The following is an 80,936-nucleotide window of genomic DNA, read 5'->3' on the forward strand; positions in this document are numbered from 1 at the left end:
TCTGCGTTCAGGACCAGGTTCAGGACCTGTCGGTCCACGGACGGAGTTTCTCCGGGTTGCGGATTGCCCAGATGCGAGTGATGCGGCTGCGCGTGAGGCTGAACGCCGCCACGGTCACTGTGACGCCGGCGTGCTGGGCGACCAGGCCGGGCCGGCCGTTGACTGTCCGTTCCAGGAGCGTCAGCCCGGGGGCTTTGTCGGCGATGTGGATGAGGTACTGGGCGATACGGTCGCTGCCCTCGACCGGGCGGAGGACCGTGCCGACCAGCCCGCCGCCGTCGGCGATCATCGTGGCGTCGGGGTCGAGGAGGCCGACGAGGGCCTTGATGTCCTTGGCTTCCCACGCCTCCTTGAAATTCCGCACCAGACCGGCCTGCCCGGCCGCCGGAACAGGCGGAGCCTGCGCGGCGCGAACACGTCGACGGGCCGAGGAGGCCAGCTGACGGCAGGCCGCCGGTGTCCGGCCGACGATCTCGGCGACCTCGGTGAAGGGGTACCGGAAGACGTCGTGCAGGATGAACGCCACGCGCTCGGCCGGCGTCATCGACTCCAGTACGACGAGGAAGGCCATGTTCACCGACTCGTCCAAGGTGACCAGGTCGGCAGGGTCGGCCGGGTGGGGCCTGCCACTGCCCGCCCACCCGCTGGTCCACTCCGTACGGTCGGGAAGCGGTTCGGGTATCCATGCGCCGACGTAACGCTCGCGCCGGGCCCTCGCCGAGCCGAGCAGGTCCAGGCAGATGCGGCCGGTCACCGTCGTCAGCCAGGCGCCGGGCGACTCGATGGCCTCCTGCTGTTGCCGCGGCATCGCGTACCAGCGGGCGTAGGCCTCCTGCACGGCGTCCTCGGCCTCGGCCAGCGAACCGAGCAACCGGTAGGCGAGATTGGTCAGCTGGCGCTGCTCGCCGACGATCACGCTCAGACCCGGCTCGGACGGTGTGCTCATGTGGTGACGGCTCCCTGTTTTTCGGCGCTTCGCCTCACATTTCGCGGGCCTACGTCGTCGATCTGTCGAGACAGTACCGATCCACCGCCGCAAGGCAGAAGAGGGGACCACATCATGGCCACCCAGACGATGACAGAACGCCGCAGCGTCACGTTCATGCAGGTCGCGATAGCCCTGCAGACCTTGGCGATCTTCTTCCAAGCGATCACCGCGGGACTTCTGCTGTCCTCGTCCCACGGCGAGGTACTGCACGGCGTCGGGGCGCGCGTGATGTACGGGGCATCGATGCTGTACGTGCTCGCCGCGATCCTGGCGTGGCGGCCGGGCGGCGGGTCGCCCCGTCCCATCCTGTACGCGTCCGGCTTCCTCGTACTCGCTTCGGTGCAGGTGGTGTTGGGCATCGCCCACACGCCGACGGCCCATGTCCCCCTGGGCGTCCTGATGTTCGGCCTGAGCGTGCTCGCGCTGGGCCAGGTTCTGTCCGCCCGCTTGTCGGGCGCTCCGGCACGTCGGTGAGGGTTGGTCAGAGGCGGCCGGCGGCCTTGAGTGCCAGGTAGGCGTCGGCCAGGGCGGGGGCCAGGGCGTCGGGGGTGGCGTCGACGACGTGGACGCCGTGGCGGGAGAGCTGGTCCGCTGTGCGGCGGCGCTGGGACTGGGACTGGGTGCCTGCCGCGGCCTCGTAGACCCCTTCGATGGTGCCGCGGGACCTTGTCATTTCCGCTGTGTGCGGGTCGGCCACCGAGGCCAGCAGGACCGTGTGGCGCTGCGTGAGGCGGGGGAGGAGGGGGAGCAGGCCCTCTTCGATCGGGGCCGCGTCCAGGCTCGTCAGGAGGACCACCAGGGAGCGGCGCGGGGCGCTGCGGAGGATGGTGGAGACGAGGGTGCGGGAGTCGGTTTCGACGAGTTCCGGTTCCAGGGTGGCCATGGCGTTGACGAACGCCGGGAGGGCGTCGGCGGCCGAGCGGCCCTGGACCTGGGCGCGGGGGCGGCGGTCGTGGGCCAGGAGGTCCACGCGGTCGCCGGCGCGGGTGGCGAGGGCGGTGAGGAGCAGGGCCGCGTCCATCGCGGAGTCCAGGCGGGGTGCGTCGCCGACGCGGCCGGCCGAGGTGCGGCCGGTGTCGAGGCAGATCAGGATGTGGCGGTCGCGTTCGGGGCGCCAGGTGCGGACGGCCACCTTGTGCTGGCGGGCGGTGGCGCGCCAGTCGATGGAGCGGGTGTCGTCGCCGGGGACGTAGTCGCGCAGGCTGTCGAACTCGGTTCCCTCACCGCGCGTCAGGAGGCTGGTGCGGCCGTCGAGTTCGCGCAGGCGGGCCAGGCGCGAGGGGAGGTGCTTCCGGCTGGCGAAGGGGGGCAGGACGCGGACCGTCCAGGGGACGGTGTGCGATCCCTGACGGGCCAGCAGGCCCAGCGGGCCGTAGGAGCGGATCGTGACGCGGGCCGCCTGGCGGTCGCCGCGGCGGGTGGGCCGCAGGCGGGTGGTGAGGCGGCGGCGTTCGCCCGCGGGGATGACGAGGGAGTGCCGTGACGCGTCGGTTTCCGTGCCGGGGAGCCAGCTGCTCGGGGGCCAGGCGTCGCGGACGCGGGCGCGGAGCTTGCGGGTGCCGGGGTTGGTGAGGGTGAGGTGGACGTCCGCCGGCTCGCCGAGGCGTACCGAAGTGTCGCCGGAGCGGGTCAGCTTGAGGGCGCGGACCGGTGCCGCCAGGGCGTAGTCGACCGCGCAGGCCAGTGCGAGGGGGCCGTTGACCGCGAGCATCCCCGTCCAGCTCGGTTCGAGGATGCCTACGGGGATGCTGCCGAGGGCCGCCAGCAGGGCGGTGCGTCCGGTGAGGGCCATCAGCGCGGGACGGGGACGTGGGAGAGGATCGCGGTGATGACCGAGTCCGAGGTGACGCCTTCCATCTCGGCTTCCGGGCGGAGTTGGACGCGGTGGCGCAGGGTCGGCAGCGCGAGGGCCTTCACGTCGTCAGGGGTGACGTAGTCGCGGCCGGTGAGCCAGGCCCAGGCGCGGGCGGTGGCCAGCAGGGCGGTCGCGCCGCGGGGGGAGACGCCGAGGGTGAGGGACGGCGATTCGCGGGTGGCGCGGCAGATGTCGACGACGTAGCCGGTGATTTCGGGGGAGACGCTGACGTGCGCCACGGCTTCGCGGGCGGCTTCGAGTTCGTTCGGGCCGGCGACCGGGCGGACGCCGGCGGCGTGCAGGTCGCGGGGGTTGAAGCCGGCGGCGTGCCGGGTCAGGACGCCGATCTCGTCCTCGCGGGAGGGGAGGGGCACGGTGAGCTTGAGCAGGAAGCGGTCCAGCTGGGCTTCCGGGAGGGGGTAAGTGCCCTCGTACTCCACCGGGTTCATGGTGGCGGCGACGAGGAAGGGCTCCGGGAGTGGGCGCGGGGTGCCGTCGACGGTGACCTGGCGCTCCTCCATCGCTTCGAGGAGCGAGGACTGGGTTTTGGGGGGCGTGCGGTTGATCTCGTCCGCGAGCAGGAGGTTGGTGAAGACCGGGCCGTTCTGGAAGGAGAACTCGGCGGTGCGGGCGTCGTAGACGAGGGAGCCGGTGACGTCGCTGGGCATCAGGTCCGGGGTGAACTGGACACGCTTGGTGTCGAGTTCGAGGGATGCGGCGAGAGCCCGGACGAGGAGGGTCTTCGCGACGCCGGGGACGCCTTCGAGGAGGACGTGGCCGCGGCAGAGGAGGGCGACGACGAGACCGGTGACGGCCGAGTCCTGGCCGACGACGGCCTTTCCGATCTCGGTGCGGATCGCTTCCAGGGAGGAGCGGGCGCTGTCCGTGGTGGCCGTCATGAGGTGCGGACCTCTCTTTCGAGGGCGTCGAGGTGGTCGGCGAGCGCGACGAGTGCCGCGTCGTCGGCGGGTGTGGTGCCGAAGAGGAGGGTGGCCGCGTCGTGTGCGCCGACGGTTTCGGCGAGGCGGGCGGATACGGCGGGGACCAGGGCTGAGGGTTCGTGGGCGTGGGTGGCCGGTACGCCGACCAGTGCGGCCAGGCATTCGCGGGTCGCGGCGCGCAGCACGGTGGCGGCGCGGTCGCGGGCGCCTGCCTTGCGGTAGAGGCGGGCGCGGCCCTCGGTGGCCTCGGAGGCGCGGATGGCGACGGGAAGCTTCTCGGTGACGAGGGGGCCGAGCCGGCGGGCGCGCCAGAGGGCGGCGAGGACGGCGGCCGTGAAGAGCTGGAGCAGGGCCCAGCCCCATCCGGCCGGGATGAGCTCCACGAGGCTCTTCTCCTCGGTGTCGCCGGGCTCGGAGGCGTCCGCGATGCTGGGCAGGTACCAGACGACTTCCGGGCGGGAGCCGAGGAGTTGGAGGGCGAGGGAGGCGTTGCCCTCCTTGGCGAGGCTCTCGTTCAGCAGGATGGTGTCTGAGCCGAGGACGACGGTGTCGCCGCCCTTGGTGGTGCCGGGGAGGATGAGCAGGGTGGGGTCGCCGTCGCCGCTGAAGTAGCAGAGCTCGGCGCCGGGGACGGCGGTGGTGTAGCGGAGGCCGCCTCCGGTGGCGGCGCGGCCCGCGGACGCGGCGGCGGGCAGGACGCAGCCGGGGTCGAGGTTGTCCTGCTGGGCGGGGCCGTTGGCGTGGGCGCCGGGGGCCAGGTCGGCGAGGCTGGGGCCGTGGGGGGAGAGCAGGACGGTGCGGCCGCCGGAGAGGTCGGTGGCGGAGCGGATGACGCGGCGCTGGCTGTCGCCGAGCAGGTCGGGCTGGGTGACCAGGAGGGTGGTGCCGGGGCCTGCGGCGTCGGCGGCCTCACGGGCGGTGGTCACGACGCGGCCGGCGACTTTGCGCTCCTTGAGGAGCTCGGAGAGGGCGCGGGTTCCGTACGGGTCGGCGGAGCGGGGGTCCAGGTAGCCGTGCCGGTTCCCGGACTGGAGGCCGGCGATCGCGATCGCGCCGGCGAGCAGGATGCCGAGGACGACGAGGAACCCGCGGGCCCGGGTCCAGAGCTGGGCGGCGGTGAGGGCGGTGGATGTGGCGGCTGCTCCGCCGGTTGTGGTCATTCGGTGGGTCCCGTCAGGAGCGGCTTGGCGCGTTCCAGGGCGAGGTCCAGGGAGCGGAGGCGGCCGTACGTGGCGGCGTCGGCGGTGCGGCCGCCGTAGGTGACGTCGTCGAAGGCGCGGGCGGCGGCGCGCAGGTCGCCGGTGTGCTCGGGCAGGGAGACGGCGGCTTCGGCGGCGGCCTCGTCGGCGGTGCGGCCGGGGCGCGGGTCGAGCAGGGTGCGCTCCTCCAGGGAGCGGACGACGGCGCGCATGCGTTCCTGGACGGCTTCGGTCCAGCGGCCGGCGGCGGCGTGGGCGTCGGCGGCCGCGCGGTGGTCGGCGGCGCTGCGCAGGCCGTCGTCGAAGAGGGTGCCCGCGCCGGTGGCGGTACGGCGGGGGGTGCCGAGCCGCCACCACAGGGCGGCTATGACGAGGAGGACGAGGATGAGGACGGCCAGGAGGCCGAGGCCGCCGCCGGGAGTGGCGCCGGAGGCACGGCTGAAGAGGTCGGAGACCCATTCCCAGAAACGGTCGAGGGCGCGCTCGAAGAGGCCCGGGTCGTTCTGGTGGTAGAGCGGCTTGGACAGTTCTCGCTCGGCCGCCTCGCGGGCGGGTTCGCGCGGTGTCGTGACCGGTGGTGTCTCCGCGCCGGGCAGCAGTGCCGCGGCGCGGGTGATGAGGCCCCCCGTGCTCATCGGTCCGTCAGCCCCCGGTGACCGGTCCGCCGCCGGCGGCGGACGGCGGCGTGGGGGCGGTGCCGTGATCGCCGGCGCCGTAGTTCTCCAGGCCTGCCGCGCGGGCGAGTTCCAGGTCGAGGGCCTCGCGCCGGATGCGCTGGTCGATGTACAGGAGGACGGTGACGCCCGACTGCATCGGCATGGTGATCGTCAGCGCGATGACGCTGCCGATCCCCGCGAAGACGAGCGCGCCCCAGCTGTCCATGCTGGAGCCATCGGCGAGACCGTCCATGCCGCCGCCGAAGACGGCGACGCCGATGAGGGTCAGTGGCCAGATGATGATCGCCGAGACGATGGAGGTGAGGATGCCGGTGACGAGCGAGATGCCGAAGATGCGCCACCAGGAGCCCTTGACCAGCTTCGACGAGCGGCTCAGCGCGGTGAAGACCTTGGCCTTCTCCAGCATCAGCGCGGGCGAGGCGAGGCTGTACTTGAACCACAGCCAGGTGATCAGGCCGAGCGCGGCGAAGCCGCCGAGGACGCCGAGGCCGAGGTTGTCCGCCAGGACGCCGGGCAGGATCAGGACGGTGAATGCGGCGACCGCGCCGGCGCCGAGGAGCAGGGTCAGGGCGGCCAGCCGGAGCAGCTGTCCGCGGGACTCGCGCCACGCGCCGGCGACCGTGGAGCTCTGGCCGAGGACGGCCCGGCTGAAGACCATCGTGAGCATCGCGGTGACGAGGATGCCGCCGACGAGCTGGATGAAGAGGGCGGCGAGGGTCACCGCCATGCTGCTGCCGATGGAGTCGAGCACTTCTCTGGCATCGGGCTGCGAGCCCGGCTCGATCACGAGCTCGTCCATCGAGTACTTCTGGACGAGGACGCTGACCAGCTGCACTATGACGGCCACGGCCAGGCTGATGGACAGCACCGAGCGCCAGTGGGTGCGCATCGTGGTGACGGCGCCGTCGAGGATCTCCCCGAGGCCCAGCGGGCGCAGCGGGATCACGCCCGGCTTGGCGGCCGAGGGCCCGCCCCAGCCGCCCTGGCCACCCGGATAGCCGTACTGGCCGCCGTAGGGGGAGCCGTACTGGCTGCCGGGCTGCTGCCCGCCGTACGATCCCCAGCCCGCGCCCTGCTGCGGCTGCTGGGGGCTCGCGGCGGGGGTCTCGGGTGCTCCGGTGCCCGGGCTCGACCACTGGCCGGGCGGCGGCTGCTCGGCGGACCACTTCGGGCCGCCGGTGGGCTGCGCGGGCGGCTGGGTGCCGTCGGAGCCCTCGCCGTCGGTCGGGGATCCAGGCGAAGCCCAGCCCGGAGAGTCGTTCATCGTCGCTCCTTCATGTGCGCCTGCCGGGGCGGGCGCGCTGGTCGGCTGCCATCGTGCCATGTGGGAACGTTGAACGGATCAGTTGTTCCCCCCGGATCCCGGGCTGCCCGTACCTTCAATTGTCGCCCGGATCCGGGGCAGACTGGTCGACCTGATCTCCACGCAGGTCCGAGGGGCGATTTCCAGCCCTTTTGGCTGTGGGACAGCTCACCGCCAGGTAACGATTAGCTAATGGGATGATGTCAACCATGAAGGGACGCGTCCTTGTCGTCGACGACGACACCGCGCTGGCCGAGATGCTCGGCATTGTGCTGCGTGGAGAAGGTTTTGAGCCGTCGTTCGTAGCGGACGGTGACAAGGCACTGGCTGCCTTCCGGGAGGCGAAGCCGGACCTGGTGCTGCTCGACCTCATGCTGCCCGGAAGGGACGGCATAGAGGTGTGCAGGCTGATCAGGGCCGAGTCCGGGGTGCCGATCGTCATGCTCACCGCCAAGAGCGACACGGTGGATGTCGTCGTGGGCCTGGAATCCGGGGCCGACGACTACATCGTCAAGCCGTTCAAGCCGAAGGAGCTGGTGGCACGTATCCGGGCCCGCCTGCGCCGGTCGGAGGAGCCCGCGCCCGAGCAGCTGGCCATCGGTGACCTGGTCATCGACGTGGCCGGGCACTCGGTCAAGCGGGACGGTGCCTCCATCGCCCTGACCCCGCTCGAGTTCGACCTGCTGGTCGCCCTCGCGCGCAAGCCCTGGCAGGTCTTCACCCGTGAGGTGCTGCTGGAGCAGGTCTGGGGCTACCGGCACGCGGCGGACACCCGCCTGGTCAACGTGCATGTGCAGCGGCTGCGCTCCAAGGTCGAGAAGGACCCGGAGCGCCCGGAGATCGTGGTGACGGTGCGTGGTGTCGGCTACAAGGCCGGACCGAGCTGACGTGCAGCCCGGCAAGCCCCGGGGCGGCTCCCGCAGGGGAGTCCTGCGGGGCGGCCGGCTGTTCCAGGACGGAGCGCCCGGCGGCCCTGTGCTGCGGCTGTTCGTACGCCTCGTACGCCGGCCGCTGCTTCCGGCTGTCCGGCTGTGGCGGCGCAACATCCAGCTCCGGGTGGTCGCGGCCACCCTGCTGATGTCGCTGGCCGTGGTCCTCGCGCTGGGCTTCGTCGTCATCGCCCAGGTCAGCAAGGGTCTCCTCGACGCCAAGGAGGAGGCCGCGCAGAGCCAGGCCGCGGGCGGGTTCGCGGTCGCACAGGAGAAGGCCAACACGCCCTCCGCGGCGGACGGGCCCGACGCCACCGACAACAAGGTCGGCCGGGACGCCAGCACCTGGATGAACTCGCTCGTCAAACAGCTCGCCAGTGGCGGGCAGACCGCGTTCGAGGTCGCCGCGCTCGGCGCCGGCACCGGTGAGCAGGCCCCGGCCGGCGGGCAGGGCGTCAAGGGCGCCCGCGCCTCCGGCAACGTGGACCCGACCGCGAGCGTCCCGCTGGGGCTGCGCAAGGCCGTCAACCACGCCACCGGCACCTTCAAGACCTTCTCGGAGATCAAGTACACCGCCGGGGCGGAGGAGAAGGACCCCGAGCCCGCGCTGGTCGTGGGCAAGCGGCTCACCGACATCAACGGGGACCCGTACGACCTGTACTACCTCTTCCCGCTCAAGCAGGAGGAGGAGTCCCTCAACCTGATCAAGGCCACGATCGCCACCGCCGGCCTGTTCGTGGTCGTGCTGCTCAGCGCGATCGCCTGGCTCGTCGTACGCCAGGTCGTGACCCCTGTCCGGATGGCCGCCGGGATCGCCGAGCGGCTCTCGGCCGGGCGGCTCCAGGAGCGGATGAAGGTCACCGGCGAGGACGACATCGCCCGGCTGGGCGAGGCCTTCAACAAGATGGCCCAGAACCTCCAGCTCAAGATCCAGCAGCTGGAGGACCTGTCCCGGCTCCAGCGCCGGTTCGTCTCGGACGTCTCGCACGAGCTGCGGACTCCGCTCACCACGGTACGGATGGCCGCCGACGTCATCCACGACGCCCGGGTCGACTTCGACCCGGTCACCGCGCGTTCCGCCGAACTGCTCGCCGGGCAGCTCGACCGGTTCGAGTCGCTGCTCGCCGACCTGCTGGAGATCAGCCGGTTCGACGCGGGCGCGGCCGCCCTGGAGGCGGAGCCCGTCGACCTGCGGGACGTCGTACGCCGGGTCATCGACGGGGCCGAGCCGCTCGCGGAGCACAAGGGCACCCGGATCCGGGTCCTGGGGGACACCCAGCCGGTGATAGCCGAGGCCGACGCCCGGCGCGTGGAGCGGGTGCTGCGCAACCTCGTCGTCAACGCGGTGGAGCACGGCGAGGGCCGCGATGTGGTGGTCCGGCTCGCCTCGGCGGGCGGGGCCGTCGCGGTCGCCGTACGGGACTACGGGGTCGGGCTCAAGCCCGGCGAGGCCACCCGGGTCTTCAACCGCTTCTGGCGGGCCGACCCGGCGCGGGCGAGGACGACCGGCGGTACCGGGCTCGGTCTGTCCATCGCCGTCGAGGACGCCCGGCTGCACGGCGGGTGGCTCCAGGCGTGGGGCGAGCCGGGCGGCGGCTCGCAGTTCCGGCTGACCCTGCCGCGCACCGCCGACGAGCCGCTGCGGGGCTCCCCGATCCCGCTGGAACCCGAGGACTCGCGGGCCAACCGGGCCAGGGCCGCCGCCGAGGCGGCGGGCGCGGGCGCGGCACCGGTCCGCAAGGGCGGGGAGGGCGGCGACCGCTCGCCGATACCGCCGCGCTCCGCCGTCGCCGGCGCGCTGCCGGTACCGGCGGACCCGACGGCCCTGCCGGGCAACGGGGCCCGTGTCGTGGCCCGGCCGGCCGACCAGGCAGCACAGGAGGATGGAGCAGGTGGACGCTGAGCCCAGGAGCGCGCGAGTACAGGCCCGCCGGTCGCCCGGCGGACAGCTGCCGGGCGGGCGGGCGTACGCCGTCCTCGGCGCGGCGGGTCTGCTGCTGGCCGGGTGCGCGTCCATGCCCGACAGCGGTGAGATCCGCCAGGTGCAGGCCTCCCAGGGCGTCGACTCGCAGGTGCGGGTGTTCGGCGTACCGCCGGCCGACAAGGCCAGCCCGGCCGAGATCGTCGACGGCTTCCTGGAGGCGATGACCAGCGACGACCCGCAGCTGGAGACCGCCCGCAAGTACCTCACCGAGGACGCCGCGAAGAACTGGAGGCCCGGCTCCGCCGTCACCGTGCTGTCGGCCGGCCTGGACCGGTACCCGGTGCAGGGCGACAAGGAGCCCGACGAGCCGCGCTGGAAGGTCACCGGCAAGAAGCTCGCGACGGTGGACGAGCGCAGCGCGTACCAGCCGGAGACCGGCGGCGGGCGCTACGAGGAGTACCTCCAGCTGGTCCAGGTCAACAAGCAGTGGCGGATCGCCACCCCGCCCAGCAGCCTCGTGCTCAGCGAGTCCGACTTCCAGCGCATCTACAAGCCGGTCAACAAGTACTACTTCGCGGGCAGCACCCTCGTCGCCGACCCGGTCTACGTGCGCCAGCGCAGTGACCCCGACTCGCGGATGGACCCCACCACCCAGACCGTGCAGTCGCTGCTCGCCGGTCCGTCGAAGTGGCTCGGGCCGGTCGTCACCTCCAACTTCCCCAGCGGGACTGCGCTTCGGGAGGGCACCAAGTCCCTTTCGTACGACGGGCAGAACACGCTGCGCGTGCCGCTCAACGAGAAGGCCGACAACGTCGCGCACCCGCAGTGCCAGAAGATGGCCACCCAACTCCTGTACACCGTCAGGGATCTGACGGCCTCCCGGCTCGACCGGGTGGAACTGGTGCGCTCCGACGGGAAGTCCTCGCAGTGCTCGGTGACGGGCGCGGCCGCGGCGGCGATCGCCAACCGGGCCCTCGCCCCCGAGCACCAGTACTACGTCGAGGGCTCCCGGCTGGTCCGGATGACCCTCGACGTCAACAGCGAGGACCAGCAGCAGGACAAGGCCGAGCCGGCGCCGGGGCCGCTGTCCACCGCGGCCGGGTTCAAGGTCGGCTCGGCGGCGGTCGCGTACGACGAGAAGCGCGCGGCGGTGGTCTCGGAGGATGGGCACGGGCTGTACGTCGTGAACCTGACGACGGCCGGCGCGATGCCGCCGGCGGTGCTGACCGGGAAGGCCGGCGGCAAGCTCACCGCGCCCAGCTGGGACGCGCTGGGCGACCTGTGGATCTCGGACCTGGGTCCGCAGAGCCCGGGTCTGTGGCGGGTGCCCGGCGGGACGGGAACCCCGCAGAAGGTCGAGGTGGCCGGACTCGGCGGCGGGAGGATCACCGCGCTGAAGGCCTCCTCGGACGGGGTGCGGATCGCTCTGCTCGTGGAGAACGACGGCGGGCGCAAGAACCTCTTCATCGGGCGGGTCGAGCGGCCCGAGGGCAAGGCCGACGCCTCGGCGGTGTCGGTGCGCGAGCTGCGCCCGGCGGCCCCCCAGATGGCGGACGTGACGGCGATGAGCTGGGCGCCGCGGGGCCGGCTGCTGGTGGTGGGCCGGGAGAGCGGCGGGGTCGTGCAGGCCCGCTACATGCTGGCGGACGGTTCGATGGTCGCGGCCAGCCTGCCCGGGGCAACGGGGCTCAGCGCGGTGGCGGCGTCCGAGGACGAGGCGCAGCCGGTGGTGGCGTTCTCGGATGATGACGGGATCGTGTGGCTGCCGCCGGGGGCGCAGTGGCGCACGGTGGCGGCGGGCGGGCGGGCGCCGGTCTACCCGGGCTGAGCTGCGCCGGGCTGAGCTTCGCCGATCTTCGGGCTGACCTGCGGGTTTCTCCAGGCTGCCGTGGGTTTTCCACAGGGGTGGCGGGCTGTCCCGGTGCCCGGGCAGAGTGGCCGTATGCGGGGGTGGTGGCGGGAGCTGGCCGGGTTGGTCCTGCCGGTCGGCTGCGCCGGCTGCGGGGCCGGCCGGGAACTGGTGTGCGCGGGGTGCCGGGAAACGCTCAGTGGGGCCGGGGCGGGGCGTGTACGGCCGACTGCGGGGCCCGCGGGGCTGCCCGCGGTGTATGCGGCCGCGGCGTACGGGGACGCCGTACGAGAGGTCGTACTGGCCCACAAGGAGCGCGGGGCGCTGCCGCTGGCCGGGGCGCTCGGCACGGCCTTGGCGGCGGCGGTCCGGGCCGGCGAGCACGGGGCGGCCGGGGCGGCGGGGGAGCTGGTCCTGGTGCCGGTGCCCTCGGCGCGGTGGCAGGTCCGGGCGCGCGGGCACGATCCGGCGCGCAGGATCGCGCTGGCCGCCTCGGCGCGGCTGCGGCGGGCCGGTGTTCCCGCGCGCGTGGCGCCCGTACTGCGGCTGCGGCGGCCGGTGGCGGACCAGGCGGGCCTGGGGGCCCGGCAGCGGCGGGAGAACCTCGCCGGCGCCCTGGGGGTGTGCCGGGACGGCGCGCGGCTGACGGCCGGGGCGCGGCTCGTCCTCGTGGACGACTTGATCACCACTGGAGCCACGCTCGCGGAGGCGGCCCGCGCGGTGCGCGCCGCCGGGCTGGTGGAGGGGGCGCGGGCGGGGTCGGTGCTGAGGGCGGCCGTGGTGGCCGCGCCGGCTGACTCCTTCCGGGGGATCCGGCCCGCGGAAAACCCGTACAGAGCCAAATTCTTCTGAATAGATTTGGAACTGGTGGGGAAGGCGCATCGTTGCAGGTAGTAAGAGGGAGTAGCCACCTGAACGGAGGTACGTTCCGGTAGCGGGTGCCGACAACCGCCATAGAGGGATATGTTCGGTTGTGAGGAACTGGCGAGCCTTGGCCCCATGCACCGGATCGCACGTTTCGAAACGTTTCGGATCTTCGTGTCAGAGGCAGTCTCTCGACTCCGAAGTCGGTGGGGTGTAGATCTTGCCGATGGGGGAGGAGGAGGTGAAAGTCGCCAAGTCCGAGGCTCCGGTGTTCACCGGAGTCTGGTGCGAAAGGGAGACGCTTCGCCCCATGCGGCGGAGCTATCCGGGAACGGAGTTCTGCGTGGACATCGTCGTCAAGGGCCGTAAGACCGAGGTGCCCGACCGGTTCCGCAAGCACGTGGCCGAGAAGCTGAATCCGGAGCGGATCCAGAAGCTCGACGCCAAGGTGATCAGCTTGGACGTAGAGGTGTCCAAGGAGCTCAACCCGCGCCAGGCCGACCGTTCCGACCGCGTGGAGATCACCCTGCATTCGCGGGGCCCGGTGATTCGTGCCGAGGCGGCCGCCGCCGACCCGTACGCGGCGCTGGACCTCGCGCAGGACAAGCTGGAGGCCCGGCTGCGCAAGCAGCACGACAAGCGCTACACCCGCCGTGGAAACGGCCGGCTCTCGGCGGCCGAGGTCGCCGACGTGGTGCCGGACGCCGCGACCCTGAACGGGAATGGCATGCCGGTCGGCGAGGAGAAGGCGGACGCCATCCCGACCACCCGGATCGGGTCGCTTGAAGTGCAGGGCGAAGGCCCGCTCGTCGTCCGCGAGAAGACCCACTCGGCCGCACCTATGTCGCTCGACCAGGCTCTGTACGAGATGGAGCTGGTCGGCCACGACTTCTATCTGTTCGTCGACTCCGAAACCAAGCTGCCCAGCGTCGTGTACCGGCGCCACGCTTACGACTACGGCGTTATCCACGTGAACCCCGACGGGGCGTCGACCTCCGAGGAGCCGCGCGGCGGCGCCGGCGGAGCGCTCGGCGGCTGACAAGTCATTCGGTTTTTTGCCCCTGCGGGATGGATGCTCAGGCGTCCCGCAGGGGCACTTGTATGACTCGTATGCGCCGTCCGGGCCCCCGGTAGCCCCCCGCCGGGTGGCGCGGGCATGGAATCATGGCGGGCAGTCAATCGGCGGCTGACCCCGCAGGGTTGGCCCGGCAGCTCGGCACATGCAGGGGGAGGAACGATGGCGGACAGCTTCGGACCGGTGCGCGGCAACGACGGTGCGGACTGCCGTGAGGATCGTGAGGGGGAACCGGCCGGCGAGCCCATCAGGGTGCTCGTGGTCGACGACCACGCCCTGTTCCGGCGCGGGCTGGAGATCGTCCTCGCGCAGGAAGAGGACATCCAGGTCGTCGGCGAGGCCGGGGACGGGGCGGAGGCGGTGGACAAGGCCGCGGATCTCCTCCCGGACATCGTGCTGATGGACGTACGGATGCCGAGGCGCGGCGGGATCGAGGCGTGCACCTCGATCAAGGAGGTGGCCCCCTCCGCGAAGATCATCATGCTGACGATCAGCGACGAGGAGGCGGACCTCTACGACGCGATCAAGGCGGGTGCGACGGGGTACCTGTTGAAGGAGATCTCGACGGACGAGGTCGCCACGGCGATCCGGGCCGTGGCGGACGGGCAGTCGCAGATCAGTCCGTCGATGGCGTCGAAGCTGCTGACCGAGTTCAAGTCGATGATCCAGCGCACCGACGAGCGGCGGCTGGTGCCGGCGCCGAGGCTGACGGACAGGGAACTGGAAGTCCTGAAGCTGGTCGCCACCGGGATGAACAACCGGGACATCGCCAAGGAGTTGTTCATCTCCGAGAACACGGTGAAGAACCACGTCCGCAACATCCTGGAGAAGCTTCAGCTGCACTCCAGGATGGAGGCCGTGGTGTATGCGATGCGGGAGAAGATCCTGGAGATCCGGTAGGGGCGGGGTCGGAGTCGGCCGGGGTCGGAATCGGCCGGGGTCGGAGTCGGCCGGGGTCAGAGTCCGGCCGGGGTCAGAGTCCGGCCAGTTCCGCGGTGACGGCTTCCGCTTCCTCGGGAGAACCGGAGCGCTCCACCCGTACCGCGTCGCAGCCCACCCAGGACGCCGCCTCGCGCAGGGCCTCGGCCATCGGGCGGGCCGCCTTGAGGGTGGTCAGGGACAGCTGGCGGGCCACCAGGGCGGTCCCCTCGCGGGCCGGGTCGACGCGGCCCTGGAGCCGGCCGCCGGCCAGCAGCGGCATCGCGAAGTAGCCGTGTATCCGCTTGGGCTTGGGGACGTACGCCTCCAGGCGGTGCGTGAAACCGAAGATCCGCTCGGTGCGCGGGCGGTCCCAGACCAGGGAGTCGAACGGGGACAGGAGCGTCGTGCGGTGCCGGCCGCGCGGGACGGTCACCAGCGCCTCCGGGTCCGCCCAGGCCGGCTTGGACCAGCCTTCGACCTCGACCGGGACGAGCCCCGAGTCCGCGATCACCGCATCGACCTGCTCGCCCTTGAGGCGGTGGTAGTCCGCGATGTCGGCGCGGGTGCCGACCCCCAGGGACTGGCCGGCCAGGGCGACCAGGCGGCGCAGGCACTCGCGGTCGTCCAGGTCGTCATGGAGCAGGGCGTCGGGGACGGCGCGCTCGGGCAGGTCGTAGACCCGCTTCCAGCCGCGGCGTTCACCGCAGACGACCTCGCCGGTGTCCAGCAGCCACTCCACCGCGATCTTGGACTCGGACCACTCGAACCACTCCCCGCCGTTCTTGGCGCCGCCGAGCTCGGTCGAGGTCAGCGGGCCGTCGGCCTTGAGGCGGTCCAGGACCGCCCGCGTCGAGCGCTCCTTGTCCTGGAGGACGTGCCAGCGGTGGCCGCGGGCCCGGCGCGCGCGGCGTCGGAAGGCGAAGTGCGGCCACTCCTCGATGGGGAGGATGCAGGCCGCGTGCGACCAGTACTCGAAGGCGTGGCTGTCGGACCAGTAGGCGGACTCCACCGCCGTACGGCCCACCGAGCCCAGGCGCGCGTAGGGGATCAGCTCGTGCGACCGGGCCAGCACCGAGATCGTGTCCAGCTGTACGGCGCCCAGGTGGCGCAGCACCCCGCGCACCCCGCCGCGGCGGTCCGGGGCGCCGAGGAAGCCCTGGGCGCGCAGGGCGATCCGGCGCGCCTCGTCGGCGGACAGGGACACGGTCGGCGGCGGTGTGGTCGTCATGGGCGAACCCTAGACGCGGCTACTGACAGCGGGCAGATACGGCAGCGAGGACGGCAGACCGAGGTCGGCGGGGAGCAGGGAGGCGAGCCAGCAGTCCCGGCGGGTGCCGTTGTGGTCGAGGCCGGCACGCTGTACGCCCTCCAGGCGGAACCCCGCCTTCTTCGCCACCGTGCGCGATGCGGTGTTCCCGACCTCCGCACGCCATTCCATCCGTGCGCAGCCCAGCTCGTCGAAGGCCCACCGGGCCACCGCGCCGACCGCCTCGGTGATCAGCCCCCTGCCCCGGAACTCCTTGGCGCCCCAGTAGCCGATCTCGTAAGTGCCCTGGCCCCGGATCCGGGCGCTCACCGCGCCGGCCAGGGCGCCGTCGGCGGCGAGCCGGACCGCGAAGGTGTACTCCGTGTCCTCGCGCCACCCGGCGGGGGCGATGTGCAGGATGAAGCTCTCCGCTTCCTCCCGCCGGTAAGGGGAGGGGAGCGGCAGCCAGCGCTGGATGGCGGGGTCCTGGCACGCCGCGTGCACCGCGTCGATGTCCGCCGGGGTGAACGGGGTCAGCACGAGCCGGTCGGTGGTCAGTGTGATGGGCTCCATGAACGGATTCTGATACCGCAGGGCGTTCCGGGCGAACACTTTTCGCCTACACCGGCACCTTCCGCGTCCCCCGTACGTTCTCATTCCGGGCACCCGTGCCCTGCGGATAAGGCGGACCTCCCGACGCGACCGCGTCCTCGCTTACGATGGCCGTTGCGGTGGGGCCCACCCTCCGTGCCCGTGTACGAACCAGTGCCAGGCCCGACCGGCAAGGAGACAAACCTCGGTGTCCGTCTTCAACAAGCTCATGCGTGCAGGCGAAGGCAAGATCCTGCGCAAACTGCACCGCATCGCGGACCAGGTCAACTCCATCGAAGAGGACTTCCTCAACCTCTCCGACGCCGAGTTGCGTGCGCTCACGGACGAGTACAAGCAGCGCTACCAGGACGGCGAGAGCCTGGACGATCTGCTGCCCGAGGCCTTCGCGACCGTTCGCGAGGCAGCCAAGCGCGTCCTCGGCCAGCGGCACTACGACGTCCAGATCATGGGCGGCGCGGCGCTGCACCTCGGCTATGTCGCCGAGATGAAGACCGGTGAGGGCAAGACCCTCGTCGGCACGCTGCCCGCGTACCTGAATGCGCTGTCCGGCAAGGGCGTCCACCTGATCACGGTGAACGACTACCTCGCCGAGCGCGACTCCGAGCTCATGGGCCGGGTGCACAAGTTCCTCGGCCTCGAGGTCGGCTGCATCCTGGCGAACATGTCGCCGGCCCAGCGCCGCGAGCAGTACAACAACGACATCACCTACGGCACGAACAACGAGTTCGGCTTCGACTACCTGCGCGACAACATGGCGTGGTCGAAGGAAGAGCTGGTGCAGCGCGGCCACAACTTCGCCGTGGTCGACGAGGTCGACTCGATCCTGGTCGACGAGGCCCGTACGCCGCTGATCATCTCCGGCCCGGCCGACCAGGCCACGAAGTGGTACGCCGACTTCGCCAAGCTGGTCACCCGCCTCACCAAGGGCGAGGCCGGCCAGCCGCTCAAGGGCATCGAGGAGACCGGCGACTACGAGGTCGACGAGAAGAAGCGCACCGTCGCCATCCACGAGGCCGGTGTCGCCAAGGTCGAGGACTGGCTCGGCATCGAGAACCTCTACGAGTCGGTGAACACCCCGCTCGTGGGCTACTTGAACAACGCCATCAAGGCCAAGGAACTCTTCAAGGCCGACAAGGACTACGTCGTCATCGACGGCGAAGTCATGATCGTCGACGAGCACACCGGCCGTATCCTCGCCGGCCGTCGCTACAACGAGGGCATGCACCAGGCGATCGAGGCGAAGGAAGGGGTGGACATCAAGGACGAGAACCAGACCCTCGCCACGATCACCCTGCAGAACTTCTTCCGCCTCTACTCGAAGCTGTCGGGCATGACCGGTACGGCCATGACCGAGGCCGCCGAGTTCCACCAGATCTACAAGCTCGGTGTCGTCCCGATCCCGACCAACCGCGACATGGTCCGCAAGGACCAGGCGGACCTGATCTACCGGACCGAGGTCGCGAAGTTCGCCGCCGTCGTCGACGACATCGCGGAGAAGCACGAGAAGGGCCAGCCGATCCTCGTCGGTACGACGTCGGTCGAGAAGTCCGAGTACCTCTCGCAGCAGCTCTCCAAGCGCGGCATCCCGCACGAGGTGCTGAACGCGAAGCAGCACGAGCGCGAGGCCTCGATCGTCGCCCAGGCCGGCCGCCGCGGCGCCGTCACGGTCGCCACGAACATGGCCGGCCGCGGTACGGACATCAAGCTCGGCGGCAACCCGGACGACCTGGCCGAGGCCGAGCTGCGCCAGCAGGGCCTGGACCCGGAGGAGCACATCGAGGAGTGGGCGCACGCCCTTCCCGCGGCGCTCAGCCGGGCCGAGGCTGCCGTGAAGGCCGAGTTCGAAGAGGTCAAGGAGCTCGGCGGGCTGTACGTGCTGGGCACCGAGCGGCACGAGTCGCGCCGTATCGACAACCAGCTGCGCGGCCGCTCCGGCCGACAGGGTGACCCGGGTGAGTCCCGCTTCTACCTCTCGCTGGGCGATGACCTGATGCGGCTGTTCAAGGCGCAGATGGTCGAGCGGGTCATGGCGATGGCGAACGTGCCGGACGACGTCCCGATCGAGAACAAGATGGTGACGCGCGCGATCGCGTCCGCGCAGTCGCAGGTCGAGACCCAGAACTTCGAGACGCGCAAGAACGTCCTGAAGTACGACGAGGTCCTCAGCCGCCAGCGCGAGGTCATCTACAGCGAGCGCCGCCGGGTCCTTGAGGGCGAGGACCTCCAGGAGCAGGTCCGCCACATGATGGACGACACGATCGACGCGTACATCGCGGCCGAGACGGTTGAGGGCTTCGCGGAGGAGTGGGACCTGGACCGGCTGTGGGGCGCGTTCAAGCAGCTCTACCCGGTGAAGGTCACGGTGGAGGAGCTCGAGGACGCGGCGGGGGACCGGGCGGGGATCACGGCCGAGTTCATCGCGGAGTCCATCAAGGACGACATCCACGAGCAGTACGAGGCGCGGGAGAAGACGCTCGGCTCCGAGATCATGCGTGAGCTGGAGCGGCGTGTGGTGCTGTCGGTGCTGGACCGCAAGTGGCGTGAGCACCTGTACGAGATGGACTACCTCCAGGAGGGCATCGGCCTGCGGGCGATGGCGCAGAAGGACCCGCTGGTCGAGTACCAGCGCGAGGGCTTCGACATGTTCAACGCCATGCAGGACGGCATCAAGGAGGAGTCCGTCGGCTACCTGTTCAACCTGGAGGTCCAGGTGGAGCAGCAGGTCGAGGAGCTTCCGGTGCAGGACGCGGCGCCGTCGCTGACGAAGGAGGCGCCGGCCGCGCGTCCGGAGATCCGGGCCAAGGGTCTGGACGCTCCGCAGCGGCCGGACAGGCTGCACTTCTCGGCGCCGACGGTCGACGGCGAGGGTGGTGTGGTCGAGGGCGACTTCGACGCGGATGACTCCGGCGACGGCATGACCCGGGCGGAGCGCCGCAAGGCCCAGAAGGCCTCGGGCGGCCGCCGCCGCAAGAAGTAACCGCCCCCAGGGGCACCCCCGCCGGGGCCGGACACCGCGCAGCTGGTGTCCGGCCCCGGCGTCGTTGTACGAGGACTGTGCGGCGCCGTTGCCGGGGGCCGGCCCCAGGACCCCGGCACCTCGAAACGCCGGCGGGGCTCCGCGGTAGGGGGTCAGGGCCGGGGGCCCTGCATTTCGACGGCCGCGCAGCGCCAGCGGAGGTCGGGGCCCTGCTCCAGGCGGAAGGCCATCGCCGAGACACGGTCGCCCGTGGCGATGCGGGCGAAGGCCTCGATCACGCCCGGCCCCGGGTGGAAGCGGCCGCAGTGCCGCAGGACCGGGCGCAGGCGGTCGCGCAGTGGCCCCGCAGGGGCCAGGGTGACCAGCTGGTCGTACGCCGGGCCCACGGTGTGGCCCAGCAGCGAGTGGACCGGGCGCTGGCCGCTCACCACCGCCAGCAGCCGTTCCGCGAACCAGTCGTGCGGGCCGCGCGGGCGCCTGCGCAGGTCGCTGCGGCCGGGCGGGCGGGTGGTGTTCCTGGTCCTGGACCTGGTCATGGTGTCGTCCCCGAGAAGGCCGGGCCCGGCGTACGTGGTGTCATACCGGGCGGTAACTTGGTTGGGGATCTTCTACGGGGGTACGTGAGGGCCCCGCAATCGGTCGCGACGGGCCCGGGTGGGGGCGGTTCCGTTCACCTATCAGGGCTGCCACACCGCCCGGCGCCCGCCCCCCGGCCGGTCGGCGCGTGCGCGGGGTGGACGGGCGGCGGCCACGGGATCGCAGCCCGAAGGGGGACCTCCGGGTCCCTCAGTGGGCGGAGTCGGCCGCAGCGCGAAGGGGGCGCCGGGAAAGGGCCCGCCGGTCGTATCCTGAGGGGGTTTCCGACTACCGAAAGCAGCCGGCCATGCGCGTGTACGTCCCCCTGACCCTCCCCGGGCTCGCCGAGGCGCACAAGGCGGGTGAGCTGGGTCCCGCCCCGCTCCGTGCGTACGCCGTCACCCCCGGGCTGCGCGAGTGGTACGTGTCGGACGACATCGAGGAGCTGGAGTACGCCGCCCTGAGCCGGGCCGCCGCCGCCTCGCTGCGGCTGATCGCCCAGGACGCGGGGGCCCCGCGCAAGCGGGTCGTCGTGGCGCTCGACGTCAATGACAAGGCGGCCACCGCCACTCCGGGCCTCGACGAGGCCACCCTCGGCCAGGTGACCCTCGCCGACGCCGTACGGCTCACCGTGGCCGCCGCTGTCCACGTGGACGCCGACGACGCCCAGGAAGACGTAGCCGCCGCTGCCGGGGCGCTGGAGGCCGCCGACGGCGGGGACGACGACGCGCAGTTCACCGTCGACGGCGCCGAGGACCACGAGCTGCTGTGGTTCGGGGTACAGGAGATTCCGGGGTTGCTGAAGTGATCGACGTGGTCGACGTAATCGCAGTGATCGAGGAGAAGACCGCCCCGCACATCGTGTGGGACTGGAACGGGACGTTGCTCCACGACATCGACGCCGTCATAGCCGCGACCAACGCCTCCTTCGCCGAGCTCGGCTTCGCGTCGATCACCCTGGAGACGTACCGCGACCTGTACGTCGTGCCGGTGCCGAAGTTCTACGAGCGCCTGATGGGCCGGCTCCCCACCGACGCGGAGTGGCTCGTCATGGACGAGGCCTTCCACCGGCACTACTGGGCGGCGGCCGAGGACGCCGGGCTCGCCGAGGGTGCCAAGGAGCTGCTCCAGGAGTGGACGGCGGCCGGTGCCACCCAGTCCCTGCTGTCCCTCGCGCCTCATGAGAAGCTCGTGCCCCTGGTGCGCACCCACGGCATCGACCGGCACTTCGTCCGCGTCGACGGACGGATCGGCCCTTCGCACACCAGCAAGGCAGGGCATCTCGTACGCCATATGGCGGCCATGGAGCCGGCCGGTGTGACGGCCACCCGTACGGTCCTCATCGGAGACGCCGTGGACGACGCGCTCGCCGCCGCCCACGTGGGCGCCCGGGCGGTCCTGTACACGGGTGGTTCGCACAGCCGTGCAAGTCTGGAATCGGCCGGAGTTCCGGTCGTCGACACCCTGGCCGAGGCCGTACGCACAGCTCGCGAGCTGGCTGAATAGCTACTGCATGGCAGAGGCCGCGCGTCGCTGTCCAGAGTGTCAAAGTTCCACCCCTGGTTTTGTACACATACAGCTCATGACGGGCCGGGGGTGGGTGGGGATAGCCTTGTACCCGTGATCAGCGCGATAGAAATCGGGGGCACTGAAGCCTCCGGCCGGCGCCCGGCGCACAACCGTGCCCGGGCCTTCGCTGATCCCCACTGCCGGGACCTCCCGCCGATCATGGCTGATTCCCTCCCGGTCGATTCTCACGACGGCATAGCGTCGATTCCGAACGGACACCCCGCGTCGCGGCGCTACGTCATTCCTTCCTTCACCTACGTCACGCAATGGCGCGCGACAGGAGCCAGAGGACATGCAGACCAAGCTGGACGAAGCAAAGGCCGAGCTGCTCGCGCGGGCGGCCCGGGTAGCTGAGCACAGCCCGGCCGGGGGGCTACTTCCGACTGGGTCCGAGCAGGGAGAGCGTCCCGACCGGGACACGACTCTCGCCTACCTCCAGCGCTACTACCTGCACACCGCCCCGGAGGACCTCTTCGACCGGGACCCGGTCGACGTGTTCGGGGCAGCGCTCTCGCACTACCGGCTCGCCGAGAAGCGGCCGCAGGGCACCGCGAACGTGCGCGTGCACACCCCCACGGTGGAGGAGAACGGCTGGACTTCCAGCCACTCCGTCGTCGAGGTGGTCACCGACGACATGCCCTTCCTCGTGGACTCCGTGACGAACGAGCTGTCCCGCCAGGGCCGCGGCATCCACGTCGTGATCCACCCGCAGGTCGTCGTCCGCCGTGACATCACCGGCAAGCTGATCGAGATCCTCGGCCCCGACTGCGACGCCCACGGTCCCAAGACCGCGCGCCCCCACGACTCCCTCGTCGAGTCCTGGATCCACGTCGAGATCGACCGCGAGACCGACCGCGCCGACCTCAAGCAGATGACCGCCGATCTGCAGCGCGTCCTGTCCGACGTACGCGAGTCCGTCGAGGACTGGGAGAAGATGCGCGACTCCGCGCTGCGCATCGCCGACGAACTGCCGAACGAGCCGACCCCTACCGACCTTCGCGAGTACGAGCTCGAAGAGGCCCGTGAGCTGCTGCGCTGGCTCGCCGACGACCACTTCACCTTCCTCGGCTACCGCGAGTACAACCTCGTCGACGGCGACGCCCTGTCCGCCGTGCCCGGCACCGGCCTCGGCATCCTGCGCTCCGACCCGCACCACAGCAGCCAGGAGGACGACCACCCCGTCTCACCGTCCTTCAACCGGCTCCCCGCCGACGCGCGCGCCAAGGCCCGCGAGCACCGCCTGCTAGTGCTGACCAAGGCCAACAGCCGGGCCACCGTGCACCGCCCCTCGTACCTCGACTACGTCGGCGTGAAGAAGTTCGACGCCGAGGGCAACGTCGTCGGCGAGCGCCGCTTCCTGGGCCTGTTCTCCTCCGCCGCGTACACCGAGTCCGTGCGCCGCGTCCCGGTCATCCGCCGCAAGGTCGTCGAGGTCCTCGAAGGCGCCGGCTTCGCGCCGAGCAGCCACGACGGCCGCGACCTGCTCCAGATCCTGGAGACGTACCCGCGCGACGAGCTGTTCCAGACGCCCGTCGACAAGCTCCGCGAGATCGTCACCTCCGTCCTGTACCTCCAGGAGCGCCGCCGGCTGCGGCTGTACCTGCGCCAGGACGAGTACGGGCGCTACTACTCGGCGCTCGTCTACCTGCCGCGCGACCGCTACACCACCGGCGTCCGGCTGCGCCTGATCGACATCCTGAAGGAGGAGCTCGGCGGCACCAGCGTCGACTTCACCGCCTGGAACACCGAGTCGATCCTCTCCCGCATCCACTTCGTCGTCCGCGTCCCGCAGGGCACCGAGCTGCCCGCCCTCACCGACGCCGACGTCGAGCGCATCGAGGGCCGGCTGGTCGAGGCCGCCCGCTCCTGGGCCGACGGCTTCGCCGAGGCGCTCATCGCCGAGACCGGCGAGGAGCGCGCCGCCGAGCTGCTGCGCCGCTACGGGACCTCGTTCCCGGAGGGCTACAAGGCCGACCACTCGCCGCGTTCGGCCGTCGCCGACCTGGTCCGCCTGGAGCGGCTGTCCGCGAGCGACAGCGACTTCGACCTCTCCCTGTACGAGCCGGTCGGCGCGGGCCCCGGCGAGCGTCGCTTCAAGATCTACCGCCAGGGCGAGCAGGTCTCCCTGTCCGCCGTGCTGCCGGTCCTCCAGCGCCTGGGCGTCGAGGTCACCGACGAGCGCCCGTACGAGCTGCGGTGCAGCGACCGTACGACGGCGTGGGTCTACGACTTCGGCCTGCGGATCCCCTCCCCGGCCGTGAACGGCGACAGCTACCTGGGCGACGACGCCCGCGAGCGGTTCCAGAACGCGTTCGCGGCCGTGTGGACGGGCCAGGCGGAGAACGACAACTTCAACACCCTGGTGCTGAGCGCCGGGCTCACCTGGCGGCAGGCCGTGGTGCTGCGCGCGTACGCGAAGTACCTGCGCCAGGCAGGTGCGACCTTCAGCCAGGACTACATGGAGGACACCCTCCGCAACAACGTCCACACCACCCGGCTGCTGGTCTCGCTGTTCGAGGCCCGGATGTCGCCCGTCCGGCAGACCGCCGGCACCGAGCTCATCGACGCCATGCTGGAGGAGCTGGACGGGGCCCTGGACCAGGTCGCCTCGCTGGACGAGGACCGGATCCTGCGGTCCTTCCTCACGCTCATCAAGGCGACGCTGCGCACCAACTTCTTCCAGCTGAACGACGCGGGCGAGCAGCACGCGTACGTGTCGATGAAGTTCGACCCGCAGGCCATCCCGGACCTGCCGGCGCCCCGCCCGGCCTTCGAGATCTGGGTGTACTCGCCGCGCGTCGAGGGCGTCCACCTGCGCTTCGGCAAGGTCGCCCGAGGCGGTCTGCGCTGGTCCGACCGTCGCGAGGACTTCCGTACGGAGATCCTCGGCCTGGTCAAGGCGCAGATGGTGAAGAACACCGTCATCGTGCCGGTCGGCGCCAAGGGCGGCTTCGTCGCCAAGAACCTCCCCGACCCGTCGGTGGACCGCGACGCGTGGCTCGCCGAGGGCATCGCCTCGTACAAGATCTTCATCTCGGCGCTGCTCGACATCACCGACAACATGGTCGGCGGAGAGGTCGTGCCGCCGAGCGGCGTGGTCCGCCACGACGAGGACGACACCTACCTCGTCGTCGCCGCCGACAAGGGCACCGCGACCTTCTCCGACATCGCCAACGGTGTCGCCGAGGCCTACGGCTTCTGGCTGGGAGACGCCTTCGCGTCGGGCGGCTCGGCCGGCTACGACCACAAGGGCATGGGCATCACCGCCCGCGGCGCCTGGGAGTCCGTCAAGCGGCACTTCCGCGAGCTGGGCCACGACACCCAGAGCGAGGACTTCACGGTCGTCGGCGTCGGCGACATGTCCGGCGATGTCTTCGGCAACGGCATGCTGCTCTCCGAGCACATCCGCCTGGTCGCCGCCTTCGACCACCGGCACATCTTCATCGACCCGAACCCGGACGCGGCCACCTCGTACGCCGAGCGCCGGCGCCTGTTCGAGCTGCCGCGCTCCTCGTGGGCCGACTACGACACCGCGCTGCTCTCGGCGGGCGGCGGTATCCACCCGCGTTCCGCCAAGGCCATCCCGGTCAACGCGCAGATCCGCGCGGCCCTCGGCATCGAGGCGGGCGTCAGCAAGATGACCCCGGCCGACCTGATGAAGGCCATCCTCCAGGCCCCCGTGGACCTGCTGTGGAACGGCGGCATCGGTACGTACGTCAAGGCCACGGCCGAGACGCACGCGGACGTCGGCGACAAGGCCAACGACGCCATCCGCGTCAACGGCTCCGATGTCCAGGCCAAGGTCATCGGGGAGGGCGGCAACCTGGGCCTGACCCAGCTCGGCCGCATCGAGTTCGCCCGTGCCGGCGCCGGCGGCGAGGGCGGCAAGGTCAACACCGACGCCATCGACAACAGCGCGGGCGTGGACACCTCCGACCACGAGGTGAACATCAAGATCCTGCTGAACGCGGTGGTCGCCGACGGCGACATGACCGTCAAGCAGCGCAACAAGCTGCTCGCCGAGATGACCGACGAGGTCGGACATCTGGTGCTGCGCAACAACTACGCGCAGAACGTCGCCCTGTCCAACGGGAGCGCCCAGGCCCCGAGCCTGCTCCACGCCCAGCAGCGGTTCATGCGCCGCCTGGAGCGGGCCGGACTCCTGGACCGAGCCCTGGAGTTCCTGCCCACCGACCGGCAGATCCGCGATCTGCTGAACAACGGCAAGGGCCTGACCCAGCCGGAGCTGGCCGTCCTGTTCGCCTACACCAAGATCACGGTGGCGGACGAGCTCATCCACACCGGGCTGCCGGACGACCCGTACCTGCGCCGCCTGCTGCACGCGTACTTCCCGGCCGCCCTGAGCACGAAGTTCGCGGAGCAGATCGACGGGCACGCGCTGCGCCGGGAGATCATCACCACGATCCTGGTCAACGACACCGTCAACACCGGCGGTTCGACCTTCCTGCACCGCCTGCGCGAGGAGACCGGGGCCTCCACGGAGGAGATCGTGCGGGCGCAGCTCGCCGCCCGCGAGATCTTCGGGCTGGCCGAGGTGTGGGACGCGGTCGAGGCGCTGGACAACAAGGTCGCGGCCGATGTCCAGACCCGGGTACGGCTGCACTCGCGGCGCCTGGTCGAGCGCGGCACCCGCTGGCTGCTCAACAACCGGCCGCAGCCCCTCCAGATCACCGAGACCATCGAGGCCTTCGGCCAGCGGGTCGGCCACGTCTGGTCCGAGCTGCCCAAGCTGGTGCGCGGCGCCGACCTGGACTGGTACCAGTCGATCATGGACGAGCTGACCGGCGAGGGCGTGCCGCAGGACCTGGCGGCCAAGGTGGCCGGCTTCTCCTCGGCCTTCCCGACGCTCGACATCGTCGCGATCGCGGACCGGACGGGCGTCGACCCGCTGGATGTCGCCGAGGTGTACTACGACCTCGCCGACCGCCTGGACATCACCCAGCTGATGGACCGGATCATCGAGCTGCCGCGGGCCGACCGCTGGCAGTCCATGGCCCGCGCCTCCATCCGCGAGGACCTGTTCGCGGCGCACGCCGCGCTGACCGCCGATGTGCTGGCGGTGGGCAACGGCACCTCGACTCCCGAGGACCGCTTCACGGCGTGGGAGGAGAAGAACGCCGCGATCATCGGGCGGGCCCGGACGACCCTGGACGAGATCCAGGGATCGGACGACTTCGACCTGGCGAACCTGTCGGTGGCGATGCGGACGATGCGGTCGCTGCTGAGGGCGCACAGCTGAGTCGTGGCCCTGCGGGGCGATGACGCGTAAAAGGGCGGCCCGGGACACGTGTCCCGGGCCGCCCTGCCCGTTCACCGACCGGAGGTGAAGGCCTCGTAGGCGTCGCAGACCTCGGCGGAGGGGCCGTCCATGCGCAGTACCCCCGCCTCCAGCCAGATCGCCCGGTCGCAGGTCTCGCGGACGGTGCCGATGCCGTGACTGACGAGGAAGACGGTGCCGGCGTGCTCGCGGAGCTCCTCGATGCGCTTGTGGCTGCGGCGCTGGAAGGCGGCGTCGCCGGTGGCGAGGGCCTCGTCGATCATCAGGACGTCGTGGTCCTTGGCGGCGGCGATGGCGAACCGCAGCCGGGCGCCCATGCCGGAGGAGTACGTCCGCATGGGGAGGGAGATGAAGTCGCCCTTCTCGTTGATCCCGGAGAAGTCGACGATGTCCTGGTAGCGCTCGCGGATCTGCTGCCTGGACATGCCCATCGCGAGGCCGCCGAGGACCACGTTGCGCTCGCCGGACAGGTCGTTCATGAGGGCCGCGTTCACGCCGAGCAGGGACGGCTGGCCGTGCGAGTAGACCGTGCCGCGGGCCACGGGCTGGAGGCCGGCGATCGCGCGCAGCAGGGTGGACTTGCCCGAGCCGTTGGTGCCGATGAGCCCGATGGCCTCGCCCTTGTACGCGGTGAAGCTGACGCCCTTGACGGCGTGCACCTCGCGGACGCCGGGGGCGGGCTTGCGGGAGAAGATCCGGCTGAGGGCGGCGATGGCGCCGCCCTTGGCGCTGCCGCCGCCGTGGACCTTGTAGACGACGTGGACCCCGTCCGCGATGACGGTGGGGACGCGGGGGTCCACCGTCGCGGTGGGCGGGGTCCGGGTCGGGGTTCGGGGCAGGGTTGCGGTGTCAGCCACGGCCGTACTCCTCCTCAGCCTTCCAGAAGTAGATGAATCCGCCGACGCCGGCGAGCAACGCCCAGCCGATGGCGATCGGCCATGCGTGGCGGGGGAGTTCGTGTGCGGTGAAGGTGTCGATGAACGCGAAGCGCATCAGGTCGATGTAGACGGCCGCCGGGTTGGCCTTGAGCAGCAGTGAGACCCAGTGCGGCAGGTCACCGGCCCCCAGCACCTTGTCGATGGACCACATGACGCCCGAGGTGTACATCCAGGTGCGCAGGACGAACGGCATCAGCTGGCTGACGTCGGGGCTCTTGCTGCCGATGCGGGCCATGACCATGGCGCAGCCCGCGCAGAAGACGGCCATCAGGAAGAGGGTCGGGACGGCCAGGAGCCAGGACGGGCCCGGGGTCTGGCCGAGGGCGAGCAGCAGGACGACCAGGGCGCCCATGGTCACGAGCAGCTGCTGGAAGAGCTGGACGACGGTGGACAGGGGCAGGGTGGCCCGGGGGAAGTGCAGGGCGCGGACCAGGCCGAGGTTGCCGTGGATGGCGCGGGTTCCGGCATTGACGGAGCTGCCGATGAAGTCCCAGACGAAGACGCCGGTGATGAGGAAGGGGACGTAGTCCGGCACGTCGCGGCTGGCCTTCATGGCGATGCCGAAGATGAAGTAGTAGACGGCGGCGTTGAGGAGCGGGGTCACCAGGTGCCAGACCTGGCCGAGCTTGGCGGCGCTGTACGTGGCGTGCATACGGGCGCCCGCGTACGCGGTCACGAAGTGGCGGCGGCCCCAGAGCTCCGCGACGTAGCGGGGGAGGGTCGGGCGGGCGCCGCTGACGGTCAGGCCGTGGGCGGCCGCCAGTTCCGCCAGTTCCGCCGGGTCCGCCGGGTCCGCCGGGTCCGCCGGTTCCGTCGGTTCTGCTGATTCCGCCCGTTTCGCCGGTGCGGGTGGCGCGGTGGTGGTCACGGGGCTCGCTTTCGACGGGGGCAGGGCGTCGGCGCCGACGATGGGACGGGTCCGTATCGTCGCTACGGCGAGAGTAGGGGGGAGGTACGTCGGAACGCAACCGTATCGTCGTGACGGGTTAGGGTCGGCGTGCCCGGCTATGCTCTGTGCATGACCAAGGACCCCGCCGAAGCTCCCGCCGCCCCCGCCCGCCGCGCCCCCGCCGGGGCCGCCGTCCTGCGGGAGGACGTGACCGAGGCGATCCGCTCGGCGGTGCTGGAGGAACTGGCCGCCGTAGGGTTCTCCCGGATGTCGATCGAGGGCATCGCGCGGCGGGCGGGGGTGGGCAAGACGGCCGTGTACCGGCGCTGGAAGTCGAAGCTGCACCTCGTGCTGGACCTGGTGGGGGCGTTTGCGGTCGACGGGCTGCCGGTGCCGGCGACGGGGTCCCTGTACGGGGACGTACGGGCGCTGCTGGAAGTGATGTCACACGTGCTGCGTCACCCGGTGGCCTCCGCGGTGATCCCGGACCTGCTGGTGGAGGCGGCGCGGAATCCGGAGATCGCGGACGCGGTCCGGGGGGCGCTGCTGGAGGGGGAGCGGAGGATGGCGGAGGGGATCGTCTCCGACGCCGTCTCGCGGGGCGAGCTGCCGGTGGGGGTGGACGCGGCGAGAACGCTCGATCTGGCGATCGGGCCGTTGTACTGGCGGCAGGTGGTGGTGCGGGAGGCCGTGTCGCCGGACTATCTGGACGGCCTGGCCCGCTCGGTGGTGGCGGGTCTGACGGCCGCGTCCGGCTGACCGTCGCCGACGCCGCCAGCGCCTCAAACGCGGCGGGGCTATGGACAGCCCTTACGGCCACAGGCTCGGCGTGAGAGGCGCCAAGGTGGGTTCCGGGGTCAGGGGCGAGGCCGCGGGGGTGGGGCGGCGGTGTTCCGGTGGGGTGATGGCCGGGACGGGGGCCGGCTGGCCCAGGAAGACGCGGCGGACTACGCGTTCCGCCGCGTGGCCGTCGTCGTACGAGCAGAAGCGCGACCGGAACGCCGCGCGGAGCTGCGCCGAGCGGGAGCCCTGCCAGTGGCCCGTGGCGAAGATGTCCACCAGTTCGTCCTCGGTCCGGGCGATCGCACCCGGCGGGCAGGCCCGCAGGTCGAAGTACGTGCCGCGGGCCGCCTCGTACGCCTCCCAGTCGTCGGCGTGGATCACGATCGGCCGGTCCAGCGAGGCGTAGTCGAACATCAGGGACGAGTAGTCCGTCACCAGTGCGTCTGAGGCCAGGCAGAGTTCCTCCACCGAGGGGTGGGCGGACACGTCGATCAGCCGGGGGTGCGGCTGCCCCGACGGGCCCGGGGCGTCCGCGTAGGTGAGGTGGGTGCGGGTCAGGATCGTGAAGCGGGGGCCCAGGTCGCGCAGGACCCGTTCGAAGTCCAGGTGTTCAGGCCGGCTGCGCCGGTAGTCGCGGTGCGTGGGCGCGTACAGGATCGCCGTCGAGCCCGGCGGGATGCCGAGGCGCTCGCGCAGTTCGACCACGTCCGCCCGGGTGGCGGAGTGGAAGACGTCGTTGCGGGGGTAGCCGTACTCCAGGGTCGTGTACGTGGAGGGGATGGCCTTTTCCCAGACCAGCGTCGAGTGGCGGTTCGAGGACAGCAGGTAGTCCCACTGGTCGGCGCCGCGCAGCAGGCCCGCGAAGTCCGTCGTCGGGGTGGCCGCCGGCCGGTCCTGGAGGTCCAGGCCGACCCGCTTGAGCGGGGTGCCGTGCTGGGTCTGGACCAGGATCTGGCCGGGGCGCTTGACCAGGGTGCGGTCGAAGTTGACGTTCGTGGTGAGGTACGTGGCCCGGGCCAGGGCCGTCCAGTAGGCGAGGGAGCCAGGGCGGAGCATCGCCGTCTGCGGCGGGAGCGTCGCCGCGTGCCGCGGGTCGCAGATCCAGGCCGTCCGCATCCGGGGTGCCAGCTCCCGCAACTTGGCCTCGATCGCCGCCGGGTTGCAGGCGTAGCCGCCGTGCCAGTACGCGGAGAACACCGCCAGCTCGGGGCGCAGCGGGAGGAGGCGCTGGACGCGGTAGTGCAGGCGGAGTGCCGTTTCGCGCAGGCCCCGCCACGCGGTCCGCGCGCCACGCCCCGCCGACAGAGCGGCCGCGCGCAGGACGGACAGGGCGCGGTAGGTGCGACGCACACCGAGCCGCATCAGCGTGTGGCGGACGCGGTCGGTGCGGGAGGGGGACAGCGGCACGGGCAGGGGACGCGCGCCCGCCGCCCGGTAGCGCCGCAGCAGGGCGGAGGCGCGGCGGAAGAACTCCGCCCGGCTCGCGCGCGGGAGGCGGCGCGGGTCGGCGTACACGGCACAGAGGTGCTCGGCCATCCGCCGGTGCACCGCCGGGCGCCAGCGTTCCAGCTCGGGGCGGGCGGCGAGGTAGCCGAAGACCCGGTCGTACTGGTCGAAGATGTCGAGGTGGCGGCGGCTGGAGGTGGTCAGGAACGAGCCGGTGCGGCGCTGGCGGTAGTGGACGCAGACCCGGTCGAGGACGGCCACGGACTCGGCGGCGAGCAGCGCCGGGTAGGTCCAGGGGGTGTCCTCGTAGAAGCCGGGCGGGAATTCGAGGCCCTCGCGCTCCACGTACTCACGGCGGTACGTCTTGTTCCACACCACCATCAGCATGCCGAGCAGCGCCGGGCGGTCGGCGAGCCGGAAGCTGGCCGGGCCGTCCTCGCGGAGCCGGTGCGAGAGGCTGTTGCGGACCACCTCTCCCGTCCAGAAGGTGCGCGCGTAGTCGTAGACCAGGACGTCCGGGGAGCCGGTGTCCTTGAGCCGGTCGGTGATGGCCTGGAGCGCGCCGGGAGCGAGGGTGTCGTCGCCGTCCAGGAAGACCAGGTAGTCGCCGGTGGCCCGGGCCAGCCCCGCGTTGCGGGCCGGGCCCAGGCCCAGGTTGTGCGCCAGGTGCACGGCGGTGACCCGGGGATCCCGGGCCGCGTAGTCGTCCATGATCGAACCGCAGGCGTCCGGGGAGGCGTCGTCGACCGCGATCAGTTCCAGATCCGGGTACGACTGGGACAGGACGGAGTCCAGACTCTCCTGGAGGTACGCCTGAACCTTGTACGCGGGCACGATGACGCTGAACCGGGGCACGGCACATCCAGGGGTCGGCGCGGGCATATTGCCCAGGAACCCTTGGCGTGGTGATCGGGTTACGCAGAGTGTGGCATTCGAGTTACTCAGCGTCAACGTCCCACGTCAACCCTGGTACGTCTACTTGACCGCTCCCGCCATCACCCCCGAGACGAACTGCCGCTGGAAGGCGAAGAAGACGACGAGCGGGACCACCATCGACAGGAACGCCCCGGGCGCCAGCACGTCGATGTTGTTCCCGAACTGCCGGACCTGCTGCTGGAGCGCCACCGTGATCGGCGGGTGGGACGAGTCCGCGAAGACCAGCGCCACCAGCATGTCGTTCCACACCCACAGGAACTGGAAGATGCCGAGCGAGGCGATCGCCGGACCGCCGAGCGGCAGCACCACCCGGGCGAACAGCCGCAGTTCACCCGCCCCGTCGAGGCGGGCCGCCTCCAGCAGCTCGCGCGGTATCTCCGCGAAGAAGTTCCGCAGCAGGAACACCGCGAAGGGCAGTCCGAAGGCGGTGTGGAAGAGAACCACCCCGGCCGTCGTCTCGAACAGGCCCAATGTGCCGAAGAGTTCGGACACCGGAATCAGGGCGACCTGCACGGGAACCACGAGCAGCCCCACGACGATCAGGAACAGCCAGTCCCGGCCCGGGAACTCCAGCCAGGCGAAGGCGTATCCGGCGAACGCGCCCAGGACGACCACGAGCAGGGTCGCCGGGACGGTGATGGCCACCGTGCTGAGCAGCGAACCCGTGATGGTGTCGTTCTCCAGCAGCCGCTCGTAGTTGCCGGCCGTCAGCCGGGAGGGCGCCGTCAACACCTCCCACCAGCCGCCCTTGTTCAGGTCGGCGGGGGAGAGGAACGAGGAGATCAGCAGCCCGAGCGTGGGCAGCAGCCAGAACAGGCCCGCGAGGACCAGGAAGACGCGCAGCGCCCCGCCGGCCGCGCGGGAGGCGATCGCTTGCACGGCGCTGGACCTGGACCTGGACCTGCTGCTGGGCATGGTGCCGGACATGCAGTTGGTGCTGTGCGCTGCGCTCATCGGCGGGCCTCCCGGCGCATGCGGCGGATGTTGTAGAGCATGACCGGGACCACGAGCACCAGCAGCAGCACCGCGATGGCGCTGCCCAGCCCCGGATCGGCGTCCGTGCCGAAGGAGGTGCGGTACAGCTGGAGCGCGAGCACGTTCGCGTCGTCCTGCACCGCGCCCGGCGCGATCACGAAGACCAGGTCGAAGATCTTCATGACGTTGATGACGAGGGTGACGAGGACCACCGCCAGCACGGGCGCCAGCAGCGGCACGGTGATCCGCCGGAACACCTGCCACTCGTTCGCCCCGTCCACCCGGGCCGCCTCCAGCAGCTCCCGCGGTACGGCGGCCAGCCCGGCCCCGATCAGCACCATCGCGAACCCGGCCCACATCCACACGTACGCCCCGATGACCGCCGGGGTGACGAGCGCCGGGCCGAGCCACTCCACCCCCGCGTAAGCCTCCCGGAAGTTCGAGGCGGGCAGCCGCAGCAGCGCCCCGTCGGCCTTCGCGGACAGGGTGAAGGTGCCGTCGGCGCGAGCCGTCGCCGAGTCGACCACCTTGCCGTCCTTGACCGCCTCGATCCGCATCCCGGAGAACGCGGACTCGGTGGGGTCGACCGTGTTCGTACGGCCGCCCCCGCCCCGGGTGAAGTCCTGCCAGGCCGTGCCGGTGACCTTGCCCGGCTCGGGGTCCGCGGCCTTCGCCGTACGGGTCCCCTCGGGCAGCGCCTCCGGGGCGACGCCGACCAGCGGGAGCAGCGCCGGTACGCCGGCCCGTACGGGATCACGGGTCACGAAGGCGCCCCCCGCCGCCGGGACCAGCGGGGACTCCCGGCCGGGCCGGGCCTTCGGGAAGGCCGAGGACTCCGCGAACGTGTCGTGCACCCCGACCCAGACCGCGTTGGCCACACCCCGGTCGGCGTCGTGGTCGTAGACCAGCCGGAAGATGATGCCCGCCGCCAGCATCGAGATCGCCATCGGCATGAAGACGAGGATCTTGAACGCCGTTCCCCAGCGCACCCGCTCGGTGAGCACCGCGAAGATCAGGCCGAGGACGGTGGCCGTGGTGGGCGCCAGCACCACCCACAGCGCCGTGTTCTTCAAGGCGGTGCGGATGGTGTCGTTGTGGACGATTTCCCGGTAGTTGCCGCCGCCCACGAAGGTGTCGCCGGAGCGGTCGAAGAAACTGCGGTAGACCGAGTAGCCGATCGGATGCACGACGAGCGCCCCGAGCAGCACGAGGGCCGGGAGGAGGAACGCCGCCGCGACCAGGCGGCGGCGCCGGGCCTCGGCGGACCTTCCGGCTCCGGCGGCGGCGGTGACGGTGGCGCGCGCGTGGTGCGGGGCCTTCGCCGTCACGGGATCAGCCCCCGTACGCCTTGGCCGCGTCCGCCTCCAGTTTCGCCTGGGCGCCCGCCACGTCCGAGGGGTTCGCCAGGAAGTCCTGGAGCGCCTTCCATTCGCCGGCGCCCGGGGTTCCGCCGAACGCGGCGGGGGCCTGGTCCGACATGTCGAAGCGGAAGTCGTCGCCCGCCGCGATCAGCGCCTTGGCGATGTCACGCTGGATGTCGTTCGGGTAGGCCTTCGGGTCGACCGCCTTGTTCGGGGAGACGAAACCGCCCTCGTGGGCCTGGATCTCCGCCGCGTCCGGCGAGGCCAGGAAGGTCAGCAGCGCCTGCGCGCCCTTCGACGGCTTCAGTGCTACCGCCACGTCACCGCCCGACACGACGGGAGCCTTGCCGCCGACCGCCGGGAAGGGGAACACCAGGGCGTCCTTGCCCACCTTCGCCTCGGTCTGCGTGATGTTCACGGCTACGAAGTCGCCCTCGAAGACCATCGCGGCCGCCGGCCGGTCGCCGCCGGTGAAGGTCTGCGTCACCGACTTCGGGAACTCGGTCGCCAGGGCCCCGCTCTGCCCGCCGGCGAGGAAGTCCTTGCGGCCGAACAGCTCGCCGAGCGTGGTCAGCGCCTGCTTGACGCTGTCGTCCGTCCACTTGATCTTGTGCTTGGCCAGCTGGTCGTACTTCTCCGGGCCCGCCTGCGAGAGGTAGACGTTCTCGAACCAGTCGGTGAGGGTCCAGCCGTCCGCGCCGGCCACCGAGACGGCCGGGGTGCCGGAGGCGGACAGGGTGTCGGCCGCCGTCAGCAGGTCCTTCCAGGTCTTCGGCGGCTGCACGCCCGCCGCCTCGAAGGCCTTCGCGTTGTACCAGATCAGCGACTTGTTGGCGGCCTTGTAGTAGACGCCGTACTGGGTGCCGTCGACCGCGCCCAGCGCCTTCCAGCCGTTCGAGTAGTTCTTGTCGAGCTGGGCCTTCGCCTCCGGGCCCACCGGCTGCGCCCATTTGTTCTGCACCGCCGAGACCAGCGCGCCGACCTGCGGGAGCAGCGCCACGTCCGGCGGCTGACCGCCCGCGATCTTCGTGCCGAGGAAGGTGACGATCGGGTCCTGGGCCGGGACGAAGGTGACGGTGGCGCCCGTCCGCTTCTCGAACTCCTTCAGGACCTTGGTGAAGTTCTCCTGCTCAGGGCCCGTCCAGACCGCCGCTACCGACAGCTTCTCGCCGGACAGCCGCGGTAACTCGACGCGCTGGCCCGTGGGGGCCGCCCCTCCCTGGGGCGGGTCCTCCTGCTTGCCGCCGTCCCCGCCGCCGCACGCCGTCAGCGCGAGTGCGCCCGCGGCGGCGAGGGCCGCACAGGAGTAGCCGCCTCCACGGCTCTTCACGCGGCTACGGCTCTTCGTGCGGCTCGTTCCCTGCTGCCTGCGCATGGCTGTGCCCCCGATGCCTGTCTGCTGCTCGTGGTGTGTCCCGTGCCACAAGGTCTACGCCGAGCCGGGCACCCCCGCAATACCGCCTCCCGGCATACGGGGGTGGGCAGCGGCTTGATCAGGGAGCCGGCGGGAACAGCACGGGTATCGCCGCGACCAGGTGCGAGGCCCGGTCCAGGGCGCTGGCCAGCAGCGCGAGGTCGGTCGGGCCATTGCCCAGCTCGCGCACCGGACGGCGGGCCGGCGGATCACCCATCCGCTCCCACTCCACCGGGACCACGGTCGGCCGCTGGGTCGCGGTGCGCGGGATCCGGCCGGTGACCCGGCCGCCCTGGAACGGGACCGTGGTGCCGTCGGCGTACCGGAGCCGGCCGCGGCCGGGACTCGGCCGGTCGGGTGCGTCGAGCTCGACCCGCAGGGCGCTCAGCCGGGCCAGTTCGGTGTCGTCCGTACGGTCCGGCCGGGCGCTGGTGGCCACCAGGTGCACGCCGAGCCGGGCACCCTCGCGCGCCACCGCCTCCAGCATGCGGACCACCGAACCGGCGGCGGGGCGGCCCGTACTGCCGAGCCCCGGCGCGACCAGCGCGTCGAAATCGTCGACCAGTACCACCAGGCGGGGCAACGGGCTGGGTCCCGCCGCCGGGTCGACGCGGACGGAGGCGGCGCGCAGCCGGAGGGTGCCGGTGCGCTGGGGGTCGAGATCGCCGCGCTGCTCGCCGGGGCTGGGCCGGCGGGGCGAGACCATCCGGTCGGTGACCTCGCGGCGGGCGTGCCACTCGGCGAACGGGACGCCGTCCAGCAGCTCGTGGCGGCGTTTGAGCTCGGCGCCGAGGGCCTGCGCGAACTCCCGCATGCGGACGGGGTCGGAGGCGACGAGGTGGGCGGAGACGTGCGGGAGCTCGGTGCAGGGCAGCAGCCCGTCGCCGCGCTCGCCGCCGGCGCCGTCGAGGAGTACGAGGCCCAGCCGGTCGGGGCGGGCGGCGGCGGCCAGCGAGGCGGCCACCGAACGCAGCAGCTCGGTCCGGCCGCTCCCGGCGGGGCCCTCGATGAGCAGGTGCGGGCCGTCGGCGACGAGTTCGGCCCCGACGGGTCCGCGCCGCCCGGCGCCGAGCACGACCTCGGCGCGGCCGCCGACGTCCTGCCCCTGGTCGGTGGCGGCGGCCCAGCGGGCCATCAGGGACGCCGGGGTGGCCCGGGCCAGGCCCAACTCGTCGAGCAGCCGGGAGGTTTGGGGGAGGGTGGCGGCCGCGGGCCGGTAGCCCCCGGCGCCGGGGGAGTCGGCCTTGTCGGCCTTCAGCGGGGCCAGCGCCCGGGCGAACCGTTCGGCCCACGCCGCCGAGACGGCGTCGGCGATGGCCGTCTCGCCGGGCGGGACCGGCCTGCCGGCGGTGACCGCGAAGGTCCGTACCGCCGTGGCCACATCACCGCTGAGCAGGGCGACCGCACCGCAGTCCCGGAAGGCGGGATTGTTCGCGCAGGCCGTCTCGTACGTCTCGGCGACCGGCGAGGCGGGGGTGGCGGCCGGGGCCTCCGCGAGCGCGAGCACGTGGATCCCGGCGGCGGGGCCGTGGGAGGCGATCCGGCCAGTGATGTCGCGCAGGGCCCCGGTGCCGGGATCCCCGTCGAGGACGAGGAGGGTGTACGGCCCCTCGTACGCGTCGGCGGCCTGCCGGACGGCGAGGGCGTCGGCGGCGGCCCAATTGCCGCCGAGAGGAGTGTCGTCGAGCCGTCGGGTCAGCTCACCGGTGCGGGCGGCCGCCTGGTCGCGGTCGTACGCGAGCAGCAGCCGGCAGTCCTGTCCGTGCGCGGGGCGTACGTGGGGCAGCCAGCCGAGCCAGCCCCAGTCGCGACGCCGGTCGGCGAGGCCGCGGGACCGGTCGGTGGAGACGAGCACGATCTCCAGCCGGGCGGGGGAGTGCAGGGCGGCGAGCTGGGCGATGACGGAGCGGGCCACACCGGTGAGCCTGGCCCGCGGCCCGGCGATGCCGAGCGCGCCGGCCTCGCGCAGCGCGACCCGGCTTCCGGCGCCGAGCCCGACGTCGAGCGCCCCGGGCGCGCGGGACCACAACCGCCCGGTCGGCCCGAGCGCGGTGAGGAGCAGCGCGGCGGGATCGTCGGCGTCGGGCACGACGGCAGGGTCCGCCTCGACCACGACCTCAACCTCGGCGACCTCCTCCCCCCGCACCCACTTCCGCGCCCACGCCCCAATCCCCCGCCGCCGCCCACCGCCGGGCACACCCCCGGCCCGCTCGCCCCACCCAGAGCCCACCCCGCCACCAACGCCGGCCCCGAGCCCGCGCCCGTCGCTTGAGGGCGCGCCTGCGCCGGGGCCTGCCCCGCGGGGCCGCTCCCCGCCGTGGCCTCCGGCCGCTGAGCTGGGCGTACCGCCCCAGTCGGCCCCGGGTGCGGGTGTCCCGGGGTGGTGCCCCGAGGCCGCGCCGGAGGCGCCGGGTGCCGGGTCGGGCCGGCCTGCGCCGGAGGCGCCGGGGCGGGGGGTTTCGGGGCGCAGCCCCGGGACGGGGTCGGGGGCGGAGCCCCCGTTTCGGGAAGGGGCGGGGTGGGGGAACAGCCCCTGCGGGCCGGAGCCCCCGCCGTACTGGGCATCCGCACCGGAGACACCGTCCGGGCCCGAGCCGGTCTGACCCGCGCCGGAGGCGTCACGGCGCAGCCCTGCGCCGGGGCCGTCCGACCCGGCCCAGCCGGAGCCGGTACCAACGCCCGTCCCGGGACGGGAGCCGATGTCCGCCCCGGAACCGGCGTCCGGACCCGTCCCGGAACCGGAGTCGGAGTCGGAGTCGTGGCCGGGGCCGGAGCCAATGCCCACCCCGGAACGGGAGCCAACGCCCGTCCCGGAACCGGTGTTCGGACCCGTCCCGGAGTTGGAGCCAGAGCCAGAGCCGGAGCCGAAGCCGAAGCCGGAGCCGGAGCCGGAGCCGGAGCCGGAGCTGGAGTTGGAGCCGAAGCCGGAGCTCGGCCCCGTCGGGATCGACAGGTGGCCCTCATGGTCAGGGGTGACCGGAAGGGCGGTGGGGGCCGCGGCGGCGAGCCGGAGGGTGGATTCGCCGACCCGCAGCAGCGCCCCCGGCGGCAACGGCACCGCCCGCACCCCCACCACCGCCCCGTCCAGCGTCGTCCCGTTCGTCGAGTTCAGGTCGGCGACCGCCACACGCCCGTCCGCCATCACCGTCACCGCACAGTGCAGCCGCGACACATCCGGATCGTCCAGCGGTACATCGGCGTCCGCGGACCGCCCGATCCGCACCGCCCCCGGATGCAGCAGATGCACCCCGCCCGCGTCCGGCCCCGCCACCACGTGCAGTTGCGGAGCACCCAGGCTCTCCTCCGGCAGGACATCCGGCACCGGCCCGTGCACCGCCAGCACCGCCCCGTCCACCAGCGGCGGCTCCCCCAGTACCCGCCGCTGGAGGTCCAGCCGCTCCGCACCGGCGTACAGCACCACCGTGCCCCCGGTGTCGGGCCCGGCGACGGCCGCCGCGAGCCCGGAGGCCACCGCGGCGAGCGCCGTACCGGGGGGCGCTGTGACGAGCACGTCACAGCTCGCGGGCGCGGTCGCGGCCTGGTGGCCGCTGCGCGACCCGAGGACGGTCAGCCGGATCTGCATCGCCGTCAGCGGTCCCTTCTGCGCGGTGCGCGGTGCGTGCGCCGGCAGGGGAACGGCAGGGCATGGCTGCCCGATCACCCCCCACCCGGCACGGCGCGTCGTCCGGTCAGGTCTGCCGGAAGGAGGGGCTCCCGTCCCCGCCGTTCCGTACGGGTGCATCCTCGCACCTGTCGCCGACAACGCGCCCGGCACCTGCCGATAATTGATCTTGATCGGTCGCGGCCCGGTGCGCTCACCGAACAAATACGGACACCAAGCCGAGGGAACGGTGGAAAATGGCCTCGGCATACGCCGCAAACATCACTCTTCGTACATATGTACGGCAACCAACCCTCGGTGCCCGGCGTCTTCCCCAGGGACACCCCCTAGAGTGGGCCGGAAAATAGACCCGTCGGGACCGTCCGAACCACCACCGACGACGACCGACGACGAACGACAGACAACGACAGCAGGGGAGCGCGAGACGTGCGGCCAGTCGGCAGCAAGTACCTGCTCGAGGAGCCGCTCGGCCGCGGCGCCACGGGCACTGTCTGGCGTGCCCGCCAGAGGGAGACCGCCGGCGCGGAGGCGGCCGTCGCCGGGCAGCCCGGCGAGACCGTGGCCATCAAGGTCCTGAAGGAGGAGCTGGCCCAGGACGCGGACATCGTCATGCGCTTCCTGCGCGAGCGCTCCGTCCTGCTGCGCCTGACCCACCCCAACATCGTGCGCACCCGCGACCTCGTCGTCGAGGGCGACCTCCTCGCGCTCGTCATGGACCTGATCGACGGCCCGGACCTGCACAAGTACATCCGGCAGAACGGCCCCTTCACGCCGGTCGCGGCGAGCCTGCTGACCGCCCAGATCGCGGACGCGCTCGCCGCCAGCCACGCCGACGGCGTGGTCCACCGCGACCTGAAGCCCGCCAACGTGCTGCTCGACGAGCGCGGCGGCCAGATGAAGCCGATGCTCACCGACTTCGGCATCGCGCGCCTCGCCGACTCCCCGGGCCTGACCCGCACCCACGAGTTCGTGGGCACCCCGGCCTACGTCGCGCCCGAGTCCGCCGAAGGCCGCCCGCAGACCTCTGCCGTCGACATCTACGGCGCCGGCATCCTCCTCTACGAACTGGTCACCGGCCGCCCCCCGTTCGCCGGTGGCACCGCGCTCGAAGTGCTCCACCGCCACCTCAGCGAGGACCCGCAGCGGCCCTCCACCCTGCCCGAGCCGGTGTGGACCGTCATCGAGCGCTGCCTGCGCAAGGAGCCGGGCGAGCGCCCGAGCGCGGAGAGCCTGGCCCGCGGGCTGCGCGTGGTCGCCTCCGGCATCGGCGTGCACTCCTCGCCGGCCGAGGTGGAGGCCGCCCTCGGCGTCGGCGGGCTGCTCGCCCCCGACCCCTCGCCGGCGCTGGTCCCCGAGACCCCGGGGGCGGCCGGCGCGACCCGGACGCCCGGCGGACACCAGGGCACCCCGATGGGTGCCTACGACCCGAACGCCATGACCAGCGTGATGCCGCCGGTCGGCGCCGCCGACGCCACCTCGGTGCTGCCCAGCACCGGAGCTCCGGCCGCGGACCCGACCTCGGTGATGCCCCCGGTGCAGCAGCCGGACCAGCCGCACCCGTGGCAGTCGCAGATGCAGGCGGCCCGGGACCGCAACGAGCAGACGCAGATCCAGTACCTCGACCCCAGCGAGGACCCCCTGCGCCGCCGCCCGCAGCGCCAGGCGCCCCCGCCGCCGCAGCAGCAGCCGTACCGCCAGGGCCCGCCGCCGCAGCAGTACCAGCAGCAGCCCCCGCAGTACCAGCAGCCGCCGCAGCAGCAGTACGCGCCGCCGCCTCCGCCGCCGCAGCACTACCAGCAACAGCAGCGCCAGCCTCAGCAGTACCAGCAGCCGCAGCAGCCCCAGCAGCCCCAGTACCGCCAGGCGCCCCCGCCGCAGCAGCAGCCCCCGCAAGGCCCGCCGCCGCAGCAGCGCGCCCCGCGGGAGCCCCTCGAGCCGCGCCGCCGCAGCGCCAACCCGGTGCGCATCCCGGGCCTGGGCTGCCTCAAGGGATGCCTGGTCATGATCCTGGTGTTCTTCGTGGCGGGCTGGCTGGTCTGGGAGCTGACCCCGCTCCAGGAATGGGTCGGCACCGGCAAGGGCTGGTGGGACCAGGTGTGGACGTGGGGCTCGGACGCCGTCGACTGGATCAGCACGGTCGGAGACTCCGCGGAGAGCATCTCCAACCCGTGACCGCGCCCCTGTAGCGCTGAGTTCGTGGATTTGTCGACTTCTGGGACGTGATTTCGCCCGCAGAAGTGAAGGTCGCCGCGAATCGTGCCCCCTGCTGGCCTCCAAGGCCCACGCGGCCGCGTAGCTTTGGTGCGTACGCCAGCCGCTGAGGGAGCAGTCGTGGCACGGAAGATCGGCAGCCGGTACACCGCGCACCAGATCCTGGGGCGCGGCAGCGCGGGCACGGTGTGGCTGGGCGAGGGGCCGGACGGGCCCGTCGCCGTCAAACTGCTGCGCGAGGACCTCGCGTCCGACCAGGAGCTGGTCGGGCGGTTCGTCCAGGAGCGCAGCGCGCTGCTCGGCCTGGAACACCCGCACGTGGTCTCCGTCCGCGACCTCGTCGTCGACGGCAACGACCTCGCCCTCGTCATGGCCCTCGTCCGGGGTACGGACCTCCGTACGCGCCTCGACCGCGAGCGGCGGCTCGCCCCCGAGGCGGCCGTGGCGATCGTCGCGGACGTGGCGGACGCGCTGGCGGCGGCGCACGCGGCGGGCGTGGTGCACCGCGACGTCAAGCCGGAGAACGTCCTGCTGGACATGCAGGGCCCGCTCGGCCCGGGCGGCGCGCACCCGGCGCTGCTGACCGACTTCGGCGTGGCCAAGCTGATCGACTCCCCGCGGCGGACCTCCGGGACCGGCGGCGGCGTCGGTGGTGGTGGCGTTGGTGGCGGCGGGCGGGCCATGGCCCCGCCGACGCGGATCATCGGCACGCCGGACTATCTGGCGCCGGAGATCGTGGAGGGGCTGCCTCCGCGGGCGGCGGTGGACATATACGCGCTGGCCACGGTGCTGTACGAGCTGCTGGCCGGGTTCACGCCGTTCGGCGGCGGGCACCCGGGGGCGGTGCTGCGGCGGCATGTGACGGAAACGGTCGTTCCGCTGCCGGGGATCCCGGACGAGCTGTGGCAGCTGATGGTCCAGTGCCTGGCCAAGGCCCCGGCCTCGCGGCTGCGGGCGTCGGAGCTGTCCGCGCGGCTGCGGGACCTGCTGCCGCTGCTGGTCGGGATGCCGCCGCTGGATGTGGACGAGCCGGACGATCTCGAACCGGATCCCTCGGATCGCCCGGAGGAGGCGCCCGCGGCCACCGATCCGGTGCGGCGGCGGGGGGTGGTTCCGCTGGTGCCGGGGTCTGCGACGGACTCCAACCGGGACACCCATACGTCGATGCGGGTGCCGGGGCCGGACGAGCTGGCCGGGGGTGCGCTGGGTACGGCCCGCGTCCCGCGCCCCTCGGGCGGGCACCGGCCGGGCTCCGCCCGGCACCGGGCGGACACGGTCCGCAAGCGGAGGCTGATGCTTTCGGCGTCGGCGGTGCTGCTGGCTGCTGCGCTGGGCGTGGGCGGCTGGCTCGCCGCCTCCGGCGACCCGGCCACCCCACCGCCCCCGGACGGCAAACACACCGCCCCCCTCACCCCCCGGCCCTAGCCGCCGCCGCCCCGCTGCGCGGAGCCCTGCCCGGTCCTCGAACGCCTGGACGGCTGAAGCCCCTGGGGCTTCGCCCCAGACCCCGCGCCTCAAACGCCGGCGAGGCTGGGTGGTGCGGCGGGGGTCCGGGGACTCTGACCCGGGAAACGGAGAAAGGGCGGGGCGGGGAGGGGAAGGCCCGCGGAGCGGGGCCCGGAGGGCTAGGCCTCGACCAGTTCCGGGTGCCAGCGCCGCGCAACGGCCGGGTGCGCCCGAACCCACCCCTTCAGCTCGTTACGCCCGTACTCCGCATGGAGGGGGTTCGACGCGTCGTGGGCGATACCGGGCGCCGACCGCAGGTACTCACCCGGGACCGTGTCCACCACCGCGTCCAGCCGCGGGTTGTAGAAGAACGGCACCGAATACCGCTCCACCGCCCCCGGCGGGCTCACCACCCGGTGGTCCGTGGCCGTCAGGTAGCCCTCCGTCGCGATCTCCAGCAGCTCGCCCAGGTTGACGACGAACGCCCCCGCCATCGGCGGCACGTCCAGGTACTCCCCGTCCCGGACCACCTGGAGGCCGCCCACCGAGTCCTGGAGCAGCAGGGTCAGGAAGCCGTAGTCCTTGTGGGCCCCCACCCCCTGGTCGGCTCCCGACGGCGCGGATCCCGGGTAGCGGATCAGCTTCGTGTGCAGGTGGGGCCGGTCCGCGAAGGCCGCGTCGAAGAAGTCCGCCGGGGCGCCGATCGAGGTCAGGAGCTCCTGGAGCAGCCGGTGCGCCACCGCGGCCAGCCGCGCCTGCCACTCCAGCACCGCCGTCCGCAGCTCCGGCAGCGCCGCCGGCCACTGGTTCGGTCCCTCCAGCCACAGGTACGCCGGATCCCCCGGCCCCAGCGCCGGCGCCGGCCGCTCGGCGCCGACGTCCAGCTGGTCCCGCCAGTCGGAGGCCCCGCCCGTCAGCTCATGGCCGATCCTGGTGTAGCCGCGGAAGTGCGGGGAGTTCAGATTGCTCACGGCCAGCCGGTCGGTCTCCGGCAGTGCGAAGAAAGCCCTGGTCAGCTCCAGGATGCGGGCGGTCTCCGCATCGGTGACCCCGTGCCCGGTGAGGTGCAGGAAGCCGGTGTCCCTCGCTGCCGCGTGCAGCTTCTTCAGGAAGTCGCCCCGCTGGGCGGGGTCGTCGGCTTGGGCGAGGTCAAGGACAGGGAGGGTGTGCGCGGACGGCATGACGGCTCCGTTTCGGGATGTCACGGGGTCCTGTTCCCGGGGATGTCGGGGCAGCGGATGGAGGGGGCCGCCGGCAGGGATGTCGCCGGGGCCGCGGGACCGCGTACAGGACCAAGTCGGATCGGTGTGGATCAGGCTTGGGGAAAGTCCGGCGGCGGACAGCTCGTCGTGGTGACACGCATGTGGTCCACATGGCGGCGCTTCACGAGGAGAACAGTCATACGGTGAGCGTACGCCCGTACCCCCGCCCGCCAGAACGGGTTGATACAGGCGCGATCGAGCCTGGCCGGACAGGGCCGTCCGATGACCGGCTACGCTGGACCCGTGGCAGTCGTCGATGTTTCCGAAGAGCTGAAGTCCCTCTCCTCGACCATGGGGTCGATCGAGGCCGTCCTGGACCTCGACAAGCTGAGGGCAGATATCGCCGTGCTCGAGGAGCAGGCCGCCGCGCCGTCCCTGTGGGACGACCCGGAAGCCGCCCAGAAGATCACGAGCAAGCTTTCGCACCTCCAGGCCGAGGTCCGCAAGACCGAGACCCTGCGCGGGCGCATCGACGACCTTTCGGTGTTGTTCGAGCTCGCCCAGGAGATGGACGACGCGGACACCCTCGCCGAGGCGGAGACCGAGCTGGTCTCCGTACGCAAGGCGCTGGACGAGATGGAAGTCCGGACCCTCCTCTCCGGCGAGTACGCCGAGCGCGAGGCCCTGGTCAACATCCGCGCCGAGGCCGGCGGCGTCGACGCCTCCGACTTCGCCGAGCGCCTCCAGCGCATGTACCTGCGCTGGGCCGAGCGCCACGGCTACTCCACCGAGATCTACGAGACCTCGTACGCGGAAGAGGCCGGCATCAAGTCGACCACCTTCGTCGTCAAGGCCCCGTACGCCTACGGCACGCTCTCGGTCGAGCAGGGCACCCACCGCCTCGTGCGCATCTCGCCCTTCGACAACCAGGGCCGCCGCCAGACTTCCTTCGCGGGTGTCGAAGTGCTGCCGGTCGTCGAGTCCAGCGACCACGTCGAGATCGACGAGGGCGAACTGCGCATCGACGTGTACCGCGCCTCCGGCCCCGGCGGCCAGGGCGTCAACACGACCGACTCGGCGGTGCGCATCACGCACATCCCGACCGGCATCGTGGTCTCCTGCCAGAACGAGCGCTCGCAGATCCAGAACAAGGCCAGCGCCATGAACGTCCTCCAGGCCAAGCTGCTGGAGCGGCGCCGCCAGGAGGAGCAGGCCAAGATGGACGCCCTCAAGGACGGCGGCAGCTCCTGGGGCAACCAGATGCGGTCCTACGTCCTGCACCCGTACCAGATGGTCAAGGACCTGCGGACGGAGTTCGAGGTCGGCAACCCGCAGGCGGTGCTCGACGGCGAGATCGACGGCTTCCTGGAGGCGGGCATCCGCTGGCGCAAGCAGCAGGAGCAGACCGCGTAACACCCCACGCACACGTGAAGGGCCCGGACACCACATGGTGGTGTCCGGGCCCTCACGCGTTGTCGTCCAGTCAGGCGGGCCCAAGCGGGCCTACGCGGCTCCAGGCAGGCCTAGGCGAGGCCTAGGCGGTCTGCTGGGCCACCAGTGCCAGCGCTGCCACCAGCACCACCAGAAGCACGATGAGCGCCATGGGGTTCAGGCCTGCGAAGGGGCTGCTCTCCTGCTGGAGGCGCTCCCGGTTCGCCCGGCACACCGGGCAGCGGCCCTGGCTGACGGGCGCGGCGCAGTTCGCGCACACGAGCCGGTCATACGTCATGCGCTCCTCCTCTCGTTCCCCTGGTACTCCTGGTATAACGGCGCGGGGAACCAGACCGTTCCCCCTACCACTGTGCCAGCTCTCACGACATTCGGCGCGGCCCGTCCGGGCAATCGCGATACTGCCCCTCCGTGACCAGGGGATATATCGGGCAACTCCGGACGCCGGGTCCCCACCGCCCGCCCGTTCGCGTAGGGTCACGCACACCTACCCCCGGCGACCGTGGTGCACCCGTGATCCGATTCGACAACGTCTCCAAGTCCTACCCGAAGCAGAACCGTCCCGCACTCAGAGATGTCTCCCTGGACATCGCGAAGGGCGAGTTCGTCTTCCTGGTCGGCTCCTCCGGCTCCGGCAAGTCCACCTTCCTGCGGCTGGTCCTGCGCGAGGAGCGGGCGAGCCACGGCCAGGTGCACGTCCTGGGCAAGGACCTCGCCAAGCTCTCCAACTGGAAGGTCCCGCAGATGCGGCGCCAGCTGGGGACCGTGTTCCAGGACTTCCGCCTGCTGCCCAACAAGACGGTGGCCGAGAACGTGGCCTTCGCCCAAGAGGTCATCGGCAAGCCGAGGGGCGAGATCCGCAAGGCCGTCCCGCAGGTCCTCGAACTGGTGGGCCTGGGCGGCAAGGAGGACCGGATGCCGGGCGAGCTCTCCGGCGGTGAGCAGCAGCGCGTCGCCATCGCCCGCGCCTTCGTCAACCGCCCCGCCTTGCTGATCGCGGACGAGCCCACCGGCAACCTCGACCCGCAGACCTCCGTCGGAATCATGAAGCTGCTGGACCGGATCAACCGGACCGGTACCACCGTGATCATGGCGACGCACGACCAGCAGATCGTGGACCAGATGCGCAAGCGCGTCATCGAACTCGAACAGGGCCGTCTCGTCCGCGACCAGTCGCGCGGCGTCTACGGCTACCAGCACTGAAAGGCCCCTGAGACGCCATGCGCGCCCAGTTCGTCATGTCGGAGATCGGGGTCGGTCTCCGTCGCAATCTGACCATGACCTTCGCGGTCATCATCTCCGTGGCCCTGTCGCTGGCCCTGTTCGGTGGCTCCCTGCTCATGCGCGACCAGGTGAGCAAGATGAAGGGCTACTGGTACGACAAGGTCAACGTCTCGATCTACCTCTGCAACAAGAACGACGCCGAGGGGACCGGCGGCGCCTCCTGCTCCAAGGGTGCGGTGACCCCGGAGCAGAAGCAGGCCCTGCAGACCGAGCTCAAGGGCATGGAACTCGTCGAGGCCGTCACGTACGAGTCCGCCGACGAGGCCTACAAGCACTACAAGGAGCAGTTCGGCCACACCGCGCTGGCCGCTTCGATCACCCCGGACCAGATGCAGGAATCCTTCCGGGTGAAGCTCAAGCAGCCCGAGAAGTACAAGGTGATCACCACCTCGTTCGCGGGCCGCGACGGGGTCCAGTCGGTCGCCGACCAGAGCACCGTCCTGGACAACCTCTTCCGGCTGCTGGGCTATCTCAACTGGGCTGCCCTCGGCATCATGTTGATCATGCTGGTGGTGGCGCTGCTGCTGATCGTCAACACGGTGCGCGTCTCGGCCTTCAGCCGGCGGCGCGAGACCGGGATCATGCGGCTCGTGGGCGCCTCCAGCTTCTACATCCAGGTGCCGTTCATCATGGAGGCCGCGTTCGCCGGCCTCATCGGCGCCGTCTTCGCCTGCGGAATGCTGGGCGCAGGCCAGTACTTCGTGATCGACCACGGTGCCTCGCTGCGCGAGAAGATGGAGTTGATCAACTTCATCGGCTGGGACTCCGTCCTCACCAAGCTGCCGCTGGTGCTGGTCATCGGGGTGCTGATGCCCTCGCTCGCGGCCTTCGTCGCCTTGCGCAAGTACCTGAAGGTGTGACAAGCGCCCCGTGCGCGGTCCGGCCAACCACCGGTACCGCTGCGGGGCTTGTCCTAGACTCGACGCCATGCCGGGTCCACCCGCCTCCTCTCTCCGGCCCCGCGACCTGCGTCGCGGGGCCGTCTTGACGTTGGCCTTCCTCGCGGCCCTCGGCACCGCCGCGAGCGCGGGCTGCTGGGACCGCGCGGACGCCACGGACGCCGCCGGGTTACCAGCGGCAAGCAGTACGAGTGCCCCCGCCGTCCCCGCGCCCGCACCGCCCCGCGAGGCCGGCACCGCCGACCGGGAGGCCGTGGCCCGCGCCGCCGCCGATGCCGTCGCCGAGGGCAAGTCCGGCAAGAAGGCCGCCCAGGAGGTGGTCAGCCGCAGCGGAGACCGTTGGGGCGTCGTCTACGACCAGGGCGAGTACGCCGCCTTCACCGAGGACCTCGACGGCCGCTGGACCGGCGTCGGGCTCTGGACCGAGCGCCTGCGGGACGGCCGCATCGAGATCGACCGGGTCCAGCCCGGCAGCCCCGCCGCCCGGGCCGGCCTGACCGCCGGGGACCGGCTGCTGAGTGTCGACGGCCACCGCGTCACGGGGCTGGCCGTGGCCGAGGTGGTGGCCCTGCTGCGCGGCGAGGCCGGCACCCGGGTCGTACTGAGCCTCAGCCGGGACGGCGTCACCCTCACCGAGACCGTCCGCCGCGAACAGCTGCGCTCCGAGCCCGTGACCGTACGGCTGCTCCCGGGCGGGATCACCGTCATCAAGGTCGCCTCCTTCACCCGCGGCTCGGGCGAACGCGTTCAGGAAGCCGTGCGGGCGGCCCCCCCCGGCGCCGGCGTGATGCTGGACCTGCGCGGCAACCCGGGCGGGCTGGTCACCGAGGCGGTGAAGGCCGCCTCCGCCTTCCTGGACGGCGGCCTGGTGGCCACGTACGACGTACGGGGAACCGAGCACGCCCTGTACGCGCCCCGGGGCGGGGACACGGTCAGGCCGCTGGTCGCGCTGGTCGACGGCGGCACGATGAGCGCGGCCGAGCTGGTCGCGGGCGCCCTCCAGGACCGCGGCCGCGCGGTGACGGTCGGGACGCGGACCTTCGGCAAGGGCTCGGTGCAGATGCCGACGCAGCTCCCGGACGGCTCGGTGGCCGAGCTGACGGTGGGCACGTACCGCACTCCGGCGGGCCGCAGCCTGGACGGCGGCGGCATCAGCCCGGACCTGGCGGCCGACGAAGGGGCCGAGGAGCGGGCCCGTACGGTATTGGGTGGCCTCGGGGTGGGTCCGTAGTGCGAAAATGGCCGCACTATGGCTAAGGAAAAAGGGCGCAAGCTGATCGCCCAGAACAAGAAGGCGCGGCACGACTACACGATCCTCGACACCTACGAGTGCGGTCTCGTGCTCACCGGTACCGAGGTGAAGTCCCTGCGCCAGGGCCGTGCCTCCCTGGTGGACGGCTTCGTGTCGATGGAGGGCAACGAGGCCTGGCTGTACAACGTGCACGTGCCGGAGTACAGCCAGGGCACCTGGACCAACCACAGCGCCCGCCGCAAGCGCAAGCTCCTCATGCACCGCGAGGAGATCGACAAGCTGGACTCGAAGTCGCAGGAGTCGGGCCACACGATCGTGCCCCTCGCCCTGTACTTCAAGGACGGCCGCGCGAAGATCGAGATCGCGCTGGCGAAGGGCAAGAAGGAGTACGACAAGCGTCAGACGCTGCGCGAGAAGCAGGACACCCGCGAGACGAACCGCGCGATCGCGGCGGTGCGGCGCAAGCAGCGCGGCACGGTTTAACCTCCTGGCACGCGGAGGTGCACTTCGCGTACCATGGCGTCAGCACCTCCGCTCGCGGGGGATGCTGTTTGTTAAAAAAACATGGGGATGATCGGTTTCGACAGCGGATGTCGATGCAGGGGAAGCGAGCCGAGGAAGCGGCAATGATCTCGCTAACCATATGTCGCAAACAATAATCGCCAACTCCAAGAGCGATAACTCCCGCTTCACCCTCGCTGCCTAATAACAGTGAGCTGAAGCCTCTGTGAGGAGCGTCAGCCCGGAAGTGGTCCCGGTCCGGATCCTGGCGTCAATTAGGGATCTAAACCTCTAGCCCCGGTCACGGGGGCTGGAGGGAAATCAAACAGTGACTGAGCCCGTCGGAGACTTGTCCGTGTGATCTCCGGGGCCGAGAAAATCGCAGCGGACTGCGCTCGGAGAAGCCCTGCTTCTGCACCGTTGGACGCGGGTTCGATTCCCGCCATCTCCACTCATCCCATGTGGGCTAAGGCCCCGCGGCCTCACGGCTGCGGGGCCTTTGTCATGCGTCCGGGCCCCACGGCTGGTCAGTAGTGGTAGCGCAGCTTGAGGATCTTCACTTCCTTGTCATCGACGCGGTACACGAGCCGGTGTTCGTCGTCGATGCGGCGGGACCAGTAGCCCGACAGGTCGCCCTTCAAGGGTTCGGGCTTGCCGGTCCCGGTGAACGGGGTGCGCTGGATCTCGCCGATCAGACGCGTGATCCTGACGGCCCTCTTCCTGTCGGACGTCAGCCAGAACAGGAAGTCCTCCCACCCGTCGGGGTCGAAGCTGACGCCTCTCACTCGTCACCTGCCGCGTCGGCCGTCAGGCTCTCCAGCTCCTCCATAGTCTTGGTGATCCCGCTGTTTCCTGCCTTGTCGCGGGCGACGGCCTCCATGAGGCGGCGGGCGTTGGCGGGGGAGCGCAGCAGGTAGACGGTCTCCTGCCAGGACTCGTAGTCCTCGGCGGACATCAGGACGGCGTCACCTGCGTTGGAGGTGATGCGCTTTACGGTGTGGTCGGCGGCTACCTCCTTGATGAGGTTGAACAGGTTGGCGCGTGCGGTGGTCGCCGAGACGGCGGGTGTGGACACGAGCACCCCTCTCGCGTACAGGAATTTGGTACGTACCGCTTCTCGGTACATATGAAAACTATCACCTGTACCGGATTCCCGTACATAGTGAGTGTCGTCGGTCGGCCGAGCGCCCGTCCACGCGCGGCACCGCCAGCCGCCGACCACCTGTGAGGGCGGAGTGGGCGCCGGGGCCACGGCCTACTCGATTCCGCTGCCGATGCCGCCCCTGCGGCAGGCCTGAGTCAGCAGCGCGGCGCAGGTCGCGGTGGCCGGGAGGACGTACGCCGTGGTGGTGCCGAGGTGTTCGACGGTGAAGCCGGCTGTCGCGGACCCGGCCGCGATACCGGCCAGGATGGCGGTGACGGCCACGGTCATGCCCTCGTTGAGGCGGCCCTCGGGGGTGAGGGTGTGGACCCGGGACATGGCCGTCACCATCGTCGGGGCCGTGGCCATGCCCGCCAGGAGCAGGGCGACGGCGAGGAGGGGCACGGATCCGGTGGCCGCCGCCGCCCAGGGGAGGGCCATCGCGGCCGAGAGGAAGAGCAGGCAGGTCCGCAGGCCCCGGGGGCGCAGCGTGCCGTAGAGCAGGCCGGCCGCGCAGGAGCCGGCCGCCTGGAGGGCCAGGACCGGGCCGGAGACGGCGCCGAGGCCGTGTGCGTCGAGGTGGGCGATCGAGGTGACCTCCATGGAGCCGAAGACCCCGCCCAGGCAGAGGAACAGGGCGAGCAGGGGGAGGAGGGGGCGCAGGGGGGAGGGACGGCGGGTGGTGGGGGTGCCCGTCAGCGGGGGTTCCGTGGCGCGCTGGGCGGTGAAGACCAGCATGCCGGTGAGGAGCAGCGCCGCGCCGGTGAGGGTGCCCGCCTCCGGGAAGACGGCGGTGCAGAGGGAGGCCGCGAGGACCGGGCCGAGCATGAAGCAGAGCTCGTCGGCGGCCTGCTCGAAGGACATCGCGGTGTGGTGGGCGCCGGGGGAGCCGCGCAGCAGCAGGGTCCAGCGGGCGCGTGACATGCCGCCGATGTTGGGGGTGGTGGCGGTCGCCGCGTAGGAGGCGAAGAGGGTCCAGGCCGGGGCCTGGGTACGGACGCACACGATGAGGGAGAGGGAGCCGAGGACCGCGATCAGGGTGGCGGGGAGCGCGATCCGGGCCTGGCCGTGGCGGTCGATCAGCCGGGCCGTCCAGGGCGCCACGAGGGCGGTCGCGGCCAGGCCGGACGCGGTGACCGCGCCGGCGAGGGCGTACGAGCCGCGCTGCCCGGCGATCATCATGACCGCGCTGATCCCGAACATGCCCATGGGGAGGCGGGCGATGAGGTTCCCGGCGGTGAAGGCGCGGGTGCCGGGGAGGGCGAACAGGCGCCGGTAGGGGCCGCCGGGGCCACGGCCACGGCCGGAGCCGGAGCCGGAGCCGGAGCCGGAGCCGGAGCCGCGGCCGGGGCCACCGCCGGGGCCGCCCGGTGTGCGCTTAGCAGGGGCGGGCCGTGGCTGTGGCTGCCGCTGCGGGGGCGCGGCCAGGACCAGGGTGGCGCCGGTCACGGTCATGAGGGGGGTGGAGGGCATGGGAAGAGCCTCGCGGCAGCCGCCCGGCCCCGTCCAACACCTGTTCGGAGGCCTCTTACGCAGTTCTGTTGTTAGTCTCCGGGCGTGATACCCCATGATGTGGAACCCCGGCTGCTGCGCGGGTTCGTCGCCGTGGCCGAGGAGCTGCACTTCACCCGGGCCGCCGCCCGGCTGTACGTCGCCCAGCAGGCGCTGAGCAGAGACGTGCGGCGGCTCGAACGCGCCCTGGGCGCGGGACTGTTCGTGCGCACCACCCGTGCCGTCGAGCTGACCCCGGACGGGGAGCGGCTGCTGCCGCTGGCCCGGAAGGTGCTGGCCGCGCACGAGGAGCTGGCCGCCGCCTTCGCCGAGCCCGGGCCGCTGCTCGTCGACCTGAACACCGCCGGGCCGAGCTCGGGGCGCACCGTGCTGGAGCGGGCGCGGGAACTCGCCCCGGGCTGCGAACTGATGGCCCGGTTCGAGAGCGGGCTGACCCATGCCGCCGCCGAGATCGCCGCCGGGCGCCTCGACGTGGCGTTCGGGTACGCCGCCGGGCTGGACCCGGCACTGCGGGCGCGGCTCGCGTACACGCCCGTACGGTACGAGCCGCTCGCCGTGCTGCTGCCCGAGGGGCACGCGTCGGCCGGGCCGGACGGTGTGCCGTTGCCCCTGGCCGCGCTGGCCGGGGAGACCGTGTACGCCGGGGCCGGCAATCCGCGGACCCTGGAGTGGACGGGCCTCGCGCGCGAGCTCTTCGCCGGGCGGGGGATCGCGCTGGCGCCGCCCGCGCCGGTGGCCGTCGGCAAGGAGGAGTTCCGCCGGGTGATGGCCAAGACCCGCAATCCGGTGCTGGTGACCGTGGACTTCCCCGACATGCCCGGGTGCGTAAAGCGGCCGCTGACCGATCCGGTGCCGCTGTCGCCGCTCGCGATGGTGTGGCGCAGGGGTTTCGGGCATCCCGGGCTGGACGCCCTCATGGACGCCGCCGGCGGGCTCGCGGCCGAGCGGGGCTGGCTGGAAGTGCCCCCGGGGAGCTGGCTGCCCGCGGCGCTCACACCGGGCCCGCGCGGCGGGTGAGAGCAAGGTTTCGCGGCGGTCATCCGGCGGGGACCGGGGCCGAAACGCGCCGTTCCTACGGTCGTCACCACGGACGCGACAGCTGTGGAGGCGTGTGATGACCGGTACGACCGCACCGCGCAAGGGGGGCCGCTGGATCGAGCGGTGGGACCCCGAGGACGAGACCTTCTGGAAGGAGTCCGGGGAGCGGGTTGCCCGGCGCAACCTCCTCTACTCCGTTCTGTCCGAGCACATCGGGTTCTCGATCTGGTCCCTGTGGTCGGTGATGGTGCTCTTCATGGGCCCCAAGTACGGGATCGACCCGGCGGGGAAGTTCTTCCTGATCGCGACCGCCACCTTCGTGGGGGCCCTGGCACGGGTGCCCTACACCTTCGCCGTCGCACGGTTCGGCGGGCGCAACTGGACCGTCGTCAGCGCCCTGCTGCTGCTCGGGCCGGCAGTGGCCGCGCTGGTGGTCATGGAGCCCGGGACCTCGTACGGGACCTTCCTGGCGGTGGCCGCGCTGACGGGTGTGGGCGGCGGCAACTTCGCCTCGTCGATGACGAACATCAACGCCTTCTTCCCGCTGCGCAAGAAGGGCTGGGCGCTGGGGCTGAACGCGGGCGGCGGGAACATCGGCGTGCCCGTGGTGCAGCTCGTCGCGCTGCTGGTCATCGGTACCGCGGGGGCGGGGCACCCGCGGCTGCTGCTCGCGGTGTACATCCCGCTGATCGTGGTCGCGGCCGCGCTGGCCCTCGTACGCATGGACAACCTGGCGCCGGTACGCAACGACACCGGTGCGGTGCGGGAGGCGATGCGCGACGCGCACACCTGGATCATGGCCTTCCTGTACATCGGCACCTTCGGGTCCTTCATCGGCTACAGCTTCGCCTTCGGGCTGGTGCTCCAGACGCAGTTCGGGCGGACCCCGCTCCAGGCGGCCTCGCTGACCTTCATCGGGCCGCTGCTCGGCTCCCTGATCCGGCCGGTGGGCGGGGCGCTCGCGGACCGGTTCGGCGGGGCGCGGATCACGCTCGGGACGTTCGTGGCGATGGCGGCGGCGACCGGGGTGGTCGTCCTGGCCTCGGTGCGCGAGTCGCTGCCGGTGTTCCTCATCGGGTTCGTGGCGCTGTTCGCGCTGAGCGGGCTGGGCAACGGGTCGACGTACAAGATGATCCCGGGCATCTTCCAGGCCAAGGCGCTGGCGCGGGGCATGAGCGGTGAGGCCGCGGCCGCGTACGGGCGGCGGCTGTCCGGGGCCTCGATGGGGCTGATCGGTGCGGTGGGCGCGCTCGGCGGGCTCGGCATCAACCTGGTGTTCCGGGAGGCGTTCCTGAGCACCGGGACGGGGACGGGTGCCTTCGTGACCTTCCTCGGCTTCTACGCGCTGTGCTGCGCGGTCACCTGGGCGGTATACCTTCGGCGGCCCGCCGAGGCCGCGCCGGTGACGGCCGGGGCTGTGGCGAAACCGCAGCTCACCTCGGTGTAACAGCGGTTAACGGCGCCGAAATGCGGCGGAACCGAGCCTGACACGCCGACTTGGCAGGCTCGGTTCCGCCACGGTATCCCCGACCCACTTGCAAGGCAGGTCACCATGGACGACGAGACGCGCACCGTCCCATCGGCAGGTCCGGCGTCGGCTCTGCCGTCGGATCGGGTGCCGGGTCCGGTGCCGGTACCGGATCCTGCGCCGGTGCCGGGTCCGCAGAGCGGTCCGCCGGGCGGTCCGTCGGCCGGTCCGCAGGCCGGGCCGCTGGCCGGCTTCACCGTCGGGGTCACGGCCGCCCGGCGGGCCGACGAGCTGATCGCCCTGCTGCGCCGCCGCGGGGCCCAGGTGCTGCACGCGCCCGCCCTGCGGATCGTGCCGCTGGCCGACGACAGCGAGCTGCTCGCCGCCACCAAGGAGCTGATCGACTGCCCGCCGGACGTGGTGGTCGCCACCACCGCCATCGGATTTCGCGGGTGGATCGAGGCCGCCGACGGGTGGGGGATCGGCGAGGAGCTGCTCACCCGGCTGCGGGCCACCGAACTGCTGGCGCGCGGGCCGAAGGTGAAGGGGGCCGTACGGGCCGCCGGGCTGGTGGAGGCCTGGTCGCCGCAGTCGGAGTCGCTGGCCGAGGTGCTGGACCGGATGCTGATGTCCGGGGTGGCCGGGCGGCGCATCGCGCTCCAGCTGCACGGGGAGCCGCTGCCCGGGTTCGTCGAGGCGCTGCGGGCCGGCGGGGCCGAGGTGGTGGTGGTCCCGGTGTACCGGTGGATGCCGCCGGAGGATCTCGGGCCGCTGGACCGGCTGCTGGACGCGGTGGCCGCCGGCACGGTGGACGCCGTCAGCTTCACCTCGGCCCCGGCGGCGGCCTCGCTGCTGTCCCGGGCCGAGGAGCGGGGGCTACGGGAGGCCGTGCTGGACTCCCTGCGGGGCGAGGTGCTCAGCGCGTGCGTGGGGCCGGTGACCGCGCTGCCGCTCCAGGGGCACGGAGTGTCCACGGTCCAGCCGGAGCGGTTCCGCATCGGCCCGCTGGTGCAGCTGCTGTGCCAGGAACTGCCGGGGCGGGCGCGGGTGCTGCCGCTGGCCGGACACCGGGTGGAGATCCGGGGGCACGCGGTGCTGGTGGACGCGGAGCTACGTCCGGTGCCGCCGGCCGGAATGGCCCTGCTGCGCGCCCTGGCCCGGCGCCCGGGATGGGTGGTGGCCCGCGCCGAACTGCTCCGGGCCCTGCCCGGGGCGGGCCGGGACGAGCACGCGGTGGAAACGGCGATGGCCCGCCTGCGGGTGGCCCTGGGCGCGCCGAAGCTGATCCAGACGGTGGTCAAACGCGGGTACCGGCTGTCACTGGACGCGGGCGGCGAGGAGAAGTACGGCGTCCTGCCGCGGAGGTGAACCGGACCGCGCCGAATCCGGCCGAGCCGGGGTGGGCCGGGATCGAGCCGCGCCGCGACCGGGCGGGCGAGCCGGAGCCGGGCCGGGATCGAGCCGCGCCGTGACCGGCCGGGGGCGAGCCGGAGCCGGGCCGGGATCGAGCCGCGCCGTGATCGGCCGGGGGCGAGCCGAAGTTGGGCCCGGGTTGAGCCGCGCCGTGATCGGGCGGAGCCGGGTGCCGGGGCGGGTCGGGGATCCCAGCCGCGATCGGGCGGCGGCGAGCCGGGGTCAAGCCGAGCCGTTCCGGGGCCGGTCGCGGGCGAGCCGCAATGCGGTCGGGCGGGGGCGAGTCGCAACGGGCTGCGCCGGCCACATCCAGCCTCGCCGGCGTTTGAGGCGCGGGTCCGGGCGGAGCCCGGGGCCCGGCGGAGCCGGGTTCCTCTGTCCCCTCGACTGCGTCCGGGGGGACCTCAGGGGCGTCACCCCGCCTCAGCCTCGCCCGCGCAGCGAAGCGGCCTCGCCTCGGCCTGGCTCGCGCAGCGGAACGGCCCCGCCTCGGCCTGGCTCGCGCAGCGGAACGGCCCCGCCTCGGCCTGGCTCGCGCAGCGGTACGGCCCCGCCTCGGCCTGGCCCGCGCAGCGGTACGGCCCCGCCTCGGCCTGGCCCGCGCAGCGAAGCGGTCCCGCGTCTGGCCCGCTCGCGGAGTGGTCGGCTAGCGTGCCCGGATGATCATTGACGGGGTGGAGATGCGCGGCGTCACGCTCGATGACGCCGTCGGGCTGGCCGGCGTACTGGAGCGCAATCGGGCGTACATGGCGCCCTTCGAGCCGTACCGGCCCGAGGAGTTCTACAGCGAGGCGGGCCAGCAGGCCCGCATCCGGGGCCTGCTCGAGGAGCGGGACGGCGGGCGGATGCTGCCGTTCGTCCTGGTCGAGGCGGCCGGCGGGACCCCGGTCGGGACGATCAACCTCGGCAGCATCGCGCACGGTCCGTTCCGCAGCGGCGGCGTCGGCTACTGGGTGGACCAGAAGTGGACCGGCAAGGGGCTGGCCACCGCCGCCCTGGAGGAGGTGTGCCGGATCGCCCGCGACGAGGTCGGGCTGCACCGGGTCGAGGCCGGGACCCTGGTCGACAACGTGGCCTCGCAGCGAGTGCTGGCGAAGGTCGGCTTCGAGGAGCACGGGCTCGCGCCCCGCTACCTCCACATCAACGGCGCCTGGCGCGACCACCGGCTCTTCCAGCGGCTGCTGCACGACAACCCGCCACCGCGGTAGGCCCCTCGCACGGGGGGTTCCGCAACGCCCCGGCGAGGGGCACTCTGGGGGGCACGGGCCCTCGCGAACCGAGGCGGTGACGGGCATGTGGTTCGACTCCGGGCGGGTTTGCCTGGACCTGGTGGCCACCTCCGCTCCACACGAGGGGATCCAGGACGCCGACGAGCTGCGGCTGTGGCTCACCGGAGCCGGGCTCGTGCCCGACCGGACACCGCTGGCCCGGGTGGGGCCTGACTGGGTCGAGGCCTTCCGGGCGCTGCGCGGCGATGTGGAAACCCTCGTACGGGCGGAGCTCGGCGGGCGCGACCCCGACGAGGCGGCGCTGGCCCGGGTCAACGCGCCGGCCGCCGGTCCACCCCCGGGACTGTGTGCCGTACGGGACCAAGAGGGGCGTCTGGTAAGGGAGTTGTGCGGCGGGGTGGAGTGCGCGGGGCTGCTCGCCGCCGTGGCCCGGGACGCCGTGGAACTGCTCACCGACCCCGGCGACCGGGCGCTGCTGCGGGCCTGCGAGGGCGACGGCTGCACCCGGGTCTACCTGGACACCTCGCGCGGACACCGGCGGCGCTGGTGCTCCAGCGAACTGTGCGGCAACCGGGAGCGGGTCGCCCGGCACCGGCGCCGGGTGCTGGCGGCGGGGTCCGCGTAGCGGTTGCGGGCCCCCTTTCGTGGGGGTTCGCGGGGGTTCGAGGGGTTGGCGGGCTTCGCGGGTTCGCGTACCGTTCGCGGGGCCCTTTCCCGGCCCACGGACCGGTGGGATCAGGCCGCCGCGCGGGACGCTCGCGGAACGGGCGTGCGGACAGGGCCCGGATTCGCGTACGGTTGACGGTCGCCCATGCACGTCAGAAGGGGGCCTTGGTGGCCGCGCAGAATGCCGCTGTCGACAGCACGGCGGATTCCGTCCGCGATCGGGAGATCGCGGTCGAGCAGACGCACCTGGACCAGGTGTACCGCCGCCTTGAGGAGAAGATCCACGAGGCAGAGTTCCTGATGAACGACGCCGCCAAGCGCGGCCAGGTGGGCACGCCCGGCGCGCTCGCCGAACGCGACGCGCAGGTCTTCCGGGCGGGTATCCACCTGAACCGGTTGAACAACGAGTTCGAGGACTTCCTCTTCGGCCGGATCGACATGGTCCTCGGTAAGGACGGGGAGCGCGGGCCCGACGGCGCGTACACCTCCGTCGAACCCGCCGACGACGCGATCCGCGCCGACCTCACCGCCGACATCGCCGAGACGCTGCACATCGGCCGCATCGGGGTCCTGGACTCCGACTACGCGCCGCTCGTGATCGACTGGCGGGCCCCGGCGGCCGCGCCGTTCTACCGCTCCACGCCGAAGGACCCCGGCCGCGTCGTGCGCCGCCGCGTGATCCGGTCCAAGGGCCGCAAGGTGCTCGGCGTCGAGGACGACCTGATGCGCCCCGAGGTCACCGCCTTCCTGGACGGGCGGGAGCTGCCCGCCATCGGCGACGGCGCCCTGATGGCCGCGCTCGGGCGGGCCCGTACGCACTCCATGCGGGACATCGTCTCCTCCATCCAGGCCGAGCAGGACCTGGTCATCCGGGCCCCGGCCGCGTCGGTCGCCGAGGTGGCGGGCGGACCGGGCACCGGCAAGACGGCCGTCGCCCTGCACCGCGCCGCCTACCTGCTCTACCAGGACCGGCGCCGCTACTCCGGCGGCATCCTGATCGTCTCGCCGACCCCGCTGCTGGTCGCGTACACGGAGGGCGTGCTGCCCTCGCTCGGCGAGGAGGGCCAGGTCGCCATCCGGGCGCTCGGCTCGCTGGTCGACGGGGCCGAGGCGACCACGTACGACGACCCGGCCGTGGCCCGCATCAAGGGCTCGTCGCGGATGCTGAAGGTGCTGCGCAAGGCGGTACGGGGCGCCCTGGAGCTCGGGAACGCCCCCGACCGCCTGCGCGTGGTGGCCTTCGGGCGGCGCCAGGAACTGGAGGGCGACGAGCTCAACCGGATCCGGCAGATCGTGCTCGGCGGCACCGCGCCGGTGAACCTGCTGCGCCCGCGCGCCCGGAAGCTGCTGCTCGACGCCCTCTACGCGAAGTCCGGCGGGGCCGGCCGGCACAGCGACCCGGAGCTGGCCGCCGAGCTGCGTTCCGCCTTCGACGAGGATGTCTCCACCGAGGACGCCTTCATCGGCTTCCTGAACGCCTGGTGGCCCGAGCTCACCCCGCGCGGGGTGCTGGCCGCGATGGCCGACGAGCGCAAGCTCGGCCGCTGGTCGCGGCGGGACCTGAACCCGCGGGAGACCCGCCAGCTGGCGCGCTCGCTGCGCCGGGTGGGCCCGGACGGCAAGGGGCCGCTGTCGGTGCACGACGTAGCGCTGCTGGACGAGCTCCAGCAGTTGCTGGGCGCGCCGGCCAGGCCGAAGCGGAAGCGGGAGATGGACCCGCTGGCGCAGCTCAGCGGGCTGGAGGAGCTGATGCCGACCCGCGAGGAGACCCTGTGGGAGCGGGCCGAGCGGCTCGCGGCGGAGCGCACGGAGTACGCGCACGTCATCGTGGACGAGGCCCAGGACCTGACGCCGATGCAGTGGCGGATGGTGGGCCGCCGGGGCCGGACCGGCACCTGGACGGTGGTCGGTGACCCGGCGCAGTCCTCCTGGACGGACCCGGACGAGGCGGCCGCGGCCCGTGACGAGGCGCTGGGGACGCGGCCGCGCCGGCGGTTCACCCTGACCGTGAACTACCGGAACCCGGCGGAGGTCGCGGAGGTCGCGGCGCGGGTGCTGCGGCTGGCGATGCCGGGGATGGAGCCGCCGTCCGCGGTGCGCTCCACGGGGCTGGAGCCCCGCTTCACGGCTGCCGCCGGGGATCTCGGGGCGGCGGTACGGGAGGAGACCCGGCGGCTGCTGGAGCAGGTGGACGGCACGGTCGGCGTGGTCGTGGCGATGGACCGGCGGGCGGAGGCCGCGGGCTGGCTGGCCGACCTGGGGGAGCGGGCGGTGGCGCTGGGCAGCCTGGAGGCGAAGGGGCTGGAGTACGACGCCACGGTGGTCGTCTCCCCGGCGGAGATCGCGGACGAGTCCCCGGCGGGCCTGCGGGTCCTGTACGTGGCCCTGACCCGCGCGACCCAACAACTGACGGTCGTCTCGTCCGACCGCGACACCCCCACCCCGGACGGCGTCCCGGCCCTGCTGCGTCCGTAAGCCTGCCCCGGACGGCGTCCCGGCCCTGCTGCGTCCGTAACCCCTGCCCCTTCCGCCTCGCCGGCGCTTGAGGCGCCTTCAGCCTCGTCGGCGTTTGAGGCAGGTCTGGGCAGGGCCCGGTTCCTGGGTCACCTTCAGCCTCGCCGGCGTTTGAGGCGCGGGTCCGGGCGGAGCCCGGTGCCCGGCGGAGCCGGGTTCCCTGGGGCTCCGCCCCAGACCCGCGCCTCAAACGCCGGCGAGGCTGAAGGTGACCCGGCCCAGCTGGGAAGGTGCGGGTCGGCGAGGCTGGATTGGCCCGGCCCAGCCGGGAAGCGCGGGCCGACCAGCTGGAGTGGCCCGGCGCAGCCGGGGCGGTGATGGTCGCGTACCGCCGATTGGCCGCGGCCATGGGCGTGGTCCCTGAGACAACACCCGGGAGGGGGATCGCTTCCGGCGATCCTTTGTTAGCCTGGGTTACGGCACCGACTCGATCCAAGCCCCCGGGCCCAACCTTCGTCGCTTAGAGCGACCACTTGCCGCGAGGCGAGCATGGCGGGTCGGTGTCATAGGCGTAGAAGACAGGTCTGCCCCCACCGCGGAAGCGGAGGGGGCAGACCTGTTTTGCGTGGCCGGAAAGGGTTTCATGACCCCTTCAAATCTCGTATGGTGGAAGTGTCTTTCCGAAATTCGTAGCTGGTTACCTTTTACCGGCCGGTAGGTGGGACGATCGGACAACAGGTCCCGACACACCTGCGGTGCGCGGGGCCCTGTATGTACAGAAAAACCAGGGACAGAAGAGGAACACGGCCATGGCAACGGCGCCCAGCGTCTCGTACTCGATGACGGTCCGCCTGGAAGTGCCCGCGAGCGGAACCGCGGTCTCCCAGCTCACCACCGCCGTGGAGTCCTCCGGCGGTTCGGTCATCGGCCTCGACGTGACCGCATCCGGCCACGAGAAGCTCCGGATCGACGTCACCATCGCCGCGACCTCCACCGCGCACGCCGACGAGATCGTCGAGAAGCTCCGCGGCATCGAGGGCGTCAGCCTCGGCAAGGTCTCCGACCGAACCTTCCTGATGCACCTCGGCGGCAAGATCGAGATGGCGTCCAAGCACCCCATCCGCAACCGCGACGACCTCTCGATGATCTACACCCCGGGCGTGGCCCGCGTGTGCATGGCGATCGCCGAGAACCCCGAGGACGCGCGCCGCCTCACCATCAAGCGCAACTCCGTCGCAGTCGTGACGGACGGCTCCGCGGTGCTGGGCCTGGGCAACATCGGCCCGATGGCCGCGCTGCCCGTCATGGAGGGCAAGGCGGCCCTCTTCAAGCGGTTCGCCGGCATCGACGCCTGGCCGATCTGCCTGGACACCCAGGACAGCGACGAGATCGTGGCCATCGTCAAGGCGATCGCCCCGGGCTTCGCCGGCATCAACCTGGAGGACATCTCCGCGCCGCGCTGCTTCGAGATCGAGGCCCGGCTGCGCGAGGCCCTCGACATCCCCGTCTTCCACGACGACCAGCACGGCACCGCGATCGTCGTCCTCGCCGCCCTCACCAACGCACTTCGCGTCGTGGGCAAGGCAGTTGGGGACGTCAAGGTGGTCATGTCGGGCGCCGGCGCGGCCGGTACGGCCATCCTCAAGCTGCTCCTCGCGGCAGGCGTCAAGAACGCCGTCAGCGCCGACATCCACGGTGTCGTGCACGCGGACCGCCCCGACCTCGTCGACGCGGCCCCCGACTCGCCGCTGCGCTGGATCGCCGACAACACCAACCCCGAGGGCTACACGGGCACTCTGAAGGAGGCCGTGGTCGGCGCCGACGTGTTCATCGGCGTCTCGGCCCCCAACGTGCTCTCCGGCGAGGACGTCGCCGCCATGGCGGAGGGCGCGATCGTGTTCGCGCTCGCGAACCCGGACCCCGAGGTGGACCCGGCCGTCGCCCGCCAGACCGCCGCCGTCGTGGCCACCGGCCGCTCCGACTTCCCGAACCAGATCAACAACGTGCTGGTCTTCCCGGGTGTCTTCCGCGGTCTGCTGGACGCCCAGTCCCGCACGGTGAACACCGACATGATGCTGGCCGCCGCGACCGCGCTGGCGGACGTCGTCGGCGAGGACGAGCTGAACGCGAACTACATCATCCCGTCCGTCTTCAACGACAAGGTCGCGGGCGCGGTCGCCGGAGCCGTCCGCAAGGCCGCCTCGGCCGTCTGACGTCGGGCCGTGGGCCATCGGGCCGCCGGGCCCGCTGGGACGCCGTGCGGCACGGCTGCGCGCCGCCGTGGTGGCGCTGTGCGCGCCGCTGTGCCGGCCCGCTGTGACTGCCCTCACGGGCTCCCTGACGCCGATCCCGGCGCGTCGCGAGATGCGGGCCCGCCGGGCCGCCTCTAGGGTTGCGGGGATGCCCGCGTGGCCCGCGGTCCGCATCCACCGGATCCCTGGGTGCGGACGGAGCGTCACCGCGGCGTGACTGTGGCGCTTTTCGTGTGACCCTGGCGGGTGCCGGATTGGCTTTCCCGCCGCTGGTGGGGGCAGGATGCGTAACCGGGCGAGAGGGTCTGACGTCAGACCCGGGTCCGGGGACTGTCCGAGGGCCCTGGCAGCATCGGCTTCGATCTCACGCCTCTAAGGCAAGTTGAACACGGGAGTACAACATGAACCGCAGTGAGCTGGTGGCCGCTCTGTCCGAGCGCGCCGAGGTGACCCGCAAGGACGCCGACGCCGTTCTGGCCGCCCTCGCCGAGACCATCGGTGAGGTTGTCGCCAAGGGCGACGAGAAGGTCACCATCCCCGGCTTCCTGACCTTCGAGCGCACCCACCGTGCCGCTCGCACCGCGCGCAACCCGCAGACCGGCGACCCCATCCAGATCCCGGCCGGCTTCAGCGTGAAGGTCTCCGCGGGTTCCAAGCTCAAGGAAGCCGCCAAGGGCAAGTAGTCCCGCCCTTGTGCCGAGGGCCGCGCAGGCCCTCGGGACGGCTGGAGTACGCAGTACGCAGGACACGTTCAAAACGCCGAAGGGCGGCCACCCCAGCCGGGTGGCCGCCCTTCGGCCTGTCCAGGCCTCTCCGGGCCCCTGTGGGGCCCGGAGAGGCCTGGCGCGGCCTCAGCCTCAAACGAGGACGACGAGGACTCAGACGAGGTCGCCGCCCGGGAGTTCGACCTTGGCGCCCAGTTCCACGAGCTTCTCCATGAAGTTCTCGTAGCCGCGGTTGATCAGGTCGATGCCGTGGACGCGCGAGGTGCCCTCGGCGGCCAGGGCCGCGATCAGGTACGAGAATCCGCCGCGCAGGTCGGGGATGACCAGGTCGGCGCCCTGAAGCTTGGTCGGGCCGGAGACGACCGCCGAGTGCAGGAAGTTGCGCTGGCCGAACCGGCACGCCGAGCCGCCCAGGCACTCCCGGTACAGCTGGATGTGCGCGCCCATCTGGTTGAGCGCCGAGGTGAAGCCGAGCCGCGACTCGTAGACCGTCTCGTGGACGATCGACAGGCCCGTGGCCTGCGTCAGCGCCACGACCAGCGGCTGCTGCCAGTCGGTCTGGAAGCCGGGGTGTACGTCCGTCTCCAGCGCGATGGCCTTCAGCGGGCCGCCCGGGTGCCAGAAGCGGATGCCCTCGTCGTCGATCTCGAACGCGCCGCCGACCCGGCGGAAGGTGTTCAGGAAGGTCATCATCGAGCGCTGCTGGGCTCCGCGCACGTAGATGTTGCCGCCGGTGGCCAGCGCCGCGGACGCCCACGAGGCGGCCTCCAGGCGGTCCGGCAGGGCCTTGTGGTTGTAGCCGCCCAGGCGGTCCACACCGGTGATCCGGATGGTCCGGTCCGTGTCGACGGAGATGATGGCGCCCATCTTCTGCAGTACGCAGATGAGGTCCTCGATCTCCGGCTCCACCGCGGCGTTGCTGAGCTCGGTCACGCCCTCGGCCAGAACGGCCGTCAGGAGCACCTGCTCGGTCGAGCCGACGGACGGGTACGGCAGGCGGATCTTGCAGCCGCGCAGCCGCTGCGGGGCCTCCAGGTACTGGCCGCCCTCGCGCTTCTCGATGGTCGCGCCGAACTGGCGGAGCACGTCGAAGTGGAAGTCGATCGGCCGGCCGCCGATGTCGCAGCCGCCCAGACCCGGGATGAAGGCGTGGCCGAGGCGGTGCAGCAGCGGGCCGCAGAACAGGATCGGGATGCGCGACGAGCCCGCGTGGGCGTCGATGTCGGCGACGTTCGCGCTCTCGACGTGGGTCGGGTCGAGCACCAGCTCGCCCGGCTCCTCGCCGGGGCGGACCGTCACCCCGTGCAGCTGGAGCAGCCCGCGCACGACCCGGACGTCACGGATGTCGGGAACATTGCGCAGCCGGCTGGGTTCGCTGCCGAGCAGAGCGGCGACCATGGCCTTGGGCACGAGGTTCTTCGCACCGCGGACACGGATCTCGCCCTCAAGCGGGGTACCGCCATGGACAAGCAGTACGTCGTCACTGTCTGTGCCGGTCATGAATCTCGCGTTCCGGAGGGGGTCCTCCCGGCGGGGGCCAGGGGGATGTCGGGCAGGGGGCCAGGGAAAAGGGTAAGGGCCAGCACCCCCCGGTTCGTAAGGCTGACGCGGCCATAGGACTGTCATGAATTAGCCACGACACCCTGAGTGTCCGCCAGGTGGCGGAGTGTCGCCTTTCATCCGGGGCGGGCGGCGCGCGCTCCTGTCTGCTGCCGTGCGCCCTGAGCTGCGTACGATCCGATCACGCCGCCTGCTCCCCCCGGAGGGCGAATGTGCGAGATCATGTCGGCATGACCGAGGTGTCCTCCCTCACAGGGCGGCTGCTCGTGGCCTCCCCTACGCTCGCGGATCCGAATTTCGACCGCGCGGTGGTGCTGCTGCTCGACCACGACGAGCAGGGCTCGCTCGGTGTGGTCCTCAACCGGCCGACCCCGGTGGACGTCGGCGACATCCTGCTGCCCTGGGCGTCGCTGGCCGGCGACCCGGGCGTGGTCTTCCAGGGCGGCCCGGTGGCGCTGGACTCGGCCCTCGGCATCGCGGTGATCCCGGGCGAGGAAGGCCCGCTGGGCTGGCGCCGGGTGCACGGGGCGATAGGCCTGGTGGACCTGGAAGCCCCGCCGGAACTGCTCGCGGCGGCCCTGGGCTCCCTGCGGATCTTCGCTGGCTACTCCGGATGGGGGCCCGGTCAACTGGAGGACGAGCTCGGCGACGGCGCCTGGTACGTCGTGGACTCCGAGCCGGGCGACATCTCCTTCCCCGACCCCGAACGGCTCTGGCGTGCGGTGCTGCGCCGCCAGCGCAGCGAGCTGGCGATGGTCGCCACCTATCCGGACGACCCGTCGCTCAACTGACCTCGGCGGGGGTCGGTACCCTGGGTTTTATGAGCACTCTTGAGCCCGAGCGCGGGACTGGTACGGGGACCCTCGTAGAGCCGACGCCGCAGGTGTCCCACGGCGACGGCGACCACGAGCGCTTCGCCCACTACGTCCAGAAGGACAAGATCATGGCGAGCGCCCTCGAGGGGACCCCCGTCGTCGCGCTCTGCGGCAAGGTCTGGGTGCCGGGCCGGGACCCGAAGAAGTACCCGGTCTGCCCCATGTGCAAGGAGATCTACGAGTCCATGGGCGCCGGCGGCGACAAGGACAAGGGCGGCGGCAAGGACAAGTAGTCCGGCCCGCTCGCGGCAAGGACGGGAAGTCCGGCCGCTCGCGGCAAGGGCAAGCAGTCAGGCCCGCTCGCGGCAAGACCTGGTATTCCGGCCCGCCCAGCGCGGGATCAAGGCCCCCGAGGCCCCCGAGGTGCGCATCGGCCCGCCCCGGGGGCCTTTTGGCGTTCTCCGGGGATCTCCGGCGTACTAGGGTCGGCGCCAACGGGCACGCTGCGAAACGGGTGTTGCGCAGCGTGCAACGCGCTGTCGTGAAGGGCCGACGCATGGATCTCATTCCCGTTCCCCGGACCGCCGCTCTGCGCGAGGACGCGGCCCCCTACGTCTTCGGCCCCCGGCCGGTGCTCGGTGCCGGGCCAGGCACCGAGGGCACGGCGCGCTGGCTGCGCCGTGAGCTGGGGGCCGCCACCGGCTGGGACCTGCCGCAGGCCACGCCGGGTGCCACGGGCGACATACGGCTCCGCCTCGACCCGGAGCGCGGCGAGCCCCTGGGACCCGAGAGCTACGCCGTCACCATCGACGAGAACGGCGTAGAGCTGGCCGGCGCCTCCGCGGCCGGGCTGTTCTGGGGTGCCCAGACGCTGCGTCAACTGCTGGGCCCCGACGCGTACCGGCGGGCGCCACTGCGCGGGCGGGTGTGGAGCCTGCCGCACGGAAAGGTCGTGGACGGCCCGCGGTTCGGGTGGCGCGGGATGATGCTCGACGTCGCACGGCACTTCATGCCCAAGGACGGCGTACTGCGGTACATCGACCTGCTCGCCGCGCACAAGCTCAACGTGCTGCACCTGCACCTGACGGACGACCAGGGCTGGCGGGTCGAGATCAAGCGCCACCCGCGGCTCACCGAGGTCGGCGCGTGGCGGCCGCGCAGCCGGTGGGGGCACCGGGCCTCGCCGCTGTGGAACGAGACCCCGCACGGCGGGTTCTACACCCAGGACGACATCCGCGAGATCGTCGCGTACGCCGCCGAACGGCACGTGAGGGTGGTCCCCGAGATCGACGTACCGGGGCATTCGCAGGCCGCGATCGCCGCCTACCCGGAGCTCGGGAACGCGGACGTGGTGGACACGGCCGCGCTCGGGGTGTGGGACGACTGGGGGATCAACGAGAACGTGCTCGCGCCGACCGAGGCCGTGCTGCGGTTCTACGAGGGCGTCTTCGAGGAGCTGCTGGAGCTGTTCCCCGCCGACGTCTCGCCCTTCGTGCACGTGGGCGGCGACGAGTGCCCGAAGGAGCAGTGGCGGGCCTCCGCGGCCGCGCAGGAGCGGATCCGGGAGCTGGGGGTGGCCGGGGAGGACGGGCTGCAGTCCTGGTTCATCCGGCACTTCGACGCCTGGCTGACCGCGCGCGGGAGGCGGCTCATCGGCTGGGACGAGATCCTGGAGGGCGGGCTGGCGCCGGGCGCCGCGGTGTCCTCGTGGCGGGGCTACGCGGGCGGGATCGCGGCCGCCGAGGCGGGCCACGACGTGGTGATGTGCCCCGAGCAGCAGGTGTACCTGGACCACCGCCAGGCCGGCGGGCCCGAGGAGCCGATGCCCATCGGGTACGTGCGTTCGCTGGAGGACGTCTACCGCTTCGAGCCGGTGCCGCCGAAGCTGTCGACGGAGGCCGCCGCCCGTGTGCTGGGCGCGCAGGCCAACGTGTGGACCGAGGTGATGGAGAACCAGAGCCGCGTGGACTACCAGGTGTTCCCGCGCCTGGCCGCCTTCGCGGAGGTGGTGTGGTCCCGCCTGCCGGAGCCGGGGGAGCGGGACTGGGCCGGCTTCGAGGCGCGGATGGCGGAGCACTACGTACGGCTGGACGTACTCGGTGTCGACTACCGGCCGCCGGCGGGCCCGTTGCCGTGGCAGCGGCGGCCCGGAGTGCTCGGACGCCCGATCGAAGGCGAGCCCCCGATCGTGTGACGCCCGCGACCGGAACGCTTGAGGACTCTGTGCAACTCTATGGAACTCTTTCTCGATTTCGGTTGATACGGGAGAAATGCGGGGGAATACGGACGCTCGGTTGAGGTGCGGGTGTTCGGGGGCGCCCGGGCGACCCTCGCGCCGGGCGGTTCGGAAGATGTGCCAGAGTTGCTACGTCCCGGCGGTGAGCACGTACCGTACGGCGGACAGGCGTGAGCGCCGGGACCGGGACATCGGGAAGGGGCAGCTGGGTTGACCACGCACGCACCGCACGCACCGCATTCTTCTCAGGGGGCTCAGGGCCCGCAGGCGGCGCAGTCCGTGACGCTGCCGTCCTCGCTCGACGAGGCCGTGGCGGCGCTCACCGCCATGCCCGCCGCCGTTCCCGTCGCGGGCGGCACCGACCTGATGGCCGCCGTCAACGCCGGGCTGCTGCGGCCGGCCGCCCTGGTGGGCCTCGGCCGGATCAACGAGATCCGCGGCTGGCAGTACCAGGACGGCCACGCGCTGCTCGGCGCGGGCCTCACCCACGCCCGGATGGGACGGCCGGATTTCGCCGCCCTCATCCCGGCCCTGGCGGCGGCCGCACGGGCCGCCGGGCCCCCGCAGATCCGCAATGCCGGCACCCTCGGCGGGAACATCGCCACGGCCGCGCCGGCCGGTGACGCGCTGCCCGTGCTGGCGGCGCTGGAGGCCGTGCTGGTCATCGTCGGGCCTGGTGGGGGCCGGGAGATCCCGGTGTCGCACCTGCTGGCCGGGCGCGAGATGCTGCGGCCCGGTGAGCTGATCGGCTTCGTGCGGGTACCGCTGCTGCACGCGCCGCAGGTGTTCCTGAAGGCCACGGGGCGTACCGGTCCGGGGCGCGCTGTGGCGTCCGTGGGGCTTGTACTCGACCCCGCGCGCCGGGGTGTGCGCTGCGCGATCGGGGCGGTCGCCCCGATGCCGCTGCGGCCGCTGGAGGCCGAGCAGTGGGTGGCCTCGCTGATCGACTGGGACGGGGAGAGAAGCCTCGCCCCCGAGGCGCTGGAAGCCTTCGGGGAGTACGTCGCGGCCGCTTGCGTACCCGACCAGGGGGAGCCGGTGGCCGCCGGCGTACTGCATCTGCGGCGGACGGTCGCCGTGCTGGCACGGAGGGCCCTGGGGAGGGCGCTGACCTCATGAGTGAGAACGAGAACGAGAACGCGAACATGAGCGGTGGCAGCGGGTCCGCCGGCTGGGGCTGGGAGCCGGTGCCGCACGGCGGGGAGTTCGACTCCGACGCGACGGCCTTCGTGAAGCTTCCGCAGGACATGCTGGACGCGCTCGGCACGGGGGAGCCGCTGGCGGCGCCCGGGCACGGGTATGTGCCGCCGCCGATGATCGTGCCGTTGGGCTCCGCCACGTCCGCCTCTACGGATCCGGCGGCGACGGGGACCTGGACGTTTCCCGTGCAGTGGCCGGAGGCGGGTGCGGGTGCGGGGGCGGCTGCGGTCGACTCGGCGCCGGCGTCGGCGTCGGCCCCGGTCTCGTCCCCGTCCCCCGCGCCGGTCGGCGGGCCGATCCCGGCGTCGATTCCGCTGCCGGCGTCGGTGGCGGCGGCGTTCGCCGGGCCCGGCCCGGTCGAGGTGGATCCGGGGGCGACGGCCGAGTGGCGCTTCCCCGAGGCGGCGGCGTTCCCCGGGGACGGGCAGGCCCATGACCAGGCCCACGCCCATGACCAGGCTCACGCGACGGGGCAGTGGATGTTCCCGGACGCCGGGGCCGACATCGAGCCCGAGCCGGCGCAGTCGCAGGACGCGTCCGGGGAGTTCCGCCTGGGCCCCCTGGAGGCCGACTGGACCCAGGCCCCGGCGACCCTGCCGGGCGGCGCGGCCGCGCCGTGGGCGAGCCACCCCGACTTCGACGGCGTGCGCGGTTACGCGGCGCAGCAGCCGGGCGGGCCCGAGAACGACACCTCGCTGAGCTCGGGCGTGCTCCCGGGTGCCTCCGGGCGGGGGTTGGGCGGTCCGGGGCTGGGCGTCCCCGGGCGGGGTCCGCGCGTCCTGGGCGGCCCCGGCGTGGGCACGCTCCCCGAGGAGGAGCCGGCGCACCCGGCCCCGCGCGACGTCGAGGCCACCCACGGCCCGGCGGCGACACCGATCACAGCGGAACGCCCGCACCCGGGCGGCGAGGCCGAGCCCGCGCCGGCGAACGGGCACGGGCTCGCGGACGGGCACGCGCTCCTGAACGGGCACGCGCTTGCGGACGGGCACGGCTATGCGGGGGCCGGCCAAGAGCCGGAGGCGGACGCCGCGGCGCTGGCCGAGGCCGGCTTCACGATGGCGCAGTCCGAGCCCGCGCCGGCCCTCGCGCGCGGCGACGACCACCGCCTGGCGGGAGCCGCGCCGGGGATGGCGCCCGCGCCTGAGGTTGCGTCTTACGGTGAGCACGGCCCGGCGGGTGCCGGGGCTGGGGTGGCGCCTGAGCCTGAGGTTGCGTCTTACGGCGAGCACCGCCCGGCGGGTGCCGCGCGGGGGATGGAGCCCGCGCCGGGAATGGCGTCGGGGCCTGAGCTTGGGGCTTCGGCTGCCGACCAGCACCGCCTGGGAGGAGCCGCGGCCGGGATGGTGCCCGCGCCTGGGCTTGCGCCCTACGGCGAGCACCGTCCGGCGGGAGCCGCACCGGGGATGGAGCCCGCGCCTGAGCTTGCTGCTGCCGACCAGCACCGCCCGGCAGGGGTCGCTCCGGGGATGGAGTCGGTGCCGGGGATGGAGCCCGTGCCGGGCGTAGAGCCCGTGCCGGGCGTAGAGCCCGTGTCTGGGCTTGCGCCCGCCGATGAGCACCGCCCCGCTGCGGCCGCGCCCGGGATGGAGCCTGAGCCTGAGCTTGAACCCGCCGACGAGCACCGCCTGGCGGGAGCCGCGTCCGGCGGGGAGGCCGGGCCCGGGGTGGATCCCGGGGCGGGTGGCGGAGAGGGATTCGCCGGGTCCGGTGATGGCCTGGAGCCCGCGGCAGCGGAAGGGCACGGGCTGGGCGGAGGCCGCCCTGCCCCCGGCGAAGGGGAGGAGTCGCTCACGCCGACCGGGGATGGCCCGGACAGCGGCGAGGCAACCCCGGGTGCGGACAACGCCGGAGGTTTCCCGGCCGAGGATGCGACGTACGACGAAGAGATCGCTGAGCCCGTCGCCCATCACGAGCATCCGCTGGCTTCCTACGTTCTGCGCGTCAACGGCGCCGACCGTCCCGTCACCGGCGCCTGGATCGGCGAGTCCCTCCTCTACGTGCTGCGCGAGCGCCTCGGCCTCGCCGGCGCCAAGGACGGCTGCTCGCAGGGCGAATGCGGTGCCTGCGCCGTGAAGGTTGACGGCCGGCTCGTCGCCTCCTGCCTGGTTCCGGCCGCGACGGCCGCGGGCAGCGAGGTCCGCACCGTTGAAGGTCTCGCGACCGACGGGGAACTGTCGGACGTGCAGCAGGCGTTGTGCAGGTCGGGAGCGGTGCAGTGCGGGTTCTGCGTGCCCGGCATGGCCATGACCATCCATGACCTGCTGGAGGGCAACCACGCCCCCAGCGAGCTGGAGACCCGCCAGGCGCTGTGCGGCAACCTCTGCCGCTGTTCCGGCTACGGGGGCGTCATCGACGCCGTCCGCGAGGTCGTCGCCGAGCGCGAGGCGGCAGCGGCCGAGCCCGCGGCCCCGGTTCAGGCGCCGGCCCCGGCGTCGGTCCCGGCCCCGGCCGTCCAGGCCCGCATCCCGCACCAGGCACCGCCCGGCGAGGGCGGAATCCACTACAACGGAGGCATGGCGTGAGCGGGCACGACGCGGCCACGGCCACCGGCACGGCCACCAGCACGGCCACCGCCACGGTGACGACCTCGGTGACATCCGGCGGCGAGCCGGACGAACAGGGCATTCCGCGCGGAATCGGCGCCTCCGTGCCGTCCGCCGACGCCCGCGCCAAGACCGAGGGCACCTTCCCCTACGCCGCCGACCTGTGGGCCGAGGGCCTGCTCTGGGCCGCCGTGCTCCGCTCCCCGCACGCGCACGCCCGGATCCTGTCCATCGACACCTCGGCCGCCGCCGAGATGCCCGGCGTCCGCGCCGTCGTCACCCACGCCGACGTCCCCGGCGCCACCACGCACGGCCGCCGGATCGCCGACCGGCCGGTCTTCGCGCACGACGTCGTACGCCACCACGGCGAGCCCATCGCCGCTGTGGCCGCCGACCACCCGGACACGGCCCGCCTCGCCGCGGCCGCGATCACGGTCGAGTACGAGCTGCTGGACGCGGTGACCGACCCCGAGCAGGCCTTCGGCGCGCCCCCCCTCCACCCGGACGGCAACCTGATCCGGCACATCCCGCTCCGCTACGGCGACCCGGAGGCCACCGGCGAGGTCGTCGTCGAGGGCCTGTACCGGATCGGCCGCCAGGACCCCGCGCCCATCGGCGCCGAGGCCGGGCTGGCCGTGCCGCGCCCCGACGGCGGCGTGGAGATCTACACCGCCTCCACCGACCCGCATACCGACCGCGACCTGGCCGCGGCCTGCTTCGGCCTGGATCCCGACCGCGTACGCGTCGTGGTCACCGGCGTCCCGGGCGCGACGGCCGACCGCGAGGACGCGGCGTTCCAGCTCCCGCTGGGCCTCCTCGCCCTCCGTACCGGCTGCCCGGTCAAGCTGGCCGCCACCCGCGAGGAGTCCTTCCTCGGCCACACTCACCGCCACCCGACCCTGCTCCGCTACCGCCACCACGCGGACGCGGAGGGCCGGCTGGTCAAGGTCGAGGCCCAGATCCTGATGGACGCCGGCGCGTACGCGGACGCCTCCTCGGAGTCCCTGGCGGCGGCGGTGGCCTTCGCGTGCGGCCCGTACGTCGTCCCGCACGCCTTCGTGGAGGGCTGGGCGGTACGCACCAACAACCCGCCGTCGGGCCATGTCCGGGGCGAGGGCGCGATGCAGGTCTGCGCCGCGTACGAGGGCCAGATGGACAAGCTCGCGGCGGCGCTCGGCCTCGACGGCGCGGAACTCCGCATGCGCAACGTCCTGGCGACCGGTGACCTCCTGCCGACCGGCCAGACGGTGACGTGCCCGGCCCCGGTGGCCGAACTCCTGCGCTCGGTGCGCGACTTCGAGCTGCCCGCCCTGCCCAAAGACGCCCCGGAGGACGAGTGGCTCCTGCCCGGCGGCCTGGAGGGCGCGGGCGAGCCGGGCGCGGTGCGGCGCGGGGTCGGCTACGGCGTCGGCATGGTCCACATGCTGGGTGCCGAGGGGACCGACGAGGTCGCGACGGCCACGGTCAAGGTGGTCAACGGAGCCGCGACGGTCATCTGCGCGGCGGTCGACACCGGCCAGGGCTTCGCCACCCTCGCCCGCCAGATCGTCCAGGAGATCCTGGGCGTGGACGAGGTGGTGACGGCCCCCGTCGACACCGACCAGCCGCCGGCGGGCCCGTCGGCGCACGGCCGGCACACGTGGGTCTCGGGCGGGGCGGTGGAACGGGCCGCGAAGATGGTCCGTACGCAGCTCCTCCAGCCGATGGCCCACAAACTCGGCATGTCCACCGAGCTGTTGCAGATCGTGGATGGCCGGATCACGTCGTACGACGGCGCCTTCTCCACGACGGTCGCGGAGGCGATGGCGGGCAAGGAACTCTGGGCGACGGCCCAGTGCCGCCCCCACCCGACCGAACCGCTGGACGCGGACGGCCAGGGCGATGCCTTCGTCGGCCTCGCCTTCTGCGCTATCCGCGCGGTGGTCGACGTGGACATCGAGCTGGGCGCGGTCCGGGTCGTGGAACTGGCCGTGGCACAGGACGTCGGCCGCATCCTCAACCCCCGCCAGCTGGAAGCCCGTATCGAAGCGGGCGTCACACAGGGGGTGGGCGCGGCCCTGACGGAAAACCTCCGCTCGGTGTCGGGCGTCATCCGCCACCCCGACCTGACGGGCTACGCCCTGCCGACGTCGCTCGACGCACCGGTCATCCGTATCGTCAAACTGGTCGAAGAACGAGACGTGGTAGCCCCGTTCGGAGCCAAGGCGGCGAGCGCCATCCCGGTGGTGACGGCCCCGGCGGCAGTGGCCTCAGCGGTCCGCGCGGCAACGGGCCGCCCGGTCAACAGGCTCCCGATCAGGCCATCGGCAGCAGTGGCGCCGCCCAACTCTTGACCTTGTGACCTGCATTGCACGTGCAACCCCGAGGTTGGGGCTGTCGGCGCCGATCGTTAGAGTGAACGGTGAGGCAGTGCGCGTGCGTGTGAGTTGGGGGTACGCCCGCCTGCGAACGGGGAATTACGGGGAGTCGGGGAGGCCGTTGTGGGAGCCGATTATGGGCCGGGCGTGTTCGGGCAGGACTTCGGGGCCCCGAGGGTAAAGGCGCTCAAGGTCGAGTACGACACCTTGAGCGGCTACAAGAATCTGGTCGACGACCTCCTGGACAGGCTCGGCCTCTCCGAGGCGGACGACAAGAAGCTGGCCCACGGCACCCTGCCGGCGGGCGCACTGGGCAAGGGCTTCCCTGAGGCGGAGGCCCTGTTCAAGGCGTACTCGACGGTGCACAACGAGCTGCAGAACCTGTCGAAGGGGCTGGCCGGCCAGATCGAGGCGCTGGGCATCGCGATCCGGACAGCAGGCAAGGGCTTCGCGGGCATCGACGAGGAGACCAGGCGGCGGATGGTCGCCCTCGCGGAGAAGGCGAAGAAGGAATACGTCCGGGACCGCGACCCGCTTTCGAAGACCTACACCACGGCATCGGACGGCGCGACCGCTAACGCACACACGTCGGAGGGAACAGTCTGATGGCCACGAGTTTCGAGGGCCACTCGCTTGAGCAGCTGATGGCGATGATCGCTGCCTTCGACCCGGAGACGGTGAAGGCGCGGGGCACGCTGCTGACGCAGGCTGCGGCTGACATCAAGTCGATCGGTGAGACTCTCAAGTCGCACAAGGTGACTGGCTGGGAGGGCGAGGCGGCGGAGGCTTTTCAGGACTGGGTGAGCCAGGCGGGCAGCGCGACGCTGCGTCTGGGTGAGTACAGCGCCAATGGTGGCAAGTACATGACGTTGGCGGCCCAGAGCATGGTCGAGGCCAAGCAGAACATGCCGGAGGCCGAGAAGGTCGCGACCGCGCAGTCCAACCTTGAGACGGCGCACAAGTATCACAATGACCCGGATGCGCAGACGTTCGGCCGTGAGGCGATGGGCGATCTGCACGAGTACCAGGTGCGGGCTGCTCAGACGATGAAGACTCTGTCGGAGTCGTACGATCAGTCGGCCAAGGAGATGGACAAGGCGCAGGCGCCTACGTTTCCGCCGCCGCCGGGGGAGTTCGTGCCGGAGGGGCACGACGGTGGTGGGTACACAGCACGTTCCGGAGGAGGCTCTGGAACAGGAGCTGGATCGAGTAGCTCATCGTTCGCGCCTCAGAGTTCCTATGACGCGCCTTCGAACGAGCCTGGCTGGGCGCCTGTTCGTCAGCCGCAGCCCGACAACACGCTGACACCGACGACGGGACCGGGATCGGTGACGGTGCCGGGGTTCCCGGATCGTGAGGTGGGTGTCGGCCTCGACACCGTTGGGACGCTGCCGGACACGACCCTTCCCCCGACCACGGCACTGCCGGGGCCGGTTGGCCCGGGTGGTGGCCGTATCACTCCCGGCGAAGGGATTCCGCCTTTGGCGCTGCCGCCGATCACCGGGATGCCGAAGCTCGGTGGTGGCCCGGGTCCCTTTGGTCCGTTCCCGGGTCCGAGTGCTCCCAGCGCCAAGGCCGGCGGTATCGCCAGTCTGCCTCCGCGTGACCCCGGGATCACGGGCGGCCGACAGGTGTCCTCCACCGGGCCTGGCAGGGGCATTCCGCGTGGCACGGTCATCGGCTCGGAGGGCCCGCAGACGGGACGCGGCATGATGGGCGGGATGGGAGGCATGGGCGGTGTCGGTGGCTCCCACGGCGTCTCAGGTGGCTCCGGGGTGGGCCGTCGACTGGCCACGGAGCCGGGCGGTGTGGTCGGTGGGCGTCAGCCCGCGAAGGGCGGTCAGCCGTTCACACAGGGCGGTTCGGGCCTCGTGCGTGGGGCGGGTGCCGGTCCGGTTGCCGGTACAGGTAGCCGTAACCCCGGTAGGCGGCATAGGGATCAGGGGAGCGAACTCCCCGACTACCTGACTGAAGACGAAGAGACCTGGCAGGGCGACCGTCGTGTTGTGCCGCCTGTGATCGACTGAGCAGAACGGATGCTGGACGGGATGCGCATGCGGAAGGCGACCTCGGCCCTTGTGGGTCTGCTGTTGGCTGGGGTCGCCGCGACCCCGGCCCATGCGGAGAGCATTCGGGAGCGGCAGTGGCATCTCACTGCCATGAAGGCCGACGACATCTGGAAGATCAGCACGGGCAAGGGCGTTACGGTCGCCGTGATTGACAGCGGTGTGGCGCGCGTACCTGAGCTGGAGGGCCAGGTGCTTCCTGGCAAGGATTTCGCGACAGCCGAGTACGAAGGTGACGAGCGCACCGACTACGACAAACACGGCACCACCATGGCTGCATTGATTGCCGGTTCAGGGAAGCATCCGAGTGGCGATGGCGCCTTCGGACTCGCGCCTGGAGCCAAGATTCTTCCAATCCGTGTGCCGCATGAGTTCAGCAAGAGGGCTCCGTCCTGGACAGCGGCGATTCGGTATGCGGCAGATTCGGATGCCAAGATCATCAATATCTCTCTGGGTTTGCCCACGGAGGACCCGGAGCGGCTTGAAGCCGTCAAGTACGCACTTTCCAAAGACAAGCTGATCTTCGCTGCTGTCGGGAACGATGGAGACTCGACCAACGAGGTCAACTATCCATCTGGGACGCCAGGCGTGGTGGGCGTCGGGGCAGTGGACCCCAACGGTGCTGCGACAGCGGAATCGCAGCGCGGCCCGCAGGTAGACATCTCTGCTCCTGGCGTTGACATCGTCACGGCCTGCGCGGGCGGGACGGAAGTCTGCAAGAACCACGGAACGAGTGACGCCAGCGCCCTCACCTCCGCCTCTGCCGCGTTGCTTTGGTCCGCTCATCCGGACTGGACGAACAACCAGGTCCTCCGTGTCCTCCTGAATACCGCCGGCAAGCCCAAGGACGGTGCCGAGCGGAACGACGGCATCGGCTATGGCGTGGTCCGTCCCCGGATCGCGCTTCCCACGCCGGGTGACCCGGGTCCGGCGGACGTGTTCCCGCTCCCCGATCTCGCGGCCGCAGACGCGGCAGCGTCGAAGTCCCCGTCCCCGTCCTCGTCTCCCGAGTCCAAGGCCCCCGAGTCCGGCAAGCCCGCGCCCGCCCCTCAGGCCGAGGAGAAGAAGGACGGCAGCGTCCTCCCCTGGATCGCCCTCGGATTGGGGGCCTGCGTGATCATCGGCGGTGCCGTCACCGCAGTCGTCGTCCGGCGCTCGAACCGCTGAAAGTCCTGTCGGCAGAAGGAGAGCACCCCATGGCGTTCGACGAAGAGTGGGCCGCCGCACGGACCGCGGCGGCCGCCAATGTGTCCATGCGGCTCAACCACGTACCCGCCGACCCCGGCAACGGCGGCGGCGGTGACCTCGAACTCAACCAGGACCACATCGGGGCCGTCGGGAGCGAGGCGTTCAAGCTCCACGAGCGGCTGTCCACCGACGGGAAGCACGCCAACGTGGCCACTTCCGACGCCGCGGGCGCGCTCTCGAAGGAGAGTTTCGCCAGCGGGGCGGCCCTGCTCAAGGTCAACAGCCGCTGGGAGAGTCAGGTCAAGACCTTGGTCGCCGCCTGCGCGAACATCTCCAACGGCCTCAACTACTCTCTCTCCTCCCACAACAAGGACGAGAAGCAGCTCTACGCCGAGTTCACCACTTCCAAGATCGACGAGTACCTCAAGTAGCCCCTGGTGCGCTGAAAGGCGGCTTTAGGCACGTGCTGACGTACGAGAACGTGATGAACGCACCCCTGGACAAGCTCCAGACCGCGATCCGCGACTGGGGTGCGATGGTCGCGAAGCTGGACGAGCTGGCCGAGGCGGCCCGCAACGGCATGAAGGCGAAGGCCGACAAGGCGGAGTGGAGCGGGGTCACCGCCGGCGTGGGGCGGGCGTTCATCGACAAGACGGCCAAGGAGTTCGAGGACGCGGCCAAGGAGGCCAAGGGCATCCACCTGGTCCTGACCGATGGGCACGCCACCTTCAAGGCCGCCCAGGACCAGATCAAGAAGCTGGTCGCGGAGGCGCCCGCCGCCGGTTTCCGGATCGACGAGTCCGGGCGGGTCACCGCCATCCCCCTCGCCGACCCGAAGGACCAGTACGCCGCACAGCACGACCCGGACTACCAGGAGTCGCTGCGCAAGAACCGGGGCCTCTGGCAGGAGCGGGTCAACCGGGCCGTCGAGGACGCTCAGGACGCCGACGATTCGCTGGTCCGTGCGCTCCAGGCGAACGTCACCGACGACCACAACTTCACCACCCCGAAGTACACGACCCTGGACGCCGAGCAGGTGGACCGCGCGGCCGGCCTGATGAGGAAAGTCACCGGCGAAGGTGGCACGGCCCGCAACCCCGAGGCGCTGCGCGAGCTGGAGGACCTGCTCGACGACAACCGCAACGACCCAGAGTTCGCGACCGGCTTCTACCGCAAAGTGGGCCCCGAGGGCACGCTGCAGGCGTACTCGAAGATGTCCCTGGATGCCACCGGCCTGGGCCAGCCCGGCCTGGACCGCGCGCTCATGGTCGGCAACATCCAGAGCGACCTCGGCGCGATGCTGGGCCTCGCCACGCACAAGGACGTCCCGAACCACCTCGACGCCGCCTGGACGACCGAACTGATGAAGGCCGGTCACAAGGAGATGGACGTCACCGGCGTGGCCGGCGTCACTACGCGGGTGTTCGGCTACCAGGCGCTGGGCGCGCTGATGCGTGAGGGCACCTACGACACGGAGTTCCTGACGTCGGTCGGCCGCGACATGGTTGCGATGGACCGCAAGGACCCGAAGGCATGGGAGTACGGGGCCCCGTACGCCATGGCCCTCAACCAGGGCAAGGACGGCGGCCGCGGCTTCTACCCACTGACCGGACTCATGGAGGCCCTCGGTAACAACCCGGACGCGGCGACGGCCTTCTTCAACGAGCCGGTACGCGAAGACAGCAACCATGACGGCATCGTCACCAAGGACGACAAGCCGGTCGGTGGGCAGCACGGCAAGGCGCAGGGCATGGTCGACTACATGCTCGACAAGAAGCCTTACGTGGACGGCTTCGACGTCTCGAAGACAGGGGGCCTCCACCCGGCGCAGCAGGCCCTGGGCGATGCGCTCATGTCGGCGGTCTCCCATCGCACGCCCGGCGACGAGGACGGGGCGCCGGTCCCGCACACCAAGGAGATGGCGGCTGTCATGGAACGGGTCGTCGAGAAGATCGGCGACAAGCCGGAACTGGTCACTGGGAAGCCCGGGGAGGACGACAGCTCGCCGCTGAAGGGACTGTCCGGCCACTTCGGCGAGATGGCCGCCGAGTACATGCCGGATATCCAGGCCTCGGCGGAAAACGGCAGCGGGATGATCAAGGCCAATGGTGAGATGGCCGAGTTCCACAAGGCCGACATGGCGGCCTTCATCGGCGCCGTGGGCCGGGACCCGGAGGCGTACGGTGCAATCTCCAACTCCCAGCGAGCTTTCACAACCACGCTCGTCAATGACGTCATCGCGCATCGCGGTGAGTACGAGGACGTGGACGCGGCGATCAAGAGCGCTGTGCACCCGGGGGGTCAAATCGCCGGAATCCTGTCCGAGGCGAGGGCCGAAGGCACGTTCGCGGAGAACGGCCACAAGGCTGAGGAATACGTCAAAGGCGTCGAGGACAAGGCCAAGTGGATCAACCGCGGCATCAGCGCGGCGGGCGGCAAGTACCTGGAGATGGTGCCCATGGCCGGGGACGTCGTGGAGTGGCTCCAGGAGGACATCACGGAGGGCGTGGTGGAGCGGGCGAAGAAGGACCAGGCCGAGAAGACCGGCGAGGCCAACCACAAGGCCGTGATCGACTACACGGACGCGCAGATGGAGGCGGGCAAGTCCGCGGCGCAATCGGTCCGCAAGGCGGCAGAGGGAACGGGTATGACCCAGAGGACCATCGATGCCCTCGCCGGCGTGGCTTCGACGGAAACGGCGAACGCGCACGCGGTCGGCCGTGGCCAGGTCGTTGAGTCGAACAGGGGTTCCTGATGCGCACGGCCCATATCCCCCTCGCGCTCGCCGCAGCGCTGGTCGCGGCGGTAGCGCTGACCGGTTGCTCCGAGGAGAAGAAGGCGGCGGCCCCGCAGCTGCCCGAGCGCAACTGCTTCGGGATCTTCACCCGTGACGACCTGGAGCCCTTGATGGGCAAGGGCGAGGAGGTGAAGGAGTCCGGTCCAGTAGATGTGAAGCTGACCGCGGAGCGCCGGAGTGCCACGTGCAATGTCGACGTGGACGGCGAGGGACGGTTCCTCGCCTCGGCGACACGCCAGCCCCTGGACCAGAGCTTCTTCTGGATGCGCGAGATGATCAAGCCGCCGCCGGATCCGCTGGACCTCGGAGACGAGGCCATCGTGTACGACACAGGCGCCCGCGTCGCCTTCTCCTGCAAGGGGCCCAAGGACATGTTCCATGTTGAGCTGACCGTCAGCGGCTCCATCGAGCAGATGAAGAAAGGCGAGTCCCGCCCTTTGTTCGCCAAGCTCATCAAGAAGTTCGTGGACGTGGCCAAGCAGCAGACACAGTGCGATTCGTAGCCGGCAGAAAGCCGCCCGGGGGACGTGCCCCCGGGCGGCTCTGCGTTTGGAAGCCGTGACCGGAATCGAACCGGCGTAACTCGCTTTGCAGGTTTGTCTGCGTTAGATCGAACATGATCCGTACACGTCCAGGGACGTTCAGATCCGTACACTGCCAGCCGGCACGTGAGCAAGGTGTACGGCTCTGGACGGCCGTGCACGGAGACGAACGAGACGGAAACTGAGACGGGTCGGAAGCATCAACAGCATGCACCTCGCTCCCGTCTAGCCAGACGCGGCACTGCCGCCCCGGCTCCTCCTAGTACTCCAGCTGTAGATCGTGATCTTGCTGGTCGGGGGCCGTTGCGGACATGGGTGCGGC

The 80,936-nt window shown here is 71.9% G+C and carries 61 protein-coding genes, 1 tRNA gene and 1 other RNA gene; 40 read left to right on the forward strand and 23 right to left on the reverse strand.

The window, feature by feature from the left end:
- Nucleotides 1–19 precede the first annotated feature (19 nt).
- The gene (gene sigJ, locus J7I97_RS19490; protein WP_214936595.1) at nucleotides 20–946 is read right to left on the reverse strand and encodes an RNA polymerase sigma factor SigJ; all 927 of its coding nucleotides are present in this window, start codon (nucleotides 944–946) and stop codon (nucleotides 20–22) included.
- Between the two features lie 114 nt (nucleotides 947–1,060).
- Between sigJ and J7I97_RS19495 the strand changes: the two genes are divergently transcribed.
- Nucleotides 1,061–1,462, forward strand: a complete 402-nt coding sequence (locus tag J7I97_RS19495; RefSeq protein WP_214936597.1) for a hypothetical protein — start codon at nucleotides 1,061–1,063, stop codon at nucleotides 1,460–1,462.
- Between the two features lie 7 nt (nucleotides 1,463–1,469).
- Here the strand turns inward: J7I97_RS19495 and J7I97_RS19500 are convergent, their stop codons facing one another.
- Genes J7I97_RS19500 through J7I97_RS19520 form a run of 5 tightly spaced genes read right to left on the reverse strand, consistent with a single transcriptional unit; the run spans nucleotide 1,470 to nucleotide 6,924 of the window.
- Nucleotides 1,470–2,780, reverse strand: a complete 1,311-nt coding sequence (locus J7I97_RS19500) for a DUF58 domain-containing protein (protein WP_214936599.1) — start codon at nucleotides 2,778–2,780, stop codon at nucleotides 1,470–1,472.
- The gene (locus J7I97_RS19505; RefSeq protein WP_214936601.1) at nucleotides 2,780–3,742 is read right to left on the reverse strand and encodes a MoxR family ATPase; all 963 of its coding nucleotides are present in this window, start codon (nucleotides 3,740–3,742) and stop codon (nucleotides 2,780–2,782) included. Before J7I97_RS19505 ends, J7I97_RS19500 begins: the two co-directional genes overlap by 1 nt.
- A complete protein-coding gene (locus tag J7I97_RS19510; protein ID WP_214936603.1) occupies nucleotides 3,739–4,944 on the reverse strand; it encodes a DUF4350 domain-containing protein in 1,206 nt (401 codons plus the stop codon). Before J7I97_RS19510 ends, J7I97_RS19505 begins: the two co-directional genes overlap by 4 nt.
- Complete coding sequence (locus tag J7I97_RS19515) at nucleotides 4,941–5,618, reverse strand: DUF4129 domain-containing protein (RefSeq protein ID WP_214936605.1); 678 nt, start codon at nucleotides 5,616–5,618, stop codon at nucleotides 4,941–4,943. Before J7I97_RS19515 ends, J7I97_RS19510 begins: the two co-directional genes overlap by 4 nt.
- A gap of 7 nt (nucleotides 5,619–5,625) precedes the next feature.
- Complete coding sequence (locus J7I97_RS19520) at nucleotides 5,626–6,924, reverse strand: hypothetical protein (protein ID WP_214936607.1); 1,299 nt, start codon at nucleotides 6,922–6,924, stop codon at nucleotides 5,626–5,628.
- Nucleotides 6,925–7,160: 236 nt separating this feature from the next.
- Here J7I97_RS19520 and mtrA point away from each other — a divergent pair, with 236 nt between their 5' ends.
- The 6 genes from mtrA (at nucleotide 7,161) to J7I97_RS19550 (ending at nucleotide 14,504) form a co-directional block, all read left to right on the forward strand.
- Nucleotides 7,161–7,850, forward strand: a complete 690-nt coding sequence (mtrA, locus tag J7I97_RS19525) for a two-component system response regulator MtrA (protein ID WP_189747360.1) — start codon at nucleotides 7,161–7,163, stop codon at nucleotides 7,848–7,850.
- Nucleotide 7,851: 1 nt separating this feature from the next.
- Nucleotides 7,852–9,795: an MtrAB system histidine kinase MtrB gene (mtrB, locus tag J7I97_RS19530; RefSeq protein ID WP_308365908.1), complete on the forward strand. Its 1,944-nt coding sequence runs from the start codon at nucleotides 7,852–7,854 to the stop codon at nucleotides 9,793–9,795.
- Entirely contained in the window at nucleotides 9,785–11,644 is a 1,860-nt protein-coding gene (locus tag J7I97_RS19535) for an LpqB family beta-propeller domain-containing protein (RefSeq protein WP_308369246.1), read from the forward strand. Before mtrB ends, J7I97_RS19535 begins: the two co-directional genes overlap by 11 nt.
- A 114-nt stretch (nucleotides 11,645–11,758) precedes the next feature.
- On the forward strand, nucleotides 11,759–12,517 hold the full coding sequence (locus tag J7I97_RS19540; RefSeq protein WP_214936613.1) for a ComF family protein: 759 nt from the start codon (nucleotides 11,759–11,761) through the stop codon (nucleotides 12,515–12,517).
- A gap of 355 nt (nucleotides 12,518–12,872) precedes the next feature.
- Nucleotides 12,873–13,568, forward strand: a complete 696-nt coding sequence (hpf, locus tag J7I97_RS19545) for a ribosome hibernation-promoting factor, HPF/YfiA family (RefSeq protein ID WP_374103604.1) — start codon at nucleotides 12,873–12,875, stop codon at nucleotides 13,566–13,568.
- 198 nt (nucleotides 13,569–13,766) lie between these two features.
- A complete protein-coding gene (locus J7I97_RS19550) occupies nucleotides 13,767–14,504 on the forward strand; it encodes a response regulator transcription factor (RefSeq protein WP_214936615.1) in 738 nt (245 codons plus the stop codon).
- Between the two features lie 73 nt (nucleotides 14,505–14,577).
- Here J7I97_RS19550 and J7I97_RS19555 read toward each other — a convergent pair whose 3' ends face one another.
- Nucleotides 14,578–15,753, reverse strand: a complete 1,176-nt coding sequence (locus tag J7I97_RS19555) for a winged helix-turn-helix domain-containing protein (protein ID WP_214936617.1) — start codon at nucleotides 15,751–15,753, stop codon at nucleotides 14,578–14,580.
- Between the two features lie 9 nt (nucleotides 15,754–15,762).
- On the reverse strand, nucleotides 15,763–16,344 hold the full coding sequence (locus J7I97_RS19560) for a GNAT family N-acetyltransferase (RefSeq protein ID WP_214936619.1): 582 nt from the start codon (nucleotides 16,342–16,344) through the stop codon (nucleotides 15,763–15,765).
- Between the two features lie 226 nt (nucleotides 16,345–16,570).
- Here J7I97_RS19560 and secA point away from each other — a divergent pair, with 226 nt between their 5' ends.
- The gene (secA, locus tag J7I97_RS19565; RefSeq protein ID WP_214936621.1) at nucleotides 16,571–19,360 is read left to right on the forward strand and encodes a preprotein translocase subunit SecA; all 2,790 of its coding nucleotides are present in this window, start codon (nucleotides 16,571–16,573) and stop codon (nucleotides 19,358–19,360) included.
- A gap of 152 nt (nucleotides 19,361–19,512) precedes the next feature.
- On the opposite strand, the gene J7I97_RS19570 is transcribed toward secA, so the two are convergent.
- Entirely contained in the window at nucleotides 19,513–19,896 is a 384-nt protein-coding gene (locus J7I97_RS19570; protein ID WP_214936623.1) for an Rv3235 family protein, read from the reverse strand.
- Nucleotides 19,897–20,243: 347 nt separating this feature from the next.
- On the opposite strand from J7I97_RS19570, the gene J7I97_RS19575 reads away from it, so the two are divergent.
- The 3 genes from J7I97_RS19575 (at nucleotide 20,244) to J7I97_RS19585 (ending at nucleotide 26,765) form a co-directional block, all read left to right on the forward strand.
- Nucleotides 20,244–20,744 (forward strand): hypothetical protein, encoded by a 501-nt coding sequence (locus J7I97_RS19575; RefSeq protein ID WP_214936625.1) that lies wholly within the window; start codon nucleotides 20,244–20,246, stop codon nucleotides 20,742–20,744.
- Between the two features lie 5 nt (nucleotides 20,745–20,749).
- Nucleotides 20,750–21,442 carry an HAD family hydrolase gene (locus J7I97_RS19580; protein ID WP_308369245.1) on the forward strand — a complete coding sequence of 231 codons (693 nt, stop codon included), beginning with the start codon at nucleotides 20,750–20,752 and terminating at the stop codon, nucleotides 21,440–21,442.
- A 355-nt stretch (nucleotides 21,443–21,797) separates the two neighbouring features.
- Nucleotides 21,798–26,765: an NAD-glutamate dehydrogenase gene (locus tag J7I97_RS19585; protein ID WP_214936627.1), complete on the forward strand. Its 4,968-nt coding sequence runs from the start codon at nucleotides 21,798–21,800 to the stop codon at nucleotides 26,763–26,765.
- Nucleotides 26,766–26,836: 71 nt separating this feature from the next.
- On the opposite strand, the gene J7I97_RS19590 is transcribed toward J7I97_RS19585, so the two are convergent.
- The gene (locus J7I97_RS19590; protein WP_374195496.1) at nucleotides 26,837–27,661 is read right to left on the reverse strand and encodes an ABC transporter ATP-binding protein; all 825 of its coding nucleotides are present in this window, start codon (nucleotides 27,659–27,661) and stop codon (nucleotides 26,837–26,839) included.
- A complete protein-coding gene (locus J7I97_RS19595; RefSeq protein WP_214936628.1) occupies nucleotides 27,654–28,610 on the reverse strand; it encodes an ABC transporter permease in 957 nt (318 codons plus the stop codon). Before J7I97_RS19595 ends, J7I97_RS19590 begins: the two co-directional genes overlap by 8 nt.
- Nucleotides 28,611–28,760: 150 nt before the next feature.
- Between J7I97_RS19595 and J7I97_RS19600 the strand changes: the two genes are divergently transcribed.
- Entirely contained in the window at nucleotides 28,761–29,390 is a 630-nt protein-coding gene (locus J7I97_RS19600) for a TetR/AcrR family transcriptional regulator (protein ID WP_214936630.1), read from the forward strand.
- Between the two features lie 51 nt (nucleotides 29,391–29,441).
- On the opposite strand, the gene J7I97_RS19605 is transcribed toward J7I97_RS19600, so the two are convergent.
- The 5 genes from J7I97_RS19605 to J7I97_RS19625 form a co-directional block, all read right to left on the reverse strand.
- On the reverse strand, nucleotides 29,442–31,715 hold the full coding sequence (locus J7I97_RS19605) for a bifunctional glycosyltransferase family 2 protein/CDP-glycerol:glycerophosphate glycerophosphotransferase (protein WP_214936632.1): 2,274 nt from the start codon (nucleotides 31,713–31,715) through the stop codon (nucleotides 29,442–29,444).
- A 120-nt stretch (nucleotides 31,716–31,835) separates the two neighbouring features.
- Entirely contained in the window at nucleotides 31,836–32,723 is an 888-nt protein-coding gene (locus J7I97_RS19610) for a carbohydrate ABC transporter permease (protein ID WP_374195497.1), read from the reverse strand.
- A 23-nt stretch (nucleotides 32,724–32,746) separates the two neighbouring features.
- Nucleotides 32,747–34,099, reverse strand: coding sequence for an ABC transporter permease subunit (locus tag J7I97_RS19615; protein ID WP_214936634.1), 1,353 nt, complete (start codon nucleotides 34,097–34,099; stop codon nucleotides 32,747–32,749).
- A gap of 4 nt (nucleotides 34,100–34,103) precedes the next feature.
- The gene (locus J7I97_RS19620; protein ID WP_214936636.1) at nucleotides 34,104–35,507 is read right to left on the reverse strand and encodes an ABC transporter substrate-binding protein; all 1,404 of its coding nucleotides are present in this window, start codon (nucleotides 35,505–35,507) and stop codon (nucleotides 34,104–34,106) included.
- 118 nt (nucleotides 35,508–35,625) lie between these two features.
- Nucleotides 35,626–39,129 carry an FHA domain-containing protein gene (locus J7I97_RS19625; RefSeq protein WP_214936638.1) on the reverse strand — a complete coding sequence of 1,168 codons (3,504 nt, stop codon included), beginning with the start codon at nucleotides 39,127–39,129 and terminating at the stop codon, nucleotides 35,626–35,628.
- A gap of 465 nt (nucleotides 39,130–39,594) precedes the next feature.
- Here J7I97_RS19625 and J7I97_RS19630 point away from each other — a divergent pair, with 465 nt between their 5' ends.
- Both J7I97_RS19630 and J7I97_RS19635 read left to right on the forward strand, forming a co-directional pair.
- Nucleotides 39,595–41,340 (forward strand): serine/threonine-protein kinase, encoded by a 1,746-nt coding sequence (locus J7I97_RS19630; RefSeq protein WP_214936640.1) that lies wholly within the window; start codon nucleotides 39,595–39,597, stop codon nucleotides 41,338–41,340.
- Between the two features lie 159 nt (nucleotides 41,341–41,499).
- Complete coding sequence (locus tag J7I97_RS19635; RefSeq protein ID WP_214936642.1) at nucleotides 41,500–42,804, forward strand: serine/threonine-protein kinase; 1,305 nt, start codon at nucleotides 41,500–41,502, stop codon at nucleotides 42,802–42,804.
- Between the two features lie 200 nt (nucleotides 42,805–43,004).
- Here J7I97_RS19635 and J7I97_RS19640 read toward each other — a convergent pair whose 3' ends face one another.
- Nucleotides 43,005–44,006, reverse strand: a complete 1,002-nt coding sequence (locus J7I97_RS19640; protein ID WP_214936644.1) for an isopenicillin N synthase family oxygenase — start codon at nucleotides 44,004–44,006, stop codon at nucleotides 43,005–43,007.
- Between the two features lie 324 nt (nucleotides 44,007–44,330).
- On the opposite strand from J7I97_RS19640, the gene prfB reads away from it, so the two are divergent.
- Complete coding sequence (gene prfB / locus J7I97_RS19645; protein WP_214936646.1) at nucleotides 44,331–45,440, forward strand: peptide chain release factor 2; 1,110 nt, start codon at nucleotides 44,331–44,333, stop codon at nucleotides 45,438–45,440.
- 121 nt (nucleotides 45,441–45,561) lie between these two features.
- Here the strand turns inward: prfB and J7I97_RS19650 are convergent, their stop codons facing one another.
- A complete protein-coding gene (locus J7I97_RS19650) occupies nucleotides 45,562–45,756 on the reverse strand; it encodes a hypothetical protein (protein ID WP_214936648.1) in 195 nt (64 codons plus the stop codon).
- Nucleotides 45,757–45,989: 233 nt separating this feature from the next.
- Between J7I97_RS19650 and ftsE the strand changes: the two genes are divergently transcribed.
- From ftsE to ssrA, 5 genes are all read left to right on the forward strand, one after another.
- Nucleotides 45,990–46,679 carry a cell division ATP-binding protein FtsE gene (gene ftsE / locus J7I97_RS19655; RefSeq protein WP_030161344.1) on the forward strand — a complete coding sequence of 230 codons (690 nt, stop codon included), beginning with the start codon at nucleotides 45,990–45,992 and terminating at the stop codon, nucleotides 46,677–46,679.
- A gap of 17 nt (nucleotides 46,680–46,696) precedes the next feature.
- Nucleotides 46,697–47,620, forward strand: a complete 924-nt coding sequence (ftsX, locus tag J7I97_RS19660) for a permease-like cell division protein FtsX (protein ID WP_214936650.1) — start codon at nucleotides 46,697–46,699, stop codon at nucleotides 47,618–47,620.
- Between the two features lie 67 nt (nucleotides 47,621–47,687).
- Entirely contained in the window at nucleotides 47,688–48,890 is a 1,203-nt protein-coding gene (locus tag J7I97_RS19665; RefSeq protein WP_214936652.1) for a S41 family peptidase, read from the forward strand.
- Between the two features lie 18 nt (nucleotides 48,891–48,908).
- Complete coding sequence (gene smpB, locus J7I97_RS19670; RefSeq protein ID WP_214936654.1) at nucleotides 48,909–49,394, forward strand: SsrA-binding protein SmpB; 486 nt, start codon at nucleotides 48,909–48,911, stop codon at nucleotides 49,392–49,394.
- An 83-nt stretch (nucleotides 49,395–49,477) separates the two neighbouring features.
- Nucleotides 49,478–49,866, forward strand: a transfer-messenger RNA (tmRNA) gene (gene ssrA / locus J7I97_RS19675).
- A 73-nt stretch (nucleotides 49,867–49,939) separates the two neighbouring features.
- Here ssrA and J7I97_RS19680 read toward each other — a convergent pair.
- The 3 genes from J7I97_RS19680 to J7I97_RS19690 form a co-directional block, all read right to left on the reverse strand.
- Entirely contained in the window at nucleotides 49,940–50,197 is a 258-nt protein-coding gene (locus J7I97_RS19680; protein ID WP_214936656.1) for a Txe/YoeB family addiction module toxin, read from the reverse strand.
- Nucleotides 50,194–50,487, reverse strand: a complete 294-nt coding sequence (locus tag J7I97_RS19685) for a type II toxin-antitoxin system prevent-host-death family antitoxin (RefSeq protein WP_308364099.1) — start codon at nucleotides 50,485–50,487, stop codon at nucleotides 50,194–50,196. The genes J7I97_RS19680 and J7I97_RS19685 overlap by 4 nt, the downstream gene beginning before the upstream one ends.
- Nucleotides 50,488–50,667: 180 nt before the next feature.
- Entirely contained in the window at nucleotides 50,668–52,026 is a 1,359-nt protein-coding gene (locus J7I97_RS19690; protein WP_251058971.1) for an MFS transporter, read from the reverse strand.
- A gap of 87 nt (nucleotides 52,027–52,113) precedes the next feature.
- Here J7I97_RS19690 and J7I97_RS19695 point away from each other — a divergent pair, with 87 nt between their 5' ends.
- From J7I97_RS19695 to J7I97_RS19730, 8 genes are all read left to right on the forward strand, one after another.
- Nucleotides 52,114–53,082, forward strand: a complete 969-nt coding sequence (locus J7I97_RS19695) for a LysR family transcriptional regulator (protein WP_374103602.1) — start codon at nucleotides 52,114–52,116, stop codon at nucleotides 53,080–53,082.
- 97 nt (nucleotides 53,083–53,179) lie between these two features.
- On the forward strand, nucleotides 53,180–54,550 hold the full coding sequence (locus J7I97_RS19700; RefSeq protein WP_214936662.1) for a NarK/NasA family nitrate transporter: 1,371 nt from the start codon (nucleotides 53,180–53,182) through the stop codon (nucleotides 54,548–54,550).
- 204 nt (nucleotides 54,551–54,754) lie between these two features.
- On the forward strand, nucleotides 54,755–55,939 hold the full coding sequence (locus J7I97_RS19705) for a uroporphyrinogen-III synthase (protein WP_214936664.1): 1,185 nt from the start codon (nucleotides 54,755–54,757) through the stop codon (nucleotides 55,937–55,939).
- Between the two features lie 704 nt (nucleotides 55,940–56,643).
- Entirely contained in the window at nucleotides 56,644–57,192 is a 549-nt protein-coding gene (locus tag J7I97_RS19710) for a GNAT family N-acetyltransferase (RefSeq protein WP_214936666.1), read from the forward strand.
- A gap of 85 nt (nucleotides 57,193–57,277) precedes the next feature.
- A complete protein-coding gene (locus tag J7I97_RS19715) occupies nucleotides 57,278–57,838 on the forward strand; it encodes an ABATE domain-containing protein (protein ID WP_214936668.1) in 561 nt (186 codons plus the stop codon).
- A gap of 209 nt (nucleotides 57,839–58,047) precedes the next feature.
- On the forward strand, nucleotides 58,048–60,354 hold the full coding sequence (locus J7I97_RS19720; RefSeq protein WP_214936670.1) for a UvrD-helicase domain-containing protein: 2,307 nt from the start codon (nucleotides 58,048–58,050) through the stop codon (nucleotides 60,352–60,354).
- Between the two features lie 788 nt (nucleotides 60,355–61,142).
- Nucleotides 61,143–62,546: an NAD-dependent malic enzyme gene (locus J7I97_RS19725; protein WP_214936671.1), complete on the forward strand. Its 1,404-nt coding sequence runs from the start codon at nucleotides 61,143–61,145 to the stop codon at nucleotides 62,544–62,546.
- A gap of 440 nt (nucleotides 62,547–62,986) precedes the next feature.
- Entirely contained in the window at nucleotides 62,987–63,268 is a 282-nt protein-coding gene (locus tag J7I97_RS19730) for an HU family DNA-binding protein (protein WP_008743457.1), read from the forward strand.
- Nucleotides 63,269–63,463: 195 nt separating this feature from the next.
- Here the strand turns inward: J7I97_RS19730 and murA are convergent, their stop codons facing one another.
- A complete protein-coding gene (murA, locus tag J7I97_RS19735) occupies nucleotides 63,464–64,810 on the reverse strand; it encodes a UDP-N-acetylglucosamine 1-carboxyvinyltransferase (RefSeq protein WP_214936673.1) in 1,347 nt (448 codons plus the stop codon).
- A 290-nt stretch (nucleotides 64,811–65,100) separates the two neighbouring features.
- On the opposite strand from murA, the gene J7I97_RS19740 reads away from it, so the two are divergent.
- The 12 genes from J7I97_RS19740 to J7I97_RS19795 all read left to right on the forward strand — a co-directional run bounded on the left by J7I97_RS19740 (nucleotide 65,101) and on the right by J7I97_RS19795 (nucleotide 80,575).
- Nucleotides 65,101–65,661 (forward strand): YqgE/AlgH family protein, encoded by a 561-nt coding sequence (locus tag J7I97_RS19740; RefSeq protein ID WP_214936675.1) that lies wholly within the window; start codon nucleotides 65,101–65,103, stop codon nucleotides 65,659–65,661.
- A gap of 29 nt (nucleotides 65,662–65,690) precedes the next feature.
- A complete protein-coding gene (locus J7I97_RS19745; protein WP_214936677.1) occupies nucleotides 65,691–65,978 on the forward strand; it encodes a DUF3039 domain-containing protein in 288 nt (95 codons plus the stop codon).
- A 263-nt stretch (nucleotides 65,979–66,241) separates the two neighbouring features.
- On the forward strand, nucleotides 66,242–67,879 hold the full coding sequence (locus J7I97_RS19750; RefSeq protein WP_214936679.1) for a beta-N-acetylhexosaminidase: 1,638 nt from the start codon (nucleotides 66,242–66,244) through the stop codon (nucleotides 67,877–67,879).
- Nucleotides 67,880–68,131: 252 nt separating this feature from the next.
- Complete coding sequence (locus J7I97_RS19755; protein ID WP_214936681.1) at nucleotides 68,132–69,040, forward strand: xanthine dehydrogenase family protein subunit M; 909 nt, start codon at nucleotides 68,132–68,134, stop codon at nucleotides 69,038–69,040.
- Entirely contained in the window at nucleotides 69,037–71,643 is a 2,607-nt protein-coding gene (locus J7I97_RS38610; protein ID WP_251058972.1) for a 2Fe-2S iron-sulfur cluster-binding protein, read from the forward strand. Before J7I97_RS19755 ends, J7I97_RS38610 begins: the two co-directional genes overlap by 4 nt.
- The gene (locus J7I97_RS19765; protein WP_214936683.1) at nucleotides 71,640–73,997 is read left to right on the forward strand and encodes a xanthine dehydrogenase family protein molybdopterin-binding subunit; all 2,358 of its coding nucleotides are present in this window, start codon (nucleotides 71,640–71,642) and stop codon (nucleotides 73,995–73,997) included. The genes J7I97_RS38610 and J7I97_RS19765 overlap by 4 nt, the downstream gene beginning before the upstream one ends.
- Nucleotides 73,998–74,144: 147 nt before the next feature.
- Nucleotides 74,145–74,627, forward strand: a complete 483-nt coding sequence (locus tag J7I97_RS19770) for a DUF2563 family protein (RefSeq protein WP_308369244.1) — start codon at nucleotides 74,145–74,147, stop codon at nucleotides 74,625–74,627.
- Nucleotides 74,627–76,048 (forward strand): WXG100 family type VII secretion target, encoded by a 1,422-nt coding sequence (locus J7I97_RS19775; protein ID WP_214936685.1) that lies wholly within the window; start codon nucleotides 74,627–74,629, stop codon nucleotides 76,046–76,048. The genes J7I97_RS19770 and J7I97_RS19775 overlap by 1 nt, the downstream gene beginning before the upstream one ends.
- A 9-nt stretch (nucleotides 76,049–76,057) precedes the next feature.
- Complete coding sequence (mycP, locus tag J7I97_RS19780) at nucleotides 76,058–77,254, forward strand: type VII secretion-associated serine protease mycosin (protein ID WP_251058973.1); 1,197 nt, start codon at nucleotides 76,058–76,060, stop codon at nucleotides 77,252–77,254.
- A gap of 29 nt (nucleotides 77,255–77,283) precedes the next feature.
- Nucleotides 77,284–77,706 carry a hypothetical protein gene (locus tag J7I97_RS19785; RefSeq protein WP_214936687.1) on the forward strand — a complete coding sequence of 141 codons (423 nt, stop codon included), beginning with the start codon at nucleotides 77,284–77,286 and terminating at the stop codon, nucleotides 77,704–77,706.
- Nucleotides 77,707–77,738: 32 nt separating this feature from the next.
- Nucleotides 77,739–80,030 (forward strand): DUF6571 family protein, encoded by a 2,292-nt coding sequence (locus J7I97_RS19790; protein WP_214936689.1) that lies wholly within the window; start codon nucleotides 77,739–77,741, stop codon nucleotides 80,028–80,030.
- Nucleotides 80,030–80,575 carry a hypothetical protein gene (locus J7I97_RS19795; RefSeq protein ID WP_214936691.1) on the forward strand — a complete coding sequence of 182 codons (546 nt, stop codon included), beginning with the start codon at nucleotides 80,030–80,032 and terminating at the stop codon, nucleotides 80,573–80,575. The genes J7I97_RS19790 and J7I97_RS19795 overlap by 1 nt, the downstream gene beginning before the upstream one ends.
- Before the next feature lie 47 nt (nucleotides 80,576–80,622).
- On the opposite strand, the gene J7I97_RS19800 is transcribed toward J7I97_RS19795, so the two are convergent.
- Nucleotides 80,623–80,705 (reverse strand) — tRNA-OTHER (locus J7I97_RS19800).
- Nucleotides 80,706–80,936 lie beyond the last annotated feature (231 nt).

The organism is Streptomyces sp. ISL-87, assembly GCF_018614095.1.
GTDB lineage: Bacteria > Actinomycetota > Actinomycetes > Streptomycetales > Streptomycetaceae > Streptomyces.

Coding starts and splice junctions, on each gene's coding strand:
- J7I97_RS19540 (WP_214936613.1), top strand. CDS start 11,759: ATGCGGGGGTGGTGGCGGGAGCTGGCCGGGTTGGTCCTGCCGGTCGGC.
- J7I97_RS19575 (WP_214936625.1), top strand. CDS start 20,244: ATGCGCGTGTACGTCCCCCTGACCCTCCCCGGGCTCGCCGAGGCGCAC.
- J7I97_RS19520 (WP_214936607.1), bottom strand. CDS start 6,924: ATGAACGACTCTCCGGGCTGGGCTTCGCCTGGATCCCCGACCGACGGC.
- smpB (WP_214936654.1), top strand. CDS start 48,909: ATGGCTAAGGAAAAAGGGCGCAAGCTGATCGCCCAGAACAAGAAGGCG.
- J7I97_RS19550 (WP_214936615.1), top strand. CDS start 13,767: ATGGCGGACAGCTTCGGACCGGTGCGCGGCAACGACGGTGCGGACTGC.
- J7I97_RS19555 (WP_214936617.1), bottom strand. CDS start 15,753: ATGACGACCACACCGCCGCCGACCGTGTCCCTGTCCGCCGACGAGGCG.
- J7I97_RS19585 (WP_214936627.1), top strand. CDS start 21,798: ATGCAGACCAAGCTGGACGAAGCAAAGGCCGAGCTGCTCGCGCGGGCG.
- J7I97_RS19625 (WP_214936638.1), bottom strand. CDS start 39,129: ATGCAGATCCGGCTGACCGTCCTCGGGTCGCGCAGCGGCCACCAGGCC.
- J7I97_RS19740 (WP_214936675.1), top strand. CDS start 65,101: ATGACCGAGGTGTCCTCCCTCACAGGGCGGCTGCTCGTGGCCTCCCCT.
- J7I97_RS19560 (WP_214936619.1), bottom strand. CDS start 16,344: ATGGAGCCCATCACACTGACCACCGACCGGCTCGTGCTGACCCCGTTC.
- J7I97_RS19650 (WP_214936648.1), bottom strand. CDS start 45,756: ATGACGTATGACCGGCTCGTGTGCGCGAACTGCGCCGCGCCCGTCAGC.
- J7I97_RS19745 (WP_214936677.1), top strand. CDS start 65,691: ATGAGCACTCTTGAGCCCGAGCGCGGGACTGGTACGGGGACCCTCGTA.
- J7I97_RS19785 (WP_214936687.1), top strand. CDS start 77,284: ATGGCGTTCGACGAAGAGTGGGCCGCCGCACGGACCGCGGCGGCCGCC.
- J7I97_RS19730 (WP_008743457.1), top strand. CDS start 62,987: ATGAACCGCAGTGAGCTGGTGGCCGCTCTGTCCGAGCGCGCCGAGGTG.
- J7I97_RS38610 (WP_251058972.1), top strand. CDS start 69,037: ATGAGTGAGAACGAGAACGAGAACGCGAACATGAGCGGTGGCAGCGGG.
- J7I97_RS19715 (WP_214936668.1), top strand. CDS start 57,278: ATGTGGTTCGACTCCGGGCGGGTTTGCCTGGACCTGGTGGCCACCTCC.
- J7I97_RS19620 (WP_214936636.1), bottom strand. CDS start 35,507: ATGCGCAGGCAGCAGGGAACGAGCCGCACGAAGAGCCGTAGCCGCGTG.
- J7I97_RS19515 (WP_214936605.1), bottom strand. CDS start 5,618: ATGAGCACGGGGGGCCTCATCACCCGCGCCGCGGCACTGCTGCCCGGC.
- mycP (WP_251058973.1), top strand. CDS start 76,058: ATGCTGGACGGGATGCGCATGCGGAAGGCGACCTCGGCCCTTGTGGGT.
- J7I97_RS19500 (WP_214936599.1), bottom strand. CDS start 2,780: ATGGCCCTCACCGGACGCACCGCCCTGCTGGCGGCCCTCGGCAGCATC.
- J7I97_RS19505 (WP_214936601.1), bottom strand. CDS start 3,742: ATGACGGCCACCACGGACAGCGCCCGCTCCTCCCTGGAAGCGATCCGC.
- J7I97_RS19710 (WP_214936666.1), top strand. CDS start 56,644: ATGATCATTGACGGGGTGGAGATGCGCGGCGTCACGCTCGATGACGCC.
- J7I97_RS19570 (WP_214936623.1), bottom strand. CDS start 19,896: ATGACCAGGTCCAGGACCAGGAACACCACCCGCCCGCCCGGCCGCAGC.
- J7I97_RS19690 (WP_251058971.1), bottom strand. CDS start 52,026: ATGCCCTCCACCCCCCTCATGACCGTGACCGGCGCCACCCTGGTCCTG.
- J7I97_RS19725 (WP_214936671.1), top strand. CDS start 61,143: ATGGCAACGGCGCCCAGCGTCTCGTACTCGATGACGGTCCGCCTGGAA.
- J7I97_RS19665 (WP_214936652.1), top strand. CDS start 47,688: ATGCCGGGTCCACCCGCCTCCTCTCTCCGGCCCCGCGACCTGCGTCGC.
- mtrA (WP_189747360.1), top strand. CDS start 7,161: ATGATGTCAACCATGAAGGGACGCGTCCTTGTCGTCGACGACGACACC.
- murA (WP_214936673.1), bottom strand. CDS start 64,810: ATGACCGGCACAGACAGTGACGACGTACTGCTTGTCCATGGCGGTACC.
- J7I97_RS19750 (WP_214936679.1), top strand. CDS start 66,242: ATGGATCTCATTCCCGTTCCCCGGACCGCCGCTCTGCGCGAGGACGCG.
- J7I97_RS19795 (WP_214936691.1), top strand. CDS start 80,030: ATGCGCACGGCCCATATCCCCCTCGCGCTCGCCGCAGCGCTGGTCGCG.
- ftsX (WP_214936650.1), top strand. CDS start 46,697: ATGCGCGCCCAGTTCGTCATGTCGGAGATCGGGGTCGGTCTCCGTCGC.
- J7I97_RS19640 (WP_214936644.1), bottom strand. CDS start 44,006: ATGCCGTCCGCGCACACCCTCCCTGTCCTTGACCTCGCCCAAGCCGAC.
- J7I97_RS19495 (WP_214936597.1), top strand. CDS start 1,061: ATGGCCACCCAGACGATGACAGAACGCCGCAGCGTCACGTTCATGCAG.
- J7I97_RS19600 (WP_214936630.1), top strand. CDS start 28,761: ATGACCAAGGACCCCGCCGAAGCTCCCGCCGCCCCCGCCCGCCGCGCC.
- J7I97_RS19775 (WP_214936685.1), top strand. CDS start 74,627: ATGGCCACGAGTTTCGAGGGCCACTCGCTTGAGCAGCTGATGGCGATG.
- sigJ (WP_214936595.1), bottom strand. CDS start 946: ATGAGCACACCGTCCGAGCCGGGTCTGAGCGTGATCGTCGGCGAGCAG.
- J7I97_RS19610 (WP_374195497.1), bottom strand. CDS start 32,723: ATGTCCGGCACCATGCCCAGCAGCAGGTCCAGGTCCAGGTCCAGCGCC.
- J7I97_RS19700 (WP_214936662.1), top strand. CDS start 53,180: ATGACCGGTACGACCGCACCGCGCAAGGGGGGCCGCTGGATCGAGCGG.
- J7I97_RS19510 (WP_214936603.1), bottom strand. CDS start 4,944: ATGACCACAACCGGCGGAGCAGCCGCCACATCCACCGCCCTCACCGCC.